The 97,459-nt window shown below is 42.8% G+C and carries 84 protein-coding genes, 1 tRNA gene and 1 pseudogene; 41 read left to right on the top strand and 45 right to left on the bottom strand.

Annotated features, from left to right (window positions below; genetic code table 11):
* Positions 1–236 (top strand): IS3 family transposase (locus JFC08_RS06845; protein WP_198330192.1); only part of this gene is annotated, 236 nt, incomplete at its 5' end.
* 251 nt (positions 237–487) lie between these two features.
* On the opposite strand, the gene JFC08_RS06840 is transcribed toward JFC08_RS06845, so the two are convergent.
* On the bottom strand, positions 488–847 hold the full coding sequence (locus tag JFC08_RS06840) for a hypothetical protein (protein ID WP_109591771.1): 360 nt from the start codon (positions 845–847) through the stop codon (positions 488–490).
* A 431-nt stretch (positions 848–1,278) separates the two neighbouring features.
* Between JFC08_RS06840 and JFC08_RS06835 the strand changes: the two genes are divergently transcribed.
* Positions 1,279–2,517 (top strand): amidohydrolase family protein, encoded by a 1,239-nt coding sequence (locus JFC08_RS06835; RefSeq protein WP_198330191.1) that lies wholly within the window; start codon positions 1,279–1,281, stop codon positions 2,515–2,517.
* Between the two features lie 202 nt (positions 2,518–2,719).
* Here the strand turns inward: JFC08_RS06835 and JFC08_RS06830 are convergent, their stop codons facing one another.
* Together JFC08_RS06830 and JFC08_RS06825 are read right to left on the bottom strand one after the other, a co-directional pair.
* Positions 2,720–3,511: a glucose 1-dehydrogenase gene (locus tag JFC08_RS06830; RefSeq protein WP_193007180.1), complete on the bottom strand. Its 792-nt coding sequence runs from the start codon at positions 3,509–3,511 to the stop codon at positions 2,720–2,722.
* A gap of 289 nt (positions 3,512–3,800) precedes the next feature.
* Positions 3,801–3,875, bottom strand: a tRNA-Gly gene (locus tag JFC08_RS06825).
* Between the two features lie 656 nt (positions 3,876–4,531).
* On the opposite strand from JFC08_RS06825, the gene JFC08_RS06820 reads away from it, so the two are divergent.
* From JFC08_RS06820 to JFC08_RS06805, 4 genes are all read left to right on the top strand, one after another.
* Positions 4,532–5,344, top strand: coding sequence for a M48 family metallopeptidase (locus JFC08_RS06820; protein ID WP_045453551.1), 813 nt, complete (start codon positions 4,532–4,534; stop codon positions 5,342–5,344).
* Between the two features lie 337 nt (positions 5,345–5,681).
* Complete coding sequence (locus JFC08_RS06815) at positions 5,682–6,005, top strand: BolA family protein (protein ID WP_055124744.1); 324 nt, start codon at positions 5,682–5,684, stop codon at positions 6,003–6,005.
* Positions 6,006–6,097: 92 nt separating this feature from the next.
* Positions 6,098–6,457, top strand: a complete 360-nt coding sequence (locus JFC08_RS06810) for a SirB2 family protein (RefSeq protein ID WP_198330190.1) — start codon at positions 6,098–6,100, stop codon at positions 6,455–6,457.
* A 147-nt stretch (positions 6,458–6,604) separates the two neighbouring features.
* Positions 6,605–7,006 (top strand): hypothetical protein, encoded by a 402-nt coding sequence (locus tag JFC08_RS06805; RefSeq protein ID WP_045444098.1) that lies wholly within the window; start codon positions 6,605–6,607, stop codon positions 7,004–7,006.
* Positions 7,007–7,166: 160 nt separating this feature from the next.
* Here the strand turns inward: JFC08_RS06805 and trxC are convergent, their stop codons facing one another.
* The 3 genes from trxC to JFC08_RS06790 form a co-directional block, all read right to left on the bottom strand.
* Complete coding sequence (gene trxC / locus JFC08_RS06800) at positions 7,167–7,604, bottom strand: thioredoxin TrxC (RefSeq protein ID WP_198330189.1); 438 nt, start codon at positions 7,602–7,604, stop codon at positions 7,167–7,169.
* A gap of 97 nt (positions 7,605–7,701) precedes the next feature.
* A complete protein-coding gene (locus tag JFC08_RS06795) occupies positions 7,702–7,884 on the bottom strand; it encodes a YgaP family membrane protein (protein WP_198330188.1) in 183 nt (60 codons plus the stop codon).
* Between the two features lie 166 nt (positions 7,885–8,050).
* The gene (locus JFC08_RS06790) at positions 8,051–8,923 is read right to left on the bottom strand and encodes an MBL fold metallo-hydrolase (RefSeq protein ID WP_198330187.1); all 873 of its coding nucleotides are present in this window, start codon (positions 8,921–8,923) and stop codon (positions 8,051–8,053) included.
* Positions 8,924–9,202: 279 nt separating this feature from the next.
* On the opposite strand from JFC08_RS06790, the gene JFC08_RS06785 reads away from it, so the two are divergent.
* From JFC08_RS06785 to JFC08_RS06765, 5 genes are all read left to right on the top strand, one after another.
* Complete coding sequence (locus JFC08_RS06785; RefSeq protein ID WP_319020723.1) at positions 9,203–9,571, top strand: ArsR/SmtB family transcription factor; 369 nt, start codon at positions 9,203–9,205, stop codon at positions 9,569–9,571.
* A 237-nt stretch (positions 9,572–9,808) separates the two neighbouring features.
* A complete protein-coding gene (locus JFC08_RS06780) occupies positions 9,809–11,518 on the top strand; it encodes a SulP family inorganic anion transporter (RefSeq protein WP_198330186.1) in 1,710 nt (569 codons plus the stop codon).
* A 217-nt stretch (positions 11,519–11,735) separates the two neighbouring features.
* On the top strand, positions 11,736–12,062 hold the full coding sequence (locus JFC08_RS06775) for a protein tyrosine phosphatase family protein (RefSeq protein ID WP_198330185.1): 327 nt from the start codon (positions 11,736–11,738) through the stop codon (positions 12,060–12,062).
* A 128-nt stretch (positions 12,063–12,190) separates the two neighbouring features.
* Entirely contained in the window at positions 12,191–12,523 is a 333-nt protein-coding gene (locus JFC08_RS06770; protein WP_198330184.1) for a protein tyrosine phosphatase family protein, read from the top strand.
* Between the two features lie 153 nt (positions 12,524–12,676).
* The gene (locus JFC08_RS06765) at positions 12,677–13,417 is read left to right on the top strand and encodes a glutathione S-transferase family protein (RefSeq protein ID WP_198330183.1); all 741 of its coding nucleotides are present in this window, start codon (positions 12,677–12,679) and stop codon (positions 13,415–13,417) included.
* 22 nt (positions 13,418–13,439) lie between these two features.
* On the opposite strand, the gene JFC08_RS06760 is transcribed toward JFC08_RS06765, so the two are convergent.
* The 3 genes from JFC08_RS06760 to ahpF form a co-directional block, all read right to left on the bottom strand.
* Positions 13,440–14,261: a hypothetical protein gene (locus JFC08_RS06760; protein WP_193007175.1), complete on the bottom strand. Its 822-nt coding sequence runs from the start codon at positions 14,259–14,261 to the stop codon at positions 13,440–13,442.
* 77 nt (positions 14,262–14,338) lie between these two features.
* The gene (locus tag JFC08_RS06755) at positions 14,339–15,184 is read right to left on the bottom strand and encodes a hypothetical protein (RefSeq protein WP_198330182.1); all 846 of its coding nucleotides are present in this window, start codon (positions 15,182–15,184) and stop codon (positions 14,339–14,341) included.
* 130 nt (positions 15,185–15,314) lie between these two features.
* A complete protein-coding gene (ahpF, locus tag JFC08_RS06750; RefSeq protein ID WP_198330181.1) occupies positions 15,315–16,892 on the bottom strand; it encodes an alkyl hydroperoxide reductase subunit F in 1,578 nt (525 codons plus the stop codon).
* Between the two features lie 502 nt (positions 16,893–17,394).
* On the opposite strand from ahpF, the gene JFC08_RS06745 reads away from it, so the two are divergent.
* Positions 17,395–17,643 carry an HP1242/YdcH family protein gene (locus JFC08_RS06745; protein ID WP_045444089.1) on the top strand — a complete coding sequence of 83 codons (249 nt, stop codon included), beginning with the start codon at positions 17,395–17,397 and terminating at the stop codon, positions 17,641–17,643.
* A 173-nt stretch (positions 17,644–17,816) separates the two neighbouring features.
* On the opposite strand, the gene ahpC is transcribed toward JFC08_RS06745, so the two are convergent.
* Positions 17,817–18,383 (bottom strand): alkyl hydroperoxide reductase subunit C, encoded by a 567-nt coding sequence (gene ahpC, locus JFC08_RS06740; RefSeq protein ID WP_045453533.1) that lies wholly within the window; start codon positions 18,381–18,383, stop codon positions 17,817–17,819.
* A 348-nt stretch (positions 18,384–18,731) separates the two neighbouring features.
* Here ahpC and JFC08_RS06735 point away from each other — a divergent pair, with 348 nt between their 5' ends.
* Positions 18,732–19,637 (top strand): hydrogen peroxide-inducible genes activator, encoded by a 906-nt coding sequence (locus JFC08_RS06735; protein WP_198330180.1) that lies wholly within the window; start codon positions 18,732–18,734, stop codon positions 19,635–19,637.
* Positions 19,638–19,685: 48 nt separating this feature from the next.
* Positions 19,686–20,369: an HD domain-containing protein gene (locus JFC08_RS06730; protein ID WP_198330179.1), complete on the top strand. Its 684-nt coding sequence runs from the start codon at positions 19,686–19,688 to the stop codon at positions 20,367–20,369.
* Here the strand turns inward: JFC08_RS06730 and JFC08_RS06725 are convergent.
* The 7 genes from JFC08_RS06725 to JFC08_RS13955 all read right to left on the bottom strand — a co-directional run bounded on the left by JFC08_RS06725 (position 20,347) and on the right by JFC08_RS13955 (position 29,221).
* Positions 20,347–20,952 carry a methyltransferase domain-containing protein gene (locus JFC08_RS06725; protein WP_198330178.1) on the bottom strand — a complete coding sequence of 202 codons (606 nt, stop codon included), beginning with the start codon at positions 20,950–20,952 and terminating at the stop codon, positions 20,347–20,349. The two genes, JFC08_RS06730 and JFC08_RS06725, sit on opposite strands and share 23 nt — an antisense overlap.
* 154 nt (positions 20,953–21,106) lie before the next feature.
* Positions 21,107–21,775 (bottom strand): M48 family metallopeptidase, encoded by a 669-nt coding sequence (locus tag JFC08_RS06720; RefSeq protein WP_198330177.1) that lies wholly within the window; start codon positions 21,773–21,775, stop codon positions 21,107–21,109.
* A gap of 2 nt (positions 21,776–21,777) precedes the next feature.
* Positions 21,778–23,319 carry a DUF1513 domain-containing protein gene (locus JFC08_RS06715; RefSeq protein ID WP_198330176.1) on the bottom strand — a complete coding sequence of 514 codons (1,542 nt, stop codon included), beginning with the start codon at positions 23,317–23,319 and terminating at the stop codon, positions 21,778–21,780.
* Between the two features lie 3 nt (positions 23,320–23,322).
* Positions 23,323–24,471 (bottom strand): imelysin family protein, encoded by a 1,149-nt coding sequence (locus JFC08_RS06710; protein ID WP_198330175.1) that lies wholly within the window; start codon positions 24,469–24,471, stop codon positions 23,323–23,325.
* Positions 24,472–24,622: 151 nt separating this feature from the next.
* On the bottom strand, positions 24,623–26,302 hold the full coding sequence (locus tag JFC08_RS06705) for a di-heme oxidoreductase family protein (RefSeq protein WP_227697684.1): 1,680 nt from the start codon (positions 26,300–26,302) through the stop codon (positions 24,623–24,625).
* A gap of 294 nt (positions 26,303–26,596) precedes the next feature.
* The gene (locus JFC08_RS06700) at positions 26,597–28,057 is read right to left on the bottom strand and encodes an imelysin family protein (RefSeq protein ID WP_198330174.1); all 1,461 of its coding nucleotides are present in this window, start codon (positions 28,055–28,057) and stop codon (positions 26,597–26,599) included.
* A gap of 510 nt (positions 28,058–28,567) precedes the next feature.
* Positions 28,568–29,221: a YiaD family glycine zipper/OmpA-like lipoprotein gene (locus tag JFC08_RS13955; RefSeq protein WP_055124860.1), complete on the bottom strand. Its 654-nt coding sequence runs from the start codon at positions 29,219–29,221 to the stop codon at positions 28,568–28,570.
* A gap of 355 nt (positions 29,222–29,576) precedes the next feature.
* On the opposite strand from JFC08_RS13955, the gene JFC08_RS06690 reads away from it, so the two are divergent.
* From JFC08_RS06690 to minE, 5 genes are all read left to right on the top strand, one after another.
* A complete protein-coding gene (locus tag JFC08_RS06690) occupies positions 29,577–30,539 on the top strand; it encodes an acyltransferase (RefSeq protein WP_198330173.1) in 963 nt (320 codons plus the stop codon).
* Positions 30,540–30,865: 326 nt separating this feature from the next.
* A complete protein-coding gene (locus JFC08_RS06685) occupies positions 30,866–31,927 on the top strand; it encodes a hypothetical protein (RefSeq protein WP_227697688.1) in 1,062 nt (353 codons plus the stop codon).
* A 126-nt stretch (positions 31,928–32,053) separates the two neighbouring features.
* Positions 32,054–32,917, top strand: a complete 864-nt coding sequence (gene minC / locus JFC08_RS06680; protein WP_198330172.1) for a septum site-determining protein MinC — start codon at positions 32,054–32,056, stop codon at positions 32,915–32,917.
* 452 nt (positions 32,918–33,369) lie between these two features.
* Entirely contained in the window at positions 33,370–34,185 is an 816-nt protein-coding gene (minD, locus tag JFC08_RS06675; RefSeq protein WP_045444058.1) for a septum site-determining protein MinD, read from the top strand.
* Complete coding sequence (minE, locus tag JFC08_RS06670; protein ID WP_055124765.1) at positions 34,185–34,475, top strand: cell division topological specificity factor MinE; 291 nt, start codon at positions 34,185–34,187, stop codon at positions 34,473–34,475. The genes minD and minE overlap by 1 nt, the downstream gene beginning before the upstream one ends.
* Positions 34,476–34,584: 109 nt before the next feature.
* Here minE and JFC08_RS06665 read toward each other — a convergent pair whose 3' ends face one another.
* The 9 genes and pseudogenes from JFC08_RS06665 to pilG form a co-directional block, all read right to left on the bottom strand.
* Positions 34,585–35,112, bottom strand: a complete 528-nt coding sequence (locus JFC08_RS06665) for a cytochrome b (protein WP_198330171.1) — start codon at positions 35,110–35,112, stop codon at positions 34,585–34,587.
* Between the two features lie 146 nt (positions 35,113–35,258).
* Positions 35,259–35,774, bottom strand: coding sequence for a hypothetical protein (locus JFC08_RS06660; RefSeq protein ID WP_198330170.1), 516 nt, complete (start codon positions 35,772–35,774; stop codon positions 35,259–35,261).
* Between the two features lie 17 nt (positions 35,775–35,791).
* Entirely contained in the window at positions 35,792–36,796 is a 1,005-nt protein-coding gene (locus JFC08_RS06655; RefSeq protein WP_198330169.1) for a chemotaxis protein CheB, read from the bottom strand.
* Positions 36,786–43,694 (bottom strand): Hpt domain-containing protein, encoded by a 6,909-nt coding sequence (locus JFC08_RS06650; RefSeq protein ID WP_198330168.1) that lies wholly within the window; start codon positions 43,692–43,694, stop codon positions 36,786–36,788. The genes JFC08_RS06655 and JFC08_RS06650 overlap by 11 nt, the downstream gene beginning before the upstream one ends.
* A 30-nt stretch (positions 43,695–43,724) precedes the next feature.
* Positions 43,725–44,699, bottom strand: coding sequence for a CheR family methyltransferase (locus JFC08_RS06645; protein ID WP_198330167.1), 975 nt, complete (start codon positions 44,697–44,699; stop codon positions 43,725–43,727).
* A 112-nt stretch (positions 44,700–44,811) separates the two neighbouring features.
* Positions 44,812–45,885 (bottom strand): annotated as a pseudogene (locus JFC08_RS06640) (methyl-accepting chemotaxis protein); the annotation flags it as partial.
* A 516-nt stretch (positions 45,886–46,401) separates the two neighbouring features.
* The gene (locus JFC08_RS06635; RefSeq protein ID WP_055124771.1) at positions 46,402–46,932 is read right to left on the bottom strand and encodes a chemotaxis protein CheW; all 531 of its coding nucleotides are present in this window, start codon (positions 46,930–46,932) and stop codon (positions 46,402–46,404) included.
* A 3-nt stretch (positions 46,933–46,935) separates the two neighbouring features.
* Complete coding sequence (locus JFC08_RS06630) at positions 46,936–47,298, bottom strand: response regulator (RefSeq protein WP_045444033.1); 363 nt, start codon at positions 47,296–47,298, stop codon at positions 46,936–46,938.
* 282 nt (positions 47,299–47,580) lie between these two features.
* The gene (gene pilG, locus JFC08_RS06625; RefSeq protein WP_045453505.1) at positions 47,581–47,958 is read right to left on the bottom strand and encodes a twitching motility response regulator PilG; all 378 of its coding nucleotides are present in this window, start codon (positions 47,956–47,958) and stop codon (positions 47,581–47,583) included.
* 677 nt (positions 47,959–48,635) lie between these two features.
* On the opposite strand from pilG, the gene JFC08_RS06620 reads away from it, so the two are divergent.
* The 7 genes from JFC08_RS06620 (at position 48,636) to JFC08_RS06590 (ending at position 57,589) form a co-directional block, all read left to right on the top strand.
* A complete protein-coding gene (locus tag JFC08_RS06620; RefSeq protein ID WP_227697683.1) occupies positions 48,636–49,940 on the top strand; it encodes an efflux RND transporter periplasmic adaptor subunit in 1,305 nt (434 codons plus the stop codon).
* Between the two features lie 297 nt (positions 49,941–50,237).
* Entirely contained in the window at positions 50,238–50,960 is a 723-nt protein-coding gene (locus JFC08_RS06615; RefSeq protein ID WP_045444030.1) for a response regulator transcription factor, read from the top strand.
* Between the two features lie 102 nt (positions 50,961–51,062).
* A complete protein-coding gene (locus JFC08_RS06610) occupies positions 51,063–53,240 on the top strand; it encodes an ATP-binding protein (RefSeq protein ID WP_198330164.1) in 2,178 nt (725 codons plus the stop codon).
* 543 nt (positions 53,241–53,783) lie between these two features.
* Positions 53,784–54,554, top strand: coding sequence for a methionine ABC transporter ATP-binding protein (locus JFC08_RS06605; RefSeq protein ID WP_198330163.1), 771 nt, complete (start codon positions 53,784–53,786; stop codon positions 54,552–54,554).
* A gap of 19 nt (positions 54,555–54,573) precedes the next feature.
* Complete coding sequence (locus JFC08_RS06600) at positions 54,574–55,260, top strand: methionine ABC transporter permease (protein WP_060491817.1); 687 nt, start codon at positions 54,574–54,576, stop codon at positions 55,258–55,260.
* Between the two features lie 219 nt (positions 55,261–55,479).
* Positions 55,480–56,439, top strand: coding sequence for a MetQ/NlpA family ABC transporter substrate-binding protein (locus JFC08_RS06595; protein WP_193009030.1), 960 nt, complete (start codon positions 55,480–55,482; stop codon positions 56,437–56,439).
* Positions 56,440–56,740: 301 nt separating this feature from the next.
* A complete protein-coding gene (locus JFC08_RS06590) occupies positions 56,741–57,589 on the top strand; it encodes an aldo/keto reductase (protein WP_198330162.1) in 849 nt (282 codons plus the stop codon).
* 277 nt (positions 57,590–57,866) lie between these two features.
* Here the strand turns inward: JFC08_RS06590 and ccmE are convergent, their stop codons facing one another.
* The 5 genes from ccmE to ccmA all read right to left on the bottom strand — a co-directional run bounded on the left by ccmE (position 57,867) and on the right by ccmA (position 61,359).
* Positions 57,867–58,367: a cytochrome c maturation protein CcmE gene (gene ccmE / locus JFC08_RS06585; RefSeq protein ID WP_045453493.1), complete on the bottom strand. Its 501-nt coding sequence runs from the start codon at positions 58,365–58,367 to the stop codon at positions 57,867–57,869.
* Positions 58,368–58,637: 270 nt separating this feature from the next.
* A complete protein-coding gene (gene ccmD, locus JFC08_RS06580; protein WP_045444018.1) occupies positions 58,638–58,859 on the bottom strand; it encodes a heme exporter protein CcmD in 222 nt (73 codons plus the stop codon).
* A 44-nt stretch (positions 58,860–58,903) separates the two neighbouring features.
* Complete coding sequence (gene ccmC, locus JFC08_RS06575; RefSeq protein ID WP_198330161.1) at positions 58,904–59,692, bottom strand: heme ABC transporter permease CcmC; 789 nt, start codon at positions 59,690–59,692, stop codon at positions 58,904–58,906.
* A gap of 241 nt (positions 59,693–59,933) precedes the next feature.
* The gene (locus JFC08_RS06570; RefSeq protein ID WP_227697682.1) at positions 59,934–60,671 is read right to left on the bottom strand and encodes a heme exporter protein CcmB; all 738 of its coding nucleotides are present in this window, start codon (positions 60,669–60,671) and stop codon (positions 59,934–59,936) included.
* A 58-nt stretch (positions 60,672–60,729) separates the two neighbouring features.
* Positions 60,730–61,359, bottom strand: a complete 630-nt coding sequence (gene ccmA, locus JFC08_RS06565; RefSeq protein ID WP_198330160.1) for a heme ABC exporter ATP-binding protein CcmA — start codon at positions 61,357–61,359, stop codon at positions 60,730–60,732.
* A gap of 133 nt (positions 61,360–61,492) precedes the next feature.
* On the opposite strand from ccmA, the gene JFC08_RS06560 reads away from it, so the two are divergent.
* From JFC08_RS06560 to JFC08_RS06550, 3 genes are all read left to right on the top strand, one after another.
* Complete coding sequence (locus JFC08_RS06560; RefSeq protein WP_227697681.1) at positions 61,493–62,530, top strand: hypothetical protein; 1,038 nt, start codon at positions 61,493–61,495, stop codon at positions 62,528–62,530.
* Between the two features lie 65 nt (positions 62,531–62,595).
* Complete coding sequence (locus JFC08_RS06555; protein ID WP_198330159.1) at positions 62,596–63,411, top strand: YbjN domain-containing protein; 816 nt, start codon at positions 62,596–62,598, stop codon at positions 63,409–63,411.
* Positions 63,412–63,529: 118 nt separating this feature from the next.
* Complete coding sequence (locus JFC08_RS06550; protein WP_198330158.1) at positions 63,530–64,447, top strand: histone deacetylase family protein; 918 nt, start codon at positions 63,530–63,532, stop codon at positions 64,445–64,447.
* Between the two features lie 48 nt (positions 64,448–64,495).
* On the opposite strand, the gene JFC08_RS06545 is transcribed toward JFC08_RS06550, so the two are convergent.
* The gene (locus JFC08_RS06545) at positions 64,496–65,278 is read right to left on the bottom strand and encodes a sulfite exporter TauE/SafE family protein (RefSeq protein ID WP_198330157.1); all 783 of its coding nucleotides are present in this window, start codon (positions 65,276–65,278) and stop codon (positions 64,496–64,498) included.
* 39 nt (positions 65,279–65,317) lie between these two features.
* Positions 65,318–66,736, bottom strand: a complete 1,419-nt coding sequence (coaBC, locus tag JFC08_RS06540) for a bifunctional phosphopantothenoylcysteine decarboxylase/phosphopantothenate--cysteine ligase CoaBC (protein WP_198330156.1) — start codon at positions 66,734–66,736, stop codon at positions 65,318–65,320.
* A 127-nt stretch (positions 66,737–66,863) separates the two neighbouring features.
* Here coaBC and radC point away from each other — a divergent pair, with 127 nt between their 5' ends.
* The 3 genes from radC (at position 66,864) to JFC08_RS06525 (ending at position 73,104) form a co-directional block, all read left to right on the top strand.
* Positions 66,864–67,547 carry a RadC family protein gene (gene radC / locus JFC08_RS06535; RefSeq protein WP_198330155.1) on the top strand — a complete coding sequence of 228 codons (684 nt, stop codon included), beginning with the start codon at positions 66,864–66,866 and terminating at the stop codon, positions 67,545–67,547.
* A 347-nt stretch (positions 67,548–67,894) separates the two neighbouring features.
* Entirely contained in the window at positions 67,895–70,840 is a 2,946-nt protein-coding gene (locus tag JFC08_RS06530; RefSeq protein WP_198330154.1) for an acyl-CoA dehydrogenase, read from the top strand.
* A gap of 887 nt (positions 70,841–71,727) precedes the next feature.
* Complete coding sequence (locus JFC08_RS06525) at positions 71,728–73,104, top strand: dicarboxylate/amino acid:cation symporter (protein ID WP_198330153.1); 1,377 nt, start codon at positions 71,728–71,730, stop codon at positions 73,102–73,104.
* A 111-nt stretch (positions 73,105–73,215) separates the two neighbouring features.
* On the opposite strand, the gene JFC08_RS06520 is transcribed toward JFC08_RS06525, so the two are convergent.
* The gene (locus JFC08_RS06520; RefSeq protein ID WP_198330152.1) at positions 73,216–73,971 is read right to left on the bottom strand and encodes a TSUP family transporter; all 756 of its coding nucleotides are present in this window, start codon (positions 73,969–73,971) and stop codon (positions 73,216–73,218) included.
* Between the two features lie 509 nt (positions 73,972–74,480).
* Between JFC08_RS06520 and nhaA the strand changes: the two genes are divergently transcribed.
* The 3 genes from nhaA to JFC08_RS06505 all read left to right on the top strand — a co-directional run bounded on the left by nhaA (position 74,481) and on the right by JFC08_RS06505 (position 77,868).
* A complete protein-coding gene (gene nhaA, locus JFC08_RS06515; protein ID WP_045444001.1) occupies positions 74,481–75,683 on the top strand; it encodes a Na+/H+ antiporter NhaA in 1,203 nt (400 codons plus the stop codon).
* Between the two features lie 149 nt (positions 75,684–75,832).
* Positions 75,833–76,417 carry a DUF2799 domain-containing protein gene (locus JFC08_RS06510; RefSeq protein ID WP_198330151.1) on the top strand — a complete coding sequence of 195 codons (585 nt, stop codon included), beginning with the start codon at positions 75,833–75,835 and terminating at the stop codon, positions 76,415–76,417.
* 62 nt (positions 76,418–76,479) lie between these two features.
* The gene (locus JFC08_RS06505) at positions 76,480–77,868 is read left to right on the top strand and encodes an oxygenase MpaB family protein (RefSeq protein WP_198330150.1); all 1,389 of its coding nucleotides are present in this window, start codon (positions 76,480–76,482) and stop codon (positions 77,866–77,868) included.
* A 75-nt stretch (positions 77,869–77,943) separates the two neighbouring features.
* Here JFC08_RS06505 and JFC08_RS06500 read toward each other — a convergent pair whose 3' ends face one another.
* Positions 77,944–78,678, bottom strand: a complete 735-nt coding sequence (locus JFC08_RS06500) for an NUDIX hydrolase (protein ID WP_109591867.1) — start codon at positions 78,676–78,678, stop codon at positions 77,944–77,946.
* A 591-nt stretch (positions 78,679–79,269) separates the two neighbouring features.
* On the opposite strand from JFC08_RS06500, the gene JFC08_RS06495 reads away from it, so the two are divergent.
* The 3 genes from JFC08_RS06495 (at position 79,270) to JFC08_RS06490 (ending at position 81,338) form a co-directional block, all read left to right on the top strand.
* Positions 79,270–79,833, top strand: a complete 564-nt coding sequence (locus tag JFC08_RS06495; RefSeq protein ID WP_045453478.1) for an NUDIX hydrolase — start codon at positions 79,270–79,272, stop codon at positions 79,831–79,833.
* 176 nt (positions 79,834–80,009) lie between these two features.
* Positions 80,010–80,147: a hypothetical protein gene (locus JFC08_RS13885; RefSeq protein ID WP_244656479.1), complete on the top strand. Its 138-nt coding sequence runs from the start codon at positions 80,010–80,012 to the stop codon at positions 80,145–80,147.
* Positions 80,148–81,338, top strand: coding sequence for a serine hydrolase domain-containing protein (locus JFC08_RS06490; RefSeq protein ID WP_244656478.1), 1,191 nt, complete (start codon positions 80,148–80,150; stop codon positions 81,336–81,338).
* A 130-nt stretch (positions 81,339–81,468) separates the two neighbouring features.
* Here JFC08_RS06490 and JFC08_RS06485 read toward each other — a convergent pair whose 3' ends face one another.
* A complete protein-coding gene (locus JFC08_RS06485; RefSeq protein WP_198330149.1) occupies positions 81,469–84,546 on the bottom strand; it encodes an insulinase family protein in 3,078 nt (1,025 codons plus the stop codon).
* Between the two features lie 437 nt (positions 84,547–84,983).
* On the opposite strand from JFC08_RS06485, the gene JFC08_RS06480 reads away from it, so the two are divergent.
* Entirely contained in the window at positions 84,984–85,445 is a 462-nt protein-coding gene (locus JFC08_RS06480) for a universal stress protein (RefSeq protein WP_087813544.1), read from the top strand.
* Positions 85,446–85,593: 148 nt separating this feature from the next.
* On the opposite strand, the gene JFC08_RS06475 is transcribed toward JFC08_RS06480, so the two are convergent.
* Entirely contained in the window at positions 85,594–86,529 is a 936-nt protein-coding gene (locus JFC08_RS06475; RefSeq protein WP_087813545.1) for a LysR substrate-binding domain-containing protein, read from the bottom strand.
* Between the two features lie 240 nt (positions 86,530–86,769).
* Between JFC08_RS06475 and JFC08_RS06470 the strand changes: the two genes are divergently transcribed.
* On the top strand, positions 86,770–87,852 hold the full coding sequence (locus JFC08_RS06470) for a YeiH family protein (protein ID WP_198330148.1): 1,083 nt from the start codon (positions 86,770–86,772) through the stop codon (positions 87,850–87,852).
* A 180-nt stretch (positions 87,853–88,032) separates the two neighbouring features.
* Here the strand turns inward: JFC08_RS06470 and JFC08_RS06465 are convergent, their stop codons facing one another.
* The 7 genes from JFC08_RS06465 to JFC08_RS06435 all read right to left on the bottom strand — a co-directional run bounded on the left by JFC08_RS06465 (position 88,033) and on the right by JFC08_RS06435 (position 95,394).
* Entirely contained in the window at positions 88,033–88,242 is a 210-nt protein-coding gene (locus JFC08_RS06465; RefSeq protein WP_045453470.1) for a cold-shock protein, read from the bottom strand.
* 244 nt (positions 88,243–88,486) lie between these two features.
* Positions 88,487–88,909: a YbaN family protein gene (locus JFC08_RS06460; protein WP_198330147.1), complete on the bottom strand. Its 423-nt coding sequence runs from the start codon at positions 88,907–88,909 to the stop codon at positions 88,487–88,489.
* 467 nt (positions 88,910–89,376) lie between these two features.
* Positions 89,377–90,672, bottom strand: a complete 1,296-nt coding sequence (locus JFC08_RS06455; RefSeq protein ID WP_198330146.1) for a VWA domain-containing protein — start codon at positions 90,670–90,672, stop codon at positions 89,377–89,379.
* Between the two features lie 122 nt (positions 90,673–90,794).
* Positions 90,795–91,190, bottom strand: a complete 396-nt coding sequence (locus JFC08_RS06450) for a protein-export chaperone SecB (protein ID WP_193009051.1) — start codon at positions 91,188–91,190, stop codon at positions 90,795–90,797.
* Positions 91,191–91,194: 4 nt separating this feature from the next.
* Positions 91,195–91,503 (bottom strand): hypothetical protein, encoded by a 309-nt coding sequence (locus JFC08_RS06445; RefSeq protein WP_193009052.1) that lies wholly within the window; start codon positions 91,501–91,503, stop codon positions 91,195–91,197.
* 24 nt (positions 91,504–91,527) lie between these two features.
* Positions 91,528–92,052, bottom strand: coding sequence for a hypothetical protein (locus JFC08_RS06440; RefSeq protein ID WP_193009053.1), 525 nt, complete (start codon positions 92,050–92,052; stop codon positions 91,528–91,530).
* 408 nt (positions 92,053–92,460) lie between these two features.
* The gene (locus JFC08_RS06435; protein WP_198330145.1) at positions 92,461–95,394 is read right to left on the bottom strand and encodes a valine--tRNA ligase; all 2,934 of its coding nucleotides are present in this window, start codon (positions 95,392–95,394) and stop codon (positions 92,461–92,463) included.
* A 317-nt stretch (positions 95,395–95,711) separates the two neighbouring features.
* On the opposite strand from JFC08_RS06435, the gene JFC08_RS06430 reads away from it, so the two are divergent.
* Positions 95,712–96,815: a formate/nitrite transporter family protein gene (locus JFC08_RS06430; protein WP_198330144.1), complete on the top strand. Its 1,104-nt coding sequence runs from the start codon at positions 95,712–95,714 to the stop codon at positions 96,813–96,815.
* Positions 96,816–96,914: 99 nt separating this feature from the next.
* Here JFC08_RS06430 and JFC08_RS06425 read toward each other — a convergent pair.
* On the bottom strand, positions 96,915–97,459 hold a 545-nt coding region (locus JFC08_RS06425; RefSeq protein ID WP_420825209.1), incomplete at its 5' end, for a bile acid:sodium symporter family protein.

The raw sequence follows: 97,459 nt of genomic DNA, 5'->3' as shown, positions 1-97,459 counted from the left end.
TTACAGGCTCAATGAGCGCTAAAGGTAATTGCTTCGACAATGCTCCGATAGAAAGCTTCTGGGGCACTTTAAAGAATGAGCTGGTATATCATCAGGATTATAAGACTAGATTTGCAGCGATCAACGATATTATTAGATACATCGAGCTGTACTACAATCAGACGAGGATTCAAAAGGGTTTGGGCTATAAATCGCCAAGACAGGTGTGGTTTGATTATTATCGTCAGGCTGCGTAATTAAAATCTCCCAAGTTTATGTGTACGGATTTGACGGCAGGGGTCAGTATGCAATACACTTCATTTTGCCACCACTTGATAAAACGGCTCACGCTCGTTAAGTTATTCCTACTGTCTATAAAATAATAATTCGCTATGTACAGTACGTACATAGCGAATTTAACTTTGTTGCCACTCTTGTCTTATTTAAGGCGCGATAAGCAACAAGGAGAGTTTGATAAATCACTCATTTTTTGAACACGACCACCGAATTATATCTCTAGTTTATTTTCTACGGCTTGTACCTTACGGCGGGCTAATGCAAGATTGGCTTTTGATTTATCAAGCACCAAATAAATAAACAAGTCTTCATGCTTGGCTGTAGGACGAATGATATGCAGTTGAGACTCCAAGGTGATTAACATATCTTCGATTTCACCTTTGATATCTAATGATTTCATCGTTGCTACTTTCGCCTTTACCACTTGCGAGTTACCTGCTGCTGCAAGTTCTAAGTCAACGCCGCCGCCAGCCATACCAAGTACCATGCCTGACATATAGTCAACGATACAGCCACCCATTGCACCATCAAGATTCATTAATTCTTGTAACGACTCATCGATATTTGACATACTTTTTCCCATTTATCTGATTGTATTTAAATAAAGTCATTCCATCACAGAAATGCCTTCGTAGTTTCAAGCTATGAAGCTAAATTTAGCTTATTATTTACTCTTTTTATTATTAGTATATCTTAACATACACCTATAACTTATAAGATAATTATAACAATAAAACATTAATAACTAAGTATGTTTTTTGGTAAAAACGATATAGTCTATTTATAAACAAAGTCTACATACCGTAGCGGTGGTCATTATATGCCATATATTAGACTCGATGACGCTTGCTCCTAACCACTCATGAACAAAAAACGACCGTTGGGTAGGAAAAAATAAAAACATCGAATAGTCATGCGGATTTAAAGTTTAAAACCCCCACTCTTGACACTAAAGTGCCATTGATCGTTGAATCACTCCAAGGAAAAAAACAAGGAAAAACGATGCCCGATTTACTTATAAAAAATGCCCAATTACCCAATCATAAAAACTTGGTCAATATCAGTATAAACGGCGCTTATATTGAGAGCATTGACGATATTTCGGAAAAAACTGAATATGATGATGCGCCAAAAGCAATTTACGATGCTAAAGGTTACTTTGTCTGTGCAGGATTCTATGAGAGCCACATTCACCTTGATAAAGCCTGCATCCTTGATCGCTGTACTATAGAGCAAGGTGATTTAAACGAGGCTGTTGAAGAAACAGGTAAGGCTAAAAAGGATTTTACGGAAATAGATGTGTTTAATCGTGCTTCACGAGTGATTGAGATGGCGATTAAAAAAGGCACCGTTGGTCTGCGCACCTTTGTTGAAACAGATTCAAAAACAGAGATGCGTGCCTTTAATGCCATCAAAAAAGCCCGCGACACCTATGCATTTGCCATCGATATAGAGATTTGCGCCTTTGCGCAATCAGGATTGACCAATGACCTGCATACTTATGAGCTACTAAAACTGGCATTGTCGCAAGGCGCTGATTTGGTTGGCGGCTGTCCATACAAAGATGAGAATCCTCACAAGCATATTGAAATGGTGTTTGACTTGGCTGAGCAGTTTGACGTCGATGTTGATTTTCATTTAGATTTTGATCTGGATCCACAAGGCTCGAGCATTCCAAAATTGGTTGAAGAAACCATCAAGCGCCATTATCAAGGTCGCGTGTCTATTGGTCATGTGACTAAACTGTCGGCGATGGACAAAGACAAACGTATAGAAATGGCTGCGTTACTGAAATTCGCTGACATTACCTTGACGGTGTTACCAGCCACCGACATATTTTTGAATGGGCGTGATTATGATGTGCTCATTCCTAGAGGCATGGTCAACGCCAATGAGCTATTAGCAATGGGCATCAATACGACTATTTCTAGCAATAATATTTTAAATGCTTTCACGCCTTACGGTGATGCCTCACTGATTAGAATGGCAAATATGTACGCCAATATCACTCAATTAGCAAAAGATGAGCAGATAGCGGAGGTATTCGATATGATTAGCAAAAATGCAGCGAAACTTTTGTCACAGCAAACGGAGATTAAAGTAGGAGCACCGGCTACACTAGTCATATTAGAAGCGAAAGACGCGGTAGAAGCGATTAGAATCAATTCGCAAGCCATCGCAGGCTTTAAAAATGGCAAGCAAACCTTTTGCAATGAGGTTGCCCATATTTGCTTTGAATAACTTGAATATCATCAATTGAGCATATTCAGTCAATTGAAAGATGCAGCCTATCAATGCGCCAGCATCTTCATCATGAAACATAGCCTTAAAACGATAAAAGCGTCACCCAACTATACATTGGATGACGCCTTTCATAACGGTTTTTTTACTATTTACTATAGCTTTAACATCATGGTTTAAATACTTTCATATGCAGATAAACTTAGTCTAAGGTTTGCACACCGCCGCCATTCACAAATATGGTTTGACCACTGACCCACTCAGATAGTGGTGCGGCAAAATACAGCATAGCACCAGCGATATCATCGGCTTCACCCAAACGTTGAATCGGCGTATGCTCTAGCATTTTCTTTTCGATTTCTGGTGTTAGCACGGTTTTTAAGGCATCAGTACGCGTGGCACCAGGGCCAACCGCATTGACGCGTACCTCAGGGCCAAAATCATGTGCCAAGTTCGCCACCATATGATTGACAGCCGCTTTTGAACCTGCATAACCACTCATGTTCGGGCTTTTATTGATACTCGACATCGAAGTGGTAAATACAATCGAGCCATAACCCGACGCTTTCATGTGTGGCACGCATAATTGAGACAAGCGCCAGCCACTAAAAACATTCAACTCAAAATCACGGCGAATATCATCGACCGATGCTGTGGCTGGGTTTTCACGACCACCGCCGCCGCCACCAGCATTATTGATTAAAATATTGACAGTGCCAAATTCAGCTACGACCTTGTCTACCATAGCGACCAAATCTTCATCTTTCAAGATATTACATTCGACTGCCAAGCCTTTTACACCATACACTTCGATATCCTTGACCGCAGCCTTTGCATCTTCTAGTTTTAAATCAGCAATAGCGATATTTGCCCCAGCTTGTGCTAGACGTAACGCCGTTGCTTTACCAATACCATTTGCACCGCCCGTCACAATCGCAGTTTTTCCTGACAGATCAAATAATTCATTAAATGCTCTATGTTTGAATTCTTGCATAATTATTCCTTATTATCATCATTGTTTATAGATGGATTATTTGTTGTTATATTCGTTTAAACGATCTATATAATTATGCATGATTGAACTGAGCCTAATGTGTCAAATTGACCACCTTTTGTAACTTAGTTTTGGCGCTGCAACTTTTAGTAATCTATGTCGTTAATTCCGTCGATAGTAACTTGGAATGTCATCGAAATATTCTTAAGAAACAATGACAACCCTTAAAATCAGGACAAAAAAAAGCCTCACAATAAAGTGAGGCTTTGATGCTTTTTCAAGCCATATTTGGAGCGGGAAAAGAGATTCGAACTCTCGACCCCAACCTTGGCAAGGTTATGCTCTACCACTGAGCTATTCCCGCTGATTATCGAATTGTAGTGTTGTTAACAACAACTCCGTCTCGATAGGCTGGCTATTCTATCAGATATTCTAACCCTGTCAACCTCATTTTTAACGTTTATTTCCAATATTATGTCTTTAACTCGCTATTTATTGATGTAATTATCATAAATAATTGATTTAGCGATAATTATTTATTTAAAATAATATCAATTATTTTTCAGAATAATGTTAGAAATCTAAAGCTCTGTCCTTGTAGGTAGTATCTCATCGCCTATGAGACTATTTTTTGACTGAGATTTATGCCGCCTATCAAGTTTATAGACGTTAGTCATGAAAAATAGATTTGTTGGTGTCAACGTCCCTCTCACTTACAATCCTACGCTGTATTGTTACTTTTCCTGCATTGGTTTTGCCTTAGTAACATTATTATACTTATGCCTAATGACAGTTCGGGTAAAATTTTACTGTTGAGGTCACGTAGCAAGCATAGGTAGAACATTAATAAAAAATTGCCTTACTTGCTGCTTTGACTCTTTATTCCACAAAAAATTTAATACGAGTCATTTGAACGACAATTGTTTCAACGATAATCACTTTGTTATTAGTAGCCGCTTTGTTATTAACCGCCACTTTGTTCTATTTTACTTTTTATCATTTACAGCGAGGATGTTTATTATGAAAAAATTACTGACCAGCACCGTGATGGCCGCTTCATTGTCGGCACTAGCCCTGACAGGCTGTACCAGCACCACCAGTACTGGGGCCGTTGGCGTTGACCGTCAGCAGCTATTACTGGTTTCTAGTGAGCAAGTTTTGCAGCTGTCTGCACAGAGTTATGCCAAAACGTTGCAAGAAGCAAAAGCGCGCGGCGTGTTAGATACCAATAAGGCTCAGCTTAATCGCTTAAAGAACATCGCTAATCGTTTGGTCGGTCAGGTCGGCGTCTACCGTCCAGATGCGGCGAAATGGCAATGGGAAGTGCATACGATCAAATCTAATGAGCTGAATGCCTTTGTGGTGCCGGGTGGCAAAATCATGTTTTACTCGGGTATCATTGACCGCCTGAATCTCACCGATGACGAGATTGCGGCTATTATGGGTCATGAGATGTCACATGCGCTGCGTGAGCACTCACGTGAACGTCTCTCACGCCAATATGCCACGCAGACTGGTATCGGTGTAGCGGCCAGCATCTTTGGACTGTCGCAAGGTCAAGCTGAACTAGCAAACGTTGCTGGGGATTTGGGACTGAGCCGTCCGCACAGTCGCACACAAGAAGCTGAAGCCGATCAAATTGGTCTAGAGTTAATGGCACGTGCTGGCTATAATCCGCAAGCAGCGGTTACCTTATGGCAGAAAATGCAAAGCGCAAGCCAAGGTGAGCCACCACAGTTCTTAAGCACTCACCCGACCAGCAGCAATCGTATTGCTCAATTGCAATCGTTAATGCCTAAAGTGATGCCGCTTTATCAAAAAGCGCGCCGCTAACGAGATTGTTAGATTTCATGCTTTGAGTAAATGGTTGTTACTTATAAAAGCAGAGTACAGGTTATCAATTGTGCTCTGCTTTTTTATGCTGATAGCTAACAGATGCCGCTACTTACCATGACTGGCTATTATTTATCGTCATTAAAGACAGTATGTTAAAAAGAATATTTTTCATTGCTATATTTTTTAGAAACAGGATAGCTCAAAAGTGTAATCGCTTACAGGCACACGCCAATTAATAGCAGGCTTTACCGCTAATAGCGTCTGCTATAATGGGCATTATTTGCAATTCACAAATTGCTAAGTACTATTAGGCAAAATATATGGAAAGATTATTATGAGTAAAACACCGACCGCTGATGCGCTCAATGCTGAGCTACAAGCGTTGCAGCCGCAACATATAGAATTGTTGAATGAGTCAATGAATCATTCTGGTTATTTTGATGGTAAAGAAAGCCATTTTAAGCTTACGATTGTTAGTGATGCTTTTGAAGGCAAAAGATTGGTCGCACGGCATCAACTTGTATATGGACTGGCAAACTCCTTATTAACCTCGCAAGGTGGTCAAATCCATGCTTTAGCGATTCATGCTTATACCCCAATAGAATGGCAAGGTCAAAGCCCTGATAGTCCGTTATGTGCTGGACAAAACAAGGGCTAATAACGAACTATTGCGAAGATAGTATTTTCCATACCATCATTATATGTAACCAGTAAGCGCTGAAACTGCACCTTTAAAGGAAATAATATCTCATGAAACATCTACACATGCTCATGGCTGTATTGCTCATTGCCCTGTTTTTATATCAGAGCTATTTGGTATTAAGCTCAAACAAGCAAGCGCCACGCGTGGTCAAAATCTCTTCGCACATTCTCTATGCCCTCATTATTGTGTCAGGGGCAGTCATGCTAATGCAGCTGATGAGTGCCAATGCACCCATACAATGGGTGTTTGCAAAAGTAATCTTACTGGTTGCGGCTATCAGTGCCAGTATCAAAGCGTTCAATAATAACGCCACATCTAGCCAAAGAAAGACCGGTATTCTTATTGCTGGAGCGGCATATCTGGGCATTGTGGTACTTGCCTTTGCTAAACCTGGCAACTTATTTTAATAAACATATCATATTTTGATTGCACAAATACTTATATTACTAGTATTGAAAATATTTAATAATTGCTATATTTTCAATATCTTAATCTCATTATTTTTGCTATCTTACATAAATCCAATCACCTTAACCTAGCCTAATGGAGCCACTATGAAAACTCTTACTGCAGCGACACTACTGGCGACAGCTGGCATTTTTGGTCTCTCAGGCTGTGCCTCGACGGGTAATGTCACGCCACAATATGTGCCGCCAAGCACGTATCAAAGTTACGATTGCCAAGCCCTTAGTCAAGAATATACCCGCGTCAATCGCTATGTCGACGCGGCGCGCAATGAGCAATCAACTTTATCCGCCTCAGGTGTCGGGGTTGGGGTTTCTGCAGGGCGTTGGGGTATTTCCCCTAATATTAGCTTTGGCGTTGGCAAAAGCAACAATACCAAGGCGCGCGATGCAAAATTATCACGGCTCTATGGCGAGCGTGATGCCATCATTCAATCCGCCCGCATTCAGCGTTGTAGCTTTGCCAATGGTGTTAAGATTTATGGCGAGTAATACGTGATAGATTATGTGTAATAGATTATATTTAATAAGTTAAGTTTGATAAGTAATATTTAACTGCTCAACTCTTTGATGACTTTAGATAGTATTTGTTATAAAAAAGCCAGCATGCAATAAGCATACTGGCTTTTTTATAATCATAATCCGTTAAAACTCAAGAATGTAAGCTTTGTACCCACTGAACAATTTGATCGCTAGGTAACGCACCTGACTGCCGTGCTATCTCTCTACCATTTTTAAAAGCCACCATGGTTGGCAAACTGCGAATATTATAAGGTGCCGCCGCTTGCTCATATTTATCGGTTTGTATTTTGGCAAACACTACTTGTGGCAACTGACTGGCTGCCGTCTTGAACTGCGGTGCCATCATCAGACACGGCTGACACCAACTCGCCCAAAAATCAACGATGGTCAAGACTTCATTTTTTTGAATGACTTTACGAACCGTTTGGGCGTTTAGTTCATGAGGACTCCCCGTTAATAACGGCTGACCACATTTGCCACAATTTGGCGCAGCACTAAGTTTGGCTGCTGGTATGCGGTTGGTTGCCTGACAATGTGGGCAGACCAGATGAGAGTTTTGCTCACTCATTATAAGACTCCTATACAAGTAGCATGGGTATTGGTCGATCAAAGTATCCAATACCCATGCTTGATTATGTATTTATGACAATAAATCTAGCGACTTTTTAACGCTTGCAGGTATTCACCCCAAGCATTTTATACAAAGGACAAAAGCGGAAGAGTCCCGTGAGTAAAGGCACTAAGCCAATCACGCCCCACCAGCTTTGAAAATACAAACCCAAGCCGATAATCACAACACCCGCGATGATACGTAGTAAACGCTCAGTACTGCCGATATTAATTTCCATGGTTCAATCCTTAAGTGTGAAGGCTTAATGGTAGAGGAGTAATATAGCCATGTGTTTACGGTAAAGACTAGCATTATGATGGCTTATACTCGTATTGTGCTTACGTAACGTGATGCATGTTTATAATGTTTGCTTATTCTGATGTCTGCTTATCCTGATATCTGTCTTATTGCCCAAGTACATTAATCGGTACTTTGAGATAACGGGTACCATTGTCTTCTGGCTCTGGGAAATGACCTGCATCGATATTTACTTGTACCGATGGAATAATTAGACGCGGCATATCAAGAGTGGCATCGCGGCGCTCACGCATTTGCACAAACTCTGCTTCATTGATACCATCTTTGACATGGATATTGCCCAGTTTTTGTGCAGCGACAGTCGTGGTTGGACAGTGTTGACGACCCTTGCTTGGATAATCATGGCACAGATATATTATCGTGTCTTCAGGGAGAGCAAGGAGCTTCTTGATTGAGTGGTACAGCGTCTTGGCATCGCCACCCGGAAAGTCACAGCGAGCCGTCCCGACATCAGGAGCAAATAAAGTATCACCAACAAAGACCACGGTCTTTTCATCATCAGTCGCAATATAGGCCATATCTGCCGGCGTATGACCCGGTACATACATGACCGTAATAGTAATATTGCCAAGCACCAAAGTATCGCCCTCATCCGTTAGAATATCGAACTGGCTGGCATCGGTGCGAAAGCTGGTATCAAAGTTGAATATTTGCTTAAATATTTTTTGCACTTCGGTGATATGTTGACCGATTACCAACTGCCCGCCAAGTGTATCTTTGACATGTATCGCGGCGGATATATGGTCAGCATGCGCATGAGTCTCTATTATGTAAACCAGCTCCCAACCATGCTCGCGGACGAACCCTATCACCTCATCGACGCTAGTAGTACTAGTGCGCCCTGACTTAGCATCAAAATCCAACACCGGATCGATGATGGCACAGACTTGTTGTTGAACGTCCGCGAGTACGTGAGTATAAGTTTCTGTGTCGCTATGTAAGAATGAATGAACTTGCATGGCTACCTCTTTGCTTTTAGATGAATATTTTATTTTTTGATAAATTGTTCAGTATAATATGCACCGGCTTCAGCTTATCGTATTGACCGCCACATATTTATCAACGATGCATGCCAATATAGCAACGATTTAACATTTTATCAATTTATATAATGTAAATAATGATAACTTGCTATCCGTGGCAATATCATTGATAATTAATCTTATCTTAGCTATTAATCCTAAATTTTTTATTATGTCTTATATAAGGAGCTTGCTCTGACTACTTCTACTTCAGCATTGAGCACCTCGACTACTAGCATTGATGATGCGTCATCTAGCGTAGCAGACTTTGCCCCTAAAGACCTTGCTGAGCAAATGCAGCAAGCGTCCATGCAAGCCAGCCAATTATTAAAGTCGCTTTCACATCCGGATCGCTTATTACTCTTATGTCAGTTGACTCAAGGAGAGTATTGCGTCAGCGAGCTTGAAAGCTTAGTCGGTGTTGGTCAGCCAAGCTTGTCACAGCAGCTTGGTATTCTACGCAAAGATGCGCTGGTGACGACCCGCCGCGAAGGCAAGCAAATTTATTATAGTATTGCCAGTGACGATGCCTTGGCGGTGTTACATTTATTGTATGAACGCTTTTGTGCCAAAACTGACAGCTAGTTTATTGGCTTGAGTTTTTAGAATCACTTGTTAGCGTCATTTTTCAGCATTACCTTGTGAATTTAGCGCTTAGCTGTAATTAAATTTTCTTCTATTCAATTTTTTCTACTATAGTCGGTTCAATATAGTTTAGATACAAGGAAGGCAAGCGAAAGTACTACAAATAGTAGACTAAGCGAGCCTGACACCGTATCTGATTTATATAGGTTTGACTATATATTGTGATGACATATTGCTATGCCTTCTATCACCGCTCGTCTGATTCCTGCTTGGTTGCGTCAATACCAGCTGTCTGCCTTGCCAACTGACGTTGTTGCTGGGTTGGTGGTTGGGGTGCTCGTCATTCCACAAAGCTTAGGTTATGCGGTATTGGCAGGATTACCACCCGTCTATGGACTCTACGCGGCCATCGTTCCCGTGTTGGTCTATGCATGGATAGGCTCGAGTAATGTGCAAGCAGTAGGGCCTGTCGCTATTACAGCGATTATGACAGCCAGCAGCCTGCACCCTTATGCTACAGAGGGCTCTCAGCAGTATATATTGATGGCAAGTTTGCTGTCATTGATGGTTGGTACGATGTTATGGCTAGCAGGGCGGCTCAAACTTGGCTGGATTATGCAGTTTATCAGTCGCGGCGTTTCAGCAGGCTTTATCAGTGGTGCAGCCGTATTGATTTTTGTCAGTCAGCTTAAATATCTGACTGCGATTCCTATTGCGGGAAATAACTTAATCGGTTATCTATCAAGCATGCAAATGTATGCGCGCCAGCTACATCCACTAACCTTAGTTATTGGCGTCATTGCTTTTGCACTGTTGGTGGCCAATCGCTACGGTAGCAAATGGCTATGGAAATCTTGGTTATCAGCGTCTTATGCCAAATGGGCTGAGCGACTATTTCCGCTCATTTTGCTCGGTATTGCGATTGTTTTGAGCATCAGCTTACACTGGACCACGAACGGCGTGGCCACGATTGGGAGTATTCCACAAGGCTTACCAACCTTTACCCTGCCCTATGTACCAGACTTCGATGAGGCGCTGAATCTATTACCTAGCGCAGGTTTGATAGCATTGATTATCTTTGTCTCTAGCAGCTCCGTCGCCAGCAACTATGCACGCCTGCGCGGTGAGGCTTTTAACGCCAATAGTGAGCTGACTGGACTGGGGCTCGCCAATATGGCGGGTGGCTTTTTTCAAGGCTTTACCGTCGCTGGCGGCTTTTCGCGTACCGCCATCAATGCCGACTCAGGTGCCAAAACACCAGTTGCAAGTTTAGTAACTGTGCTGGTCATGATTGCTGCTTTAATCGCTTTTGGCAATGTACTCGCACCATTGCCCTACGCTTTATTGGGCGCAACCATCATGGCATCGATCATCGGTCTCATTGATATGGCAACCTTGAAATCGGCATGGCAACGCGACCGTCTAGATGCGGCCAGCTTTTTGGCGGCATTCATCGGCGTATTGATATTTGGATTAAATACTGGCTTGGTGATTGGTTTGATGGTGTCGTTTGCTAGCCTCATTTGGCAATCGAGTAAACCGCACGTCGCTGTGGTTGGTCAGCTAGCTGGCACAGGGCATTTTCGCAATATAAACCGTCACGATGTGGTGACCTTTAGCAATTTATTGATGCTGCGTATCGATGAGAGCTTATTTTTTGGCAATAGTGAATCCGTCCATCGTAGGGTCATACAAGCCACTCAGCAATATCCAGAAGCGCATGAGGTCATACTCATCATGTCAGCAGTCAATCATATTGATTTGACCGGACAAGAGATGCTGATTAGCCTCAATCAAGAGCTGTTGAACCAAAATAAACATTTAAACTTTAGCTTTATTAAAGGGCCAGTAATGGACATCATCGAGCATACTCCGGTCATTACTAACCTCTCAGGTCAAGTTTATTTAAGCACGATGGATGCGGTAAATGCGCTAAAGGATGTCTAATCGGTCTGTGAGGCATATGTTGCTCAATCAAGCATAATTATTATTATGCTTTGACAAAATATAGATATGATAAAAGCTGTGTTATGCTAAATTGGTATAAGCCCTTAAAAAATACAGCCTTTAGAATAGATACCTAAAGTACAGCCTTTATAAAATGGCGCTTAGCTACAATACAATACCTCCAAACGTCTTTTAATATACGCGACCGAAACGACTTATGACCGATAATTTAACTATTTATAAGCAAATTTATCCAAGCCAATGTGTCAAGATTGCTGAGCTTGGCTACCGCTCCGTGCTCAATATTCGTCCTGATGCCGAGACAGAAACGCAGCCCAATAGCAGTGACTTTACCAGTGCGACGGCAAAAGCCAACCTTACTTATCATCATTTACCGTTTGATGATGAGCGCTTGAGCATGGCGACTGTCGAGCAGTTTGCGGCGTTTTATCGCTCGATGCCTAAACCAATATTGATGTTTTGCGGGACCGGTGCACGTGCTAAATTGTTGTATCAAAGCGCATTGATGCAAGGTTTGTTATAACCATTACTATAAAAAATCGATAACGCTTACATACGGTCTCTTTAGAAAGTTGCCTATTAAGATTAGTCTAAGATTCTGTATTTTACGCCACACACTTTATTTAATATAAAAAATAAAAAGGAGCTCTTATGAGCCATCAAATTAGTATTACCGGACAAATCACCCCTGATCAAGTACCTATGATTGCTGAAAATGGTTTTAAAACCATTATTAATAACCGTCCAGATGGTGAAGAACTAAACCAGCCGACTAGCGCCGAGATTGAAGCTGCTGCTAAAAAAGCAGGTCTTGCTTATAAAGAAGTGTCTTTCGCTGGTAGTGAGCTTAATCAAAACCATGTCGAAGAATTTGCTGATTTCTTTAATCAAGCTGAACAGCCAATGCTGATCTTTTGCCGTACTGGCAACCGCTCAACAGGTATTTATGAAGCGGCAAAGCGTATGGATTTATTAGACGATTGATAGTGATTTAAATATAATCGCTACTGCTGAAAAAACGTCCGTCCAAATTTTGGATGGGCATTTTTTATTGGAATTACTGAACTATAGACTGGTCAATTTTCAGCATTGGGTACATAATCAAATTTTATTTATATAATTTGATAGGATTTTATGATGCAAAAACCACTTCTCATTATCGGCAATAAAAACTATTCGTCATGGTCATTGCGAGCTTGGCTACTACTTAAAGCTTTTAATATTGATTTTGATGAGCAACTGATTGAACTGTTTCATCCATCCGCGATACCCATTCTCGATGAGCATGCGCCAACAGGCAAAGTGCCAGTTTTGGTCTATGGTCAAGATGATGAAAAAGTCACAGTTTGGGACACCTTAGCGATTGCCATGCATATCAATGATTATTTTACCAACGTAGATGTTTGGACAGGACTGAGTAAGTCTGAGACTAAAAGCAATACTAGCATCAGAATAAATAGCGCCTATTGCCAAAGTATCGTCGCTGAAATGCATTCAGGGCTGATGGGCATTCGTAGTGACATGCCGATGAACATTCGAGCCATAGCAAAAATACAACCCAGCGCTGCATGTTTAAAGGACATTGCTCGTATCGAAGAGATTTTTGCAGATTGTTTAAAAAATCGCTCAACAGACAGTTATCTATTTGGTCATTTCACTGCCGCTGATGCTTTTTTCGCACCAGTTATTCTACGTTTGCAAACGTATGCCGATGCCTCTGATATAGTGTTGAAATCAACGACCAAACAGTATTGTGAGACGATGTTAAACAATCCTCATCTACAGGCTTGGCGAGAGGCAGCACTTGAAGAAACTCGCGTAATTAAAGAAGATGAAGCAGGTGAGATACTGTCGGTGGTTGGGGTGTTGGCTGATTAAAAGTGAATCATTGGAAACGAGCTTAGTAGTTATCTTTTAAAGGATAATCATTAGGCTCTATATAACCTTTGTCTTTTTGATAATGAATACGATAAACAAAATCAGCATATACCTTACCTTTTGTCCGCCCATTGATGGTTAGTTCCAAAGGATAAAACCCATTGACTACCCTACTGCTATCAACAGTAAAAGTAGCTTTGACATCATCACACTCTGACATATCGTCTTCGCATTTCCCCGCATTTTCGTTATTAAAATTAATACCTATCCAACTCTGTGTAATACCGCTGCCACTAGGTGTCAATATGACAAGACTATCACTGTAATAACCTTGATGCGTATCACCATGCTCATTTATAAAGCCCCACGTATTTGTCGCAAACTGTTCTAAATCCCAATCACCTAAACCAAGACCATTACTGCCTGCATTCATATAAGGATTGGCCGACTCAACTTGCCAGCCTTCACCCTTAGGCTTTAAAACAAACATACCGACTAAACCACTATCGGCATGACCACGTAAAACTTCTTCACCATCTTCATCAAAGCCAACATCACCTGTAATTAATATATATAAGCGTTTACCTTTATCCGTCTCTATGACCTTTTGCCTATCAATATCTATGCAATAGCCCGTCATATAAGGCCCTTTAGTTAAACCATTCACAGAACCAGAAGGTGCAATGACACCATGACACTGTAATGCTTCGTTATAAAGCGGATAGTACTGCTTGAGGATATCTATCACGCTATCAACAGCAGAGGCTGTACCGCATATTAATGTGACTGTAATAAGGAACGTTAGTTTTCTTAAGCTGAGTAATCCTAAATTAGATTTGAACATCTTAAATACTTCCTTTGAAGCTCTCAAAATTTTTATCGTTCATTTTTATGAAACACGAATATAGTTATGAATATGAATCAAAAGCTGACATCTTTCATTGGATAATCATTAGGTACTTGATACCCTAATCGGGGCTGATACTTAATAAGATAGACTTGATTTTTATATACCTTATCATCTTCAAAACCGTTTAGCGTAATCTCTAACGGATAAAAACCATTAATTATCGTCTTCTTATCAACGCCTAGTTTAGCTTTTAAAAGTGTACAGGTATCGGCATCAGGATTGCTACAGCTTCCTGCTGACCCAGATCCTGCATTAGAATGTTCATACTTAGCTTCTACCCAGCTTCTTCTAATATTACTCTTGTCTGGCGTAAGTAAAATAAAAGCTGACCCTGAATGAACCCAATGCGAGTCACTATGAATATTAATAAATCCCCACTTATCAGGGGCAACTTGTATCAGCTTCCAGTCTTTTAGAGCTTTACCAGAGCTGCCTGCATTCATCGCTGGATTGGCAGATTCTACTTCCCAGCCTGAACCCTGTGGCTTTAGAACAAACATGCCTACTAGACCAGAAAAGACGTGTGCTCCATAAGCTTGGCTACCATCTTCATTAAAACCGATGTCGCCAATGACCGATATATATAACCTTGTACCCTGCTTGGTTTCTACCTTTAATTGTCTATCAATTTTAATACAGTAACCGTTTTGATAAAGTGTGCCTTCGCCATCTGATGAACCGTTATTAGCCATAATACCTCGACACTGCTTAGCCTCATTATAGATAGGATAGTATTCATTCAGAATCTCATTGACCGTTTGCCCTGCATAAGTATTGGTTACACTGAATATAAACGATATAAAAACCAGACATTTAACCCAATAATTATTTTTGCGAATTGCATATTTATTTTTCACTATTAAGGCTCTCATAAAATATTAACGAACATAAGTTAATTGATAAATTTTTACAAGTAATATATCAGCACCCATAAAAAAACCACCTCAAAAGAGGTGGCTTGTGAGACTAAATTTAGCGTGAAATAACTTACTGCATAACCAAGTACTCAAACGCTGATAATGCCGCTTTACTACCCTCACCCATCGCAATATTAATCTGCTTAAATGGCACAGTCGTGACGTCACCACAAGCAAAGATACCTTTGCGATCAGTACGGCAGCGCTCATCAATCTCAATCTCGCCAAAACGGTTCAAATCAACAAAGCCTTTAACAAACGCAGAGTTCGGTACTAAACCAATCTGTACAAACACCCCTGCCAAGTCACGCTCATGAGTATCACCTGTGCTGCGATCTTGATAAACGATCGAAGTCACTTTGCCATCAGTCGCTTTAATTTCTTGCGTCGCTGCGCCAGTGATAAATTCGATATTGGCTTTCTCTTTGGCTTTGTTAATCAATACCTGATCCGCTTTTAAATCATCCGCGAACTCAAGCACGGTCACATGCTTCACGATACCAGCAAGATCTAATGCCGCTTCGATACCAGAGTTACCACCACCGACGACAGCAATGTCTTTACCCTTAAAGAATGGGCCATCACAGTGAGCACAGAAAGCCACACCTTTACCGATGTTTTCTTCTTCACCCGGAACACCAAGCTTACGCCACTGAGCACCCGTCGCTAAGATAATACTGCGTGTCTCAAACGTCTCACCCGTGTTTAGATGAATGCGATAGTTTTCATCTTCTGTCTCACTGATTTCTTTGACGCTGACGTGCTCTTTTAAATTAATATCGTATTCGCGCAAATGCTTTTCAAAGTTCGCTGACAGCTCAGTACCAGTCGTTAAAGGCACAGAAATTAAGTTTTCGATATCCTGCGTGTCTTTCACCTGTCCGCCGATACGATCAGCAACCATCGTCACTTTTAAGCCTTTACGAGCGGTATAAATCGCAGCGGCAACACCAGCTGGACCTGCACCAATAATCGTCACATCTTGCTGCTCTAACTGCTCAGCATCGTCATCAGCTTCTGCTAACAAGTCAGGAAATTGCTCTTGCAACTTTCCAATCAATTTTGCCGTGTCGATGAGACCATTGGCAAACGGTTTACCATTTAAGAATACCGCTGGTACACCTTGGATGTTATTAGCATCAACCTGCTCTTGGAATAGAGCACCATCAATCATCTCGTTGCTAATACCATCGTTCAATAGTGCAAACTGGTTGAGCGCTTGTACCACTTCTGGGCAACTGTGGCAAGATAGCGACACGTAAGTTTGAAACTGTAGTGGCTTATTAAAACGCTTAATCAGCTTTTGAATACTTTCATCCAATTTTAGCGTATGACCACCGGCTTGCAAAATAGCCAAAATCAACGAGGTAAATTCATGACCACCGGGGATACCACTAAAAACAATACCCGTATCAGTCAATGCACCATCGACATGACTGACCACTTTAAAGCTAATTGGACTTGGTAAGCTGTCATCAGTTGCTGTTGCATCAAAATTGATTTTATCTGTGGTGCCAGCGATTTTAGTCAAAAAATCAATCAATTCAGCACGCTTGCTATGTTCGCCACTACCCAATACAAAGGTAATTGGACGAGTCATTTTTTCGCTGTAACTTTTGATGGCATCTAATAAACTTTTATCTATCATGTTTGTTCCTCATCATTACTGGATATGTAACGGCAACTGTCATGTTGCTCGTTCAAATATAGACTATTTAGTATTAATAATTTTATCTAAAATATTATAGGCCATAAGTTTATGCCCTTTGATGTCTCTATTATCATAGGTTCTGAGGGTTTCGGCAAGCTGAGAAACTCAAACCTTATGTTTTATAAAACCAATCATTAATTATTATTTAAAATTAAATATTAATCTACATGTAGATTATTCTCATGGTAACAAGGCTATTTTTTCGCTACAATCAAATGAGGCTAATAGGAAAAACTCCTATTTCCCTCGTTGCAGATTGTCTTTTATGCAAGTTTATCAAAGAAGCTTTCTGCTACTATTAGGTCTTATCCATATTGAGCTAAATAGTGTTTTAGCTTAATAAAATCAAGTCTCAAAATCATAGCAATTCATCAAAAAAATCTTACGACCATGCGCGGATGCTTACTGCAAACTTGCGCTTCATAACAAGGATGACAACATGAGAAAGACTGATACATGGCAAGATAACAAAGACATTATTGCTGAGCTTAAGCTAAAAGACAGTCATTTTGCGACGATCTTTGATGAGCATACCCAGCTAGATCAGCAGATTAATCAGTTGGATAAAAACTTGGTGACACACACCAGTCGCGATGAAGAAATTGAACTGATGAAACGACGAAAACTGCATTTAAAAGATGAGATTTATAAGATAATTGATAAAAATAAACTACAATCTCATGCTTAGCGCTTCACTTATTCTCACAATGCATGAATAAAAACACTTATTGATAAATGACACAAAAAGACCCCATCAACTTATGCTGATGGGGTCTTCATTTATAATGCTGGTTTAACTCAAAGTAGGATATACAGCACTACAAATATCTAAAGTATTGAGCCAGTTCATTAACTCAAGAGTTAGATTTTACCAACAAGATCAAGACTTGGTTTTAATGTTTCTTGACCAGCTTCCCAAGCTGCTGGGCAAACTTCGCCATCGTTTTCACGAACATATTGAGCGGCTTTCACTTTACGTAGCATGTCTTTTGCACTACGGCCAATACCACCAGCATGAATCTCAGCAACTTGAATCAAACCGTCTGGATCAACTAGGAACGTACCGCGTTCAGCCAAACCTGCTTCTTCGATCATGACGTTAAAGCCACGAGTGATACGGCCAGTAGGATCACCGATCATTGGGTATTGTACTTTACCGATCGCTTCTGAAGAATCATGCCATGCTTTATGCGTGAAATGAGTATCAGTAGATACTGAGTATACTTCTACGCCCAAACCTTTAAGCTCGTCATAATGAGCAGCCATGTCTTCAAGTTCAGTTGGGCAAACAAAGGTAAAGTCAGCTGGGTAGAATAAAAAGATTGCCCAGTTGCCTTTTACATCTTCTGAAGTGATGGTTTTGAATTCACCATTAACGTACGCATCAGCTGAAAATTCTGGGATTTCTTGATTAATAATAGACGCCATGATTGGCTCCTTTATAGTTGATTGATAGTTAAGTTGATTGAAATTTCTTGGTATGATTGTTTCTATTAAGCCTTTACTGCTTTGGGCTACCTGACAAACTATACGCGAATCCTATCGTTAATCCAGTTAAAAGTTTTTAATGTGATGTTTTGTTTTATTAAACTTGTTAAACTATTCTCTCTACTTTTTATCATCAGTGCATTATGCATCAGCCACTATAGAGCATGCGTCAGTCACTATACAGCCGTTAGGTTACGTTAAGATGACATCGAGTTTGGATATCGAATTGGTACACCAAATGTATCAGCATAATATATCACGTTAAAAACCCATTAATAGAGAGGTTTTATGATTACTTTACGTCAACTTGAGTTTGCTTTAGCAGTGGCCAAGCACCGTCACTTCAAACGTGCAGCAGAAGACTGTAATATCTCGCAATCGGCACTGAGCTTGGGTATCGCCGAGTTAGAAAAGCAACTGGATACGCAGATTTTTGAGCGTAATAATAAGCAAGTATTGATTACCCCTATTGGTGAAGACATTTTAACGCGGGCGCAACGAGTTTTTTCTGAAGTCAATGATTTGACCACACGCGCCCATAGCCATCAATCGCCGCTGGCGTATCCGATGACTGTCGGCATCATTCCAACGATTGCGCCTTATCTGCTGCCAAAAGTCTTACCTGCCCTGCGAGCCAATTATCCAGAATTTCGTATGACCATCGTTGAGCAACAAACGGAGCGTTTGCTGGAGCAAGTGCGTTACGGTCATATTGATACCGCTATTATCGCGCTACCTTATGCGGTCGATGGTTTGCACAGCTTTGAGTTTTGGAGCGAGGATTTCTTTGCCGTATTCCCAAAAGATGATGTGCATGCCAAGCTTGAAACCATCAACGCTGATGAGCTGGCTACCGCCAATCTTATGCTGCTCGGCGAAGGGCATTGCTTGACCGATCAAACCCTGTCTGTCTGTCATTTTGACCGTGCACAGATGAAATCAAGCTTTTCAGATGCCAGTCTAAACACCCTTATACAGATGGCACTTGCCAATATGGGGACGACATTGGTGCCAGAAATGGCGCTCGACCAGCTGCATCTGCAGAACCAAAATGCCGTCGCGATACCACTCGCTGAGCAAGGACCGCATCGTCATATTGCTTTTGTCACCCGTTTGAACTACGCTCGCGTCGATGATGTCAATTTATTGGGTAAAGTGTTTAAGCAAGCCTTTGAAGATGCTGCTAATAAATAATAATCTGTTGGTTGTAAATTGCCAGCAGTTATCAAACGAAGGTTAACGATGGACGATTTGTCGCAACTAAATACTGAGCTTGGTACGATTTTTACGCAGCATTTATCCGCTATGAGTAGCCATATCACGCTAGAACAAGTGAGCATACTTTGGCAGGATATCGCCATGCGTTATAACGATCCGCAGCGTGCTTATCATAGCTTGCAGCATATTCAGCAGTTGTTTGGGCAGTTCGATCAGGTTAAGGGTAATTTGCATGAGCCGCATATCATTGCGTTAGCACTGTTGTATCATGATGTGATATATGAACCGACGCGCTCAGATAACGAGCTTAAAAGTGCAGAATATGCATTAGAGTCATTAACTGGTTATTTAAATGCGGAGCAATGCCAACATATCTACGCGTTGATTATGATGACGGCTAGTCATCAAGTTGAAAAATGGTCAAACAAAGCTAAAGAGAGAGAAAAATACAGCGATGCCGCTTATTTACTAGATATGGACTTAAGTATTTTAGGGGTATCTTGGTCGGAGTATGAACACTATGCTCACGCTGTACGCCAAGAGTATGCGCATGTCTCAGATGACGATTATCGCGTCGGACGCATGGCAGTATTAAAAGAATTACTGGCACATCCAATGCTTTATCTGACAGATTATTACTATGCACGGTTAGGGAAGCAGGCTAGAAAAAATATTGAGCACGAAATTATGCTTTTACACGCATCTTAATAAACAGCTCACTGCCCTGCCGTGCAGGATGTGAATTATAGCTTGGTCCCATGATTTCAATATCAAAGTGCTGCTCAAAACGCTGCTGATATTCAGCTTTTGTACCGCCAAACGGTGGTTCTTTTCGTCCAAAGTCTTTATCAAAGAGCAAACCAATCAGCTTACCATTCGGTTTTAGTAACGCTGCCATCTGGTGCACATACTCGTCACGGCGTGATGGATTTATCGCACAAAAAAACGTCTGCTCAAGCACCCAATCAAATTGATACTGCTCAGGCGATAACTCAAAAAAGTCGGCACAGATTAAATGCTCAACTGGAAAGTCAGGATAACGCTCAGCAAACGCTGCAATCGGCGCTGGGGCAAAATCAACCAAGGTGACATTGGTAAATCCTTGCTCATGTAAATAACCTACCTCGTAAGCATTGCCCGCACCCGGCACCAAAATCGCTTGCTCTTTGGCAGATTCGGGCAGTTGGTCAATATAAGCTTTGAGCGGTGGCGATACCTGTCCCATATCCCAACCGATACTGTCTTGCTCATAACGCTGCTGCCAAAATTCCGCTTGATTGACGTTTTCCATATGACATCCCTGTAGACAAACTTATTATTTAAACGACACGGTTTATATCGTTATGTCTTATCATATCAGGCTTATTAGAGCGTGTCTCATTTTAAAGATGGTGATGAAAATGAGGACATGCCTTACGATTATGGATATTATTTAGATAAATCATTTAATCTAATTTTCCCGTCTTCCCTGCCAGCATATCGTGCCAATGCTGATAATCTGGCATTGCATTCGCTACCGTCTGCCAAAACTCCGCACTATGATTGGCATGGTGTAAATGACACAGCTCATGGACAATGACGTATTCGGTGCACGCAATAGGATAAGCAGGCAGATACACAGACAACCAAATTCGGCGCGCACGCGTGTTACAACTGCCCCAGCGCGTATGCATTTTTTTTAGGCGTATCTCATTGGCTGTCGCACCGACAATCGGTTGCCACTTTGCAAATAATGCAGGTATCGCTTCAGAAAGATGTTGCCGATAATAGGCAAGTTTTTCATCATGGTTTAAAGTGAACGGTTGCTCTTTACCCCACAATAGCAAAGTACTATCAGCAGTTAAAGCTTGCGCTAAAGGAAGTTGTTGCCGTTTATACTGCTCTAATACTTGCGGATGGTTTGCTATCGCCCATGACACGCGCTTCATCACAGCCTGCGCAGCTTGGGCTGAACTAATAAACAATGGCACAGAAACCATTAATTTATGCGGTTTTAAGCGAAAGTTGATATTTTTGACCCGCTTTTTGCTGATATGTAGCTCAATATCCGCTTGCGCCAAACGCTGTATAGATTTCTTTAGTAAAGATGACTGATATGCAGACGGCATATTCATACTCAAAGCGCTTGCAAGTGATTATCAAACGACATCATATGGTATTGACTGTCTTTAACGATAGCTTCATTTGTAGTGACGATGTCTGAGTTTGCTATAGATAAATCATTGACCGTTAATCTGGTCAATTGACCTTGCCCATCACTAACGATAAAACCTGATCGCTCATAATGATTGGCTGTCTTATTAGTACTTTGCCGCAAAAACACTGCTACACCCGCACAATCTGGCAGGCTAACATCATCAATCAATTTACGAGTATTTAAGTCATAAATCGCCGCACAACCGCCAATTGGCGTGGTCACACATAATAAGTTACGCGCACTATCAACCGCCACACTGGCGATATATTGATGAAAACGCTGCCATTGATCGTTTGGCATAATAAGAGGTTTAAAATCCGTATCACCGCGTTTATGGGTCAATACTAACGGCACATTGATATGTTTTTCACCTTGGAATTGAATTCCTATCATCACCGTTCCATCGCCATGCATGGCTAGGTGACGCACGCTCATTTGATTGTGCTCAGGCATAATCTGCTCAAGTAAAGCGCCAGTATGACGATTAAGGTAAACCAATGAAGGACGCATACTGTCTAAATTGAGCTCTTCACGTGACGCTTGCTCGGTTTTGATACCGCCGTTAGCGATCACCAACGTCTCGCCATCAGGATGCATAATCAGCTCATGCGGACCGATACCATACGAGTCATACTCTGCTATTTTTTTATAATTATCGTAAGCATCGTAGATACCGATTTTACCATCCAAACTTATGGTGTCATTCTCGGTCACATACAGCAACTTACCATCTAGGCTATAACAAGCGTGTCCATAAAAATGACGATTGTTTGCAGCGTTAATGGCAAATTTTACGTGTCCTGTCGCAGTATCAAGCACCCAGAATTTTTCACTAGGACGACGACCCATAACCACAACGTCACGACTGCTATGATTCTTCACCGTACTATCTTGATTACTAAGCACAGGCTGAACGACAATATCATGAACACGTTCAGGCATGGTCGTTTGCCAAACGATTTGTCGCTCAGCATCAATACCGACCACACCAAAATCATTATCATCACGCTGATCATCATTTGCTAATGCGCTATTTTTTGGCATAGACGCCACGCCGCTAACCCAACAAATGGGTCGCGTCAGTACGGTGGTGGTATGTAGCGCACTAAAGTCAGCGACACTATGATGATTGGTATTTTGCCGATCATCTAGCGATAAATGGTAAGCGTGTTGCCATGCAGTAGCGGCTTGCTGACAAGCGTAACTAAACCGTGCTAGCTGGGGTGTTGGTGTAGAGGTTAACGACTGCAACTGCGAACGTATGCCTACGACATAATCCTGCAAGCGGGCATCAGGCTGACGCTGCTTGCGATAACGATGATGAATACCGACAAACGCTACGGTACCCATTATAGTAGAAAGCATCGTCAATGCTGATGTTGCCAGCAGCTCATTATTAGACTGCTTATCTTCTGGCCGCGGCTGTGATTTATTTGGTGTCTTAGTATCGATAGAGTGCATTTTTTAATCGCCATCAGTACTGTTAAAGCCCACACGGATACCCAGCGTCGGAATCAATTGGCGCTTAATAAGACGTGTAATAGTCGTGAGGTGATCATACAGCTCTTGTTGAGTGGCTTTATCGGCAGTCCCTAAGTCTTCTGGCATTTGCGCTAATAGTGTAGTGGCATCAGCAAGCGCGGTCGATAAGTTATCCGCGACTTCATTTTCATTATTGCTGCCCAAAATAGCGGTCAAAACGGGATCTGTCAGTGCTTCATTCAATTTCGCCAATTTAGCATTGATAATGGCACGGCTTTGCTCTGCGGTAGCGGCTGGCAAATGACCTTTTGCCTTTCCTGTTAAGCCTAACGGTTGATCGATGGCATTAGACTTCATGGTCTCAACCAACGAGAGTAAAGAATTAAACCATTGATTCAATCCTTGATCGCTGTCAGCCGTTTTATCAATGGCTAATAGATTAGTGGCATTTTGCTGCCAGTTTTTCTCAATATCTTTTAGGCGCGTGCTCAAAGCACTGCTTGCACTCATCACATAAGCACATTGAGCAGCATCCAGACTGTCATTGGCATATAACGCTTCTTCTAATCCTGGCACCCCTTGCACGATGGCACTCTCGTTAGCCAATTGCTCGGCGGTGAGCTTAGGATTAGCAGCAATTAGCTCGGCAACGCCACTGTGTACCAGACCACGCTCATCAGGATAGTAATTGACATATAAATTACTCATGCTGGCGGTCGCTGGACCAAAGTTAATCATCTCAGCGCCTGCCCATGCTTGTGCCAGCACTAGCCATTGATCACGCAGTGCTTGCAGCTCATCACCGCTGACTGGTGCTTGCTGACAATGCTTTTGTGCCAAATCATGCAATAAATCACTCTGTTTTGCGGCATCCGCATAGGCTGGAATGACAATGTCATTTGCCACATGGGTCAAATAGGTCTTTTCGGTCTCGGCACTAATATCGACAGCGGCAATTTTATCTCCACTACTATCTTTTTTTGCTGCGCTGGTAGATGCCGCATTGTCTTGCGCAACTTTTTGGCTATCTACTTCTGGCGCTTTATTGTCATCAGCCGGTTTAACACAGCTGATCAGCAAGCCTGCGCTTAAGGCCGATAAGGCCATCGCTAAAGCATGGTTTATTTTCATAAATTTCTCAATATTATTATCAATAATGGTTTAAATTCTAATCTTTACAAGCTTTAATCTCTAGTGTTTGATTGGGCGGATAACCTCATCAACACTCACTTATTTTCTCAGTTATTACTCATTCATTTAGCATAGATAAATGACCTTATCTCTATAATGACTGTAAGAACGCATTCAATTCAGAACGACCTTGTTTGTCGAGTTTGAGTACTTTTTGCTGTTGCTTTTGGGCTTCACCGCCGTGCCATAGCACCGCTTCCATCAACGTACGGGCGCGACCATCATGCAAAAATGTTGCTTGTGGATCGACCGTTTGCGCCAGACCAATGCCCCATAAAGCAGGCGTACGCCATTCATAAGAATTCGCTAAAAACTCAACTTGGATATTTTTTGCGGGTAATTTTCCAGCAATCGTGCGATCGGCAAGATCATCACCCATGTCATGTAATAGCAAATCCGTATAAGGATAAATCACTTGTCCATGCTGCTCAAGATGGTCATCGTCGGTTTTTGGCAACTGATATCTTGGCGTATGGCAACTTTGGCAACCCATATCATAAAAGCGTTTTTTGCCCGCTAGTACTAGCGTATCGTCAGCATCACGCCGATGCGGTACTGCCAAATTGCGTGTATAAAACTCCACAAACTTAGCCACTTCATCATTGACTTCAACGGGCGGCTTGCCATTGCCTTGCTCATCAGCCCCAGTCGTCGCATTCATACAAGCCGTCTGTGTCGGCATACAGGATTCATGAGGACGTATATTTGAGGTCAAACCCATGTCTTCATTAAAAGCACTTTGGTTTTGAGTAATCAGCTTGGTTTGCCCAGCTTTCCAGCCAAAGCGTCCAAGAGCATGCTTGCCAGTCTGTGGATCCATGACCCAATTGAACTTGCCACTGATATCGCCATTCGTACTGTTTTTATTATCAACCGCTTGTTTTTTAATCGCTTCATCCGGTATTTGCTCAAGTAATCCAAGCCCAATCATCGGTAAAGCCACTCGCGGCGACACCATCAAATCATCATCAAATGCACCATAACCCGGTTTGGTTAAATTAAAGGTGGGCGCACGCAATGTTTCGATATGACCATCCGCAAAAGTAACAGGCTTGTCTGTCCACTGCACCGCAATTCTGGCTTCAGCAGGCACACCTTGGATACCTCGATCTTGTAACTGACCACCATACATAGGATGAACGACTTTTTCGATAAGTGAGTTTTGCAGTTGCTGACGCTGCTCATCGGTGGTCGCTGGCATCGCAAGGCGAATAAGCAAGCTATCGGCATCGTCATCACTGGTCATAGGTGCATGACCGCGACCATCCTTGACATGGCACGACTGACAGGCAGCAACATTGAACAATGCGCCCAGACCATCGCGGCTGTCAGTGCTGGCAGGGGCAATCACCCACGGTTGCCGAAAGAACGCATTACCAATAAAGAAATGCCCTTTTCGTGATGCCGTCAAGTTTGATGAAGGTTTAGAGTAACTCTCAGCGCTGCTAATACTGATTCCTGTATCACCACCTTGCTTGATCTCTTGCGGATCAAAGCTTGCCAATTGCTGCATTGGTACGCCAGCGAGCGTTTCGATGGTTTGGAGGCGTCCAGGTGTTAGCGTTGGGCTGTCAGCATTATTAATGGCAGATTTTTCGTTTTCAGAAATATCATCAGAGACACTGTCCGTCGGCTGACAAGCACTAAGGGATAGAACACATAGAATACCAAGCATTAGCTTTAACAGGGTGGTTTTGCTGACAAAAGACGCATAAAAAGAGGCAGGGGTTTTGGCTTTGAAAATATTTGTGGTGTTCATCGTGGTGTTCATAAAGAGTACCTTAGTTCTAATCTAGAACCATTAAAATCGCATGCTATAAAGTGTTTCACTTCTAGTCGATAAGGTACAGCGATGTACTGACCTATCAGGCTATTTTAATATGGTAAAAAAACACGCTGCCAACGGTAGTCGACAACGTGTGTATTATACCTAAATTATTTTTCCATGAAAATAATTCTCATTAGCTTATAACGACTTGTCAGGCATTATCGCTCAATGCTATGTCGGTCAATACTATGTCAATCACTGCTATGCTTGCTGTTAAGCCAGTAAATTCGTGATCAGTTAAAATTGCGAACCTGCGTCAGCATCTAAATTGTCAATACCGACCGCTTTTGCCGCATTTTCGATACCAGCTGTCAGCTCTTGTAAGCTAGTGATACTATTTTCAATCCAGCTACGACGGGTATTTTGCTCTTCAGCTGAAATACCTTGTTTGCTTACTTGACCAGCGGTGGCAATCATTTGATCAACTTTGATGCCTTCTTTTTCACCTTTTTCAACAATCACATTAAAGGCGGCTTCTACCTTAGCAAAGTCAGTCGCCAATTTATCAGCCGCTTCTTTGTTGTTCGTATCGACTAGATAGTTTTTAACACCATAGCCACCAACGCTCTTACCAGCGACTGTCTTATAGTTGCCGTTAAAGACATTTTGGATACCACGGGCATTGTTGGCATAGCTTAGATGGGTCAAATCACTGAAGCATTCATGCTCATCTTCAGTGGAGCCCGTTACAAACGCAACCTGTATACGCTCAGAAGCAAGCTCACCCAATGCTAAGCTGCCCATTTGATACATGATTTGGCGTAGACCATTATCGTATTTGCGAGCCATCAGGTCGCTACGTAAGGTATTCTCACTCTCAGGCTGCCACTCAGCTTCCATTGCAGTCAAATCATCAACCAATAATTGAGTCGCTGCTTTTAAGAATGCGCCACGACGCTCACATATACCAGCATCTTCATTGACCGTCTCACCACTGGTACATTGACCCGCTTCAGTTACATAGTCAGTCACTGGACGGTTGCCTGCACCTTCGCCAACACCGTTATTATCTTGTCCCCATAGCATAAACTCAATCGCATGGTAGCCGGTCGTCACATTCGCTTCACTGCCACCAATCTCATTCATTTCTGCTAATAGCTCAGGAGTGATAGTACTGGTATCTTGTTTGATACTACCGACCGTAATGCTATCGCTATTGATGATATTGTCTTGGCTATTGTATTCACCTTCATAGCCATCACTAACGTAATCAATCAGCGCCTCATCAAGTGGCCAAGCATTTACCTGCCCTTCCCAACCATCGATACTACCGAGTGCTCGTTTATCATTGGCTGTCACAAAGCCTTCATCAAAACGGAAAATCTCAGTTTGCGAATACGGCTGGCGCGCGGCTTTATACGCCGCTTTTGCCGCATCAAGGTTTGCTTGGGTTGGTGTTGTCACATATGTCTCTACTGCCGTTTGCAGGGCTTTAGCAGTATCTAGCGAATCTTTATAAGCCGCATGCGCCATGTTGGCATAGCTGATCATAAGTCTATCGGTATAAGCTTGATCAACCGCTGATAGTTTCGTCGTATCTGCAGCGGTTGTGTCTTGCACCGCTGTTTGCGTATCGGCGGTAGAGTCTGTGTCTTCCTTGGCTTGCTTGGTACAACCCGACACCATTAACAACCCTGCAAGCGCAGCAGCTAAAGTAGTTGGTAAAATCTTACGGCTCGTTACTGTGGTAATCGTCATACATATCCTCAAAAAGTATCGCAAAAGAAAAATGGGCTTTGAATAAAGAGCATTAGGGCATATCCTCATTTTAAATAATACTGATAAAAATGAGATGAATGACAGTCAAAGGAGAAAAACAGCACCCATAATATCAAGATATTGACCAGAATTTGACACTATTAGACAAAGTTTAGCTATTTTTAGTCCATCTATAAGGCAATCAAATGAACTGAGAACCTACCCTAGTATCGCTACAATAACAAAGCTTTGTAAATTATAGTGTTATTGATAATCATTATCAATATTTAATTGATATTAATATAACCATTTAGCTAACGATTGTTTTATAAATAGAAGTACCAAAAATATTTTAAATTGATTTAAAGCAAACGGAATCCTGATACCTAAAATCATTTTGAATTTGAAATCTAAATATCAGGCATAAAAAAAGGCCAGTTTATCACTGACCTTTTTCAACACTATAGTGACAGCTACACTACTATAGTGACAGCTACACTATTGTATGAATTAACGTACGTTGTTTGGCGCATTGATGGTTAATTCAACACGGCGGTTTTGCTGACGACCATACTCGGTGCTGTTATCCGCAACTGGACGAGACTCACCATAAGCGACGACATTGATACGACTAGAAGCCACACCGCGTGCGCTTAAATAGTTCGCTACTGCGTAAGCACGATCTCGTGACAGTTTCATGTTATAAGCATCAGAACCTTTGCTATCAGTATGACCAGCAACCGTTATCGTGTTTTGATTATATTCATTTAGCGTTGAAGCAAGCTTATCAAGCGTTGGTCTAAATGATGGGTTTAAAGACGCATCATCAAATGAGAAAGTGATGTTGCCTGGCATTACTAGGTCAATATTACCATTCGCATTTGGCGTAACGGTTACACCCGTACCAGCCATTTGCTGCTCAAGCTGCTTGGCTTGACGCTCCATGTAGTAACCAACACCAGCACCCAAAGCTGCGCCAATCGCGGCATCACGACCTGTGTTATCACCACCTGTTGCTTTTGAAATTGCGCCGCCGCCTAAAGCACCTGCCAATGTACCAATAGCAGTTTTGTTCAAGCGTTGTTGTCCAGTGTTTGGATCAGTAGCACAACCGCTAAGAGCTAGACCTGACGCTACTGCTGCAATCATTAATGTATTACGCATAATATTTCCTCTTAAGTTTAAAAAATTATAGACAAACAAAGTGTGCTTTTTATAAATATTTTCTGTTAATTCCATCTAAATGCTTAATATACACTCGTCATTATTATGGCAATTACAATCTAATCATGTGTAATATTTTGTCACACCTGTGTATGAGAAGTGCAGAATGATTTAATGAGACTTTCACAGTGATTGGATACGTTTGTGTTCTCACTTTTAACTATCCATTAGCGCAAGGTGTTATCACAAGTCACGTTTACACTCGTACACTCTGAACCGTTTCTGCTAAAATTGTGCAATAAAACTGGCAATGAATTATTTATATACTAATAAGACTGACCGAAAAGGATTTAGCATGCGATTGACATCTACTATTCGAAAAATACACGAACGCAACCCTAAATTAGGCAAAGCCGTTTCACTTGCGACAGCGACTGGGGTTATTGCAGCCAACAGCTTCGGTGGTAGCATTCCCTTATGGTTAATGGGTGTCGGCAAAGTCATCACCGGTGCTCCTATCGCAGACAAAGCGGTCATCAAAATCGCGACTTATTGGATCAGTAGCAACAGTGCCTTGATCGATGACATGTTGCCACGTAAAGATTGGCGCATCAGCTTACCCGATGACGTTCACATCAATGGCAAATATTTGCTGGTCAGCAATCATCAGTCTTGGGTCGATACCAGTATCGTGCAGTACATTAGTGAAAAACGCTTGCCATTGACACGGTTTTTTACCAAATTTGAACTGATTTATATTCCGATTGTGGGTCAAGCCTTTTACTTTTTAGACTTCCCAATGATGCGTCGGCATTCTAAAGAAGCCGTCGCTAAAAACCCTGCTCTACAAGGCAAAGACATCGAAGAAGCCAAACGCGCCTGTGCCCTGTTAAAAGACAAACCTTTTACTTTGTTAAATTACTTAGAAGGCACGCGTTTCACCAAAGCCAAACATGCAAAGCAACAGTCTCCTTATACTCATTTATTGAAGCCACGGGCAGGCGGCCTATCTTTAGCCATTAACGCGCTAGGCGAAGACATCGATGGCATGCTAGATATGACTATCGTTTATCCTGATGGTGTGCCAAGTTATAGTGATTTGTGGAAAGGCAACATCAAGCGTTTGGGCGTCGATGTGCGTTATATTGAGATGCCTGATGCATTATTTAACGGTATTAAAAATGGTGGTTACGAAAATGATAACGCGGTAAAATCACAAATGTTTGATTGGGTAGAGCAAATTTGGCAGCAAAAAGATCAGCGTATTACCGATATGTTGGCTGAGTTTGAAACAAACCCTAAAGCTCCGAATGCTTAGAGACATCGTTAACAGAGCAACGGCATACAACAGTGAATTACTTTAATTTGTTTTAAAACTACGATTGAGCGCTGTTGTTTTAAACTTGAATGCTAAATGCCGATTCGTAAATGCTGACTGTAAATCCCAACTCGTAAATGATAATGCGTAATTATAATGAAAGATGGGTTGTTTTTTGGCTCTATTCATTGATAATGTGAATAGTCATGAGCCCATGACTTTTTGACCGTTAGTGACTTGATAGCCCTGTACTATTTGAGCCGCTTATTTTTCGTGCTATTTATCATTTATAAGGTTTGACTGTGCCCGCTTCCTCTTCTACTAGCCTGCCTCTAGACTCAGTGCCTGTATCCAATCAGCCGCCTGATAATACGCTGCCACCGCCAAACCGACCAACGCCAAATCGCTTAAAACTCACTTACGATATCCTGATGATTATTGCCATCAGTATCGATCTATTATTGATTAGTATTGATGCTATCTTGATGAGTAGCTTTAGTAGCAATGCCGCAGGATGGCTCAGTATTAGCGATGCTCTCAATTGGTATCAAAATACCTTACATGAGCCTTTACGTACCGCTGGTGGATTTTTTACCCTATTTTTGATCTTTGAGCTACTGCTACGTTGGGCGATTGCGATTAAACAAAACGTCTACTATCGCTGGTTCTTTTTTCCTTTTGTCCATTGGTATGAGGTATTGGGGTGCTTTCCGCAGCTGCGTGCATTACGTTTATTCCGAGCAGTCATCATTGGGCGACGCTTATACCAACTTGGTTACCAAGTGCTGCCGCAGCCATGGATCAATCGGATTAGGTTCTATATCGACTTATTATTAGAAGAGCTGTCAGACCGCGTCATATTGACGACTATTCAAAACTTTCGGCAGCAACTGACCGATCCTAAAACGCATAAATCTTTTATTGAATCAACGATAACTCGTAATCGTAACGAGATTGAGGCAGCGGTGCTGTCGATACTGCGCACAGAGCTAGCACCAAAACTACAGGAGTTGACGGCATCATCAGGTGGCGGCAGTATATTAGCCAGCGAGATGGGCAATGCTATTGAAGAGGGTTTGGCCAATACGCCTGAGCTGCGTCGCTACCTACGCATGATACCGATTGCCGGTAGCTTGATTGAATCACAGTTGCAACACATCGGTCACAATATAGGTGAAAACGTCGTTTACGCACTCAATAAACGCCTTCTAGACCCTGAACGCCTCGATTCATTGATGGTAGCAATTGCCAATGGCATTGCCAGTATCGATACGGATAATACTGCGTTAGATACCTTGATTTCGAGTATCATTGATGACAGTTTGACAGAATTTGAAGCGCAGGTAAAAGTGCAGCAGTGGAAGCATCAAGAGATGCTTCATCTATAATCCATACTGCTAATAGCACGCCCTACCTAAAAAACATTAGGCTTGGCAAGCAAATGAATGGTATGACTCGATAATAAAAACAACACCGTGAATACAGTGACAGAATTATCTCTTGAGGATTTATATATGACAGTTTCAGACAACGACAGCCAAGGCTCGAGCGCCGCGCCAGCATTACCAGCATTGGCATTTTATGGCAAGATGCTGACTTTTTCACGTTTGCAATTTAGCACAGATGATTTAGGTGCGATAGACGCCCAGCTTGCCGCAACGCTTAGTAATAAGTCTAGCAACATCCCCATCCTCATTGATAGCGAGGTCGAACAAGATCTATCAGCATTGGTAGAGCTTTTATGGTCGTGGGGCTTACAGCCTATCGGCGTCGTGACCGGCACGCTAGATGCGCAAGCCCGTGAGCAGCGATTGGCTATCTTCCCTGCTGATGGCAAACGTATTGAGCGTATATTACCCAGCAAGAAAGCTGCAGCTCAAGTAAGCAAAGCTCCCGATGATAAGCATACAGAATCAGCCAGCATCAATTCAACCAGTAACAATTCAGACAGCACCAATGATACTGCAGCCATCAGCGAGTCAAACACAGAAACAACGATAGCAACCACCACAGCAGAGACATTGGTGAGCGCTGAGCATATTACCAGCCTAATTTACGATCAAATGCTACGTTCAGGACAAAGCCTGAATCACGTGGGCGGTGATTTGATTTTGACCAATAGTGTCAATAGCGGGGCGGAAGCGATTACCGATAACAGCTTGCACGTTTACGGTCGTGCCCAAGGACGCTTGGTTGCTGGCGCTACCGGTGACAAAGATGCTCGTATTTTTTGTCAAGTTTTTAACCCTTCTTTGGTGTCAGTGGCGGGAACTTATTGCTTACGAGACAACTTACCTGAGCACGTGATTGACAAATCTGTACAAGTAAGATTTGTAGAAGGTGAAGGCTTAGTATTTACAGTAATGGATGACGCTTAAATTCTTTTGCCGTTAAGAACGATAAATTCATTCATGATTTTTATAAATGTAAACAGGCTAAGCCGATTTTCATCATACATGACGCTTATTAAAAAACGTTTATTAGAAAATCTCAACAGTAGACGTTTAGACAGCACATTTAATATTATAGTAAGTTTATTTAACAAAACTGTTCTATGATGAATCGCTAGCTCTGCCACTATCTACACTACTCGTCAGCGTCTATTTTATTATTCACAATAGGCAATATTGACCAGCAAATTCTAGGTAGCACCGCTTTGTGATCCATATATAAGCTGTTTTTCTGCTTTACTATGGACGTGCTATAAATTTTTGTTTATTTATGCTAGGCTACCTTCGCAGGTAGTGTATATATAGCATGTGAATAATGTGCAATTGCGCTATTTTTTTTATATAAAAGATATCCCATTGATTCATAGGAGTGTGCCATTGTGGCGAAGATAGTTGTAATCACTTCAGGTAAAGGCGGTGTGGGCAAAACCACGACAAGTGCCTCTTTTGCCGCAGGTTTAGCATTGCGTGGCTATAAGACAGTCGTTATCGATTTTGATGTGGGTCTACGTAATCTAGACTTAATCATGGGTTGTGAAAACCGAATTGTTTATGATTTTGTTGATGTCATCACCGGTAGCGCACGCTTGTCGCAAGCACTGGTCAAAGACAAACAGCTTGAAAACTTGTATATCCTACCCGCCAGTCAAACGCGTGATAAAGACGCCCTGACAGACGAAGGGGTGGCAGAGGTTATGTCTGAGCTGTCTAAACAGTTCGACTATATTATCTGTGATTCACCAGCTGGTATTGAGCGCGGTGCACAACTCGCCATGTATCATGCTGATGAAGCGATCATCGTCACCAACCCTGAGATTTCCTCAGTGCGTGACTCAGACCGTATTATCGGTATCTTGCAAAGCCAGACCAAAAAGGTTGAAGAAAACCAAGGCTCTGTACGTGAGCATTTGATTATTACTCGTTATAATGCCGAGCGCGCAGCAGCCAACGAGATGATGGACATTGATACCATTTCAAATGATATCCTAAAAGTTCCGTTACTTGGGGTTGTTCCTGAAAGTCACTCAGTGCTTGAAGCATCTAACCATGGTGAGCCTGTCATTCATTATACCGATTCAGTTGCTGGTCAATGTTATGATGACATCGTCGCCCGCTTCTTAGGTGAAGAACGCCCACTACGTCATATTGACGTGAAGAAAAAGAGTCTATTACAGCGCTGGTTTGGAGGTCAATGATGACGAAGAAAAAAGGATTTTGGAGTAGCCTATTTGGTACTGACGACAGTGGTAGCGCAGGTAGCGCTAATATGGCTACTGAGCGTCTTAAGGTTATCGTTGCGAGCGAAAATCGCTTAAACAACCGCTTAACAGCTGATCGTATCGAAAAAATGAAACGTGAGATTTTAGAAGTGGTCAACAAATATGTTAATGGCGTACAGATTGATGATGTGAATATCAATCATCGTTCTGAGGACAGCCTAGACGTATTAGAGATGAATATCAGTCTACCTGAACACAAAAAATAAGCGCTGTCTTAGAAAAACAAAAAAGCCCTAAGTATCATAACTTAGGGCTTTTTTATATGGCATGAAATAGTAGGTTTACCTATAGCAGCCTACGATTATTTTGATACCATTATTTTATACGCGCTATCAAATTGTCTTTTTTGACAAACTGATGATATAGAGCAGCACCGATATGAATAAGTGTAAAGGCAATAATGGTCGGCCAAATAATATCAGTATGCAGGTCATTATAAAAGCGTGCCAACCCTCTATCTGGTGTGACAAATACAGGGATTTGAAACAAGCCAAAAATATCGACGGGGCGTCCACCATAAACGGACATCAGCAAACCAGCTATTGGCATTGCAATTAATAAGGCATATAAGCCAAAATGCGACAGTTTAGAGGCTAATAACTGCCACTTTGGCATCGGTACAGGTGGCGGCGCCTTAATAAATACACGATTAAGCACCCGTGCTATCATCCAACATAACAAACTAATACCAAACGCTTTATGCAACCCAATATAAAGATTGTTATCCAGATTATCGTACAACAAAATCATTATCCACGTAACCAACAGTAAAACTGCACTGATCCAGTGAAATATCCGGCTGCTGACTGGCCACTTTGACACATTTGAATTGATACTATTCATGAGCTGTCCTATTACCCTCATCACTAATTATCTATCATCAATGTTATAGACAAAACAACCACTCATTCAACGATTAGCAATCATCAAAGTAATTGGGTAACCCTATTTCTCTGATAGTGAAAAATAACCCTGATATAAGCGAGAAGCTAACTGTCTAAATCGACCAATTGATGCGCAATTTTGTCTAAGTCGGGCACCAAATAAGCCTTATCATCAATCATAACCGTTTGGAAAAGATAGGATAGCATAACGTTTTCATCAAAAGGTAGGGCTGTTTTGTCGCTGTCTATATTATCGGCATGCTTAGGGCTGTTAAATTGCTCAGGAACGTCAATATCTTTAACCTCAGAAATACGCACTTGTCGGTGGTGCAGCTCGCCTGCCGTTTGTAAAGCTAAGCGATGATCGGTAGTATTGCCCTCTAATACAATCATGGTATCTGGCATTTGATCCTGTGGTAGCAGGTGACATATCATTACCTTTTGCTGCTGCCATTCATAGGTTGCCGTGCGCTCATTATAATCATCTACACTCAAAATCAGGCTGCTTGGAATAAGCCAATCAGGTTGGTCAAATGCTGGCACAATAGTGACATCAAGCATACCGTTATTTGTGATCAGTAAACTCACTGCCTCAAACGAATGTTTCAAAATTTGTTTCATACATCGCTCACAATCAGTTAATGCAAAGGGGCTACTACTAATCTTTCATCAATATAGTCTGTTAGTTTTTGTGCTAAATCGGCTGGACTGCCAATAAAACCACAATACCCTGAATCAATAATCGCCTGAGGTTGACTTGGGCAAGCGCTTAAGCTGGGATCTTGTACCCACAATTGACTGTTATTTTCTTGAATGAGATCCAGATACTGCGAACCATCATTACCCATGCCGGAAAATATAATATTGATAAGCTCGCTACCATAAACGTCGCTGGTGTTTTTAAGAATCTGACCAATCGCGGGCTTATACTCACCCTCCCAAGCTTGCTCTAGTAATATAACTCGACCAGTAGAGTCACAAACAATCTGCTTATCAATAGGAGCTATAAGACACTGGCCTGCTCTTAAACGCTGCGAAGAAGTAATCACCTGACAATGCCAGTCATTATGGCGATTCAGGATGCGTGGCAGTGTGCCAATCATCGTTTTATTAAAATGGTGCGCCAGCAAAATACACACTGGTAGCGTCGCCGACAAGTTATCCAAAAATTCTTTTATAGCACTCGGCCCACCCATAGAAGCACCCAAAAATACTACGTAGCGCCAGTCTGCATCAGCATTATCAGGTTTGTGCACGGGTGCATCCATTAAAACGGGTAATGCCAGCATATGTGCCAGCTTACGCTTTAATTTGCGCTGCCATTTGGCATATTGCGGCGCTTCATTTAGGTAAGGTGCTTGACTAAAACCCACCAACACCGCAGCAGGTTTAGATGCCGTAGTCGCGGATACCACACTGTCGTCGTAATCACTATCTATTAGCCAGATGTCAACCGAGGTATCAGAGCGCCCCTGTTTTTCTTGCAGTTGCGCCCGTGACATACAGCCAACAAGGCTAAAACCACAACTGCGTACAGTATCTGAAAAGGCCATACGCTGATGATGGTCTTCTGCCACTACCATCACCTTAATATCATCCTTGTTTTTTCCTCTTAGCGCCAAGACACGTGCATTATCCTTCATAAGTTAAGCTGACCTTTTGACCCAGTATGTGCTGGATTTTATTAAGTAGCTCTTGTTCTTGGAATGGCTTACCCATGTAATCATTCACACCAATTTCCAGTGCACGCTCACGATGCTTTTCACCTGTACGTGATGTGATCATGATGATTGGGATATGTTGTAAGCGCTTGCTGTGTCTCACTTGAGTAGCCACCTCGAAACCATCCATACGTGGCATCTCAATGTCGAGCAATATCATGTCTGGTATCATGTCTTGTAATATCTCAATCGCATCGATACCATCTTTTGCCACCGCCACAGTAAACCCTTGGCGCTCTAAGAAACGTGACGTCACTTTACGTACGGTAACAGAGTCATCCACCACTAAAATAGTAGACTTAAACTCTAAACGACTACGTTTAGAATCAGCAGATTGTGAGATATTTTTGACCAACTGCGCATTACGCATCAAAGCAATCAGGTCTAAGATAAGCATTACTGAACCATCGCCCATGATAGTCGCTGCTGAAATACCTGGTAGATTCGATAACTGTTGTCCTAGAGGTTTGACCACGACTTCGATACGTGACCCTGCAATCTGATCAACCTGCAATGCAATATTCTGTCCGCTACGGTTCTTAATGATAATAAGTGGCAAACTGGTATTGGTATTAACGACCAGCTCATTCAGTTCATTGCCTGACAAAATCTCATTTAAATAACGCACTCGATAATCAACATTTTCAAAGTTCAACGTTGCATCGCCTGACTGGTAATAGTCATAAAGCTTCTCTGGATTAATCCGGACCACACGCTCAATCTGTACCAAAGGTATCGCATAATAGCGATCCGCGGCACGCACAACCAATGCATCAGATACCGCAACCGTCAGTGGTAAACGCATCGTAAAGCGTGAGCCTTTGCCCAGCTCTGAGACAACCGATACAGCACCACCTAATTGACGAATCTCGCTGATGACCACGTCCATGCCCACGCCACGTCCAGAAATCTGCGTTACTTGCTTACTGGTACTCAATCCAGCATGGAAAATATACTGCATGATATCAAGATCTGTTAGGCTGTTATCATTTGCATCAATCAAGCCTTGAGAAATGGCTTTATTACGAACGGCTTCTACATCGATGCCGCGACCGTCATCTATTAACTGAATGACAATCTCACTACCTTCTCGATTTACTTCAAGAGTAATGCGACCACTACGCTCTTTACCTGCTTTTAAACGCGTTGAGGTATTTTCGATACCATGATCGACGGCGTTACGGAGCATATGTTCAAGCGGTGAAGTGATGCGCTCTAGAATGGTTCTATCCATCTCATCATCGGCATTGATGATCGTTAATTCAACAGATTTATTCAGCTCATTGGCAGTTTGTCGTACGATACGCTCAAGACGTGGCGTTAAGCGCGTAAACGGCACCATACGTGAATTCATAAGCCCATCTTGCAACTCGGTCTGTGTACGAGACAGCTGTAATAAAAGGCTTTCACTGTCTCGTGTTTTTTCTAATAAAGTATGATTAATATCAATCAAATCTGAGGCTGACTCTGTCAAAGATTTGGATAACTGATTTAAAGAAGAATATTGATCCATCTCTAGAGGGTCAAACCCTTCATGATTAATCAGCTCATCGTCTATCTGCGACAAGATCTGCGCCTCAAGCTCGATTTCCATTCGACGTAACTGATCAGCCAAGCGCTGTACCGTAATACCCATATCTTCGATACTATTGGTCAAGCTACTCATGCCCATATCGATACGAGCACGGTTGATGGCTGACTCACCAGACAGGTTAATCATATGCTCGATCAAACCACCTGAGATACGAATCATCTCATTATTATTGGCACTCTGATCTTCCTCACCCGTACTGCTGAGCATAGAGGGCATCTCGCTAATATCTTTTGCCAGATACTGTGAGTCTTGCTGTTCTCTAGCAATAAAGAGCGCTTCATGCTGCGATTGTAGGGATTCTTTAGGAATTTGCTTTAAGCTGTCAGGATTTTTACTAAATTGCTGCAATGCCTCAATCAATAGCGCAGGCGTCGGTGGATTGACATGTTGTCTAAGGATAGATATTGCATCAGCAAGCCAGTCATGACTGGCAACCAGCAACTCCAATACTTTTTTGGTAGCAGGACGACGATTATCTACAAAATCTGTATAAACCGATTCCATTTCATGTGCCAGATCAGCGATACCAGCTGCGGTGACCATTCGTGCGCCACCTTTGATGGTATGCAAATCACGCTGCAATGCCTGTAATGCTGTCGTATTATTGGTATCTGTTAAGAACAGTTGCAGATACTTATTACGATTGGTAAGCTCTTCAGCTTCTTCTAAAAACACCGACAATATATCAGGATCTGGCAAACCATTCGCCCATGACTGTTTAATCATCATGTCTAGGCTCAAGGTATCAGATACGTCAGCGCTGAGGTGAGCGTTGTTAGCCACCCTATTTTGTGCTTCAGGTTCGAAGTGGGTTTTCGGTATAGGTATGATTAGCTCTACCGTTTCTGGCAAGGCTTGGGCTTTTACAAACTGTTGTAACTGCTCTATCAGCGCTGAAGCAAAAAATGATTTTTTATGATTTACGATATGCAGTACTTGCAACGACATTGTGTCTTGCACTATTTGCATTATTTCAAGCCATTGTGGTGTCGGTATTCTTCTATTCTCTACAAATGCTTCATAGACACTTTCAGCTTCATGGGTCAGATCACCAATACTACGAATACCTGCCATTCGCGCACCACCTTTGATAGTGTGCAGATGGCGCTGTAAAACTTTTAGCGCATTTATATTGCTGATATCAGCACGCCACTTATTAAAACTCTCATCCAGCGCGGCATCGAGCTCTTGAGCTTCTTCTAAAAATATCTCTAATAGCTCAGCATCAGTATCAATAGATTCAAGCTGTAGCTCAGGTGCTGCAACGGCTCTCACGACAAAGATACCCTCATCACCATTGCTATCATCGTCTTGGTAAATACGTTGTAGATCTTCAATAACTTGTTGGTCAATCTTCAATGACGTGCTACCAGCCAATGCGTCGAACAAACCAACCAATTGAGCATGACCAGCGTGTAAAACCGCTTGGGTATCGATATTTCTTGCTGTATCAATATTATCTTTCAAATAGGCATAAGCGTGACCCAACTCATTAAGAATAAAAGTGAATTTTGGAAACGCTTCTGCTTTATTGGCTAAGTAAGCTATTTGCGATATTTGCTGCGATATATAGCCCTGAACATGTGCTGTCTCAGAATGATTAAGTGCGTCATCTAACTCCCACTCAGCATCCAATAGTTCATCAATATTATTATCTAACAACTGCTCTATCGTTGGTTTGTTATCAGCCGTGACCTTATCATCGCTAATGACGTATTGATCACCAAGCATAGCTTGCAATGAGGCTATATCTTGCTGACTTTGTGCATCTTCGATCGATATATTTTGTGGCTGAACGTTTTGCTTATAGTTGTTTAAATAACCGTCCATTAGCGTAGCAGACTTCGCCAATGCTTCTAGATGTTGAGCATTCATGGCAGTATCTTGCTGCTGCAGTAGCTCTAAGCTATGCTCTATCGTTGCGCTAACCTCGCTGATCGCTGCTAAAGCACTAGAACCTGAAGCCCCTCGCAAGGTATGAAATGCGCGGACAATCTCATCCGTCACTTCAATATAAGACTGATCTTGATGCTCATCAACGAATTGGTCAATATCTTGCAACAGTCCTTCTGCTTCGTCGATAAAAATCTCACAAAACATTTTTTCTTCTTCGCTTTGCGGTGCTAAATAAATAGGCGCTTCTGCTATCATTTCATTGACAGAATTAATCGTCTGCAGCGTGGTATCTATCTCTGTATTAAGATTATCTTGGGTCGGGCTATGCTCATCAATAGCAGGCGATGGTACTGACGCTTGGATGGTCTCATCCTCAGAACTATTTGATGCTTGCTCATACAAAGCAGAATAGCTAAATTCGTCCTCTTGCTTTTTGCTATAAGCATTGGCGCATGCGATCCATAAAGGCACCATCGCTGGATAATTTTGGCTGTCATTTTCAAATACTGTTAGCATCGCAGGATAGGCAGCTAGCACATCAGCAATAAGCTGACGCATATCTGCTGAGACAGTCACACTATGATCCAAAATGCGATTAAGCATATTTTCTATAGCCCAAGCCAGCTCAGCCGTATAATTTGCACCGACCATACGACCGGAACCTTTTAAGGTATGGAACCCTCGACGAATATCCACCAATCCGCTTAAGTCGGCTGGCAATAATCGCCAATCTTCATATAAAGGTACAATCTCAGCCAATACTTCATCAGCTTCTTCTAAGAATATCTCTTTAATATCAGGATCGGCATCATGAGCATCTGCCGATAGCTGCTCGGTTTCTTGCATAAAAGGTTTGAGTATCGCTGGAATATCAATAGCAGATAAGGAAGCAACAGCAGTGCTCTTTGTACTATCAGTAGTTGTCTCGTTTGATTCATTGCTCATGTCGAGAGCAGTTAGCAATTCAGCATCATCATCGAATGGAGGCGATAGTTCTAATGCTGAGTCTGAATCAGCAGTGACAGCATCTAATATAGTCAGCCCAGCATTGATAGGTTGCTGTGTCATGAGGTTATGGCTTTGTAGAATAGTAATAGCAGGATCAAAGCTTGGAGATTGTTGCGCTTCAAAATCTATCACTAATGCTGGTAGCCGTTTTGCCGTATCCATCACCAGATTTACGACGTCATCTGTAACAGGCAGCGTTTTATCTAACAGACGATTGAGCAGATTTTCGATCGACCATGCCATCTCGCTGATGCTAAAAGCCCCAACCATACGTCCTGAGCCTTTTAAGGTATGGAACCCTCTACGCACCTCAGTGAGTGGGGTTAAATCCTTTGAATCTTGCTGCCAAATAGGTAAAAAGTCTTCTAAATCAGCAATGACTTCCGTCACCTCTTCGATAAAGATGTCACGAATCTCTGCGTCCATCTCAAAATTATCAGGCTTAACTTGCTCACGAGCACGCGTTAATGCGTCACTCTCCGTACTATCACCATCAGCCGTATCTTGCCCTACCACACGCTCATGATCTACATCAGTCAAAGCTTGGTTAGCAACATCATTTTGACTATTAGCAGGAGCAATCTCGCCACTATCATCGTAACGCAATACGTTGGTCGCTACAGATTTTTGGGTAAGGAAAGTGTCTTTAATGGTCTCTGGCGATGCAATATAATGAGTAAGAAGTTGGGCGGCAGTCGCAGTATACTCATTTGCCCGCATTAATAGCTGCGGGTCAAAAACCTGCTGCGCAAGGTAGTCAAGCAACAATTCAATAGACGTTAGTCCTTCAGCCAATGCCTGAGTCACATCCCAACTGAGTACGTCAATCTCATGAATGGTCAATTGTGTAAATATACTTGCCATATCATTCATGGTTTGACGAATTGATGGCAATCCCATGTCGGCAAAAGCATCGCCAATATCGGTAAAATCAGCAGCAATGGGCAGTAAGTCAGTGTCTTGACGCTGTACATATTCATGAAAGCTTTGTTTGACATCTTCTACCGCGATGCGCAGCTCACGTAAACTTCCACCAACAGAAGCCGTCACAGGACTTGCTTCCGACTGCGTTTCAATAGCTTCAAACGTTGCAGACAATGTCGTAAAAGAAGCGGCATCCCCTATCTTGAGAGATATCGTCTGTTCGGTATGATAGATAGCGTTATATAGCTCTTGAAGCTGACGCTCAATCTGCCATTGTTCTTGCGCAAATCCTGTTTCTGATGATAGAGCCTGCTCTATGTCTGTAACAATTTCATGTATTTGCGACACGTAATAAGTCCAACCTCGACCTTCGAGTTGACTTTGTATTTTCTGTAAAGGAATGAGAAGCGTGTCTGGCTTATCCAAAGTAAAGATAAGTGTCTCAAGCTCACTGAGTATACGTGGTAAAAAACGTGATCCCGTTGACGACGTTTGCGACAAATCATTTAGAAGTGACTGAGTGCGCTTGCTACTTTGAGCAAGGCTATTTAGTTCAATATACACCCTTATGATTAAGCTTCGAATAACGCTTGATGATAACTCAGCTTGCTGAGTGCGAGACTCTATTACTTGATCCAGCTGACTTAGCAATGACGCATAATGCTCAGGTAATGGGGTGTCATTATGAGCAAGGTCATTTAGCCACAGTTCCGTTAAGTACCAAAGGCGTTGTAAGTCATCATGTTGAGTGGTCTGCCATAAGTATTGGCTGACTCTTTCTAGTGTAGTCAATAAGGACGGTTGATTGGTATTGGCACTCAATAACGCTTGTACTTGCTGTCGCCAAACCAGTAATAATTGTTGATAGTGATAATCAGCTAAATGCGTCGCCGTTCTATTCGCCGGCATCATCACTTCGATGCTATTGATACCATCGATAATATGATCATCGATAGCATGATTATTTAGATTCTTATGCTGAGTATTCGCCAAGCTGACCGAGATATCTGGCGCTACCCCCAGTTTCGATAGTGCTTGAGTAAGCTCCTCAGCAGCATTATCAATTAAAACGGTGTTGTGATTACCCATACCTGCGTATTGATTCAACTCACGCTGTAGTAAGCGATGAGAAAACTGACCAATGCGGCGGTCGTTAGCAGAAATACGCTCGCGACTGCTCACATCTGCCAGCAAGCTCAGTTTATTGGCAAGATCTGCTAACAAATTAAGGCGAATCATCGTTAGCGCGCCGCCAACCTGATGATAATGTTGCACCATCTGCTCATAATCAGCGCTATCAGCGTCTAACTGCCAGCCATCAGATATCTGTGATAATTGCTGATTAAACAGTGGTAATAACCACTCAAGCGTCACTATGTCATTGGGCTGGTTTTTCATAGGGTTATCCTAACTTGTCTAGGCACTAATCTAGGCATTAATTTTTTGCCACACATTAACCTGTGGGTGCGCAATACGGCGCATATTTGAAGGACGCCAAAACAACGCCTCACCTGGAGCCAATATAATATATCCACCTAACGCACACTGCTCTGATAGCCTTGCCAAAATATCACGCTGATCAAACTTGCGAAAATATAGCAGCATATTTTGACAGATAATGACATGCTGAAGGTGCGAAGTAGGTGGTTTTTGCTCAATAATATTGTGTAAAGCGAAGCTAACATAGCGTCGTAACATTGGCGCAATCTGCCAGTCGGTCTGAGTGCCAGTCATCGCCTTTTTTGCGGTAGATACCTTATAAAAGTGCGATTGGCTGATATCACACTTAGCTCGCAATGGCTGAACGAACTGCTGGCACAGGTCTGGAATTAACGACTGCTGCCGCTTATCATACTGCCCTAGTCGTGCTTTTGTAATGGCTTGTTGGCTGACATCTGTACCCAATATCGTATAATTAATCAATTGTTCAGAAGCCAAGCTCATCGCCAATGACCATGTTTCTTGTCCACTGGCACAACCAACACTCCAAATGCGAAATAAATCATTAGCATCATTGTTGTGACCACGATCAGTACTAGTGGCAGTAAGCTGCTGGCGCTGATGCTGTAATGCACACTTTGTGACAAAATCGATAGAAGGCATATGGCGAAAAAAACGACTTTCGTGAATCAGTACTTTATCCAATAACTGTTGGCGTATTTCATCATTATTTGGTAGTTGACACCACAGCTTTTCAACTGTCAATCCATGTGATAATGCCGTGTGTTCAATCGCATTTATCAACCATTGCAGCTGGACATTGGGTAGAACAAAACCTATCTCTTGTTCTATATATCGCTGCCACTGCTGCACATCAAAACTGTCTGCCTGCAGCAAACCCTTAATCAACGAGGGTTTGGCTGCTTTGATAGAATTGCTGTCTGGTTGAGTAAAATTATTCACGTCACCTGCTATAGTCACTGCTGCAAATCATCGTATCTGCACAGCATATTATTAACACATTAATTTAAAGACGGTCAGTGGTCTAACACCTACTTGACGTTAACACTTGTCATTACACACTTGCTGATAACGCTTCTTCGGTGTCCAACATCTCGTTTTCTAGTAGCTCATCATCGTTCGACACTTTAAAACCAGTGACTGACTCTTGCAATGCTGCAGCCATTTCGCTCAGCTCACCAATAGAGCGCGCGGTTGCCATTGTGCCAGAAGAGGTCTGTGAGGTAATATCTTGAATAATATTCATCGTATGAGAGATGTGACCAGCAGATTCTGCCTGCTGCAAAGCAGCGTTTGAGATGTTTTGAATCAAGTCAGCCAAGGTATTAGAAACGCTCTGCACTTCTTCTAGCGCTTCACCAGCATCTTTTGCCAAACGTGCACCGCGCACAACTTCAGAGGTCGTCGATTCCATTGACATAACTGCTTCGTTGGTATCTGCCTGAATGGTTTTTACCAAGGTTTCAATCTGTTTGGTAGCGTTAGCTGAACGCTCAGCAAGACGTTGGACTTCATCAGCAACGACCGCAAAGCCTCGACCAGCTTCACCTGCCATCGATGCCTGAATAGCAGCATTCAATGCCAAAACGTTGGTCTGGTCAGCAATATCATTAATCAAACCAACGATATCACCAATTTCTTGCGAAGACTCACCAAGACGCTTAATACGTTTTGAGGTCTCTTGAATCTGATCACGAATCACGTTCATACCTTCAATAGAGCGCTGTACAACTTCCGCTCCATTATGAGAGATGGCTACTGAGCGCTGAGCAACAGTCGCTGATTCTGAAGCGTTGTTCGAAACTTGGTCAATCGATACTGTCATCTCATTAATAGCCGCTGATACACCAGCAATTTCTTGTGCTTGGTGCTCAGATGCTTCAGCAAGTTCGACTGCATTCATCTGTGTTTGGTCTGAAGACTGCGAAACGCGGTCAGCCGTGTTGTTAATAACCAAAACCAATTGACGTAATTGGTCAATCGCAAAGTTCACTGAGTCAGCAATTGCCCCAGTAAAATCTTCTGATACGGTGGCATTAACCGTCAAATCGCCTTCTGCTAAATCACCCAATTCATCAAGTAGACGTAGAATAGCAATCTGGTTACGTTCATTTTCTTCTTGAATTTGACGCGCTCGCTCAGATTCCGCTTCTGCTTCCTGACGACGACGCAAGGTTTCTTTTTCAATGAGTAGACGCTCTGATCCCCCACGCTGCTTCAGTAACTGATACAGAGCAAAGAGGATACCTAATACTCCTACGACAAATATAATCGCTGGTAAAGTAACGGATTGATTAAAATCAGCCAAGTACTGACTTACTGACGATAACGAATTGACCAGCCAAATCAGGCAGGCCACACTTATTAGCACAAAAAACCCTAACAATAACTTCCACTTGCTATTAGCGTCCTTGCCATCTGTTGTATTGTTCGTACCAGCTACAGGTTTCTTTATAACATCACTCATCGTACGTATTCCTTTCAAACAATCATCAAAGTCTCATCGTGACTGACTTTGACAATCTTATTGTTATAAAAACAACAGTGATTAGCAAAGCCTGTATGAATACTGACACCCAACCGTATCATGTCATTCGCTATTATTTCGTCATCGTTATAGCAGCCAGATAGCTGTTATCGACTGCTATATTGCAGCATCGGTATACTGCAGGTCTTGTGCGAGCAGGCTTGGCATAAAAACATACCAATCTTGCTCATTTTTAAAGAACTTACCGTGATTATAAGGAGCAAAGGGCGAATTAGGCTCTATAGCTTCTGCACGGTATTGATCATGCGTAAATTGTTCAATCCCAATAACTTGATCCACTAACAGTCCTGAAAAGAGATTGTCATGTTCAATGACAATGACTTTTCGTTGGCTCATTTGCGTTAAACGACTAGGAACCTGTAGAAACTGAGACAAATCGGTGATTGGCAATAGGCGTCCGCGAATATTGGCGATGCCTAGCATCCAAGGCTTCACTAGAGGCAAGCTGGTATACTCTGGCATGGCCAATACTTCTGATACTTGACCCATCGGTGCAACTAACCGCTGTCCGCCAATCTCGAATACCACACCTTGCCAGTCATACTCTTGTCCACCGCGGCGACCACTTTTGCGCGCGCGTGCCAAGTCTGCTAAACGCAGAAGCTCAATAAACCCTCTGGAAGCCACAATCTACTCCATTACTTTACGAATGATATTAACCAATCCATTTTCGTCAACGGGCTTTGCCATATACTCTTTAGCGCCTTGGCGTTTTCCCCAAACTCGATCGGTTTCCTGATTTTTGGTACTGATCATAATCACTGGAATATGCGCGGTGGTCTTACCTCGAGTAATTTTGCGAGTGGCCTGAAAACCGTTCATCTCAGGCATAACCACGTCCATTAAAATGACATCTGGTAAGTGATCAATGGCCATCTGGCAACCTTGCTCACCATTTATCGCCTCTAATACTTTAAAATTATGTCTGGCAAGCATGTCGCGAAATTTCGCCATCTCAGATGGTGAGTCGTCAATGACTAAAACTGTAGTCATAGGAATTTCCTTTATTTTCGAAAGTATCCATAAGGATATGTTGTTATATTATTGAGACAATCCGACTGAAAGTAGCACGCCAACCATGAATGGCAGGGCAATTCTCTTAACAGTTTCGATTAAATATTGAGCAGTTATTAGTAATATTTTATCAATACTAAATCTCTTAACCGTAATGCCTAGCCTAATTTATCTGATTCTATATAAAGCATAGCAATGCATAAATCATACCAACTTGTAAGACGATATTTAACGATATATCTACAAGCGGACTTATTTATATTAGCGGTACTGATTAATTGCCTCGAACAGCTCATCTTTACTAAATGGCTTGGTCAGATACTCATCTGAACCCACAATACGACCACGCGCTTTGTCAAATAAGCCATCTTTAGACGACAACATAATCACAGGTTTGCTGGCATAATCAGGGTTGTTTTTTATTAGCGCACAAGTCTGATAGCCATCCAAACGCGGCATCATGATGTCGACAAAAATAATATCTGGATTGTTATCGACAATTTTTGCTAAAGCATCAAAACCATCAATGGCGGTCACAACTTCGCAACCCGCTTTTTGTAATAAAGTCTCTGCGGTACGGCGAATGGTTTTTGAATCATCAATCACCATTACTTTTAAACCATCAAAATTATTTTCCATTATCAGTGTCCTATAAACGACTATTTATTCTTAATACCATCCATCAATGCAAAAATTTAACGGTTATTTCAACCTGTCATATCATTCATTATTGGACTGATATGAGACGCTAAATTTGCATTACCATATGTTATGACAGTCAACATATCAGCTGCCAGTATCCGCCTGTCAAACAGAGCGTCAACATGGGCTACTATACGCACTTTCTAATTAATAAGCTTACTAAATTGCGCCAAACCTATGGCTTTTTAGACGACTTATTTTGCTTTTATTATCGTCCACTGCAACCGTATTTGGCTTCAAACAAGGTAGAGTACCTTTTATTACTGATGACCATGACGATAAAAGAGGTAAGCTCGAAGTAAAAGAACCATCAACCTTATGATATTTCTGCATTATATAGAAACGATGGGCACATTGCTGAATAATTTTCTTTTGTGATAAAAATGTATCATTGTATTTTGTTATGTTTGTTTTAGCACAGTTATCGACTAATTTCCAGTTATGAGTGAGCCAATATTCGAACTGGTCAGTAATATAAAAATTTGTTCAGACTTGCTGTCACTCCTAGCTTAGCTAATGACTGGATTTAGTAGCCTTAACGTCAGCGGTTTATTAAGTTTTTTGCGCTTATTTCACCCAGTGGCAATTCACTATATAATAAAACGATGACTACTATGGTGACTGCTATGACGGCTTGTAATTTTTTAAAAAATAGCACCTATCTACTGAGTGCTTTTCTTCTTGCTGCCTGTCAGCCATCACCGCCTACCAATGAGCCTGTGACTGCAGAAAACAGTGAGACTGTAGATACCCCTATTGTCATTACCGACGATAGTGTGACCATGACGCCAGATCATATATTGAGCATAAAACCTTCACGTTATCAGCCCAGTCTTGGTTTACAAGGTAAGATCGAACCTATCAAACAGACTAAGCTTATCGCTGCATACCCCATTAACGTCGAAGAAATACTGGTTACTGAGGGTCAATGGGTAGAAAAAGATATGCCGCTGCTTATTGTTCGACGCGTGCAATCAGAAAGCAAAACAGCAGATGCATCCAACCCAGCTAAGGAACAATCTTCAAAATCGAACAGCGTTGCCCCAGATTCTGAGATGACGAACGATGCGGTTGATGTAAAGCAAACACACTCACAAAAAACAGACGCTAGCTCAAAACCCAATCAGCCTACAGCAGAAAATAGCGCAACAACCACTAAAAACGACCCAATTGCTAACAAAGAAGAGGCAGCAGCAAACGCCACAGTGGGCACTCCTAAAAACGCAGTCGGCAACCTTAAAAACAATGACCAAACCAGCGCTAATAGCACGGCGAGCTTAAAACCGCAGCAGAATCAGTATAATTTGGTCACTGTGCGTGCCAGCTTTTCTGGCCGTGTAAAAAACTTATATGCCAAAGCAGGTCAAAGACTAGAGGCGCGCACGCCTTTATTACAGCTTAGCGATGAAACTAAATTACACTTTATCGCGATCCTACCTATCCAAGCAGAACCGCAACTTTCGGTTGGTCAGACTGTCAATTTTACAGCTGAAGGTATGTCGGAACAGTTCACAGGACAAGTCAGTAAACTGACCGCGACCAGCCAGCCGAAAAAGCTGTTGGTCTATGTTAACGTCATTGACAATGAAGCAAGTCGAGACAAGTTATTGCCAGATATGAAAGTCACGGGGCGGGTTAATTATGGTCAAATAGATGTGGGCACTATCGTGCCTAAGCGGGCGTTGCACGATGTTGACTTGACAGAATTACAAACGTCACCATATAAGCCTCTGTCACCGTTGACTGCTAACGTGTGGATTATTGGACAGGATCAGCGCCTGACACGCCAGCCTATTGAAGTAGTCGAATATGACCCTATCACAAAGCAATATTTAATTGCGGGTATTAGCAACGACAGTTTGATTTGTTTGGCTGATTTACCGGCTGATGCTAAAGGTAAAAAAGTCAATGTCTCATAGCTATGCATGCCGACAGTTACATTGTGTAGAAACATTAACAAAGCCTCTCTTGTTTTGTAACTGCGTAATTAGGCAATATGACCATATAATATATAGCATTAACCGAGTATTCTGAATCATTGATATTAAATGATTCAATATCTTGAAAGTTTGAGAAATCTTAAAAAGTTTGAAAATATAGAGGCTTAATCTTTTAACTGTTTGAGATCCTAAAATCAGCGATGTATTTATCGTGATACAAAATATTAAAACAGATGAAACGTTTGGCCAACCATAACAACAACTAGAGGATAACCCATGAGCAAGCAGATTTTATTAATCGAAGATGATCCTGATCTAGCTGAGTTAATCAGCGATTACCTGACCATGAATTATTATGACGTCCATCATGCAGGGCTTGGTCAAGAAGGGCTTGATTTATTGGATGCCAAAGAGCGTGATATTGATTTGGTCGTGCTTGACTTAATGCTACCTGATATGGATGGTATGCAAGTGTGTCAAAAAATTCGCGGCAATAAAAACAACATGACCAATAAAGTGCCAATTATCATGTTGACAGCGAAAGGTGATACCACCGATCGCGTGCTAGGTCTTGAGATGGGTGCTGACGATTATATATCTAAGCCTTTTGAGCCACGTGAGCTTCTCGCTCGAATCCGTGCTGTTATTCGCCGTCATGAGCAGCCCAATCAAGCAGATAGCCAGTCTGATAGCTTAACCTTTGGTCGTTTGAGCGTGTTCCCTGACAGCCATGAAGTGACCATCGATGATGAGCCTGTTCGTTTAACGACGCATCAGTTTCAATTATTGCATTACTTTGCCACCCATTCTGGTAAAGTATTGAATCGCGAGCAACTGTGGCAAGCCATGCCCAATGATGACAGCTCAGATAATATCGATCGCGCCATTGATGTTCATATCTCGCGTCTGCGTGCTTTAATTGAAGACAACCCACGCCAGCCAAAACGTATTATTACGGTACGCGGTGTTGGTTATCAATTTGCCACTGATCAGGTTTGATCGCAAAAGCGGCAAATTAATCGATAAAAACCATACTTTTGATTTGTTTACGCAAATTAGAAGTATAAGTCGATATAAACGGCTGATAGTAGAGATGGTTTAATGCAGCAGTTGGGATTTCGTTCGGTATTTGCCAAGTTATTTGCCAGTGTCATGCTGGCACTTATTTTATTTGCAGTGGCGATGGTGCTGTTGACGCAACTTGTGCACGACAAAGATGCAAGTATTCGATCAGAAGTATTGGCCACCCAGATTTTAGGACAAATAGACCCTTTCTTGCACGAGCTGAATATCTCTGTTAGCGAGGACAATCGCTTGCAAGCGCGCTTTATGCTAGCAGTGGTCAAAAAGAGCTTTGATATCTTTGATGAGTCATTACAGGCAAAGATGGGCTTGTATGACAACGAAGGTCGATTGCTAATGCAAACGGATAACAGCGATTTGCCGTTGGAGTTGCCCGCACCGCCCTCTTTATTTTCACGCGTTTTTCCCTCTCTCGCAGACACCTCCCCTACCAAGCAAGCTCAGGTTTATAGCAGCACCGGCTATACGCTTTTGTATGAATCACGCTTACCGCCTAAAAAACCAGTACTCTCCTCTGCGCTGAATTTATTTACTGGCACACTACTACTGTTACTTATTATGGCAGGCGTCCTGTGGTGGATTGCTCGTACCATCACTTGGCGCATCAATCAGATGAGCCAGCAGATGGCGCAACTGGGTGATGGTGATTTTACCGTACGGGTGAATGCTCGTGGTAACGATGAGATCGCCTCACTAGCGCGTGGATTTAACCAAGCAGCACAAAAAATCGAACACCTTATCGATGCCAATAACCTGCTCTTAGCACATGCTTCTCATGAGCTACGTACCCCCATTACTCGTATCCGCTTACAGATTGAGATGATGGATATGCTCGCAGGGGCGCTACCATCTGATACCAAAGCAAAGTTTGATAAACGTGCGCAAGCGATTAACCGCGATTTGTCAGGGCTCAACGACTTGGTAGAGAGTATCTTATTGGTGAGTCGTTTAGACGCCGGTCATGCCTTGCAGCAAGTTGAAAGTTTAGATTTATACGATCTGGTGAATCAAGAACGGCAACATTATCCTGAAGCGACGCTCATTGGTGAACATATTGTGATCGATGGTCAATCATCGATGTTGACCCATTTGATTCGCAACTTGTTAACCAATGCCATGCTACACGGCAAGCCACCCGTGACGGTACTATTGTATGGTGTGCAAACTATTGATGAAGCAGATACCATACCTGATTACCTGCTACAAACGATACTCTGCAGTAGCTTTGCCGATTATAATAGCTCTGATTTTGACTCCTATCACCAACCAATCGAGGTTAATGAAGACAATACGCATAATCATATTGCGCATAGTAATACACACTCAAACGATTCTTCTCATAGTACTGGTAAAGTTAAATCTGAAGCAACGGATGCTATTATCGTGTTGCCAGCACCACCGATATATAGAAACGGAGAAAATATTGCGGTTGAGCATGATCTCAATTCTGATACCGATGCCGATGTGAATATAGAGACTAAAATCGATAAGGCTGATATTAATACCAACAGCGACATTGACTCTATTGAGACCTGTGCAACCTTAACAGAATCTACTGATATGGATAGTGTTCAAACTGACTCAAGCACTTCGACAAACTTAGTCAACAGTAGCGATACCGTTGGAAGCACCAGTGCATCCTCATTGATTGCTAATTATCATAACTTTACCAATGATTTGACTGACAAAATTAAAAAGGTGGTTTGGAAAGCAGTTCCTGACACTGAAGAGCCATCTGCAGTTATCAATGACGCTAAGAGTACTGCCTTGAATGATGCAATTCCTAAATCCAAAGGTGCCATAATAAATAAAGGTGGCAATACACGCGACAAGGGTGATGCTCAAAATAACACTCAAAATTCTACAGAAGTACTCAGTACACCGCGCAAAGAAGGCTTGTTTGCCAAGCATCTAAAAAAAGCCAAGACCGATCCTGTACGCCCATTACCGAAATATGCAGTATTGGCAGTGATTGATGAAGGCACGGGTATTCCAGAAGACAAACGTGAAGAAGTATTTAGTCCATTTGTGCGGTTGCAACAAAAAAATAAAGGTTCTGGACTGGGCTTATCGCTAGTATCACAAATCGTTACCGCACATCAAGGGCGCATCATTACTGATACGTTGAATGGACATACCAGGTTTTTAGTTGTCATACCAGTCAAGCACGACCCACATTATCACCAGCATGACTAGGACGTGCCTTCAATTCACTCTATTAACCTTTAAATGGACTAAAAATGGCTAAATTTTGCCAAACATCGTCAAATAGCGTATCAATGTCTCGATATTATTTGCGCTATTTTCCTTATTCGACGGCAATTTATCTCATTTTTATCACTATTTTTAAAATGAGGACACGACCTAGTCAGCGATGCTATAGTCGATTCAATTTAAAAGTAGTACAAGGCAACCGAGTGTAGATGTATATTTAATACTTCAAGCGAAGTTAACGCCGTAATACTTTTATAGTGGAATGACTATATAAGGTGCTATGAACAGACACTTCATTCTACTGGATCGTCTCGACTCACATTCTACAAAACCCCTCTTACTAATAGCTATTAATCATAAGCCTGTCACGGATGTTCATATCCAAAGTGCTCGATAATATGCTATATTAGCGCCCCTTATTATAGGGTTATTAACGGTTGTTTCTTAATTGGCTTCTTACATTGTTAAAGAGGCCCGACAGCGCGTTTGTGACTATTAAAAAAATTATTGAATTTTGAGCCCTCCATGAATGACATGATTGTCTTAAACAATGTGACCAAGAGTTTTTTAAGCGACCGATCAATCAAAGGCAAAGATGGCAAACCACATTGGTTTACTGCCGTTGAACCGACCTCGTTATCTGTCCAGCAAGGCGAAATCTTCGGCCTAATGGGATACTCGGGTGCCGGTAAGTCTACTTTGCTACGCCTAATCAATATGCTTGAGCGTCCAGATGCTGGTCAAGTCATCGTCGATGGCACCGACTTGACCACATTGTCTGCCAGTGAATTGCGTATCGCTCGGCATAATATTGGTATGATTTTTCAGCAATTTAATCTGATGTCCAATCGTACTGTTTTTGACAACGTGGCCTTTAATTTAACCGTTTCAGGATATCCGAGCCGCGACATTCATAAACGAGTGATGGATTGCCTAGAGATTGTTGATCTAACAGACCGCGCTGGTCACTACCCTGCGCAGCTGTCAGGCGGACAAAAACAGCGTGTCGGTATTGCCAGAGCGATTGCCCCCAGTCCTAAAGTATTATTGGCTGATGAGCCAACCAGTGCGCTTGATCCTGCGACGACTCGCAGCTTGTTGACTTGTCTACGTGATATCAACGAACAACTTGGCGTCACCATTGTGATTGTGACTCATGAGATGAGTGTCATCCGTAGGCTGTGTGATCGCGCCGCATTACTGCATCAAGGTCAACTCTTGGAAGTTGCGGATGTGAGAGACGGTCTGATTCAAGCGACCACCCCGATTGGCAAAGGCTTAGTGCACGAAGACTAATGAGGCAGGAGAAATAAATATGTTAACTGGTAGTGAATTGTCCGCCTCGATAGACAAGCTGTTTGCCCTGCGCAAAGAGATTGTGAACGCGTTTATTGATACATTTATTATGCTTGGCATCTCAACGACGGTGGCCATTGTCATCGGTGGGTTGTTTGGCGTATTTTTGTTTTTATCCAGTGATCGACAGTTTTTGCAAAACAAAACATTGTATGGTCTGCTTGGTGGTATCACCAACTTTATGCGCGCTTTCCCATTTGTCATTTTGATGATTGCCATGAGCCCATTTACGAAGGCTATCGTTGGCACGGGTATTGGACCGATTGCGGCCTCATTGGTACTCGCCATTGCAGGTTCGTTTTATTTTGCCCGTTTGGTCGAGCAAAACTTACGTGAAGTGCCACGCGGTATCATTGAGGCGACCGAGTCTATGGGCGCACGTCCTTTGACCATTATTAAAGTCTTACTCAATGAAGCACGCTCAGGACTGGTATTGTCCGTGACGATTCTCTGTATCAGCCTGCTCTCTTATTCAGCAGCGGCAGGTATGATTGGCGGCGGTGGTCTGGGGGATTTGGCCATTCGTTATGGCTACTATCGTTATCAAACGGAGGTGATGATTTTTATCGTTATTGTCCTATCAATAATGGTCGTCTCCATTCAAGCATCGGGTAATTGGTTGGCCAACCGTTTGGATAAACGATAGACAAAAAGACTTAGACAAAGTCAGTTAACGCTAATATGAATAATACTCAGGGTTTAATGCCGATTCATCCTAAGCAAAATGCTTGACTTTGTTACTGAGACCCTTTAATTTTGATACTAACTTAACAGTCGTTAACTTAGCAGCATTACTATCCCTAATGTTGCTTTTTTAATGGCCAGCGTTTGCCCTCCATCCCATCCCTCTTATTAAGGAAGTTCCATGAAATTAACAGATATCAGCCGTCAGTTAGCGACTGCATTTGCTGCCGTTGGCGTATCAAGCCTAGTCTTGGTTGGTTGCAACAACTCATCAGCACCAGAAGCAACTAAAGAGCCTGTTACGGAAGGCTCAACAGCAGAGACTGCCGCTAGCGATATCGATCCTGAGCATACCAAAATCGTCATCGGTACCACCGAAGGTGACTTCGCTGATATGGTGCGTAACCAAGTGAAAAGCTCACTGGAAGCGCAAGGTTACGAAGTTGAGCTGATTGCTTTTACTGACTATGTACGCCCAAACCTTGCCTTGGCTGAAGGTGATTTGGATATCAACATCTTCCAGCATAAGCCTTATCTTGATACCTTCAAAAAAGAAAACAATCTTGATCTGGTAGAAGTTTTCCAAGTACCTACTGCTCCACTTGGCATTTACTCAGGTAAAAAGACCACGCTTGATGATGTTTATAAAGGCATGAGAGTCTCTGCCCCAAATGATCCAAGTAACTTTGCTCGTGCGCTGGTAATGATGGATGATCTTGGCTGGATCACGCTAAAAGACAATATTGATCCGCTAACGGCATCAAAAACTGACATCGCTGATAACAGCAAATACGACATTGAAATCATTGAGTTAGAAGCCGCTCAATTGCCACGTGCTCGTGATGAAGTCGACTTTGCCGTCATCAATGGCAACTATGCCACGGATGCTGGTATCAAGCTGACTGAAGCGCTATTTCAAGAGCCTAGCTTTGCTTATGTCAACTGGTCAGCCATCAAATCAGCAGATGCTGGCAAAAAATGGGTCGAAGATGTGACCAATGCATATAACTCAGAAGCCTTTAAAAAGTATGCTCATGAAACTTTCCCAGGCTATAAGTACCCAAAAATCTGGGGCTCTGATCACAGTGCGCACACGGATACCGCAACAAAACCTGCACCTGTAGAAGCGGCTGCTCAATAAGCTCTTAAGCCAAAAACACTTAAATATCGTCTTCGTCCCGATTGTAAACGCCCATTGCTAGATAGTGATGGGCGTTTTTTATGGGCTCGATTTTACGATTTTTATTTTTTAACCGCGCGCTGCTGTCTATCAGTTACTAAAAATGACGTTACAGCCTGTTTGTCCTTTGTAGGAAAGCGTCACGTGCCCTTTTACTTGCTGCCAATTTTTTCTATAGTGGGTAGGTCAAATAGAGAGGGTGATCAGAATATTGATGATTTGATGCTCTATCAATAAATACATAAATAACAAGGATAATAAGATGCGTGCTAAAACTTATAATATTCGTACCGCTGGACAAGCAAATATTCCTGTACTAGGGCTTGGCACATGGCAATCGACTGGTCAAGATTGTGTTGATGTCGTCAGTCAAGCGTTGAAAATGGGTTACGAGCACATCGATACCGCTCAAGCTTATGGCAATGAAAAAGAAGTGGGTCAAGGTATCAAACAATCAGGGGTATCTCGGGATAAGTTCTTTTTGACCACAAAGATTTTTCCTGATGATATGAAGTTTGAGCCTGAGAAATTGATTGCAGCCGCCAAACGCTCTTTAGCAGATTTAGATACTGATTATGTTGATTTACTACTATTGCACTGGCCGGATGACCGTGTTCCTTTATCCGAAACCATTCCTGCTTTGTGCGAACTACAGAAACAAGGTTTGACACGCCATATCGGCGTCTCTAACTTTAATATTGCCAATATCATTGAAGCTGAGAAATATGCTGATGTACCGATTGTGGTCAATCAGGTTGAGTTTCATCCTTTCATCAAGCAAAAAACCTTGCAGACTTTTTTGAACAATCACCACATTCTACTCGAAGCTTATTCACCACTTGCACGCGGTGATGTATTCGATAATGAGATTATTAAAGAAATCGCTGACAGACATAATGTCACGCCAGCACAGATATCATTGGCTTGGATTCTGGCAGACAAGCATCGTATTGCTATCCCAAAGACTGCTAACCCTGACCATTTACAAGGCAATCTAGATGCTATCAATGTGCAATTAAGTGCGGATGATATTGAGAAAATCAGCAGCTTAGCTCGTACTGATGGGCGCAAAATTAAGCATCCAGATTACTCGCCTGAATGGGACGACTAAGTTCTTATAAGAAATTATCAAAACTCATTAGGTCGTGTCCTCATTTTAAAAATGGTGATAAAAATGATATAAATTGCCGTCAAACAAGGAAAGTAGCGCAAATAATATCGAGATATTGATAAGCTATTTGACGATGTTTGGCAAAATTTAGCCATTTTTAGCCCATTTAGAGGTTAATCGGTTGAACTAAGGGCACGTCCTAGTACTAAAATTCATGTAAAAAAAGAGCCGCTAATATATTATTAGCGGCTCTTTTACTATGATATGGACTATATAATTACTGCTGTAAGGTATCAGTCTCGTGCACCTTTTCAGCAGGATTATATTGCTCAGAAGGAGGCACTACACCGCTACGGTTGTTTTCTTTCATCGATTTGGCCACTTCTGGCGGCATGTAGTTTTCATCATGCTTCGCCAAGACTTCTCCAGCGACAAAAGTATCACCCTGCATCTTACCTGTCGCTACGACACCTGAGTTTTCAGCAAATAAATCTGGCAAAATACCTTGATAAGTCACTGGTACTGTCGATTGAAAGTCAGTAATGGCAAACTCAACGTTTAGTGGATTGTCTTCTGCGCGCTGGACACTACCCGCAACGACCATACCGCCTGCTCGAATACGCTTATCTTGTGGTGCTTCACCTTGTGCAATCGCGGTAGCATCAAAGTAGTAATCGGTCTGTTGCCCAATGGCATAAAGAACCAATACCACGGCTATCGCCGCCCCTGCAAGCGTAAACATAACCCACATCAGTTTTTTGCGACGAACTGCGTTCATACCACTACCTCATTGATGAGTCACTGTTTTATAAATTATAGTCAATGCCATACAAATATATAAAACAGAAAAATTTGAAGAAACTACCATTAGAAAAACGTTCTAAAAATGTCTTTCTAATCGTACTCTTCTAATGGTTATATGGTAGCATTTTTCGGACAAATCAATAAGCTCTATAACCTCTGTGGCAGTCACCTCTTTATTAGGTGCTAATTGCAGATTGAGTGGCTAAAAATTAACGGCTAACGCTAGATAGGACGAACCTACTAGCTAATTAGGCTGCTTGGTGACAGGCATGGTTGTTTTAGCAGTACGCTGTGCTTGCCGCGCTTGCTGAATGGTCAACTGCTTGATTAAAGCCTGTCGTTGTCTACGACTATAAATAACAAAAGCCAGCATCATGCCAACGGTAATTGCCCAGCATGACCAAACAAAAACACCATGCTTACCCATGGCAAGAAATTCAGATACGCTATAAAAGTAAGGCTGCATAATATTTTCCTAGCCGTGATTTTTTTTGGCGACAGTCATGACCGTCATTTAGCTTGCCTGCGAATGTATTCCTTGACCCACGCTTTGCCTTGATCACGATACAAGATAAGGGTATTGGTACGATAAATCGCTAATGTTGCCACTAATAAATAACTACCAATAATCATCAGTAATAAGGGCATCCACATATCTGCTGACATCTTGGGCGCGGCGGTCAAAGTAAAGGTTGAGCCTTGATGTAAGGTGTTCCACCACTGTACCGAATACTTGATAATGGGCAGATTTACTGCGCCAACAATCGATAAAATAGCAGCCGCTTTGCCGCGATTGGCAGTATGTTCAAAGGCTGCAAATAATGCCATCACGCCCGCATATAAAAATGCCAAGATGAGCATAGATGTCAAACGTGCATCCCAAACCCAGTAAGTACCCCAAGTGGGTTTCGCCCAAATAGAGCCCGTGATTAAGCTAATCACACAGAGCAAGAATCCTAGCGGAGCAAGCGCCTGTGCCACCAGACTGGCGGTCTTAATTTTCCAAACTAAAAAAATGACCCCTAGCACTGCTAAGGCAAAATAGATGGAAATGGCGATACTGGCAGCGGGTACGTGGATAAAGATAATGCGATAGCTATTACCCTGCAGATAATCAGGCGGCGCAAAAGCGAGACCCCAGACACTACCGATCAACAAGCAAATACTGGCTAATATGGCTAACCACTTGACCCAAGGCGAAAAAATGCGAAAAAACTGCTTGGTACCCACAGTGGTCAAAAAGCCTTGCCAGATGCGCTGCCACAAGCTAGGAGATGAGACGTTATTCAAGTTGGGCATGGGAATAAACCTATTGGCACAGCGTATTGGTTGTAACCGATATAGCGCATCATGGGCGCGACTACCTGTTAACCTGCCGGCGTTAAACACTGGATAAAATCTACAAGTGATTGTTTGCTTAGTTAACTGACTATTATAGCAAAATTGCCAGTTTTCAACATGCTGTTAATACAAAGGTTTTTTATAGGGGTTTTTATTACAAACTCTCAATACAGAGAGTTGTACACAACTTATGTCGTTTTTAATTCAACCACGCCATTTTTAACGTCATGGCAATCACCCATGGCATCACCAAAACCGAGATAATACTACCTGCTAATAATAAAGCCAGTATCGGTAAACCATTGAGACCAGTGGCAAATAAATCAACCGCTCCTGTGGCAAAAATCAATACAGGCAACTGCATCGGTAATGCAATCAAAGGCACTAGCACCGCACCATTCTTTAATGACAGCGTCAAACTACTCGCGACCGCTGACAGCATCAACAACATCGGACTACCCGTCACAATAGAAGCCATCAATATCCACGCCTCAAACCAACTAAGCTGAAACAAAGGCACGGCAAGTAAACTAAGCGCTGCCACAATACCACTACTAAAAATCCAATGGATAACCAAACGAATCAACACCCATAAGGGCAATGACGCTTTGGCAACGACCAATTGCGCCAGTGTGCCATTATCAAGGGCGGGCTTAAACAAACCATCGACACCCATGACCAGTGACAATAAAGCAGCAATCCACACCGCCGACACGCCAAGGCGTTGCAATAGCGCAGGCTCGCTACCCACTGCTAGCGGAAATAAGGTGATAATGACCAAAAATAGCACTAGCGGATACAGCCACTGCACGGCGCCTTGCTGTTTGACTTGCCACTCGCGCCGCCACAACTGTATAAATCTGATACCGCGCACCGCAGCTAAGTCAGCATTTGAGCTTTTATTCACTGTTTGTACTGGACCGTCTGTTTCTATCATTTATTTGCTCTTCTACGGATGCTTGGGACACTTATACTGAGAGTATGCAAACTAGTATTCAAACCATATAATCGGACAAATCGAGCACTTGATTGGCAACACCAACGGCCTGATGACTGGTCATTAATATAGCGCCGCCTTCATGGGCAAAATCGCGCAATCTGTCTTCCATTCGCGCTACCATATCGACATCAAGGGCAGTAAAAGGCTCATCGAGTAGCCATAATGGTGTCACCTCAGGGGTCAATAAATATAACCTTGCAAGGGTAATGCGGCGGGTTTGCCCAGCAGATAAATGGCTTGAGCTAATCGTCTCAAAGCCTTGTAATCCCACCCAAGCCAAGGCGTCATCAATATCAGTAACGCTTGGGCTAATCCCATATAAATTTAGCAGAAAAGTCAGATTTTGTGCGACCGTGAGATTTGGATGTATACCCAACTGGTGCGACACGTACAAAGGCTGAATAGGTAAATTCGCTGCTCCTTGATAATAAACCTCACCGCTTAACACTGGCAATAACCCAGCCAGCTGCATCAGTAAAGTCGTCTTACCAGTACCGTTGGCACCAATTAAATGGCAAATGCTACCAGCTGTCAGATTGAGAACAACCCCTTCACATAGAGGGATTTCGCCGCGCTGAACGGTCAGCTCATCAAGCGCAAGTAAGGCGGTATTCAGAGCTGTCATCAAAACCTCTCATTATTTATTAAGCGGCAGTCAATATTCATCACAAACACAGATGACGTTCATGGCATAATACTTTATGCTTACCCCACCCACACAGTATAACAAATTGTCGATTATTATGACCTCAAAACCTATGCCGACTTCAAAAGATAACCAAAATTTAGATATGCCAGCGCTAACCATAGATGGCTTAATCGAGGCACAAGTTGCCTTTATGCAGCAATGGCTACGCATGCAAGCTGAACCGCTGTTTATGCAGGCATGGCAATGGTTTGCTGCACAGCCATTAAATAAATATGTCAGCGCCGATGATTTGCAACAGCTGAGTAATGACTGGCTACTCAATCAACCGATGACGGATATGATGCGTAAAGATATTCGCGATATCTTGCATACGATTATTTATCATCCAGTCAATGATAACGTGCCGTTGTCTGAGCTGGTGGATGACACTCAAGTTGAAACCCTTGCCAACTATATCGGTAGCCACGATCAGCAGCGTAATATCTTGATTCACACCCTGGTCGGCAACGAGACTTTTGCCGATTTGCTAACCCAAACGCTATATCATGCCATTAATGACTTTATGGAGTCCACGCTGGATAAAGCAGGCGCTGCTGGTAAACTGATGAAATTTGGGCGCAGCTCTTTTGAAAAGGCGACCAATAGAAACCTTGACGAAAAACTGCAGGCGTATTTGCATCGTAATATTAAAGATTTAGCACGCCGCGCAGAAGCCAATGCGCAAGAGCATTTATCAAATGACGAAGTCGCGCGATTATTAATCACTGGTTGGGCGCGAATCAAAGACCAGCCTGTCAGTCATCTACAGACTTATCTGCGTGATGAACCTGACAACAGCAGCATCGATCATATCGAAGCCAGCATTCAGCAAAGCTATAACCGCCTGCGCCAGTCACCTTACTTACACAGCCTTGTGGCAGCGAGCATCGATACTTGGTATGGCAATCATCAGTCAGATACTATTGCGACGGTAGTTTCGAGTCTTCATATTGATGAGCAAGCCATGACTCAATTAAGTACAGCACTATTACCTGTGGTGCACGATGCCATAGAAAGCAAGTGGTTGACGGCACATACTCGTGAAATGTTACAAGTGTTTTATGAGCAACCGAATATCAAAGAAAGTTTAGCACTTAATGGTCAATAATTTACTGTCTTAACGTATTTGTCTCAATTTTCCATATCATTCATTTATTTGACAGCACCATACTTATGAGTCAACGTAATACACTCAGCTTGTGGCAAAAACTCAAACAGTTACTGACTGGTTCAGCAGCGCAGGCTAATGAAGTTGAAATGGATATGACGCAAACAGAGTCTCATGACATATATAGTAGTGATACATATAGTAGTGATACAGATGATGAGGATACTAGTGACGCTCATGATGATACCAAAATCGATTCTGAATCTGATGTCAAAAACACAAGCGAATATTCAGAAACTGACGCCTTTAACTCGAGTGCCAGTCAACACGAAGCTAGCGACACGCCCATTATCGATTTTCTGAAACAGTACTTTAATGATAAGCAATGGCACTATACTCACTATAGACCCAAAAGCAGTGGCAACAAAAACAATGACCGTCAACAATCGCATCACTTATCGCTTAGAATGCGCAATAGAAGTCTCGATTGCGGCTATTTGTTTCGCGTGCAAGAAAACAATAAGCTGCTGGCAGTCTATGGAATTTTGCCATTTTTAATACCAGAGAGTCATCAAAGCGCGGCGATGCTACTGATTACTCAAATAAATTATGACTTGCTAATCGGCAATCTAGAAATGGATGTCAATGATGGCGAAATACGCTACAAACACGCTATCGATGTCGAAGCGGTAGGCATCGGTAATGATGCTATCGAGCATTTATTGCAAAGTGTCATCGCGATGACCACGGTCGCGAATGAGATATTTAGTGATTTGATCGATAATCAAAACCCTGCGGAAGACTTACCGACATTGCTGACCGAGCTACGTCACCAATCAGATTCTAGAACCTTTTTTTTGCCAACGCAATTTGTGCAGTAATGAACTGACTACCATAGCTATCCATAGCTTTTACAATGTCTCATCTGTACCTTACTTTCAAAGCGCTTAAACCTATTTATCCTTAAAATACTTTTCAAAAAAGACATCCTCTAACACTATGCTAAAAATTGCTTACTCTGATATTTTTCGATATTCTGTGCCTGAAAAACACCGCTTTCCTATGCAAAAATACACCATGATTCCCGAGCGGCTATTGGCTGAAGGCACTATCAGTACCGACAACTTTTTTGCCCCTGCATGTTTGAGCGAAGATGAGATTTTGACCACGCATACTGCGGACTACTGGTATCAGCTGAAAACTCAGACATTACCACGAAAGGAAGCGCGTGCCATTGGCTTTGAAATGACACCAGAGCTGGTAGAGCGCGGCCGTTATATTGCTCATGCCACTTATGAATGTGCATTATATGCGCAGCAATATGGCGCGGCGATGAATGTCGCAGGTGGCACGCATCATGCGTTTGCTGATCATGGCGAAGGGTTTTGCGTGTTTAATGATGTTTGTATCGCGAGTAATTTATTATTAAATCGTGGACAAGCGCAAAAGATTTTGGTGGTTGATTTAGACGTCCATCAGGGCAATGGCAATGCCAGTATTATGGCAGGTGAGCCGCGCGTATTTGTCTTTAGTATGCATGGCGCAAAGAACTATCCATTTCGAAAGCAAGTATCAGATTTGGATATTGAGCTAGACAATGATACTGGCGATGCGGAGTATTTGCAGTTACTAGAGGCGACATTACCACGTTTGATTAGCGACGTTGCGCCAGATATGATATTTTATCAATCCGCTGTCGATGTGCTGGCAACTGATAAACTAGGAAAGTTAGGGCTGACGATAGAGGGCTGTAAGGCGCGTGATGAATATGTGTTACGCCAAGCAAAAGCCGCTAAAATTCCTATCGCTATCGTGATGGGTGGTGGCTATTCAGAAGATATCGACGATGTGGTTGAGGCGCACTGTAATACCTTTCGTTTGACGCAACAGATATTTTTTAATGAAATAACAAAATAATGCGCGCATAAGATAGCATCTAAACAGCCAAATGCCTAGCGAGCTATCTTATAAAAATGCCATAACTCCCTGCCAGCCGACACGAATACCAAGCACGATAAGTATCAATAAAATAAGCTGACGAAAGCGCGCTTGAGGCAAATAGCGACGCAAGCGGATGCCAACTAAAAGCGCAGCAATCGATAGTACACTAAGCAGAGTAATCAGCTGCCATTCACCACTGCTGAGCGCCATAATAGGCTCACGTAATACAATTATTTGGGCAATTTTACCCAAAAAATAGCACATATTTCCGACTTTAGCGATGGTGTTTTTATCATCGCTGGCAGACAGTAGATACATCATCAATATGGTCGACATGGCATTAGTCGAGCCACCAATCACCCCTGCACTAAAACCAACGATGATTAACACAGGCTTGGTAGCAGGTAGACGGAGTTGCTTACCAAGCAAGCTGCTTATGACGTAAAAACCAATAACCGCTGCCAATAGTAATAAAATATAGGCGCTATCGATCCATAGTAAGAGCTTCGCGCCTAGAATACTACCAACTAAGCTGGTCAACGCCAGTAACCAATAGCGCCTGCCGTAATAGATGAAATTTTGCCAGATTGTGCGCCCGCCACCCGCGAGCCAAGTCATGGCATTAAGCAATAATGACGGAAAAATGACCAACACAATGGCATGTGGTAACGGATAGATACTAGCAAGCGCAGTGGTCGTCACCAACGTCACACCCAGCCCACTAATACCGTGTAGCAACGATGCCAGCGCAAAGATTACCATCAAGAGCAACGTCTGGGTGCTATCACTATCCATCATATTAGCCATAAACATTAAGACCTAATATCTGGATTAATAGTGACATAACTAGGCATTGTGACCATTGTGGCGTTGCCATATTATCTCACCAATGATGCCAGCCAACTGCTCGGCAATCTTATCTTTGCTCGCCTTCTCAAGTGTGACGCTATCGTGCTCATAACGCTCTGAGAAAAATACCTGCATGGCATTGTCATCGCTAGCAAAACCAATGTCTGCTCGGGAAACATCATTACAAGCGATCAAATCTAAATCTTTAGACACCAGTTTGCCACGAGCATAGCGCTCGATATCTTGCGTTTCTGCTGCAAAACCAACGACAAACAGCGCTGGATGCGCAAGCGAAATCGTCGCTAAAATATCAGGGTTTTTGACCAAACTCAACGTCATAGCATCTTGGGTTTTTTTAATTTTTTGCGGGGCAGCTTCTTCAGTGCGATAGTCAGCGACAGCCGCAGTGGCAATAAAGATATCCGCCATTACATTTTGATTCTCGCTATGAGCATGCTCCTCATCATCAATCTCATGGCTGTGGTTATGACTATGGCTATGATCATCGCCGCAATCACACTCGCCATGATGTTCATGTTGATGGTTATGATCGTGTTCGTGATCGTGAGAATGGTCGTGCTTATCTTCAGGCACATACTGTAGCGCACTGTGCGTACCATCCACGCACTGCTGGGCTGCTATCAGCATCTCTTTAGCCGACAATACATCAATACGTGTGACATTCAGCGGTGTCGGCAGTGCCACTTTGCCGCCCGCAATCAAGATAACATCTGCACCAGCAGCCACGCACGCACGTGCTAATGCAAAGCCCATCTTGCCAGTAGAGTGATTGGACAAGTAGCGCACCGGATCGATAGCTTCTACCGTCGGTCCTGCAGTAATTACCACGCGTTTACCTGCCAATAATTGCGGCGTGGTTTGCATGGCGTTAAATAATAACACTTCTGCCAAGAGCTGCTCAGGTTCAGGCAAACGCCCTGCTCCCACATCACCGCAGGCTTGCTCACCGCTAGCAGGCGCAATAATTTGATAATTCATATCACGCAGGGTTTGGACATTGAGATTGACCGCAGGGTGCGCCCACATCTGCTGATTCATGGCTGGCGCAATGATGACTGGTGCCGCCGTTGCAAGGCATACGGTTGTCAATAAATCATCAGCCATACCCATCGCGAGACGCGCCAGCGTATTGGCAGAGGCTGGGGCAATGATGATTAAGTCCGCCCATTTTGCCAATTCGATATGCCCCATCCCCGCTTCTGCTTTTTCATCGAGTAATGAGATATGCACCTCATTGCCAGTCAAAGCTTGCAGGGTCAGTGGCGTAATAAAAGCTTGTGCGCCTGTGGTCATAATGACACGCACATCAAAGCCTGCCTTGATTAATAGGCGGGCAAAGATAGCAGATTTATAGGCGGCGATACCGCCAGTGATAGCAAGCACAATATTGGACATAAGCATGGCATCAATAAAAAGTTGAAAGATAAAATTGCGCTTATAGTAACAATTATGAGATAAGTTGGGTAAGAATTTCCGTATTTACTCAATATATCTGGCAGCAATCCATTCTCAAGGAGTGACAATGGCGATTAAAGACTGGCATGAAGATGATAGACCACGTGAAAAACTACTAAAATTTGGGGCAGCTCATTTATCCGATGCCGAGATATTAGCGATATTTCTGCGCACAGGTACGCAGTCACAGTCAGCTATCGAATTGGCGCGTCATTTGATTGAGCAATTTGGTAGCTTGGCAGAATTATTGGCAGCGCCGCAAGAGACTGTACTGGCTTGTCATGGTATTGGTCCTGCCAAATACGCGCAGATATTGGCCTCACTTGAGATGGGCACGCGTTATTTGGACAGTCAGCTTAAAACTGGTCACGCACTTGGGCGCTCGCAAATGGTCAAAGACTATATCAGCACTCAGCTGCGCGGGGAGCATCGCGAAGTCTTTGCGGTACTTTGCTTAGACAATGCGTTAAATCTCATTAATTTTGAGATACTGTTTACTGGCGGCATCTCCTCTTGCTCCGTTTGTATCAAACACGTTCTGCGTCATGCCTTGAGTCACGCCGCCAGCCAACTCATCGTCGCACACAATCATCCACATACCGATGCGACCCCTTCAACGGCAGACAACTTATTAACTTACGAGCTAAAGAAAGCCTGCGATTTAATCGATTTATCCTTGGTAGACCACATCATTGTTGGGCGCAATGAGACATTATCTTATGCCGAAAGCGGCTTAGCGCCTTTTGGATAATTAATCACGACTGTTATTTTTGCCTATATGAGAAAATCTTGATACATATAATCGACACAGCGTAGCACTTTAGCTATTGATAGTTATCGGCAACTGTTTCATATTGATGGCTAAATTTGTCTTTTATTTGTCTGTCACTGGTTAGACAGTTATCAAAGCCACTTTTGTAAAATGCTCAACAAATTAAAATTGATTATAAAATATGCTACAAAATCCATAACGGCTCATTGGTTTAATTTGGTCAACAGACCTCTAAACATCAGCAAAAATAACAACAAGATTTATTCAAATACTTTAATACACACATTTTTCGCGCTTTTGGTTTAGCGTTATAAAAGGAGACAGTCATGGCAATTGGCTTATTTATTTTGGCAATCATTATTCAATTAGCCATGGTTTTGGCCATCTTTTTATTGTCCCTATCACGAGTCACAGGCAGTATCGTTGCCCTAGTTACCGTCCTTGTCACTGCCTTTATCAGTCCTTGGTCGCTCATTTTGGGGATACCAATTGCTTTACTTTGCATCGTTTTGCTCGTCGCCCCTATTCGTCAGTCACTGATTACCAGACCTGTTTACAAGACTTTGGGCGGGGCAATGCCGAGCATGAGCGATACCGAGCGCGAAGCACTCGATGCGGGTACCAGCTGGTGGGAAAAAGAGCTGTTTATGGGCAATCCCAACTGGGACACTTTTGCTCAATATCCCTATCCAGAGCTGTCGGCAGAAGAGCAAAGCTTTATTGATAATGAAGTAGAAGTACTATGCGCCATGCTTGATGAATGGAAAATTCAGCATGAAGACAAAGAGCTGTCGCCTGAAGCGTGGCAATTTATCAAAGCCAATGGATTTTTAGGCTTAATCATTCCAAAAGAGTTTGGCGGTTTAGATTTTAGCTCTTATGCACAAAGCCGTATCATGAGCAAAATCGCTTCGCGCTCGCCGACCGCTGCGGTTACCTGTATGGTGCCAAACTCGCTCGGCCCTGGTGAGCTGTTGATGCACTATGGTACAGACGAACAAAAACAGCGCTGGCTACCCGGTCTTGCCAAAGGTGACGAGGTACCTTGCTTTGGTTTGACGGGCCCAGAAGCAGGCTCCGATGCTGGTGCGATTCCAGATACAGGGGTGGTTTGTTATGGTACGCATGAGGGCGAGCAAGTGCTCGGTTTGCGTATGAATTTTTCTAAGCGCTGGATTACCCTCGCCCCTATCGCCACAGTCGTGGGTTTAGCATTCAAGATGCACGATCCTGAAGGTTTGCTTGGCAATCCTGATAAGACCGATTACGGTATCACTTGTGCGCTCGTTCCTGCCAGCCATGAAGGCGTCGTTATAGGACCACGCCATAATCCAATTGGCTCGCCATTTATGAATGGTACAGTCGATGGTAAAGACGTCTTTATTCCACTAGATTACATTATCGGCGGCGTCGAAAATGCGGGTCGCGGTTGGCGTATGCTGATGGAGTGCTTGGGCGTTGGTCGCGGCATCTCTTTACCAGCTTTATCAACCTCAGCCAGTGAAATGACGTATCTGTCTGTCGGTGCTTTTGCCAAAGTACGCGAACAGTTTAAAATCTCTGTTGGCAAGTTTGAAGGCGTCCAAGACGCTACCAGCCGCATGGCAAGTAACACTTATATGCTAGAGGCATTTCGTCACCTCGTCACCTGCGGTCTGAACCAAGGCGGCACACCATCAGTGATGACGGCAATGGCAAAATACTATGCGACTGAAACCATGCGCAGTGTGGTCAATGACGGTATGGATGTGGTTGGTGGTCGCGCGGTACAGATGGGTCCACGTAACTTTTTGGCCACCCCTTATCAGGCAATTCCAGTATCTATCACGGTTGAAGGCGCAAATATCTTGACGCGCTCACTCATGATATTTGGTCAAGGTGCGATGCGTTGCCATCCTTATCTCTTTGATGAGCTGCAATTGCTGCAAAGCGAAGATAAAGAAGGCGCACTCAAACAGTTCGACACACTGTTTTTTAAACATTTGGGTTATACCTTTAATCGCGGCGCAAAGGCATTTGTCGCAGGTTATGTCGGTGGCAGTAATCATGCACCCAGCTTCGCGGACAGCTTTACTCGTCCCTACTATAAACACATCAACCGCCTGAGCGCAAGCTTTGCCTTAACGGCTGATATGGCGTTAGGGTTGCTCGCTGGTGACTTAAAACGTAAAGAGATGCTGTCTGGACGCTTAGCTGATATTCATAGCCATTTATTCATTAGCACTGCTATTTTGCAGTTTTATGAGCATGGTACTAAATCAGCTTCCGAACGCTTGCATGCTGAGGTTGCCTTACAAAATAGCTTATATACCATTCAAGAAGCTTTTGAAGCCTTTTTTGCAAACTTCCCTAATCGTATGGCGGCCAGTTTGGTCAGTTTTGTGACTTTCCCCAGCGGCTCTATCTTTACGCCGCCAAGCGATGAGCTTAAACGCAAGCTGGGCGATGCTTTTATGGATGACTTTGAAGCCAACCCGTTCCGTGATTACCTCAAAACCATGGTTTATTATAATACTGAAGCCGATGATGTCACTGGACGTATGGAACACGCTTATCAAACGCTACTGAGCATCGAGCCATTATGGCAGAGGTTTAAAAAGGCTGAACACAAGGACAGTTTTGAAGGGCTTACTTTTGAGGATCATGTGGTATATGCCAGCCAAAACGGCGATATTACCGAAGAAGAAGCTGAAGTGCTTATTCAGTACAACGCCATACGCTTTGACTCATTATTGACTGACGTGTTCGATAAACATTTATTGCATGCCCAAGAGCGCACCAATCCACACAGCCTTGATAATGCCGTACAGCAATTAACGGACTATGCACAATTGAAAAATGACGCGCAAGCCAGAAATGGTATTGCGACAAATATGACAGCTGAAAATGATGTCAACTCTAATGATTTGGCTACGCCCGTCAGTACAGACAAACCCACTGGCGATGCCAACCCCAATCATGGTTATGAGAGTGACGGTGATGTAGAAATGGTCAAAGAGCAAGATACTATTGAGGAGGTACGTGCACAGACCGACTTTGATGAGTCTGAGCCTGAGGTGGAAGCACTAGATCATCGCCACCGTGATGCAGAGTCACACTTAAGTGAACGCATGAGTAACAACCATCGTCTGAATCAACATAATGCTGACGACCTAGAGCCTTCTGAAATATCTGAAGATGCAGAAAATGTGAAGGATGATATAGACAAATCTGCCGCTACTGATCCTAAATGGCAGGATGGTCTACGCCGTGATGAAAGTGACAAAGTTTAAAATAAAAAGCTTTGATAATTCTTAAAATGACAAGCTTTGAAACAATAGGCTTCGAAATAACAAGGAACAAAAGAATCAGGCTTAAAATATTTAAAAAACAATAGCTTTTAAGGCTGCTATAGTCGATTCAATTTAAAAGTAGTACAAGGCAACCGAGTGTAGATGTATATTTAATACTTCAAGCGAGGTTAACGCAGTAATACTTTTATAGTGGAATGACTATAGAAACCTTGCACGATACATTCTGATCATTCACTTAGAAAAGACTGCCCCATTTGAGCAGTCTTTTTTTAGTTATGAATCGCCATTTTTAACCATTAAGGCGTGTTTGATGATTCAACCATGACACTGACAGAGACTGTTTTTTAGGCAGTTCGACGTTAAAAATAGTAAGTCTGTTCATTCTAAGCGTCTACTTTTAACAATGAAATGGCAAAAAACAGCCCTGTCTCCCTCTATTAATATTGGAAATAATACTAAATTCTCCCAGCTCCATATAAAAAATGTGTTATAAAACTAATTAAGGCATGAACATGATCGTCATTTTACGCCTTGTCTGGCACAGTTTTAACGATCAGCAATATCTATTTTTGAATGTTCAACACACCCTAATATTGGTCAAGATGCCTTGTCATTTACCTACTTTACTCGCGAAAAATTCGGCGCAGAAAACTTAACTATTGATTTATATTACTTTAGTCATAAAAAAACGTTGCAGTATCCTTAACAATTATTTTATATTGTGCTCCGAAAACGTGACACTAAGTGGAAGTTGAAAGAATTTAATAGACGTAGCAAGAGCGGTGATGAGAATAATGGCAACAATCACATTGATGTGAGCAGCCTATCTATCCGTTACTGGGGCACGTACACAAAGGATATAAGTTATGTGGAAAAATATGGGACTGACCGGCAAGATTATTGTCGCTATGGTACTCGGTATCATACTGGGATTGTTTATAAACTATTCAGGACTGAACGCTGAAGGCGGTTTCATTCATACGTACATTACCAATGGCTTCCTCGCCATTGTCGGCAAGCTATTTGTCAACTCGCTCAAAATGCTAGTCGTGCCTTTGGTGCTGATTTCACTGATTTGCGGCGTTTGCGGCATTGGTGACATTCGTTTGCTTGGTCGTATTGGTACCAAAACGTTCATTATTTATATGATCACCACCGCACTCGCTATCGCAACAGCAATTGGGCTTGGCGTGCTATTTGGTATCGGTAAAGGCATGAATATCGAAACCGAAGCGGCATTTGAAGCAGCTTCAGCGCCGCCGCTGCTAGATGTGTTCTCTAATATTATCCCATCAAACCCCATCAGCGCGATGGCAAATGGTGATATGTTATCGATTATTTTCTTTGCTATTTTGATCGGTGTTAGTATCTTGATGGTGGGTAAACCTGCCAAAGGCTTAGTGCAGAGCTTAGAATTAATCAATGAAGTCATCTTAAAAATGGTGACCATCATTATGAATCTTGCACCTTATGGTGTATTTGCGCTATTGACCAAAGCAATGGCCGAGCTGGGTTTAGACTTGATTTGGTCACTGCTCGGTTATGTGGCGGTATTGGTCGGCTCATTGGCATTCCATTTCTTTGTCACTATGATGATTGTACTCAAAGTCTCTTCGGGCTTATCCATCAAAACCTTTTTGGCAAAAATGCGTGAAGTTCAGATTTTTGCTTTTAGTACGTCAAGCTCGAACGCGACGATTCCTATTACCTTGCGTACGGTCACCAAGCGCATGGGCGTTAATAACTCAGTTGCCTCATTTACAGTGCCTTTCGGTGCGACCATCAACATGGATGGTACCGCCATCATGCAAGGTACTGCGACCATTTTCATTGCCAATATTTATGGTATTGACTTGGGCGTAACTGAGTATCTAACTGTCATTCTAATGTCCGTTTTGGCTTCCGTCGGTACCGCTGGTGTACCGGGTGTTGGTCTGATTATGCTATCAATGGTATTTGCCCAAGTCGGTCTACCTATCGAAGGCATCGGTCTTATCTTAGGTGTGGATCGTATCCTTGATATGTTACGTACCGCAGTGAACGTCGGTGGTGATGCTGCCGTGACAGCTATTGTGGCAAAATCAGAAGGCAAAATGGATTTGGCTATTTATAACGATCCTAACGCTGGTGCAAAAGACGTGTTTGATGGTCATATTGATGAAGACAATGAGCGTGAATTCTCTGAAGTCTTTAGTGATGGAATCATGGGCAGTGAGTACGATGATATCGATCGTCGCCGCTAGGCACTTGTATTGAATAGATTTTGATAATTTATTCACGATACATAAAAAACCTCAGTCATATTAGCTGAGGTTTTTTTGCTTTACTAAATACATTTACTTAATGAAAAGCAATCAACCAAAAACATATTTGGTTATCATCGCCAAGCATACCACTACAATCATCGGACGAATCAGCTTACTACCGCCCTTGACCACCATATGAGAGCCAAAATACGCGCCTATCGTTTGTCCCACCATCATGGCAAGCCCTACTTTCCACAACACATTACCGCCCAAAATAAAGAATATTAACGAGCCAATATTGGTCGATAGATTCAATACCTTTGCTGCGCCTGTCGCTTCGATAATTTGACGACCGCGCAACGCCACGTTGCCGAGCGCAAAAAACATCCCTGTGCCTGGTCCAATATAACCATCATAAAAACCAATTAATGGTGCAACCACTTTTTGCCATTTGCCTTCTGAGATACGCGGCGCAGCTTCTACTTCGCCAAGTCGAGGCGCAAACAAAGTATAAATCCCGATAGCCGCAATCAAAAACGGAATGAGTGTCTCAAGCAGATCTGGCGGCGACATCTGTACAGCGATAGTGCCGAGAACAGAACCGATAAAAGCGCCAACAATGGCTACTTTGATACGTTGCGGTTTGACCACCCCTTTTCTAATCATCGTAATAGAGGCTGCTAGCGCACCTGAAGCGGCTTGTAGCTTATTGGTACCGAGCGTTAGCACTGGTGGGATATTGGCAAGTAACATAGCGGGGATGGTCAATAAACCGCCACCACCAGCGATGGCATCAATAAAGCCTGCCAACGCTGCCACAGCGGTAAGCATTAATATAACCTCTAACGAAAGCGATAAGTCCATGACGCTGACCTGTAAATTTTATGATGGAAAATGAGTAAGTTCTAAAACTGGCTTTAAGAACTGGCTTTAAGAACAGGAAATAAAATATTAGTAGCAATGTTGCTATCAACTTTGCTATTCATTAGCTGATAGTACTGCTGATATGTATTAAAGCTGTGACAGAACATCACAAAATGCCAATCATTATAAAGATAAAACGCTAAAAAAAGCCAAAAACGTAAAAAAGTCTGCTAGATTTGTCTAACGGCCTAATAAGTATCTAAAATAAGCAGCGATTGATTAAAAGTATGTAACGACTGAGCACGCTTTTGTCTGCTCTATCGACTTTATAATATCGCTATTATTAATGTGGCAAGCGGCACTTATAACTTTTGGTTGACGTATTTTGTTGTCTATATCAATAAGAGTATGAGAAACTGTTGCTGTCTATCATGTCTTTATGAGTCGTGTCATAGATATTTGAGGTTATTGGATTAATTTGTAATTCGTGTTTAGCAAATGAGGATGATATGGCAATACGCAGGATTAAAGCATTTTTTGAATTTGAGGCAGCGGGCGGTATCGTCCTAGCATTGGCTGCCATTGCTGCAATGATTATTGCCAACTCCCCTCTCAATGTGTGGTATGAGGGCTTTATTCACGCACCCGTTGCCATTCAAATCGGTGAGTTCGCTATCGCTAAAGACGCTCATCACTGGATTAATGACGGTTTGATGGCGATTTTCTTTTTCTTAGTGGGACTTGAGCTCAAGCGTGAAGTGCTGATCGGTGAGCTGTCTAACGTTAAGCAAATCATCCTGCCAGCTGGTGCGGCGCTCGGTGGCATGATTATGCCAGCGATTGTCTATCTGCTCTTTAACTATAACGAGCCTGAGTTTTGGAAAGGATGGGCGATTCCAGCCGCGACCGATATTGCTTTTGCCCTAGGTATTTTGAGTTTGTTAGGCAATCGCGTCCCCAACTCTTTAAAGGTATTTTTAGTATCGATTGCTATTTTTGATGATATTGGCGCCATTTTAATCATCGCTTTATTCTATACCAGTGATTTGTCATTAGAGTCATTGGCAGTGGCAGGTCTATGTCTACCCTTCTTATACCTTCTCAATCGTCGCAACGTCACCAGCATCACGCCTTATCTACTGATCGGTGTGATCATGTGGATTGCGGTACTCAAATCCGGCATCCATGCCACCTTGGCTGGCGTGGTCTTAGCACTATTTATTCCTATGTTTGACCGTACTGATCCTGAGCACTCACCATTAGAAGAGCTAGAGCACGATTTACATAACACCGTTGCCTTCGGTATCTTGCCATTATTCGCATTTGCCAACTCAGGCATATCCCTCAAAGGTGCAGGCTTCGCTGAGCTGTTCCATTCGGTACCGCTTGGTATTGCGGCTGGTCTATTCATCGGTAAACAATTGGGCGTGATGATCATGTGCTGGTTAATCTTTAAGCTTGGTATCTCAACCATGCCAAGAGGCATGAATTATAAGCAGATTTACGGTGCAGCCTTACTCTGTGGTGTTGGTTTTACCATGAGTCTGTTCATTGGCGGTCTGGCATTTGCTGGTGAAACAGCCTTATTTGATGAGCGCTTAGGTATTATTATGGGCTCAATCGTCTCTGGTATCGCAGGTTACCTCATGCTCAAAGTCAGCTTGAAAGACAATGTCAGTGGCACCTCAGTCGATCTGACTCGCCCTCATTAATAAGAAGATAAGCCACTTAAAGGCGATTTAGCTTATCAGTGGCTTATTATTTTATAGTTCACGTACTTTGGCAGCCGAGCATGGTTCATTAAAAGTATTTTTCATTAGCCATATCAGCACTTGCATCAACAGCCATAGAAGAGATAATCATGCGACAGTTTGTACTGCGGCCTTCGTTAAGCTTAGCGCTTCTTGGTAGCATTGTTTTACTATCAAGCTGTGCCACGCTCTCTAAGCAGGAGTGCCTCGTTGGTGACTGGCAGGCTATTGGCTACAACGATGGCGTGGCAGGTTACCCATCAGATCGCCTTGCATCACATGCCAAAGCCTGTGCCAAGGCCAGTGTTGCCCCCAACTATCTGGCATGGGAGCGCGGCCGCCAGCTGGGGCTTAAGCAATACTGCACGACCAGTAATGCTTACAATGTCGGTCGGCGCGGACGTCAGCTCAATAATGTCTGCCCCTTAACCTTGGCGAACACACTACAAACTGCCAATCAAAAAGGCTTAGACTATTACGCCTTAGACAATCAGTTAGACAAAGACAAACGCCTCATAGAAACCTACCAAGAAGAATTTGATAAGCTAGAAAGTGGGGCGATGTTAAACTTTGCTAATGAAAAAGAAGCACGCGCGCGCTTACTGTCATTAGCCGACGAGCTGCGTAAAGCCAAACGCCGTATGAACACCACGCAAAGACAATTAGAAGCTCTAAACCAGTCAAATAGCTACTAATACTATTGGCCTTGTGAAATGATCTAATAGAAAAGCATTTGGTAAGAAGGCATTTAATAAATATGGATTCAATCAACATAACTGATAAACAGACGGCTGATACTTTGAATCACCAAAAATCCTCAATAAAACCTTATCAGCGTCACGGACGGACGACCGCGATTGATGACCATAGCGACTTGCAAGTATTAAAGCGCATCAAGCGTTACTTATTGCCAAAAGACTTCGTTATCTCGCAAGATTTATTAAATGAAATAGTCGCAGGCTACGATATTGGTGATCCAGTGGCAGATGCGTTAGCCGCTGACGGCATCCGTTTTGCCAAGCCTTTACAGCAACTTATTATCAGCGACAGTAGCAATAGCAATAGCAATAGCAATAGCAATAAATTCGATGCTAATCTCACAAACAACTCTGCATTTAACGTTTTGACTGAACAATTTAGCCGTCATCCCGATTGGTTCGATCCCAAGCTTGCCCAAATCGGTGCGGTTGCCTATCGACGCTATCCGCTGATGCTGATTTGGCTACTACGTAATGTTGCCCTGATGGCAGGCTACAGCATTCCTGCCCTCTCCCTTCCGCTCATTCAGACAGGCGCATTGATGCACGATGCCCTGCCGCGCCTGATGCGTACGTATGCCTATATCCTAGCCGTTTCTGAACATCCCCTATTACATAAGCCAAATACAAGCGCCCATAATCAACGTCAGTCTATCGAGCAAGTATTGGCGATTGGTTCTGAAGGTTGGCGGCAATCAATTAAGGTGCGGCAAATTCATACCCTAGTACGGCAAAACTTGCTCAAAGGTAAAGGCAATGCTGCTAAAGGCGTCATACCAAATGCCGACCAACATCACAACCCAGATGGCAGCTGGAATACTGATTATTGGGGTCTTCCTATCAATCAAACTGATATGATTGCTACTCATTTGCAGTTTTCATTGTTGATTATGCGCGGGTTACGGCTGCTTGGCGCACGCATCAGCACTGAAGAAGCGGCAGGTATTCTGCATCTATGGAATCTTGCCAGTTATTGGATGGGGGTTGACTTAGAGCGCCTGCCAAAAGATGAAACCGCCTGTTGGGAATGGCTCTATACTTATTTATCAATTCAGCAACTTGATTTTAAAATGGGGCAACCATTAGCCAAAGCCTTGCATGATTTGCCGCGTCAGCTGATGGGCGAAGACAATCGGCGAGGGCGTTTCGTTGAGATGGTCAATGCTAGTGTAACCCGTACTTTGGTCGGCGATGATATCGGTGATGGGCTGGATTTACCAAAATCAAAAATCCGCTTTGGTGTCTTATCATCGGTGCCGATTCTCTTTGCGCTCGATACGGCACGCCAACACAATCAAACGATAGCCGAAAAATTAGAAGCCTTCCGCGCCAAACGCCAAGATAATATGAACTGGTGGCTAAAGAAAAATGATGAATATTATAAGTAGGGAATTATAAATAAAGCATAGTAGCTAAAATAAAACGAATAGTGATTAAACGTCAGCCGTTAGCCGCCTTACGGATTAATTGCGCGTATTTTGGATACGATAATACCACTCAAGCTGGCGATCAAAGCCTGTTTCTAACAGACTAGCAATGACTCGTCCTGTCAGACCCCAAACCGTTTCACCATCCACTTGCCAGCTAGGTGTAAGAATGGTCGCGATCTTATCTTGCATTGCATATTCTACCGCATACTCGACAGTAGGCTGAGTCAGCAAGGTTTCAAAATCTGCCCAAAAAATGCGCGAAATTTCGCCAAGCTCAGGGACTAATAATAAATCTGGCGCAATCAGCGCCACAATAGGACGCACACTCATACCACTTTTAGAGGTTTGGATGGGCAATTGACCAATTAGCTGGACTTTATTAGGTGGTAGTGCGGTCTCTTCACAGGCTTCACGCAAAGCGGTAACGACATTATTACCGTCGCCTGCGTCATGTTTACCACCAACGCAAGAGACCTCGCCAGCATGGCTGTTCATGTGCGCAGCGCGGCGTGTCAGTAGCAGCTTTGGATGGCGTTCATGGGTAATGGCAACCAATACCGAGGCATCGGCAATGGGTGTTTGATACAAGCTATCTAGAATGCGAGTGCTACGAGAAGTGCTAGCCTCATACAACGCAGGACTGGTGACGGCATTTAAGGTCTCATGCTGCACCCGTTCCGCCAGCGTTCTAATAGTGGGATAACGAATAAAGTCCGGCACAGCGACTGAAAATTCATCAAAACGTAGCGACTGCGGGGGAAGTAACATGATTATTGCCCTATATTTTTATTAGAATTAAGCATCGGATGGTGGAGCTAGTCTCTCGCAATGTGTACAACGCTTGCGCCAGTGTTATTGCTACGCGTATCGCATCTACATGCTGGCCTTCATTCATTCATCGTTATGCTTGGCGACGTAAAGTGGCATTTTTTAACACCCCCTACTCTGACAAATGCGCGCGCTTTGCTGATTGCCCTTATTTAGAACAACACCAGTCGCGGCAGCCATTAGTCTCGTTATAGGTAAAGCTATCATTCAATAGTTAGCGTGAGTCTAGCCTAGCGCAATCTTATCGTGACTGCATATACTTTATGTGACTGTCCTGCTCTGCCTACTGATGCATTCATTAATAGCAATCGTAGCCGTAAGCAGTTGCGCAAACCTGTGTGCTTGTTATTATCACTGCCAGTATGATGAGAATTTGTGTTATCTTAGGATTAACAGCTATGATCACATAACATCTGATAAGCTAAAGTCATACTATTTTATAAAATAAGAATCATAATTCTTCAAAGAACGACAATCCTTTTTCTCATTTCTATTTATCATATATATTTATCATTAAATAAGGCAGTTGATATGCGCTATTGTTTACAATGCGGTCATGAAGCGGAACGCAAAATACCAGCCACGGATAATATCCCACGCTTGGTATGCCCCAATTGCCACTATATTCACTATGAAAATCCAAAAGTGATTTGTGGATCACTCGTTGTGCATAAGCATCGGGTACTGCTATGTCGCCGCGCGATCGAGCCACAGTATGGCTTATGGACACTGCCAGCTGGCTTTATGGAAAATGGCGAAACCATGGCAGAAGGGGCCGCTCGTGAAAGCTTTGAAGAAGCAGAAGCGGTCGTCATCAATCCGCATTTATATTGCTTATATGATATTCCTGATATCGGGCAAATCTATAGTATCTATATCACTGAGCTAAAAGACGGTGCTTATGGCATCGGCTCTGAAAGCCTCGATTGTGCGTTATTTACCGAAGAAGACATTCCATGGGACAAACTTGCCTTTGAAGCGGTACGTCGTACCCTAAAAAGCTACTTTGCTGACCGCAAGCAATACGATAACCATGAAAACTTCCCTATTCATCAAGATATCATCGGTAAAGACCAAGCGATCAAGCGCTACTAGCCCTAAGCATATAAAGAATAGAGTTATAAAAAATAACCTTATAAAAAATCAACTGCTTTACAAAAGTGGTTGGTAAAAACCATTGATAAGTCTTATGCTAAGTTTTGAATATAGCCACTTATCAATGGTTTTTTATTGTCTGAAGTTAATCGTTTAAGCCGACTTGCGAGAGTATTATGCTGACTTTATTGCAACGCTCTTTACCGCTACTACCGCTGACCATCGCCATGACCCTAACCAGTATAAGTATCACCAGCCATGCGGAAGATGCACGGTTAACCGCCAAACAATCCGACCCACAAACGCTTGGCTAGATGCAAGGTTTTCCGCCGCCTGCTGATAAACTGATTACTCAACCCTCCTCTAATTTTTTTAGTTTTCCCAAGCTGCGCTGGACGGTCTGTCATATCCGTGAATTGATGCCCACCACTGACGTCAGTCGCGGTATCGGTGCGCCTTCCAAGCTCAGCTATGCGTTAGATAAAAACATCGATGCCATCACCTTTATGCCTACTAACAGTAAGCGCCCGATGACTTGGAAGCAATCACTGGATGCCAATTATACTGACGGCATTATGGTCATGCATCATGGCAAGGTGGTATACGAGCGCCAAAACGGCTGCCTCAATGAGCTGGGCAATCATGCGGCGATGTCGATGACCAAATCAATGACTGGGCTGTTAGCAGAAATCCTCGTGACCGAAGGTAAGCTTGACGATAAAGCTTTGGTGGCGTCTATCATTCCAGAGCTCAAAAACAGTGGCTTTGGTGATGCAACCGTACGCCAAGTCATGGACATGACCACAGCGCTCGATTATAGCGAAGACTATGCCGATCCTAATGCCGATATCTGGAAGTATTCAGAAGCGGCAAGCCCACTACCAAAACCGAAAGACTATAAAGGACCCAATGGTTACTTTGAGTACCTGCAAACAGTTAAGAAGAACGGCGAACATGGGGAAGCGTTCAACTATCGAACCATTAATAGCGACGCGCTAGGTTGGATTATTTCGCGTACGACTGGTAAAGCGGTGAATGAATTACTCTCGGAACGCATCTGGCAAAAAATCGGCGCTGAACAAAGCGCCTATATGACGGTCGATGCTAAAGGTACGCCGTTTGCTGGCGGCGGTCTTAGTGCAGGTTTGCATGATATGGCACGCATTGGTAGCTTGATGCTCAATAAAGGCGAGATTAATGGTGAGCGCTTATTCCCAGCTGCGGTCGTTGATAATATCGAAGCGGGTGGCGATAAAGAAGCTTTTGCGAAAGCCGATTATAAGCAGCTGACTAACGGTAGCTACACAAGCATGTGGTGGTTATTTAATAACCCCACGCCCATCTATGCGGCACGCGGCGTCCACGGTCAAACTGTCTATGTGGATCCAGCAGCCGATATGGTCATCGTTCGTTTTGCGTCATATCCGGATGCTAGTAACGGTAAAATCGACCCAACTTCTTTACCTGCCTATAAAGCAGTCGCCAATTACTTAATCAAAAAGTAAGACTTTAAAAAACCAGTCTCTAAGAAATAGCGCTTTAAAAGACTCGCCCAAAATAAAAACCGCCGCTTTCAATATAAATACTGAAAGCGGCGGTTTTTTATAGCAATTAAGTCAATAGACTTTAAGTGAACTAGCTCTTAATTTTACAAACGTTAAAGCCTAACTCTTGTACTGCTGCTTCTTTATCATAAGGCGCAAGTACTGCACGTACATGCTTTTGACCTTGCAGGTATTGCTTAGCAACTCGCTGCAAGTCAGCCACGGTCACGGCCAGTATTGAGGCACGCATTTTACGCTGCCACTCTACACCGCGATGATGCAAATCTGCAAAGCAGGCTTTAACCGCCTCCCCTGCTGGAGAACCGGGCTTATCCATTCCTGAGATGATTCCTAAAATGGCTTCTTCTAATTGCTCATCGGTTTGTGGCTCATTCAATAGCCACTCGATACTGGCATCAAAATGGGCAAAAGTTTCAGCACACTGCGGGTCACGGTAGCTAAAGAACTTAAAGGCACAGGCATTGGCATCGTAGCCCGCACCGCCGCCATAAGCACCGCCGCGCTCACGAATAGCGCTATGCAGATAACCATTGCGTAGATAAGGTGCCAATACCATTAAGGCTGCCGTATCAGGATGATCAGCCGCTGGCACGGTATAAGCGCTGGCATTATGATAGACGTTGGTCGGCACTAGCCACGCCAAGTCTTCAACATCGAGCGCCACATCACTTTCTAGCGCTTCGACCGCGTCTTTCTCACCATTTAACGCCGCATCAAGTTGCAATTCGGCAAACTCGCTTGGGATATTGGCGTCGATGCTCGCATCAGAATTTTTTAACTGCGCTGCAATTTTTGGCGCTTGACTGTCTTTCCAGCTATCAACGATTAAATTGCTTAAGCGTTCAGTTTGCTCCGCTTCGCAAATAATGACTGCGTGTTTAGGCAAGCTGATCAAACGCTGATGTAAGTCCATCAAACTGGTTGCTAATTTATCCCACTGTGCATCATCGCTACTGGCATGGGTTAAGAAATCTTTTAGCGCGTTCAATGCTGGCAGACCACTGCGCACGTACTCTAATTGCGCTTGACGACTCATACCACGGCTGGCGGTTTGCATGGCATAAGAATGTCCAGAACCGGCAAGGTTTGACTGCCAGCCTGCTTGACGCTGCTGCAAAATCTCTTTGATACGATCATGCTCACTAAAGATACTGTGTTCCATGACTTCTTTGAGCAAATCAATCGCTTCAGGTTTACGATTCAGCGCGCGCGTTGCCACCACAAAGTAGCTGCTAATCGCTTGGCTATCATCGACATTGGTACGTTGGCTAATTCTAGCAGTCACCCCTGATGAATGCGCCGCTTGTTTGGCCTGCATTTCATGGGCACTTAGAGAATCTGTACCTAGCTCTGACAATAAGCTTAAATAGATAGGCAACAGCGGATGATTAATGACTTCATTAACGGGTAGCTCGTTTGTATCCTCACTACCAATCGCATCAGTCAACGGTACAATTATTTGATAATAATATAAGCCATTAGTGCCTGCTTCATATTCAAATAAGGTGCTGTCTTTGCCACTTAAATTAATCTGCTTTTGCGTGCCTTGCTTAAAGCTAATATCAGTCGGTACGTCTTCTAAACCCACTTTTGGTAATAAGCTTAAATCATCAGGCGCTGCTTGGCGCGCTGTCAAATCTAACGCTTGTTGTTTTAAGATAGCTTTATCATCAGCGGTCAAATCCATTTCGATGGTATCAAGACGAGCCTGCTCAGCTGCTGCCAAACGGGCGGTTTTTTCACTATCAGGCGTCAGAGTGACACGGACACGGTGCTGATTATCAAGCAAATGCTGCTTGATTAAATTCGGTAACCATTGCGCATCTTTTACTTGTTCACGCAGCCATTGCAAATGCTCGTCGACTTCCCATACATCGATAGGATTACCGTCATGAATAGCAGTGCTAAAGCCTTCTAGCATCAGATTCAGACCATACGGCATGCTATCGCCGCCGATATGACGCTGATCAATCTCGATTTGATGCAGAATCGTCTCAATCGTTTCATCATCAATCGGTTTGCTCGCAACCTCTTTAAGCAAATCAATAATGCCTTGCTCTACCGCTTCGGCATGTTCAGGGTTTGAACCGCGCAGACCCGTATAAAAAACCATCTCATAATGACTGTCATCCAGCCCTAGTAGCGGACTTGGAGCTTTACCGAGTGGATGGCTATCTAGATACGCACGCAGCGGCGAACCAGCATGCTCAACCAACACGCCTTCTAATAGACGCAGTGCCAAACGCTGCTTGGGATCAGTAATCGATGGTAATAACCATGCAATCACGTGATGGGTTTGGTCAGGACCAGCTTCGTCAGCGGTATAAGTGTCAACCGCGCTAATCGGTGCAGACAGGCGTTTTTCAGGACGCGATACGTGCTTTTTGCCCGCTTCAAACTGAATTAAGGCATCTTCATGGATTTTGGCTTGGGTTTCAGCGACTGGAATATTACCAAAGCTCATAATCACGCTGTTTGACGGATGATAATGGCTCTGATGAAATTCAACCAGCTCAGTATGGGTCAAGTCAGGAATATCGGCAGGATCGCCGCCCGAATTATAGTGGTACGTCGTCGTTGGGAACAGATGATGGGCGACCGTATGATACAACTGGTCAATCTCACCACTCATTGCGCCTTTCATTTCATTAAAAACGATACCTTTAAATTGCGGCTTGTCATTTTCGTCTAACTCTACACGAATGCCTTCTTGGGCAAAATCCAGCGGATGAATATTCGGAAAAAACGACGCATCCAGATAAACGGCTAGCAAATTAAAATAGTCATTTTTATTTTGCGTCGCATACGGATACGCTGTCCAATCGGCAGCGGTCATCGCATTCATAAACGTGTTTAATGAGCGTTTAATCATGGAGAAAAACGGGTCACGAACGGGGAACTTCTCAGAGCCACATAAAGCCACGTGCTCTAAAATATGCGCCTCACCTTTTGAATCCATTGGCTGAGTTCGAAAGCCCACCAAAAAGGCACTTTCGTCACTCGGATGTGCCAAATGGTAATGCATCGCGCCTGTTTTGACGTGTTGGCTTATCAATACGTCCATCGATAATGCATCGATATGGCGGTGCTCAATCAGCTCAAAGGCAGGATGCAAAGTTAGATCAGTAGTAGATAACGTGTTGGTCATAATTTTCCTTATGGATTGCTCTAATTTTATTTAGAATAATATGCGATTAATGACTAAATATAGCCAGTGGCGATAAAATAAAATCGGAGTAAACAATAGATAAATAGTGTATTTAGTACTTATCGTAGGGTGTTTTTTATATGATATTTATATAAAAATATTGTGAGTATTATTGTGATTAACCTATGAGTAATATTCAAATTTAATGGCATGTACCCGTGCATCATTTTAAATGACAGCTATGCGCCGGTATAAATTAAAAAGAATTTGCCTAACGGAATTAGATGGGGTTCGCACCTTCATAAGTCAAGATACTGTAGTAATAAAGATGACTAATATGGCAGAATGTCGGATTTTCACAAAGCGAACTCAAAGCTTACTTAACAGCAGCCATCAGTAGTGCTATAGTTAAAATCATCTGTCACAAGGAGCCGCTCATGAGTTACGAACATATTTTATTGGTCACCGACTTAATGTCCGATGCTGATGTGGTCGCCCAAAAGGCCAAACGTATCGTCGAGAATCGTCCTAACGCCAAGTTATCGGTATTGCATATCGTCAAAGATACCATGGTTGGCTTTGGCTATGAGCTGGTGCCAGCTTCCAGCTTATACGATGAGATTGACGATGAACGCTGTCAAGAAGCGCGCGCTAAATTGGCACAGTTTTTGGACCGTAACGACTTACATGCGGTGAATTCTGAAGTGACCACTGCCATCTCTAACAGTGAAGGTATCGTCAACTATTGTCACAAGCATGACGTTGATTTGCTGGTCATCGGTCGTCATGAACGCCATGGTATCGCTGCTTGGCTCAGTGGCGCGACGGCAGATAATATCTTGCCTAACGTCCCATGCGACAGCTTAGTCGTGAGATTGGATAAGCCTGTGAATAAGTAGTTTAAGAAAAGACTTAACGTTGTTTTCAAGTTAGTTAAAACTATTAAAAAAGCTCATTAAAAAAAGCGCATTGTCTGACATTGCGCTTTTTTATTACTAATTAAAATAGTAGAGATTCTCGCTAATACCTCTATATTTACTACTAAAATTAATCTTCTGTCAAAATATCAATAAAGCTTTGCCAAATCGGGCTTTGATGGCGGGCTTTATGCCACACTAGCCACCAAGTTCGTGACAAATCGATGTCCGCGACTTTCACCTGTACCAGCGCTCCTGCTGTCAGCTCTGCCTGAATGACATGCTGTGATAAACAGCCAAGACCAATATCTGCATTCACCATATGCTTAATAGCTTCCGACTGCTGAATCGCCATCACAATTTCCGCATCAGGCAAATGCTTTAGCAGCTGCTCGTCAATAATTTGCCGTGTACCTGACCCTGCCTCTCGTACCAATAGCGGCAGCTTTGCCAGTTGTGCAATGCTAAGCTCGTAGCAATTATCCGCATCGTTATACGCTGCCATGTCTGTCAACCATTTGCTATCACGCTTGGTGAAGATCATCAAGGTATCTGTCCGCCACGCACGCTGCTCAATGACTTTCATATCTGTGGGGCGTGGCATACCCTCTACCAGCGCAATATCAATATTCAATTGTTCAACTTCGCTGACCACTTCTTGAGTATTGGCGATATACATATCGATATGGGCATCGGGTAGCGTCGCATATAGCTTGGCAAGCAGCGGCGGCAGCACATAATTTCCAATCGTGGTACTGGCACCGATATGAATCTGCCCTGCTTGATGCTTATGATAATGCTCTAGAGTTAAGGCCTGCCCCAAGATAGCTTGCGCCTGTATATAAATAGGATGGGCGTTGGGGTGCTGATTGAGCCTACGTCCGACGCGCTCAAACAGTGGCATTTGCAGCCTTGCTTCTAATTCTGTCAGCGCACTACTGACCGCCGACTGCGATAAATGCAGCGCTTCACTGGCACGGCTGGTACTACCCGTTTGATAAATACTGACAAACACTGATAATTGCTTGAGAGTAATCTTTGGTAATACCTGCATGGCTTTCTTCATAATTTCTCTGACACCCTATCTTATTGATACAACCTAAAAACCACCTATTATTTTTAAAATCCTCCATGATCTAAAAAACCATCTTTTTAGCCCAAAGACTTTTATTAACCTAAAAAATCGATAGCTTTTATCTAATTAATCTGTTTTTATTATAGATTGGTCTGCCTTATAATGTCTATTCATAAGCTTATGCTTATTTCGATTATAGATAATACATAATACATAATAGGACAGTCAGTCATGTACGCCTTGACCCAATCAGTAAATAACTATTTCCCGCGCAGCCGCCATTTAGCAGGGCTCATCGTCGTGCTGATTGGCAGCTTATTTTGTTTGTGGCTCAATACTAGTGTAAACACATGGACAAATGGACGTATCGTTGGTTTGTCTTCTCTCACTTTAGCCATTCTCATTGGTATGGTATTGGGCAATACGGTCTATCCTAACCTTGCTGAGCGCTTAAGTGTCGGCGTGGCATTTGCCAAAGGTCAAATATTGCGCCTCGCCATCATGTTTTATGGCTTTAAGCTGACCCTAACACAAGTATCAAGTGTCGGACTGTCTGCGGTGATGAGCGACGCTTTGGTATTGACATCGACCTTTTTACTCACCTATTGGATAGGTACCCGATGGTTAAAAGTCGATAAACAAACGACGCTATTGATTGGGTCAGGCGCAAGCATTTGCGGTGCCGCCGCGGTGATTGCCGCCGAGCCTGTGGTCAAAGCAGAAGCGCACAAAGTCACTATTGCCGTGGCGACAGTGGTGGTCTTTGGTACGGTTGCGATGTTGCTCTATCCGTTTTTATACCATCTTGGTTGGTTGCAACCTTGGTTGAATGCTCAGCAGTACGGGATTTATACGGGTTCCACCATTCATGAAGTGGCGCAAGTCGTCGTCGCTGGTAACGCAGTCAGTCCCGAAGTGGGTGACACAGCGGTTGTCACCAAGATGATACGCGTCATGATGCTTGCCCCTTTTTTACTTATTTTATCGTTTGCCTTAACCAAAGGTAACAGCGACAATGGCAAAAAACCATCGTTTATGAATCGCGTTCAACAAGTCAAAGTCCCTTGGTTTGCCTTCATATTCATTGCCATCGTCTTACTGCACACTTGGGTGCCGATGACCGCAAGCTTTGAGCGTAGTATGGTGATGCTAGACGATGTGCTGCTCACCATGGCGATGTTTGCACTTGGTCTAACCACGCATTTGGGCGCTATTAAACAAGCTGGCGTTAAACCCCTTATTTTGGGGGCGATTATGTTTGCTTGGCTGATCGTTGGCGGTGGATTGATTAATATTGGTATCAGTTTTTTATAAGACGCTCATTCCTATGATAGCTTGTCCACTATAAGTTTATGCAGAATCCACAAAGCCTACGACTATTAACATAGTAAGTAGGCTTTTTTATAAGTAATCTACACCAAATTTTAGACGAAAAAAAACGAACCCGAAGGTTCGCTTTTTTTTCATCTTGCTCTAAGTGTCTATAAGGACAAATTAGATAGCAACGATGTTATGGGCTTGTGGGCCTTTTTGACCTTGAGTTACAGTGAACTCAACTTCTTGGCCTTCAGCTAAAGTTTTGAAGCCTGAACCAGTGATTTCGCTGTAATGAGCAAAAACGTCTGCGCCAGTTTCTGGAGCGATAAAACCAAAGCCTTTAGCTTCGTTGAACCACTTAACTGTACCTTTTTGAACGTCTGACATAATATAATCCTACTTTTAAATTTATTAATGGCCTAGTGACCGATAACGCTTGCAAATAGCTACTGAACGATAAATATTAAAACGAAGGATTATAACTAATACTACGAGGTAATGATTTGGTGCAGAACTGCTCTTAAGCTTGGACGTATTATAGGGGGAACATCCTGATTTCGCAAGTCTTATCTTAGCTTTCATGTAACTAAAGCCTATTTTTTACGATTTTTGACCTGAAAATCAACGTATTTTAAGCATTTGGCAAACGGAACAAATAGACCGCTACCCCAGTACAGACCACGGCTACCAGCCATGCCATCCATATCATATCGGTGGGAATATTAAAAAACAACATCGTTGTTGAAATAGTCATCATTATTGTCGCTAACCACTTAGCATAGAGTGGCACCGCATGATTATTTTCCCAATCGCGGACAAATTTCCCAAAGTATTTATGATTAATCAACCAGAAATGAAAGCGCCGCGAACTACGTGCCCAGCAACCTGCCGCTAGTAATATAAAAGGCGCGGTAGGCATGACCGGCAGTAACACGCCGATAATCCCTAATACAAAAAATAGCCAGCCCAGTATGACAAACGTCCAACGCACCGTTGGGCTGTTATGCTGATTGGTTTTGGGTCGATAATAAAAGGCTTTTTTGTGTTGGCTCATAAAAATACTGTCATTGAATGATATGGAAGGGCTAGGGCGTGTCCTCATTTTAAAAATGGTGATAAAAATGAGATAAATTGCAGTCAAACAAGGAAAATAGCGCAGATAATATCGAGATATTAGTCAGCTATTTAACGCCGTTTGGCAAGATTTAGCCATTTTTAACCCATTTAGATGACTATCAATTGAATTGAGGATACGCCCTAATATTCGATAAAGGTTAGACAGCTAGATTCTTAAACCGGATAATCATTTATAGAACTGCCTACCTATATAGGTAGCTAAGCATGCAATATCACTCAAAACGGTACAAGGCTATTTTTACGAGGTTTTTGCTATCAATAGGTATGTTTGGTTAGTGGTTGGGTAAGTGAGCTCACAACCTTTGACTGAATTTTTAGCAATAAAAAACCGCTCATAGTTAGACTATGAACGGTTTTATCGTTGAAGATAATATCCTAATTTAGTTATTTCGCTATCAATCCTATCTCGCGTGCTTCTTTTAACCAGTTTGGGAATTCCTCTAACATGCTCTCGTAAAGAGATTCTTCGCTGATATCATCCAAATCATCGAGTTCAAAAAAGTCACAATTATCAATCACGCGCCCTGTCATATCGTCTAGTTTTTTTAAGATGCCATAACCACGACCACCTAAGCCTACGAACTGCCAAAATATCGGTAATTTCGCAGCTTCCGTCATGACTTTAGTGATACCGCGATTATCATTCACCCCGCCATCACTGATAAATAGTACGTAGATAGGCACATCCAAGCCGTCTTTTTGATAAAACTCCGTCACGGCTTTCATGACCTCTGCTTCATTGTTGATGCGTGGGCCAAGTGCCCATTTACGCCAGCCGCCATGAGCGTTGTTAATGAAACCGTCATAGTTGCTCAGTCCAATCTCGCCCAAATACTGCGGATCTCGGGCAAACGCCCAGCAGTCTAGCGCTTGGTCGTCATCGAAGTTCACTGCCAATGGCAATATGCGATTGACCACCTCTTGCACGCGGCCTTTTTTGTACTGTTTATTCATTGAGCCTGAGGCGTCTAGCACCAACGCCACTTTTGCCGTTAATTGTTGTAATTGGCGTTTCTCAAGCGATATCGTGGCTTTTTTGGCCAGATTGACCAGTTTTGGTGCTTTTTCTAGCATGATTTTTTCTAGCGACGGTTTTGCTTGAACTGGCGTTGCGGTCGGCTCGAGTACTTGCGAGCTACTCTCTTCTACATCGCCACCGAAATGCTGCACGATGGCGGCAAGTCCACCATTAAAGCCTTGCGCGACGTTAGATACTCGCCACACGCCACTCTTACGATAAAGCTGCATCAACATACTGGCTTGCTGCTGGGCAAAGTCTGCTGCTTGACATTCTGCCTGCGCCTTTTGCGACTGCTGCCAAATGCCAATCTCTAACGATTGAATTTGATTGAGCGGCGTGTCGGCTGATAATACAAAAAACAAGCTGTCTATATTAGTAGCCAGTTTGGATAAATTCACTTCAAACTCGGCTTGGATGCTGCTAGAGGACGTTGGCTGTGACTCGTAATGGGTGAGCTTGATTTGCCCGCACGGTGAGGTTGGCTGATTATAAAACACCATGTAATCATCATTGATCAGTCTGCCCGCTGCATCTAAGGCAAAGCAGCTGATATCCATCTCTACTGGGCTTTGGCGGGTGAACTTGAGCGTGATGGGTGCGGTATCGTCAATGGCAATGTTGCTTAAGGGCGCGCGTTGTCCGACGGTGAGATTGTTCATGGTATTCCTTACGTTAGCGTATTATTCCTTTGAAGATAATAGACTAATTACTGACGTTAAAAAACCGCTACAGTATTTGCTGTGGCGGTTTTTAGTTTGAAACAGAATAGAATTATTTACTACTATTTTCCATACCGTATAGTAGGCACCTCTACCAAAGGCAAATGGAAATTCAAATCAGAACGTACACATAAAGATGCAACATTCTCTCTGACATAAGGCATAAGTATTAAAGGAGCATTATTACGAGACCAATGATCTAACTTATCTCTTGGAAAACTACCTTCTAAAGCGAATATTCCAAAAATATCAATCTGTATATTGAATCCATCTTCTTGAGTAACATTACAAATAAAGTTGACTATAATAATATCATCGTCAGGTGCTGGTAATTTAGAACCGACTTTAAATTGAACATCAATTTCTATTTCTTCTTTGGTGGCTATATCTCTATTTAGAACTTCTAAGTAGAGTTTATTTACCTGTATTGATTTAAGTTGTATCGGATGATGTTTCATATTCTCACGCAGCTAAAAGATATTTTTTACTGTTACAAGTAGTATTAGTTACAGAATTATCAATAGTCTTCAGTATTACTTTTAGGCTATCAGTTGTTCTATATCTTTTCGCACAAATATGGCTTACCAATATAGTCTCCTCAATCACAGAAAATTCATCTGATTCCGAAGATGATATGTTAAATTTCCATAATTGGTTTAAAGTGCTTACAAAAGCTTTTTTTTCTACTCTTGAAAGCTTTTCCTTCATATCTTCTTTTGCAGTAGATTGAATTCTTTCAACTGTTTTTTCTAATGCTTGCTGAAGGTTCATATATATTCCCCTTAAATTTTAATATTAGAAACTATCTAATATATTGATATCTACGTCGTCTTTGATAATGATAGCTGGAAAAGAATTAGCAAACGCTACATTTCTTCCCAAATTTGGCACAGATAAATTAATTTTTACTAAATTAAACTTACAAGAAAGGTTACTTTCCAATTCTTCAATAAATACATCTAATTTTGCTCCATAGCTGCTCTCATCGTAACTACCTATAGGAAAAGCTTTATTAAAGCTCTCCTGAACTTGACCTTCAAAATTCAATATACTATCGACATTAGTTAATATTTCTACCTCAATGTTAACTAATGTACAATCCTTTTCTTGATCATAAGAACCCTGTTTTTTAGCAAAGTTTGTCCATGCATTGGCACAATATACTGCAGTACTTCTATCATGGAGATAATGCCAGAAGTATACTCCTCGTCCTGCTTTACCCACTTTTCCATCAGGGTCTACTTTAAATCCGTTAACGAGGATAGATTCTGCATGATACTTAGTCGTACCGTGGATGCCTTTTAGTGTAGATATATTCACAGTTGAAACGACCAGTAACATTTAAGGTTTAGAGTGTGTAATAACATTCAGCTACGCTAATCACAGTATCTTTAAGAGCATACTTTAATGAGATTGTATCCTTTGAACATATTTATCATAATAGTATTATCAATAGAGTTACATCGATATTTCCTAATATACATCTTGAATAATATGATATTTTATTCTTACGCATGGATTATACATTTTTTAAATAGTGACTTCATTACAAATAATGTTAACAGAAGTCTATTTTTTCGTTACATTCTATCGATTAAGCTTGTAAAAAACCTTTCTCACAGTTATCTGTTATGACTTGCAGTCCAATAATCTTTTTAAAGTAAACAATAAAAAACGCCATCACTAATGTGACAGCGCTTTTTATTACTCTAGATATTTACGCTTTGTTTACAACGCCTTCAGCTGCTCCATCTGCGCTGTCATTGCCGTCAACTGCCCTTCTAGCTCAGCCAGTTTCGCTTTCTCAGCATCGACCACTTCCGCAGGGGCTTTACTGACGAAGCCTTCATTACCAAGCTTACGCGCGATACCTTCGGCTTGACCTTTCAACTTATCATACGACTTGCCCAGACGTGCCAGCTCAGCCGTTGGATCGATCAACCCTTTCATCGGTACGAGTACGCGTAGCTGACCGACCATACTTGATGATGACAATGGCACCTCATCACCTTCTTTGACGATTTCCAAGCTCTCGACTTTGGCAAGCGCTTTGAACTGGTTTTTGATACGGGAGAGACGCGCCTCTTCATCGCTAGAGACGTTTTGTAGTAGCACTGGCAGACGTACAGCATTGCCCAGTTTCATCTCACCACGGATGTTACGGACGCTCGCGATTAGCTCCTGTAGCCACGCCATATCCGCCTCAACCTGCTCACTGATTTGTGCGTCATCCGTTTTTGGATAGTCAGCGACCACGATGCTGTCAGTGTTTTTGCGACCTAATAGTGGTGCGACCGTCTGCCAGATTTGCTCGGTCAGATACGGCATGATTGGATGGCTAAAGCGTAGCGCCGTCTCTAGCACATGCAGCAGTACATAGCGGATTTGCGCTTTACGCTCGTCAGATACCGAGTCATCATTTAGACTGGCTTTGGCAAGCTCAACATACCAATCACAGTACTCATTCCAGATAAACTCATAGATATCTTGGCTGACCATATCGAGACGATACTGAGCGAAATGCTGATGGATGTCGGCAACGGTAGAGTTCAGACGACTCATGATCCATTTTTCTGGCAATTCCCATACCTCAGGGTTTGCCGCTTGGTCGATAGGCTTGGCATTGCCTTCGCTATCGACACAGTTCATGAGTACAAAACGGCTGGCGTTCCAGATTTTATTACAGAAGTTACGATAGCCCTCGACCCGCTTTAGATCAAAGTTGATGTCACGACCGGTACTGGCTAAAGATGTGAAGGTAAAGCGCAGTGCGTCTGTACCAAAGGCTGGGATGCCTTCTGGGAACTCTTTACGCGTTTGCTTTTCGATTTTGGCCGCGTCTTTTGGATTCATCATATTGCTGGTACGTTTTTCGACCAATGCTTCTAGATCAATACCGTCGATTAGGTCGATCGGATCTAAGACGTTACCTTTCGATTTTGACATTTTTTGACCATTGCCATCACGTACCAGACCATGCACATAGACGGTCTTAAACGGTACTTGCGGCGTGCCATCTTCGTTTTTCACGAAGTGCATGGTCATCATGATCATGCGGGCAACCCAAAAGAAGATAATGTCAAAACCTGTCACCAACACGCTGGTTGGGTGGAAGGTATCCATCACGCGTGGGTCAGCGTTGACGTCTGCCCAGTCAAGCGTACTAAACGTCCATAGACCTGAGCTGAACCATGTATCGAGCACGTCATCATCTTGGCGTAAGATTACGTCATCGCCGAGACTGTATTTACTACGCACTTCGGCTTCATCACGGGCGACATAAACTTCACCAGTTGCATCGTCATACCATGCAGGGATACGATGTCCCCACCACAACTGACGGCTGATACACCAGTCTTGCAGATCGGTCATCCACGACATATACATGTTTTTGTACTGCGCAGGGACGAACTCAATGCTGCCGTCTTCTACCGCGTCAATCGCAGGCTTGGCAAGCTCTTTAACAGCGACATACCACTGATCGGTCAACCACGGCTCAACGATCGTGCCGCCACGCTCAGCACGCGGAGCTTTTAGTGCATAGTCCTCTACTTCTTCTAGCCAGCCTTGATCACCTGCTTGCTCAACGAGGAACTTACGAGCGGCAAAACGCTCAAGTCCTGCATACTCGCTTGGCGTGGTTTCTAGCTCTGGCTCACGTGTCTGCAGGTCAGGATACACTTCCATCGATGCTAAGATATTGGCGCGCTCATCAAGGATATTAATCAATGGCAAGCTGTGACGACGACCCAACTCATAATCGTTGAAATCGTGCGCTGGGGTGATTTTTACGCAGCCCGTACCGAAGTCTTTTTCGACATAATCATCAGCGACGATAGGCACGACACGACCCGTAATTGGCAAGGTAATAGTTTTGCCGACTAAATGTGCATAACGCTCATCGCTAGGATTGACCGCGACAGCCGTATCACCAAGCAATGTCTCAGGACGCGTGGTGGCTACCACAAGATAGTTTTTATCATCTTGGGTGGTTAGGTCTTTATCCGTGAAATGATAGCGGAAATGCCACAAACTGCCTTTTTCATCGTGGTTTTCTACTTCTAAATCAGACAATGCAGTTTGGAACTTTGGATCCCAGTTGACCAAACGCTTACCACGATATATCAAACCATCATCGAATAGGCGTACGAACACTTCTTTTACCGCGTTAGACAGACCATCATCCATGGTAAAACGCTCACGTGACCAATCAACCGAGCTGCCTAAACGACGAATTTGGCTAGTGATATTGCCGCCCGACTCTTCTTTCCATTCCCACACTTTATCGACGAAGTCTTCACGCGTCATGTCACGGCGTTTGAGTCCTTGCGCCTCCAAACGACGCTCAACGACCATTTGAGTCGCGATACCGGCATGATCCGTACCCGGTTGCCACAGCGTATTGTCACCATCCATACGGTGATAGCGCGTGAGCGCATCCATGATCGCATTGTTAAAACCATGACCCATATGCAGCGAGCCAGTGACGTTCGGCGGTGGCAAGGCGATAGAGAACGACTCTTCTTTATCAAAGGTCGGCTTAAAATAGCCGCTTTCTTCCCAGCCTTGATACATACCTGCTTCGACTTCTGCAGGATTGTACGCATTCTCTAACTGGCTTAAGGCCGCTTGAATAGATGTGGTGAGGTTGTGGTTACTCATAATGGCATTATCTTTTATTGATTGAATGTGATTAAAGCGAATATAAAAATTAGGAAAATCATGAATAGAGTGATTTTAACGCAGATAGGCAGATTTTGTTAGATGCTAAGGCAATTTATCAGACTTGCAGAGTGGCATTGCCCCATTAATAAGCGCAAAAGCCCATAAAGGCCCTCAATCGAATGAGAATCCCACAAAATAAGTGCTAGTGATGTTATAAAATATGGGTCATGCTATGAGATATATTTTATAACATCACTAGCATATAAATGGCGTCTTTATCCTAAAATCATGATCTTATAAACAGCGAGCCGACCGTGTCCAAAGATACCGAGCACACCTATAACCATAGCAGCCACTCTCAAGCTAATGAATCTAACGCTAATGAAATAGACGATAAGCGCTTGATTGATGATAGCGCTTATCAACCATCTGTTGCTGAGGGTAAAGACGTTAGCAAGACTGCGATGCCAGATGATACCGAGGCGACAGAAAGTTTAGAAGACGAAGATTTCTCTGAAGATATGAGCGAAGCAGATAAAGAAACCATCAAAAAAGTCGCCAATGATGACAATTTAAGTCAAGCAAAGAGCTATGCCAGTATCTTGGTTGAGCAAGTGATGGATGCCAAAGAAACCTTTGAGCGCTCGCTTGGCTCGCTATTTACCAGTGCTTTTACCGCTGGGCTTGAGATTGGCATTAGCTTCTTTATGATTTTATCGGCTTTTGCACTGTTGAGTAGTGTACTACCAAGCCAATACGCGATCGTGCTCGCCTCCCTACTTTACCCAATTGGCTTTATCATCGTCGTCATTGGTCAGTCGCTATTATTCACCGAACAAACCTCACTATTAAGCCTACCTGTGCTTAACAAAATTGAACCGCTGCATAAATTACTACGCCTTTGGGGTATTGTCATCGCTGGCAACATCGTTGGCGGCTGTTTGTTTGCCGCATTGATGATAGGGTTGGGTTTAAATATGCAGCTGTTTAGCGTGAGCGACATCGACACTTATGCCGAACACATTTTAGGGTTTAGGTGGTGGGTCATATTTGGTAGTGCCATCTTGGCAGGCTGGATGATGGGAGTCACCGCTTGGCTTGTGACCTCAGCACGCGACACCCTTAGCCGCATCGTTTTGGTAACGCTTATTACTGGCAGTATTGGTTTTTTAGGATTGCACCACAGTATCGTGGGCAACATTGAGATTTTTTCTGCCTTGCTATATGGCAATACCGTCAGCTTGGGGCGTTATTTACTGTTTTTAGTAGTGATATTGGTGGGCAATACCGTCGGCGGCGTGGTGTTTGTGGCGGTACTCAAAAACCGTACCTTCTTATTTCAAATCGAAAAAGTAAAAGAACAAACGGCTAGTGAACAAGCGGAAGCTAGAAGCAGTATAAATACCCGCCGACCTTGACTTGATTGGTATTGGTTAATGCTAAATGCTATAAATAGATAATTCACCTATTACCCATAACAAGGTTCAATATTTAAACCTGTTATGGGTTTTCAGCATCTACAGCATACGCGCTGCCAACACGCTATTTTCTATTTCAGATTTTCTTAGCTTATCGTGTTGAGCGCTAAATATGCGCACCAAAATTCCCGCGCTTAAGAACATCACCAAGGTATAAATGGCTGGCATCATCGACATGTCGTAGTTAGATAATAACGTCAATGCCATAAATATCGACAAGGTGCTATTCTGCAAACCGACTTCTAGCGTCACCGAGGTTCTTTGCGCCCAGTTGAGACCGAACCATTTACTACTATAATAACCGAGCGCCATGGTTGAGAGATTTAATAATACCGATACGGGACCCGTAGCGATAAAGGCGTCGACAATGATATTGCGTTGGACATAGCCCAAAAATAGCACTAAAAACGTTAAAAACATCACCCCAAATCGAGACACATAGACTTGTGAACGATCGGCAGCGGTTGGTGCATAACGTTTAATCAGCATACCGACACTAATAGGCACTATCGTCAGCACCACCAAAGTCTGAGCTATGCTGAAGAAACCGTAGAGGTAAACTTGGTAAACTAAGCGTATTAATC

This window comes from Psychrobacter cibarius, assembly GCF_016107535.1.
Lineage (GTDB): Bacteria > Pseudomonadota > Gammaproteobacteria > Pseudomonadales > Moraxellaceae > Psychrobacter > Psychrobacter cibarius.
This window is presented reverse-complemented; position numbering and strand designations above follow the sequence as displayed.

Coding starts and splice junctions, on each gene's coding strand:
- JFC08_RS06840 (WP_109591771.1), bottom strand. CDS start 847: ATGTCAAATATCGATGAGTCGTTACAAGAATTAATGAATCTTGATGGT.
- JFC08_RS06835 (WP_198330191.1), top strand. CDS start 1,279: ATGCCCGATTTACTTATAAAAAATGCCCAATTACCCAATCATAAAAAC.
- JFC08_RS06830 (WP_193007180.1), bottom strand. CDS start 3,511: ATGCAAGAATTCAAACATAGAGCATTTAATGAATTATTTGATCTGTCA.
- JFC08_RS06820 (WP_045453551.1), top strand. CDS start 4,532: ATGAAAAAATTACTGACCAGCACCGTGATGGCCGCTTCATTGTCGGCA.
- JFC08_RS06815 (WP_055124744.1), top strand. CDS start 5,682: ATGAGTAAAACACCGACCGCTGATGCGCTCAATGCTGAGCTACAAGCG.
- JFC08_RS06810 (WP_198330190.1), top strand. CDS start 6,098: ATGAAACATCTACACATGCTCATGGCTGTATTGCTCATTGCCCTGTTT.
- JFC08_RS06805 (WP_045444098.1), top strand. CDS start 6,605: ATGAAAACTCTTACTGCAGCGACACTACTGGCGACAGCTGGCATTTTT.
- trxC (WP_198330189.1), bottom strand. CDS start 7,604: ATGAGTGAGCAAAACTCTCATCTGGTCTGCCCACATTGTCAGGCAACC.
- JFC08_RS06795 (WP_198330188.1), bottom strand. CDS start 7,884: ATGGAAATTAATATCGGCAGTACTGAGCGTTTACTACGTATCATCGCG.
- JFC08_RS06790 (WP_198330187.1), bottom strand. CDS start 8,923: ATGCAAGTTCATTCATTCTTACATAGCGACACAGAAACTTATACTCAC.
- JFC08_RS06780 (WP_198330186.1), top strand. CDS start 9,809: ATGCCTTCTATCACCGCTCGTCTGATTCCTGCTTGGTTGCGTCAATAC.
- JFC08_RS06775 (WP_198330185.1), top strand. CDS start 11,736: ATGACCGATAATTTAACTATTTATAAGCAAATTTATCCAAGCCAATGT.
- JFC08_RS06770 (WP_198330184.1), top strand. CDS start 12,191: ATGAGCCATCAAATTAGTATTACCGGACAAATCACCCCTGATCAAGTA.
- JFC08_RS06765 (WP_198330183.1), top strand. CDS start 12,677: ATGCAAAAACCACTTCTCATTATCGGCAATAAAAACTATTCGTCATGG.
- JFC08_RS06760 (WP_193007175.1), bottom strand. CDS start 14,261: ATGTTCAAATCTAATTTAGGATTACTCAGCTTAAGAAAACTAACGTTC.
- ahpF (WP_198330181.1), bottom strand. CDS start 16,892: ATGATAGATAAAAGTTTATTAGATGCCATCAAAAGTTACAGCGAAAAA.
- JFC08_RS06745 (WP_045444089.1), top strand. CDS start 17,395: ATGAGAAAGACTGATACATGGCAAGATAACAAAGACATTATTGCTGAG.
- ahpC (WP_045453533.1), bottom strand. CDS start 18,383: ATGGCGTCTATTATTAATCAAGAAATCCCAGAATTTTCAGCTGATGCG.
- JFC08_RS06735 (WP_198330180.1), top strand. CDS start 18,732: ATGATTACTTTACGTCAACTTGAGTTTGCTTTAGCAGTGGCCAAGCAC.
- JFC08_RS06730 (WP_198330179.1), top strand. CDS start 19,686: ATGGACGATTTGTCGCAACTAAATACTGAGCTTGGTACGATTTTTACG.
- JFC08_RS06725 (WP_198330178.1), bottom strand. CDS start 20,952: ATGGAAAACGTCAATCAAGCGGAATTTTGGCAGCAGCGTTATGAGCAA.
- JFC08_RS06720 (WP_198330177.1), bottom strand. CDS start 21,775: ATGAATATGCCGTCTGCATATCAGTCATCTTTACTAAAGAAATCTATA.
- JFC08_RS06715 (WP_198330176.1), bottom strand. CDS start 23,319: ATGCACTCTATCGATACTAAGACACCAAATAAATCACAGCCGCGGCCA.
- JFC08_RS06710 (WP_198330175.1), bottom strand. CDS start 24,471: ATGAAAATAAACCATGCTTTAGCGATGGCCTTATCGGCCTTAAGCGCA.
- JFC08_RS06705 (WP_227697684.1), bottom strand. CDS start 26,302: ATGAACACCACGATGAACACCACAAATATTTTCAAAGCCAAAACCCCT.
- JFC08_RS06700 (WP_198330174.1), bottom strand. CDS start 28,057: ATGACGATTACCACAGTAACGAGCCGTAAGATTTTACCAACTACTTTA.
- JFC08_RS13955 (WP_055124860.1), bottom strand. CDS start 29,221: ATGCGTAATACATTAATGATTGCAGCAGTAGCGTCAGGTCTAGCTCTT.
- JFC08_RS06690 (WP_198330173.1), top strand. CDS start 29,577: ATGCGATTGACATCTACTATTCGAAAAATACACGAACGCAACCCTAAA.
- minC (WP_198330172.1), top strand. CDS start 32,054: ATGACAGTTTCAGACAACGACAGCCAAGGCTCGAGCGCCGCGCCAGCA.
- minE (WP_055124765.1), top strand. CDS start 34,185: ATGACGAAGAAAAAAGGATTTTGGAGTAGCCTATTTGGTACTGACGAC.
- JFC08_RS06665 (WP_198330171.1), bottom strand. CDS start 35,112: ATGAATAGTATCAATTCAAATGTGTCAAAGTGGCCAGTCAGCAGCCGG.
- JFC08_RS06660 (WP_198330170.1), bottom strand. CDS start 35,774: ATGAAACAAATTTTGAAACATTCGTTTGAGGCAGTGAGTTTACTGATC.
- JFC08_RS06655 (WP_198330169.1), bottom strand. CDS start 36,796: ATGAAGGATAATGCACGTGTCTTGGCGCTAAGAGGAAAAAACAAGGAT.
- JFC08_RS06650 (WP_198330168.1), bottom strand. CDS start 43,694: ATGAAAAACCAGCCCAATGACATAGTGACGCTTGAGTGGTTATTACCA.
- JFC08_RS06630 (WP_045444033.1), bottom strand. CDS start 47,298: ATGACTACAGTTTTAGTCATTGACGACTCACCATCTGAGATGGCGAAA.
- pilG (WP_045453505.1), bottom strand. CDS start 47,958: ATGGAAAATAATTTTGATGGTTTAAAAGTAATGGTGATTGATGATTCA.
- JFC08_RS06620 (WP_227697683.1), top strand. CDS start 48,636: ATGGTGACTGCTATGACGGCTTGTAATTTTTTAAAAAATAGCACCTAT.
- JFC08_RS06615 (WP_045444030.1), top strand. CDS start 50,238: ATGAGCAAGCAGATTTTATTAATCGAAGATGATCCTGATCTAGCTGAG.
- JFC08_RS06610 (WP_198330164.1), top strand. CDS start 51,063: ATGCAGCAGTTGGGATTTCGTTCGGTATTTGCCAAGTTATTTGCCAGT.
- JFC08_RS06605 (WP_198330163.1), top strand. CDS start 53,784: ATGAATGACATGATTGTCTTAAACAATGTGACCAAGAGTTTTTTAAGC.
- JFC08_RS06600 (WP_060491817.1), top strand. CDS start 54,574: ATGTTAACTGGTAGTGAATTGTCCGCCTCGATAGACAAGCTGTTTGCC.
- JFC08_RS06595 (WP_193009030.1), top strand. CDS start 55,480: ATGAAATTAACAGATATCAGCCGTCAGTTAGCGACTGCATTTGCTGCC.
- JFC08_RS06590 (WP_198330162.1), top strand. CDS start 56,741: ATGCGTGCTAAAACTTATAATATTCGTACCGCTGGACAAGCAAATATT.
- ccmE (WP_045453493.1), bottom strand. CDS start 58,367: ATGAACGCAGTTCGTCGCAAAAAACTGATGTGGGTTATGTTTACGCTT.
- ccmD (WP_045444018.1), bottom strand. CDS start 58,859: ATGCAGCCTTACTTTTATAGCGTATCTGAATTTCTTGCCATGGGTAAG.
- ccmC (WP_198330161.1), bottom strand. CDS start 59,692: ATGCCCAACTTGAATAACGTCTCATCTCCTAGCTTGTGGCAGCGCATC.
- JFC08_RS06570 (WP_227697682.1), bottom strand. CDS start 60,671: ATGATAGAAACAGACGGTCCAGTACAAACAGTGAATAAAAGCTCAAAT.
- ccmA (WP_198330160.1), bottom strand. CDS start 61,359: ATGACAGCTCTGAATACCGCCTTACTTGCGCTTGATGAGCTGACCGTT.
- JFC08_RS06560 (WP_227697681.1), top strand. CDS start 61,493: ATGCCGACTTCAAAAGATAACCAAAATTTAGATATGCCAGCGCTAACC.
- JFC08_RS06555 (WP_198330159.1), top strand. CDS start 62,596: ATGAGTCAACGTAATACACTCAGCTTGTGGCAAAAACTCAAACAGTTA.
- JFC08_RS06550 (WP_198330158.1), top strand. CDS start 63,530: ATGCTAAAAATTGCTTACTCTGATATTTTTCGATATTCTGTGCCTGAA.
- JFC08_RS06545 (WP_198330157.1), bottom strand. CDS start 65,278: ATGGCTAATATGATGGATAGTGATAGCACCCAGACGTTGCTCTTGATG.
- coaBC (WP_198330156.1), bottom strand. CDS start 66,736: ATGTCCAATATTGTGCTTGCTATCACTGGCGGTATCGCCGCCTATAAA.
- radC (WP_198330155.1), top strand. CDS start 66,864: ATGGCGATTAAAGACTGGCATGAAGATGATAGACCACGTGAAAAACTA.
- JFC08_RS06530 (WP_198330154.1), top strand. CDS start 67,895: ATGGCAATTGGCTTATTTATTTTGGCAATCATTATTCAATTAGCCATG.
- JFC08_RS06525 (WP_198330153.1), top strand. CDS start 71,728: ATGTGGAAAAATATGGGACTGACCGGCAAGATTATTGTCGCTATGGTA.
- JFC08_RS06520 (WP_198330152.1), bottom strand. CDS start 73,971: ATGGACTTATCGCTTTCGTTAGAGGTTATATTAATGCTTACCGCTGTG.
- nhaA (WP_045444001.1), top strand. CDS start 74,481: ATGGCAATACGCAGGATTAAAGCATTTTTTGAATTTGAGGCAGCGGGC.
- JFC08_RS06510 (WP_198330151.1), top strand. CDS start 75,833: ATGCGACAGTTTGTACTGCGGCCTTCGTTAAGCTTAGCGCTTCTTGGT.
- JFC08_RS06505 (WP_198330150.1), top strand. CDS start 76,480: ATGGATTCAATCAACATAACTGATAAACAGACGGCTGATACTTTGAAT.
- JFC08_RS06500 (WP_109591867.1), bottom strand. CDS start 78,678: ATGTTACTTCCCCCGCAGTCGCTACGTTTTGATGAATTTTCAGTCGCT.
- JFC08_RS06495 (WP_045453478.1), top strand. CDS start 79,270: ATGCGCTATTGTTTACAATGCGGTCATGAAGCGGAACGCAAAATACCA.
- JFC08_RS13885 (WP_244656479.1), top strand. CDS start 80,010: ATGCTGACTTTATTGCAACGCTCTTTACCGCTACTACCGCTGACCATC.
- JFC08_RS06490 (WP_244656478.1), top strand. CDS start 80,148: ATGCAAGGTTTTCCGCCGCCTGCTGATAAACTGATTACTCAACCCTCC.
- JFC08_RS06485 (WP_198330149.1), bottom strand. CDS start 84,546: ATGACCAACACGTTATCTACTACTGATCTAACTTTGCATCCTGCCTTT.
- JFC08_RS06480 (WP_087813544.1), top strand. CDS start 84,984: ATGAGTTACGAACATATTTTATTGGTCACCGACTTAATGTCCGATGCT.
- JFC08_RS06475 (WP_087813545.1), bottom strand. CDS start 86,529: ATGAAGAAAGCCATGCAGGTATTACCAAAGATTACTCTCAAGCAATTA.
- JFC08_RS06470 (WP_198330148.1), top strand. CDS start 86,770: ATGTACGCCTTGACCCAATCAGTAAATAACTATTTCCCGCGCAGCCGC.
- JFC08_RS06465 (WP_045453470.1), bottom strand. CDS start 88,242: ATGTCAGACGTTCAAAAAGGTACAGTTAAGTGGTTCAACGAAGCTAAA.
- JFC08_RS06460 (WP_198330147.1), bottom strand. CDS start 88,909: ATGAGCCAACACAAAAAAGCCTTTTATTATCGACCCAAAACCAATCAG.
- JFC08_RS06455 (WP_198330146.1), bottom strand. CDS start 90,672: ATGAACAATCTCACCGTCGGACAACGCGCGCCCTTAAGCAACATTGCC.
- JFC08_RS06450 (WP_193009051.1), bottom strand. CDS start 91,190: ATGAAACATCATCCGATACAACTTAAATCAATACAGGTAAATAAACTC.
- JFC08_RS06445 (WP_193009052.1), bottom strand. CDS start 91,503: ATGAACCTTCAGCAAGCATTAGAAAAAACAGTTGAAAGAATTCAATCT.
- JFC08_RS06435 (WP_198330145.1), bottom strand. CDS start 95,394: ATGAGTAACCACAACCTCACCACATCTATTCAAGCGGCCTTAAGCCAG.